A 112,923-nucleotide genomic window follows, 5' to 3' on the forward strand; every position below is an offset into this window, starting at 1 on the left:
AGCATTATGTGATGGCTGTACTGATTCGTGGCGGTGTCTTCGGTGAGAAGGGCGAGTAAGGAGTCGATATGGATCACTACTTTCAGATCCGCGTGCTGCCAGATCCAGAGTTCAGCGAGGAGATGCTAATGGCTGCGCTGGTGGCGAAGCTGCATCGTGCGCTGGGACAAAGAGGGCTGGGCGATATTGGCATTAGCTTCCCTGCACACGACATTAAGCCTGGTGCAGTTTTACGTCTGCACGGGCATAGCCAGGCGTTACGTGAACTCGAGTTACTGGCATGGCGAAAAGGATTGGGTGACTACAGTTTGTCATCGGAAATCAAACCTGTTCCTGACGTCAACCAATGGCGATGTGTGAGTCGTGTTCAGGTTAAAAGCAACGCGCAGAGGCTTATGCGACGTTCAGTGAATAAAGGATGGATGACTGAACAGGAGGCTCAGCAACGCATACTGACGATGCAAGACGTGAAGACAGATTTGCCCTGGCTTCAGTTGCGTAGCCTCTCTACTGGTCAGTCGTTCAGGCTCTTTATCCAGCATGGTGATTTATGCTCTACGCCTGTTGCAGGGACGTTCTCAACTTATGGGCTAAGTTCTACCGCAACGGTTCCCTGGTTCTGAGACTTTAGCCGCATCCGCTTTCAGGGTGCGGTTTTTTCTGCCAGACGGTTATCGAAAATGAAAGGCAGTGGCTGAACTGTGTTCAGTGTTTCGCGGAATGCAGGATGTAACGGATTAAGTATGGCATTGTTTTCATAAGGGATAATGCAGGATGGCAGGATAAGTGCGAGGGCTCCGTTAGCCTGTAACCAACCGGTGCCCAGATCCATTGTTGATACAGGTGCCGGATTTTCCTGCCAGTCTTCGGGTAGCCAGGCCTTATCGAGATAATCAATCTGTTCATCCGGGATTTCAATACTGAAAAGCTGATACTGATTGAGCACTGTGCCTTCTTTAACGTGCACCAGGATTTCCAGAGATGCCAGTGAGATGGAGGTAGACACATAGACTGCCGGATGCCCTTTATGATTCCAGCGTCCGCCATACTGGTTTGCGCCAATTCCACTCCACGCTTCACTGGCATAACGTCCCGTCACCAGCCGGTAAAAAATCATGCAAACACTCCATGTTCCAGACGACCAAGTAAATCGGTAACTTCCAGCGCACCGGTTTCGGTTGCAATCAGATCGACGGGGGCGACATTGCCAAGCCCGCGCACCGGTGATTGCAGCCAGTTCCATGCCTCATCTTTAGTGCCAAAATAATCGACGGCAGCGTCCAGCACGCGAACGAAACGCGCTACGCGTTCGCTTTCGTCAGGTGTTAGCGTCCGGCCAGCACTTTTACGCCGTGCGACATTGCGCTCATTAATCCCGGTTACACGTAAAATGTCTGCCTTTGACATCTCAGTCCATTCATGGATGTTGTCGAGCACGCTGACGGGTAATCCCTGATTGAGGTATTCGACCAGCCGCATGCCCCGGTTAGCAGGTAAACCTGCAAACCGCCAAAGGGCGTCATCAGCCGGTTTCTGCGCGGGGATCCAGGTTCTCATATTCCCTCCTGTTTAATGTCATTTGTCATGTTTCAGTATAGTCATTTGTCGGGTGAGATGGAATGCGTGTTTTTTGGGCGGGCAGTGTAAGAGAACGCCAGTAGTTGACCCTAATTTTGGAGTGATTAGTAATTAGTTGATTTTAAAATGGATATTCGACAGGGGGAAAAAGAGGGTAAGAGAAGGTTTTTTAGCTTTTTTTGTATGAAAATCAGGATGGTGTGGCGTTAGTATTCCAGTTCACTGCCGTACAGGCAGCTTAGAAATACACCCGAAAGCAACCACGCCGCAGGATGCCGTTCACTGCCGTACAGGCAGCTTAGAAATTACGAACGGCAGAGGGAAGGGTGAAGAAATCGTTCACTGCCGTACAGGCAGCTTAGAAATTGCTGATATGTCAAATCAGCACGAACACAACGTTCACTGCCGTACAGGCAGCTTAGAAAACAACAAGCCAACCGGGTGGCCCTCAACGGTCGTTCACTGCCGTACAGGCAGCTTAGAAACCAGTTGATCGCGTTATCGCTGTACAAGATGAGTTCACTGCCGTACAGGCAGCTTAGAAAAAATGTATTGCGGAAACGTGGGTTAAGCCTATGTTCACTGCCGTACAGGCAGCTTAGAAAAAATCCACGCTTGGGAACGATAACGACCTGATGTTCACTGCCGTACAGGCAGCTTAGAAAATGAACTATTCGAAATTCCTCCAGACCTGGCAGTTCACTGCCGTACAGGCAGCTTAGAAAATATGATGAAAGTACTGGTTACGCTTCTTTGCCGTTCACTGCCGTACAGGCAGCTTAGAAACCCGCCGCTCAGCTGTGACGGATAGGCATTCTGTTCACTGCCGTACAGGCAGCTTAGAAAAGAGCTACGGTTAAACATAGAACGCTGGATGTGTTCACTGCCGTACAGGCAGCTTAGAAAATTGCGAGAATAGCTCCATTGGGAATTACCCTGTTCACTGCCGTACAGGCAGTCCCAAAACATCTGATTAAATAATCTACAGCTTTTTTATATCCCTGGTAAGCGCAGCCCCACCGGGAGAACAAACGACAAAAAAATAAGGCCGGGAATATCCCGGCCTTAATTTAATATTCATCTGCCATTACAGGCGAAACTAATTAGCGACTACGGAAGACAATGCGGCCTTTGCTCAGGTCGTACGGGGTCAGTTCAACAGTCACTTTGTCGCCCGTTAAAATGCGGATGTAGTTTTTGCGCATTTTACCGGAGATGTGCGCAGTTACCACGTGACCGTTTTCCAGCTCTACGCGAAACATGGTATTAGGTAACGTATCAAGTACGGTACCCTGCATTTCAATATTGTCTTCTTTGGCCATCTAATCCTCTGGGGTATCACTACCAAGTTTTGAACCGGCAAGATAATGCCGAAATTCATCAATTAAGTAAAGAATTGCGCGTTTAAAACGCAGCAAAACAGTTTCGGCGCATTGCCCAAGCGTCACGGTACAACCGAACGAGAAACGCATTCGTAAAGGGGAGACAACAGGATAAACGTCAGGACGTTATCTGAAGCGAGGGTCCCAAACGGCGGCGGGGCAACAGGCAGAAGCTACTCTGCGGCGTAATTATAACACCCTCGTAAAAAATGTGCGGAAAACATTTAGGCATTGGGCAGAAAGAGCGTTCTTGGTACCCAGAAGTCGCGCGGGAGCTTCTCCTGCCGGTAAATATCCAGATGCTCAATGTAGTCGCGGCGGGCGATTTCAACGGCACCAAGTGAGGCGGTATGCTCATTAAGCACCTGGCAATCCAGCAGCTGTCCGCCGCGATTTGCAAACTCCTGGCAGAAAACCAGCAGCGCTGTTTTCGAGGCGTTTACCGCCCGGGAGAACATCGACTCGCCACAGAACAATGTTCCTTGCGCCACACCGTACATACCGCCAACCAGCTCGCTTTTATCCCAGACTTCGATGGAATGCGCATAACCAAGCTCATGCAAACGGTGGTAAGCGGTGATGATATCCTGGGTGATCCATGTCCCTTCGTGACGATCGCTAGCGCATCCTTCAATGACCTGGCCAAAAGCATGGTTGAGAGTCACGCGATAAGGTGATTTAGCGTGAAACCGCTTCATGCTGCGGCTGAGGTGAAAATGGGCAGGCCAGAGCACGGCACGCGGGTCGGGCGACCACCACAAAATAGGATCGCCTGGGGAAAACCAGGGGAAGATCCCGCGCTGGTATGCCATCAAGAGTCGAGCAGGGCTGAGATCGCCGCCTAATGCCAGCAACCCGTTGGGCTCACGTAATGCGCCCTCCGGGGAAGGGAACGCGATATTATGACGAGAAAGCTGGACCAGGCGCATGACAGCAGAACTCCAATACGCGAGTTAGGATCGGTTCAAATATAGTCTACAGACGCTGTTTAAACTGGTAGTAGCGACCCTGTTTCGCTAACAGTTCTGCGTGACTACCTTGCTCAATAATGTGCCCGTTGTCCATCACAATTATCTGATCAAAACTCGCCAGTCCGCGCAGGCGGTGTGTCACCATAATCACCGTTTTACCGACCATTGCATTGGCCAGTAAATCAAGGATTTGACTCTCGGTCGTGGCGTCCAGCCCTTCAGTTGGTTCATCCAGCAGCATCAGCGGCGCATCGTGCAGCAACGCACGTGCAATCGCCAGTCGGCGTAACTCGCCACCGGAGAGCTGGCGACCACCTTCACCCAACCAGCTATTCAGGCCGTCATCTTCGAGCAGCTTGTGCAGCCCAACGCGTTCAAGCATTGCACTCAGCACGTCGTCACTGGCTTCGGGGGCTGCCAGACGCAAGTTCTCACGTAGCGTGGCACTGAACAGGTGCACGCGCTGTGGTACAACACTGACAGTCTTACGCAGGGCGTGCTCGCTTAATACGCGTAGTGGTACGTCGTTAAACAGAACGTTCCCGTGCTGCGGATCCCATGCGCGGGTTAACAGCTGTAACAGTGTCGATTTACCACAGCCTGTCCGCCCGAGCAGGGCGATACGTGAACCGGCAGAAACCGACAAATTAACGCCTTCCAGGGCGTTCTGCGCTTGTCCATCATAGGCAAAGGTGATGTCCTGGAGTTGAAGCGCAACCTGTGCCGGGACTGCGGTTTGTTGTGTCTGGAACTGCACTTCTGGCTCTTGTTCGGTAATTTGCGTGATACGTACCGCGGAAGCGATAACCTGCCCGAGATGCTGGAAAGCGCCAGTGACAGGGGCCAGTGCCTCAAATGCAGCCAGCGCACAGAAGACAAACAGTGCAATGAGCGCGCCAGGCTGCGTATTGCCACCCACACCGCCAGATGCCATCCACAGCATTGCCACGACGGCAAAACCACCAATGAGCATCATCAGCGCTTGCGAAAAGGCCGTCAGTTCAGATTGCCTGCGTTGGGCTTCATGCCAGTTTAGCTCTGTGCTTTCCATCCGGGCGCGATAGCGCTGGCTGGCACCAAAGATGGTGAGTTCAGCTTGTCCCTGTAACCATGATGTCAGCTGCTGGCGGTACTCGCCGCGCAGACGCGTCAGGTTTTCTCCGGTTGGCTTTCCTGCGCGGTAAAACAGCGGCGGCAGCAGGAACAGCGTCAGCAGCATAATGCCGCCCAGCGTCAGGGCGATAGGGGCATCGAGCGTACAAAGCCCAAGAGTGACCACCACAATCACCACAAATGCCCCCACCAGCGGGGAAATCACGCGCAGATAAAGGTGATCCAGGGTATCGACATCCGCGACCACGCGGTTGAGCAATTCACCCTGGCGAAAACGCGCCAGCCCGGCAGGGGAGAGGGGCAATAATTTGCTGAAGGTGTAAACACGCAGATGCTGAAGCACACGGAATGTCGCATCGTGGCTGACCAGACGCTCAAAATAACGTCCGGCAGTGCGGGTAATCGCCGCACCGCGAACACCCGCAGCCGGCAGCATATAGTTAAAGCTGTACAGCCCGGCAACACCCACAACAGCAGAGGCCGACAGGAACCAGCCGGAAAGCGTGAGCAGCCCGATACTGGCAAGCAATGTCACAATCGCCAGAACAATCCCGAGCGTCAGCATCCATTTGTGGCGTTTATACAGGGCAAGATAGGGGAGCAGGGCGCGCATCAGATATCCTCCTGACGGTTAGCCAGCAGGGTGGCAAATGGCCCCTGCGCAGCAACGAGAGAGGCGTAATCGCCTTGCTCGACAATATGACCATTCTCCATGACCCAAATCTGATCCCAGTCGGTGATACCTTCCAGCTGGTGTGTGACCATGAGTGTGGTTTGTTGCAATGAGGCTGCGTTCAGGGCCTGCATCACCCGTTGTTCGCTGTGCGCATCAAGGCTGGCTGCGGGTTCATCCAGCAGCATTAACTGACATGGATTAAGCAGGGCGCGGGCAAGGGCAACACGCTGGGCCTGACCAACGGATAAGCCAGCTGCCTGGTCGCCCACCACAGTATCAACACCTTGCGCAAGCAAAGGCAGAAACTCACTGACCCAGGCACGGTCAAGAACCGATTGCAGCTCATCTTCACGCGCATCAGGGCGTGCAAGTAGCACGTTCTCACGCAGCGTGGCGGCAGGTAATTGCGGATTCTGCCCCACCCAACTGAGTTGTTTACGCCATGCATCAGGGTCAAGCTCGCGCAGTTCGGCATGATTAATACGCAGCGAGCCGGTATAGGCCATAAAACCTGATAACGCATTCAGCAGTGAGCTTTTACCTGAACCGCTGGTTCCAACCAAAACAACGCGTTGACCCGCAGAAAGCGTAAAGTTCAGCGGTCCGGCCAGCACTTTGCCTTCCGGCGAGAGAACCGAGAAATCGACCGCTTCAACGGTAACTGGCTCTTTGCTGTTCAGCGTGATTTCACCGCGCTCCGGGTGAGCAAGCGGCGTTTCAAGGAAGGTTTTCAGGCTATCAGCGGCACCCACGGCCTGCGCTTTGGCATGATAGAAAGTGCCAAGATCGCGAAGCGGCTGGAAAAATTCAGGCGCCAGGATCAGGGCAAGAAAACCAGCAGAGAGGGTAACGCCAGTGCCGTAATGGCCAAAATCGAGTTCGCCAAGATAGGAGAAACCAAAGTACACCGCCACCACCGCAATCGACAGGGAGGTGAAGAATTCGAGTACGCCAGACGACAGAAACGCCAGACGCAATACTTCCATTGTCCGCTGACGGAAATCCTGCGACGCCACACGGATATTTTCGGTTTCGGCTTCACCGCGGCCAAAAATACGCAATGTCTCCATTCCGCGCAGGCGGTCCAGGAAATGGCCGCTTAAACGGCCAAGCGCCAGGAAGTTGCGGCGGTTAGCATCTGCCGCGCCCATCCCCACCATCGCCATAAACAGCGGAATAAGCGGAGCGGTACAGAGCAGAATAAGGGCGGCTACCCAGTTAGACGGGAAAATGGTGGCCACAATCAACAGCGGCACGCATACGGCCAGCGCCATCTGTGGAATATAGCGTGCGTAATAGTCGTGCATATCGTCAATCTGCTCAAGGATAAGCGTCGCCCAGCTTCCGGCGGGCTTGCCCTGTATCCAGGCGGGACCCGCTTGCTGGAGCCTGTCGAGCACCTGGCGGCGAATTTCGAAGCGTATATGCTGTCCGGCGTGGAACCCGACACGTTCACGCAGCCAGACCACCCAGGCGCGCAGAACAAAGATCAGGACTAATACGATAAAGGGCATCAGAAGCGCTTCGCGCGGGATGTTCTCCATGATCATATGATTGAGAATGCGGGCCAGCAGCCATGCCTGGGCAACAATCAACAGACCGCTGATAAGTCCCAGCAGACGGGAAATATTCAGCCAGCGGCGGGAAATAACGCTTTGCTTTTTAAGCCAGCGAGTTAACTCTTGTTGACGGGTTTTTTCCATTGCGTACTTTGCAGGTGACGTTATTAGAAATTGGGCACGGCAATGTTACAACGGAGAGACAATAAAGGCGACTTATCGCCGCCTTTATTTACGTTTGTTACTGACTTGTAAAGATTATTTACCTGTTTCAGCCAGCCCATCAAGGTAGCGTTCAGCGTCCAGCGCGGCCATACAGCCGGTGCCAGCAGAGGTGATCGCCTGACGGTAAATATGGTCCATCACGTCACCCGCAGCGAAGACGCCTGGGATGCTGGTCTGGGTCGCGTTACCGTGAATACCGGACTGCACTTTGATGTAGCCGTTTTCCAGCTCCAGCTGACCGTCAAAGATAGCGGTATTCGGGCTATGGCCGATAGCCACAAACAGACCCGCCACTTCCAGTGATTCCACGTGGTCGGTGTTCTGCGTATCGCGGATGCGCAGGCCAGCAACGCCCATCTGATCGCCTGTCACTTCTTCCAGAGTACGATTGGTGTGCAGCACGATATTGCCGCTCGCCACTTTATCCATCAGACGTTTAATCAGGATCTTCTCTGCGCGGAAGGTGTCGCGGCGATGGATCAAATGCACTTCAGAGGCGATGTTCGCCAGATACAGCGCTTCTTCTACTGCGGTGTTACCGCCACCGATAACCGCGACTTTCTGGTTACGGTAGAAGAAACCGTCACAGGTTGCGCAGGCAGAAACGCCACGGCCTTTGAAGGCTTCTTCAGATGGCAGTCCGAGGTAACGCGCCGATGCACCGGTCGCGATAATCAGCGCATCGCAGGTGTACTCACCGTTGTCGCCTGTCAGGCGGAACGGACGGTTTTGCAGGTCAACCTTGTTGATGTGATCGAACAGAATTTCGGTTTCGAATTTGGTCGCATGTTCGTGCATACGCTCCATCAGCAGCGGCCCGGTCAGGTCGTTCGGGTCGCCTGGCCAGTTTTCTACTTCAGTCGTGGTGGTCAACTGACCGCCTTTTTCCATACCGGTAATCAACACCGGTTGCAGGTTAGCGCGCGCAGCATAGACCGCCGCGGTATATCCCGCAGGTCCAGAACCAAGAATTAGCAGCTTACTGTGTTTGGCCGTGCCCATGAGATCCCCATTGTTGTTGGCAGACATTTGTCAGGATTGTAGGGAATTTGTTGCCGTAAAAAAAGAGCGCAGCAATTTTGATATCGATATGTGCAATAGACACTGGCGATGGATTGAGCGCTATAACATAACGCTTTCTACTAAAAACCGGTTGTTTATAAGGCAATAAAATGAGGATTAATGGTCAGTCGTTATGAATATCCGGCATGTTGTACTAAAAATCGATGTTTTGCTTTGACAATCCCCTGCGCTTTTGCGAAAACATTGAAGGAAGAAAAAAACCGCGTTAACAGTGTGTCGCATAGACATGCACGTAAATGCCATTTTTACCGGGTCAGTGAAATCTACGCATGGTGTGGACAGACGCCATACGTGATGTCGGTGGCGGCCATTTCAGGCACCGGTCTTCTTACCGTAGAACCCGAATCCGCATCGCGTATATTACATAATCAGGCGGTGTGATGAATAACGGGTACAGGCTCTGAACAGTGATGTGCACAGGGTCCAGGCAGGAGTAGGGAAGGAATACAGAGAGACAATAATAATGGTAGATAGCAAGAAGCGCCCTGGCAAAGACCTCGACCGTATCGATCGTAACATTCTTAATGAATTGCAAAAGGATGGGCGTATTTCCAACGTCGAGCTTTCAAAACGTGTGGGACTTTCCCCGACGCCGTGCCTTGAGCGTGTGCGCCGACTGGAAAGACAGGGTTTTATTCAGGGCTATACGGCTCTGCTGAACCCGCATTATCTGGATGCCTCACTTCTGGTATTTGTTGAGATTACTCTGAATCGTGGTGCGCCGGATGTGTTTGAGCAATTTAACTCCGCTGTACAAAAACTTGAAGAAATTCAAGAGTGTCACTTGGTTTCCGGTGATTTCGACTACCTGTTGAAAACCCGTGTGCCAGACATGTCCGCCTACCGTAAGCTGCTGGGTGAAACCCTGCTGCGTCTGCCAGGCGTGAACGACACACGTACCTATGTGGTGATGGAAGAGGTCAAACAGAGCAATCGTCTGGTTATTAAGACGCGCTAACACGGAACAGGTGCAAAATCAGCGTAGTTTGATTACACTCCTGTTAATCCATACAGCAACAGTGCCGGGGATACCCGGCGCTGTTGTCCGTTTTAGCAAACAGGCAGGACATGCCTGATACCTGGAGAGCCTTTCTTGAGCCAGGAATATACTGAAGACAAAGAAGTCACACTATCGAAGCTAAGCAGCGGACGTCGACTCCTTGAGGCGTTGCTGATTGTTATTGCCCTTTTTGCCGTCTGGCTGATGGCAGCCTTACTCAGTTTCAACCCCTCAGATCCGAGCTGGTCGCAAACCGCATGGCATGAGCCTATCCATAATTTAGGTGGCACGCCCGGCGCCTGGCTTGCGGACACCCTGTTTTTCATCTTCGGTGTCATGGCCTATACCATCCCGGTGATCATCATCGGTGGCTGCTGGTTTGCCTGGCGTCATCGTCAGAACGACGAATACATCGATTATTTCGCGGTTTCGCTGCGCCTGATTGGTGCTCTGGCACTGATCCTGACCTCCTGCGGGTTGGCGGCGATTAATGCCGACGATATCTGGTATTTCGCTTCCGGTGGAGTGATTGGCAGTTTGCTGAGCACCGCGCTGCAACCGATGCTGCATAGCAGTGGAGGCACCATTACGCTGCTCTGTATCTGGGCTGCGGGATTAACTCTGTTTACCGGTTGGTCATGGGTGAGCATTGCCGAAAAACTCGGCAGTCTGATCCTTACTATTTTGACGTTTGCCAGCAACCGTACTCGTCGTGATGATACGTGGGTAGATGAAGACGAATACGAATACGAAGATGAGGACGAAGAGGATACCGCTTCAGCTCCGCATCGCGAATCTCGCCGCGCGCGTATTCTGCGTGGCGCGCTGGCGCGCCGCAAACGTGTGGCAGAAAAATTTGCTAATCCGTTAGGACGCAAAACAGATGCTGCGCTCTTCTCCGGCAAACGCATGGATGACGACGAGCAGGTTGAATACCGTGCTGCGGGTGCCCACGTTGACCCTGATGATGTGCTCTTCTCTGGCAGCCGCGCCACTCCAGGTGATTACGACGAATACGACCCGTTGTTAAATGGTCATTCTGTTAGCGAACCTGTCGCGGCGGCAGCTGCGGCAACGACAGCCGCTCAGGCCTATGCTGCGCCTGTTGAGGCAGTCATGCCTTCCGCGCCGGTGTATGAGCCAGAGCCTCTTACCCAGCAACCTGCGGTTGAGTGGCAAGACGCGCCTGCAATCCCTGCACATCAGCCGGTTATTGCCCCTGAACCGCAAAGCTATGCGCCAGCACAGCCGCAGGAACAGTGGCAGCAGCCATACCAGCCGGAACCGGAATACGCGCCGCAGCCGTACGCGGAGTATGAAGCGCCGGTGTCTCAGCCTTATCAGGACTGTGTCCCGGTTGCGGTTGAGCCTGCTCAGCCTGACGCTGAACCGCAAGTTGAAGTGGAAGAGGTCAAACCGACTCGCCCACCAATGTACTATTTTGAAGAAGTTGAAGAACGCCGAGCGCGTGAGCGCGAACAGCTGGCTGCCTGGTATCAGCCCGTACCGGAACCGAAGCAAGAACCTGTGACCAGGGCTCCTTCCGTTACTGTTCCGCCAGTTGACCCAACACCTGTTGTTGCGCCAGTGGCGGAAAGTGTGAAGCACGCTACCGCGGCGGCGGCAGTTGCTTCGCCTGTCTTTAGCCTTGCATCTGGTGGCGCGCCGCGTCCACAGGTGAAAGAGGGTATTGGCCCGCAGCTTCCTCGTCCTAATCGCGTGCGTGTTCCTACCCGCCGTGAGCTGGCGTCCTATGGCATCAAATTACCTTCTCAGCGTATGGCTGAGGAGAAAGCGCGTGAATCTGAGTACGAAGATGACGCCGATGAGATGCAGCAGGATGAGCTGGGGCGTCAGTTTGCCGCACAACAGCAGCAGCGTTATGGCGAAGAGTATCAACATGAAGCCCGCCCGACTCATGTTCATGAAGAGGATGAAGACGACGTTGCCGAAGCAGAGTTAGCGCGCCAGTTTGCTGCCACTCAGCAGCAGCGCTATTCCGGTGAGCAGCCTACGGGAGCGAATCCGTTCTCGTTATCTGACTTCGAATTCTCGCCAATGAAAGATTTGGTTGATGATGGCCCGAGCGAACCTTTATTCACCCCAGGTGTGATGCCTGAAACGCAAACTGCGCACCAGCAGCCTGCACCTGCGCCGCACGTGCAGCAGCCAGCGCCACAGGCTTATGCGCAGCCGCAACAGCCTCAGCACGCGCCGCAGTTCCAGCAGCCAGCGGCACAGCCGAAGGAAAGCCTGATTCACCCGCTGCTGATGCGCAATGGTGATAGCCGTCCGCTGCAACGCCCAAGTACGCCGCTGCCGTCGCTGGATCTGTTAACGCCGCCTCCGTCTGAAGTTGAACCGGTGGATACCTTTGCACTGGAGCAGATGGCGCGTCTTGTGGAAGCGCGTCTGGCTGATTTCCGCATTAAGGCGGACGTGGTGAATTATTCCCCAGGTCCGGTTATTACCCGTTTCGAACTAAACCTGGCGCCAGGTGTTAAAGCCGCGAGAATTTCTAACCTGTCCCGTGACCTGGCTCGCTCGTTGTCGACCGTTGCGGTGCGTGTGGTGGAAGTTATCCCGGGTAAACCTTATGTCGGCCTGGAGCTGCCAAATAAGAAACGCCAGACCGTCTATCTGCGTGAAGTGTTGGATAACGCCAAGTTCCGCGAGAATCCATCGCCGTTGAGTGTGGTGCTGGGCAAAGACATCGCAGGCGATCCTGTGGTGGCCGACCTCGCAAAAATGCCACACCTGCTGGTTGCGGGTACGACGGGCTCGGGTAAGTCGGTCGGTGTGAACGCCATGATCCTGAGTATGCTCTACAAAGCGCAGCCGGAAGATGTGCGTTTCATCATGATCGACCCGAAAATGCTGGAACTCTCTGTTTATGAAGGTATCCCGCATCTGCTGACTGAAGTGGTCACCGACATGAAAGACGCTGCTAACGCCCTGCGCTGGAGCGTTAATGAGATGGAGCGTCGCTATAAGTTAATGTCGGCACTGGGCGTACGTAACCTGGCCGGTTATAACGACAAGATCGCGGAAGCAGTTCGTATGGGGCGCCCAATTCCGGATCCTTACTGGAAGCCGGGTGACAGTATGGATGCCCAGCATCCGGTGCTGGAAAAACTGCCTTATATTGTCGTGCTGGTAGACGAATTCGCTGACCTGATGATGACCGTCGGCAAGAAAGTCGAAGAGCTGATTGCCCGTCTGGCGCAGAAAGCACGTGCGGCCGGTATTCACCTTGTACTGGCAACGCAGCGTCCATCCGTGGACGTCATCACCGGTCTGATTAAAGCTAACATCCCTACGCGTATCGCGTTTACCGTATCGAGTAAAATTGACTCGCGTACCATCCTCGACCAGGGCGGCGCAGAGTCGCTTTTGGGTATGGGTGATATGCTGTATTCAGGCCCGAACTCCACCTCTCCGGTGCGTGTCCACGGTGCATTCGTCCGCGATGAGGAAGTTCACGCGGTCGTTCAGGACTGGAAAGCGCGTGGTCGCCCACAGTACGTGGATGGTATTACCTCTGACACTGAAAGCGAAGGTGGTGGCGGTGGCTTTGACGGTGGCGAAGAGCTGGATCCGTTATTCGATCAGGCGGTTAACTTCGTGACTGAGAAACGTAAAGCGTCCATTTCTGGGGTACAGCGTCAGTTCCGTATTGGCTACAACCGCGCAGCCCGAATCATCGAGCAGATGGAAGCACAGGGCATCGTGAGCGAGCAGGGCCATAACGGTAACCGTGAGGTGCTGGCTCCGCCGCCGTTTGATTGACCCTTCACCGATTGCAAAGAAGGGTAAATCAGCAAAAATTAAGCATTTTCTTCTGTCGCCTGCCTGCGGGCAGGTTCACAATAGATGACAGAACCCCATATCGGGATGACGTATTTTAAGGAATAACAATGAAAAAATTCGCAATCGCCTGTGCATTACTGACCAGTTTTGTTGCCAGCAGCGTCTGGGCTGATGCAGCCAGCGACCTTAAAAGCCGACTGGATAAAGTGAGCAGCTTCCACGCCAGCTTCACCCAAAAAGTGACTGACGGCAGCGGTAATGCGGTGCAGGAAGGTCAGGGGGATTTGTGGGTAAAACGCCCGAATCTGTTTAACTGGCACATGACGCAGCCGGATGAAAGCATTCTGGTGTCAGACGGTAAAACCTTGTGGTTTTTCAACCCGTTTGTTGAGCAGGCAACTGCGACCTGGCTGAAAGATGCCACCAGTAATACCCCGTTTATGCTGATTGCACGTAACCAGTCCAGTGACTGGCAGCAGTACAACATCAAACAGAATGGTGATGAGTTTGTTCTGACGCCGAAAGGCAGCAACGGTAACCTGAAACAGTTCACCATTAACGTAAGCACCAACGGAACCATTAATCAGTTTGGTGCGGTTGAGCAGGACGATCAGCGTAGCAGCTACCAGCTCAAATCCCAGCAAAACGGCGCTGTCGATGCATCGAAATTCACCTTTACCCCGCCGCAGGGCGTAACGGTGGACGACCAACGCAATAAGTAAGAGGCGTGAGTGAGCAACCTGTCGCTCGATTTTTCAGATAATGCGTTTCAACCTCTGGCCGCCCGTATGCGGCCAGAAAATTTAGCGCAGTACATCGGTCAACAGCATCTGTTGGCTGCGGGTAAGCCGTTGCCGCGTGCCATCGAAGCAGGGCATCTGCACTCCATGATCCTGTGGGGGCCACCAGGTACGGGTAAAACGACACTCGCAGAAGTGATCGCCCGCTATGCGAACGCTGATGTTGAACGCATTTCCGCAGTGACCTCCGGCGTGAAGGAGATCCGCGAAGCTATCGAGCGTGCAAGGCAGAACCGCAATGCTGGACGCCGCACTATCCTCTTTGTCGATGAAGTCCACCGTTTCAATAAGAGCCAGCAGGATGCGTTCCTGCCGCACATTGAAGATGGCACCATTTTCTTTATTGGCGCGACGACCGAAAACCCCTCCTTTGAACTGAACTCGGCACTGCTTTCCCGTGCACGTGTTTATCTGCTCAAATCGCTGACAACTGACGATATCGAAAAGGTTCTCACTCAGGCGATGGAGGACAAGGCACGTGGTTATGGCGGGCAGGATATCGTGCTGCCAGACGAGACGCGGCTTGCGATCGCGGAGCTGGTCAATGGGGATGCGCGCCGTGCCTTAAATACGCTGGAAATGATGGCTGATATGGCCGAAGTGGATGATTCCGGTAAGCGTGTACTGAAACATGAACTGCTCACCGAAATTGCCGGTGAACGCAGTGCGCGTTTCGATAACAAAGGTGATCGTTTTTACGATCTGATCTCGGCCCTGCACAAGTCGGTGCGAGGCAGCGCACCGGATGCAGCGCTGTACTGGTATGCACGGATCATTAGCGCTGGTGGCGATCCACTGTATGTTGCTCGCCGCTGCCTGGCTATTGCATCGGAAGATGTCGGTAATGCCGATCCTCGCGGGATGCAGGTTGCGATTTCAGCCTGGGATTGCTTTACCCGCGTGGGGCCTGCGGAAGGGGAGCGCGCAATCGCGCAGGCGATTGTTTACCTGGCCTGCGCGCCGAAAAGTAATGCCGTCTATACCGCGTTTAAAGCGGCGATGGCGGATGCGCGTGAACGCCCGGACTATGATGTACCGGTTCATCTGCGCAACGCGCCGACCAAACTGATGAAAGAGATGGGTTACGGGCAGGAGTACCGATATGCCCACGACGAACCCAATGCCTATGCCGCCGGAGAGGAATATTTTCCGCAGGAGATGGCACAAACCCGCTATTATCACCCCACAAACAGAGGTCTTGAAGGCAAGATTGGCGAAAAGCTCGCCTGGCTCGCCGGACAGGATCAAAATAGCCCTATAAAACGCTACCGTTAGTTCAATCGTTGCGGTAATGTTGGCGTAGTATCCTTGTGGCCGCAGGCTGTGGTCACATTTTCCTATTTTAATTCGATAAGCACAGGATAAGCATGCTCGATCCCAATCTGCTGCGTAATGAGCCAGACGCAGTCGCTGAAAAACTGGCACGCCGGGGCTTTAAGCTGGATGTAGATAAGCTGCGCGCTCTTGAAGAGCGTCGTAAAGTTCTGCAGGTACAAACTGAAAATCTGCAGGCAGAGCGTAACTCTCGATCGAAATCCATCGGCCAGGCGAAAGCACGCGGGGAAGACATTGAGCCATTACGCCTGGAAGTAAACAAACTGGGTGAAGAGCTGGATCAGGCTAAAGCTGATCTGGACGTTCTTCAGACCGAGATCCGTGATATCGCGCTGGCGATCCCGAACATTCCTGACGACAGCGTACCTGTCGGCAAAGACGAAAACGACAACGTCGAAGTGAAACGCTGGGGTACACCTCGCGAGTTCGACTTCGAGGTTCGCGATCACGTCACTCTGGGTGAAATGCACGCAGGCCTGGACTTTGCAGCCGCAGTTAAGCTGACGGGTTCTCGCTTTGTTGTGATGAAGGGGCAGATTGCTCACCTGCACCGTGCGCTGGCGCAGTTCATGCTGGATCTGCACACTGAGCAGCACGGCTACAGCGAAACCTACGTACCGTATCTGGTCAACCACGATACGCTGTACGGTACCGGCCAGCTGCCGAAATTTGCCGGCGATCTGTTCCACACTCGCCCTCTGGACGAAGAAGCAGACAGCAGCAACTACGCGCTGATCCCGACCGCTGAAGTGCCGCTGACCAACCTCGTGCGTGATGAGATCATCGACGAAGACGACCTGCCAATTAAACTGACAGCACACTCTCCGTGCTTCCGTTCTGAAGCAGGTTCTTACGGTCGTGATACCCGTGGTCTGATCCGTATGCACCAGTTCGACAAAGTTGAGATGGTGCAGATCGTACGTCCTGAAGAGTCCATGGACGCGCTGGAAGAAATGACTGGCCACGCTGAGAAAGTGCTGGAGTTGCTGGGTCTGCCGTACCGTCGTATGGCGCTGTGTACGGGTGATATGGGCTTTGGTGCCTGCAAAACCTTCGACCTGGAAGTCTGGGTTCCTGCACAGAACACTTACCGTGAGATCTCATCGTGCTCTAACGTCTGGGATTTCCAGGCTCGCCGTATGCAGGCTCGCTGCCGCAGCAAATCAGACAAGAAAACCCGTCTGGTCCATACCCTGAACGGCTCTGGCCTGGCTGTGGGTCGTACCCTGGTTGCCGTGCTGGAAAACTACCAGCAGGCTGATGGTCGTATTGAGATCCCGGAAGTGCTGCGTCCGTATATGAAAGGCCAGCAGTACATCGGCTAATTTGTCTTAAATTAAGAAAGCGCCTAAGGGCGCTTTTTTTATGCCCCTGCTTTGACGCGAAACAATAACGCCTCCCTCTAAAGTAGTAATACTCCTCCAAATGAAAGTCAGCATAAAAAACTAATAACGGAGAAATTCGTTATAAATATCACTACATAGCGATTTTTACCGTATCTCTTTTATTTGTGAGCAACCAAAGTGAGTCTTTATGAAAATCAAAGCGCCTGATGCTTTACTGGCTGCCGAGGTCACTCGCCGTGGGTTGATGAAAACCACGGCAATAGGCGGTCTGGCTGTTGCCAGCAGTGCGTTAACTCTGCCTTTTTCTCGTATGGTGTCGGCAGCGGATGCGCTGTCCCCGGCATCAGCCCCGGAAAAAATGGTGTGGAGCGCCTGTACTGTTAACTGTGGTAGCCGTTGTCCGCTGCGGATGCATGTGGTGGATGGCGAAATCAAATATGTCGAAACAGATAACACCGGCGACGATAACTATGACGGGTTACATCAGGTTCGCGCCTGTTTACGTGGCCGCTCAATGCGCCGCCGCGTCTATAACCCGGATCGCCTCAAGTACCCGATGAAACGCGTGGGAAAACGCGGGGAAGGAAAGTTCGAGCGCATTAGCTGGGACGAAGCCTACGACATCATCGCGACCAACATGCAGCGTTTGATTAAAGAGTTCGGTAACGAATCTATCTACCTGAACTACGGTACAGGTACGCTCGGCGGCACCATGACCCGCTCCTGGCCGCCAGGAAAAACGCTGGTTGCACGCCTGATGAACTGCTGCGGCGGTTATCTCAATCACTACGGCGACTACTCTTCCGCGCAGATCGCGGCAGGGCTGAATTACACTTACGGTGGCTGGGCAGATGGCAACAGTCCGTCTGATATCGAAAACAGCAAACTTGTGGTGCTGTTCGGTAACAACCCGGGTGAAACCCGCATGAGCGGCGGCGGGGTGACGTACTATCTTGAGCAGGCTCGTGCTAAATCTAATGCCCGCATGATCATCGTCGATCCGCGTTACACCGATACCGGTGCCGGACGTGAAGATGAGTGGATCCCTATCCGTCCGGGTACCGATGCCGCACTGGTAAGCGCGCTGGCATGGGTGATGATCACTGAAAACCTCGTTGATCAGCCTTTCCTTGATAAATATTGCGTCGGTTACGACGAGAAAACCCTGCCAGCCAGTGCCCCTGCTAACGGGCATTACAAAGCGTATATCCTTGGCCAGGGTAGTGACGGCGTGGCAAAAACGCCTCTGTGGGCATCCACGATCACCGGTATTCCGGTAGAACGTATTGTTCAGCTGGCGCGTGAAATTGGTTCGGCGAAACCGGCTTATATCAGCCAGGGCTGGGGGCCGCAGCGTCATGCGAACGGTGAAATCGCCACCCGTGCCATTTCAATGCTCTCTATTCTGACGGGCAACGTAGGTATCAATGGGGGTAACACGGGCGCGCGCGAAGGCTCTTATGAAGTGCCATTTGAACGTATGCCGACCCTGGACAACCCGGTACAGACCAGTATTTCCATGTTTATGTGGACCGATGCGATTGAACGCGGCCCGGAAATGACGGCATTGCGCGACGGTGTGCGCGGTAAAGATAAACTGGATGTCCCGATTAAGATGATCTGGAACTATGCTGGTAACTGTCTGATTAACCAGCATTCTGAGATCAACCGTACTCATGAGATCCTTCAGGATGATAAGAAGTGCGAGATGATTGTGGTCATCGACTGCCACATGACCTCGTCGGCGAAATATGCCGATATCATTCTGCCGGATTGCACCGCATCAGAGCAGATGGACTTCGCGCTGGATGCCTCCTGCGGCAACATGTCCTACGTTATCTTTACCGATCAGGCGATTAAACCGCGTTTCGAGTGCAAAACCATCTATCAGATGACGTCTGAACTGGCGAAGCGTCTTGGCGTTGAGCAGCAGTTCACCGAAGGGCGCACTCAGGAAGGATGGATGCGTCATCTGCATGAACTTTCACGCAAAGCAATCCCTGATCTACCGGACTTTGATACCTTCCGTCAGCAGGGTATGTACAAGCAGCGCGACCCGGAAGGGCATCATGTTGCTTATAAGGCATTCCGCGACGATCCTCATGCCAATCCGCTGACCACCCCATCGGGCAAAATCGAAATCTACTCTGAAGAACTGGCAAAAATTGCATCCAGCTGGGAGCTGCCGGAAGGGGATGTTATTGATCCACTGCCAATTTATACGCCAGGTTTCGAAAACTACAACGATCCGCTGACCGCGAAATTCCCGTTGCAGTTGACGGGCTTCCATTACAAAGCGCGGGTTCACTCGACTTACGGCAACGTTGATGTACTGAAAGCATCCTGTCGTCAGGAAATGTGGATCAACCCGATGGATGCGAAAGCGCGCGGCATTTCAAACGGCGATCGCGTGCGTATCTTTAACGGTCGTGGCGAAGTGCATATCGAAGCCAAAGTTACACCGCGTATGATGCCTGGCGTTGTCGCGTTGGGGGAAGGGGCCTGGTACAACCCGGATGCAAATCGCATCGACCAGGCTGGCAGTATTAACGTACTGACCACGCAGCGCCCATCGCCGCTGGCGAAGGGTAATCCGTCCCACACAAACCTTGTTCAGGTTGAAAAGGTGTAAGGAGTAACCGATGACAACCCAGTATGGATTTTATATTGATTCCAGCCGCTGCACCGGTTGCAAGACCTGCGAACTGGCCTGTAAGGATTATAAAGACTTAACCCCGGATGTCAGCTTCCGCCGTATTTACGAATACGCCGGTGGCGACTGGCAGGAGGATAACGGCGTCTGGCATCAGAACGTATTCGCCTACTACCTGTCGATTGCCTGCAACCACTGCGAAGATCCGGCCTGCACCAAAGTGTGTCCGAGCGGGGCGATGCACAAGCGTGACGACGGTTTTGTGGTGGTGGATGAAGATGTCTGTATCGGCTGCCGCTACTGCCACATGGCCTGCCCGTATGGTGCGCCGCAGTACAATGCCGCCAAAGGCCATATGACCAAGTGCGACGGTTGCTACACTCGCGTGGCCGACGGCAAAAAGCCTATTTGCGTGGAATCCTGTCCGCTGCGCGCGCTGGACTTTGGCCCGATTGAAGAGTTGCGCCAAAAACACGGCCAGCTTGCGGCGGTAGCACCATTGCCGTCAGCGCACTTCACCAGGCCGAGCATTGTGATTAAACCTAACGCCAACAGCCGCCCGACGGGTGATACCACCGGCTACCTGGCAAATCCGAAGGAGGTGTGAGATGGGAAGTGGATGGCATGAATGGCCGCTGATGATCTTCACGGTCTTTGGGCAGTGCGTTGCGGGTGGTTTTATCGTGCTCGCCCTGGCGTTGTTAAAAGGCAATCTGAATACTGAACAGCAACAGCGTTTAGTACTGAGCATGTTTGGTCTGTGGGTGCTAATGGGGATTGGCTTTATCGCCTCAACCTTGCACCTGGGTTCACCGATGCGGGCGTTTAATTCCCTGAACCGCGTGGGTGCATCATCACTCAGTAACGAAATTGCCAGTGGCGCCATTTTCTTTGCTGTGGGCGGGCTGGGCTGGTTGCTGGTGGCACTGAAAAAGCTACCTTCAGGATTACGTAGCCTGTGGCTAATCATCACGATGGTTCTGGGTGTGGTGTTCGTGTGGATGATGGTGCGGGTTTATAACACCATCGACACCGTTCCAACCTGGTATAGCGTCTGGACGCCAATGAGCTTCTTCCTGACGATGTTCATCGGTGGGCCGCTGTTGGGTTTCCTGCTGCTGCGTGTGGCGGGTGTAGACGGCTGGGCGATGCGTTTACTGCCGGCGGTTTCACTCCTGGCACTGGTGGTGAGTGCCATCGTAGCCCTGATGCAAGGGGCAGAGCTTGCAACGATCCACAGCTCTATTCAACAAGCATCTGCATTGGTGCCTGATTACGGCTCGCTGATGGCCTGGCGCGTGGTGTTGCTGGCGGTGGCGCTGGTGTGCTGGATTGTGCCTCAGCTTAAGGGTTATCAGCCTGCGGTACCGTTGTTGTCTCTGGCCTTTGTTCTGGTGCTGGCAGGTGAGCTGATCGGCCGTGGTGTGTTCTATGGCCTGCATATGACGGTTGGTATGTCCATAGCAAGTTAACGCTGTTTTTTTGTTATATAAAGCCGGGACAGAGTGCCCGGCTTTTTTGTTTTCAATCATGAAATTTTTCGACTGTCTTTTGGTTTTAATTCCGGATATTGGTAAATAAAAACAATTAGATAGTTTGTATCGATAGCAGGCATTGCATTAGCAGGATTAGTTTTTTAAATCGACAGTGCACATATTGTGCGAGCGCCCTGAATCGGTGGATTGACTTTGTTTTTGCCAGTGGCATGATGCGCACGAAATCTGAACTTCCTCACGGTTTTTAATCCATGTCCACCTATACCCGCCCAGTGCTCCTGCTGCTCTGTGGCCTGCTTTTGCTGACGCTGGCGATTGCGGTGTTAAACACCCTCGTCCCGCTTTGGCTCGCCCATGAAAACTTACCAACCTGGCAGGTGGGCATGGTTAGCTCGTCCTTTTTTACAGGTAACCTTCTGGGAACGCTGGTAACAGGGAGCCTGATTAAGCGCGTTGGTTTTAACCGTAGCTATTATCTGGCATCGCTGATTTTTGCCGCCGGGTGCGCCGGGTTAGGCCTGATGGTGGGATTCTGGAGCTGGATGGTCTGGCGTTTTATCGCGGGTGTGGGCTGCGCAATGATCTGGGTGGTGGTTGAAAGTGCCCTGATGTGTAGCGGCACGTCGCGCAACCGTGGTCGCCTGCTGGCGGCATATATGATGGTTTACTACGTTGGAACCGTGCTTGGGCAACTGATGGTCAGTAAACTGCCAACCGACCTGATGAGCGTCCTGCCGTGGGTGACTGGCATGATCCTGGCCGCTGTTCTGCCGTTGCTCTTTACCCGCATTGTTAACCAGCAGAGCGAACACCAGGAAGTGACCCATGTCTGGCCGATGCTGAGGCTGCGTCAGGCGCGTCTGGGAGTTAATGGCTGTATCATTTCCGGGATAGTGCTGGGTTCGCTTTATGGCCTGATGCCACTGTATTTGAACCATCAGGGCGTCAGCGATTCCGGGATCGGTTTCTGGATGGCGGTTATGGTCAGTGCGGGGATCGTCGGGCAATGGCCGATTGGTCGTCTTGCCGATCGCTTTGGCCGCCTGCTGGTGCTGCGCGTTCAGGTCTTTGTGGTGATCATGGGTTGCCTCGCGATGCTCAGCAGCGCTGCAATGGCGCCAGCGCTGTTTATTCTGGGGGCGGCGGGCTTCACTCTCTATCCGGTAGCCATGGCCTGGGCTTGCGAGAAAGTTGAACATCATCAGCTGGTGGCAATGAACCAGGCGCTGCTCCTGAGTTATACCATCGGCAGTTTACTGGGGCCGACGTTGACGGCCATGCTGATGCAGAATTATTCTGACAACCTGCTGTTTATCATGATTGCCAGCGTGTCGTTTATTTATCTCCTGATGCTGCTGCGCAAAGCGGGCGAACATCCAACTCCCGTGGCCCATGCCTGAATAAATAAAAGCCTGTCGATGACAGGCTTTTTTGACCCTATCAGAACTCAGAGTTTTACTTATTGTTTGTTTATTGCGCCAGGCGATAATTCAACTGAGTTCTATCACTAAAAGGCAGCAATCATGTCTATACGTCGTTTTTCCACGACTGCTCTGGCAGTCGTGTTGTCCTTAACCTTCGCAACCGCGCCAGCCCTGGCGAATCCAGGTAATGGTCATGGCAATGGTAATGGCGGTGGGCAAGGCAACAGCGGCAACCATGGGAACGGGAATTCCGGTAATCATGGCAATAAACAAAATAATAGTAATCAGAGTCCCGGCAAATCAAATAAAAGCGTCGGTGATGATGTTGATGCGCGCGTGAGCTTCGATCACGCCCGTCATCTGGCATTGAATTACGGTTTAACCGGTTATGATTCATTGCCGCCGGGCATTGCGAAAAATCTCGCACGCGGAAAACCACTGCCTCCGGGTATTGCGAAAAAAACAGTACCGGCGTCTATGCTGGGCCAGCTTCCTTCCTATCCTGGGTATGAATGGCGGGTAGTGGGTGATGACCTGGTCTTAATTGCACTAAGTACGGCCATTGTGACCACGATCATTAACGGCGTGTTCAGATAGCATAAAAAAAGCCCGGTTAAACCGGGCTATTTTTTAATACATAACTTTGTGTCCGTACTGCTCAAGAATGCCTTTCACGCGTTCCATGGTTTCTTTCTTCGGTGGTTTAACGCCATCGAGCTTATATTCTTCACCCATCGCCACCCATTTATGTTTACCCAGTTCGTGATAGGGCAGCAGCTCAATTTTTTCTACGTTGCCCATGTCGCGAGTAAATTCGCCCAGTCGATGTGCAGAGTCATCATCATCTGACCAGCCAGGTACAACCACATAGCGGATCCAGGTGTTGATACCCTTACCTGAGATGTATTTGGCGAACTCCAGGGTACGATGGTTGGAAACACCAACCAGATTCTGGTGGATCTCATCGTTCATCTGTTTGAGATCGAGCATCACCAGATCGGTCACTTCAAGCAGTTCATCGATGACCGGATCGTAACGACGTACAAAACCGTTAGTATCAAGGCAGGTGTGAATACCTTCTTTACGGCAGGCGCGGAACCAGTCGCGCACAAACTCGGCCTGAAGAATGGCTTCACCACCAGAAGCGGTAACACCACCACCCGATGCGTTCATAAAGTGGCGATAGGTCACAACCTCTTTCATTAAATCATCAACAGTGATTTCTTTGCCGCCGTGTGTATCCCATGTATCACGGTTATGACAGTACAGGCAGCGCATCAGGCAGCCCTGGAAGAAGGTAATAAAGCGGATCCCTGGGCCATCGACAGTGCCACAGGATTCAAAGGAGTGAATGCGACCAATAGTTGACATTGCGGTGATATCTCCAGCATCGACCCGTCCGGGGCCTGAGTATGCACAGCTCAAAACCGGCTGTGTTTAAATCTGTTTTGGCTGATATCCATAAAGTATAGATAGCGGACAAAAGAGACTGGGGTGGAGAAGGTGTTAAAAAGGCCCCACTTGCGTGGAGCCTTTATTGTACGCTTTTTAACGCGTGATTTCAGTCAATTCCAGTTAGATGGACTGAGTGAAAGTACGGGTGATAACGTCCTGCTGCTGTTCTTTAGTCAGGGAGTTAAAACGTACTGCGTAGCCAGATACACGGATGGTCAGCTGAGGATATTTCTCAGGATTTTCCATCGCATCGAGCAGCATTTCACGGTTCATCACGTTCACGTTCAGGTGCTGACCACCTTCGATGGACGCTTCGTGGTGGAAGTAACCATCCATCAGACCCGCGAGGTTGGTTTTACGTACTTCGTCGTCTTTACCCAGTGCGTTTGGAACGATAGAGAAGGTATAAGAGATACCATCTTTAGCGTAAGCAAACGGCAGTTTAGCAACGGAGGTCAGAGAGGCAACAGCACCTTTCTGGTCACGACCGTGCATTGGGTTAGCACCTGGGCCGAATGGCGCGCCAGCACGACGACCGTCTGGGGTGTTACCGGTTTTCTTACCATACACAACGTTAGAGGTGATGGTCAGAACAGACTGAGTCGGGATAGCGTTACGGTAAGTAGTCAGTTTCTGAATTTTCTTCATGAAACGTTCTACCAGGTCAACCGCCATGTCATCAACGCGAGAATCGTTGTTACCAAACTGCGGGTATTCGCCTTCGATTTCGAAGTCAACAGCCAGGCCGTCTTCGTCACGAATTGGTTTAACTTTCGCATATTTGATTGCAGACAGGGAGTCAGCAGCAACGGACAGGCCAGCGATACCACATGCCATGGTGCGAACAACGTCACGGTCGTGCAGCGCCATCAGAGAGGCTTCATAGCTGTACTTGTCATGCATGTAGTGGATAACGTTCAGTGCAGTGACGTACTGTTTAGCCAGCCAGTCCATGAAGTGATCCATACGGTCCATCACTTCGTCGAACTTCAGAACGTCGCCTTTGATTGGTTCAGATTTAGGACCAACCTGCATTTTCAGTTTTTCATCAACGCCGCCGTTGATTGCGTACAGCATGGTTTTCGCCAGGTTTGCACGTGCACCGAAGAACTGCATTTGTTTGCCAACGATCATTGGGCTCACGCAACAAGCGATAGCGTAGTCATCGTTGTTGAAGTCCGGACGCATCAGGTCATCGTTCTCGTATTGCAGAGAAGAGGTGTCGATGGACACTTTAGCGGCGAATTTCTTGAAGTTCAGAGGCAGTTTTTCAGACCACAGAACAGTGATGTTCGGCTCCGGAGAAGGACCCATGGTGTACAGGGTGTTCAGGAAGCGGAAGCTGTTTTTGGTAACCAGAGTACGGCCATCAACGCCCATACCACCGATTGACTCAGTTGCCCAGATTGGGTCACCAGAGAACAGTTCATCATATTCAGGAGTACGCAGGAAACGAACCATACGCAGTTTCATGACCAGGTGGTCAATCATTTCCTGAGCGTCTTGTTCAGTGATTTTGCCTGCTTTGATATCACGTTCGATGTACGCATCCAGGAAGGTGGATACGCGACCGAAGGACATTGCTGCGCCGTTCTGAGATTTAACAGCGGCCAGGTAGCCGAAGTAAGTCCACTGGATTGCTTCCTGAGCGTTGGTCGCAGGAGCAGAGATATCGCAGCCGTATTTAGCCGCCATCTCTTTGATCTGGCCCAGTGCACGATGCTGTTCAGCGATTTCTTCACGCAGACGGATAGTGGCTTCCAGATTTACGCCGTTTTCCAGATCAGACTGGAGAGAAACGAACTGCGCGTATTTGTCTTTCAGCAGGAAATCGATACCGTACAGTGCAATACGACGGTAGTCACCGATGATACGGCCACGGCCATACGCATCTGGCAGACCAGTCAGAACGCCAGATTTACGGCAGTTCAGAATGTCTTTGGTGTAAACATCGAATACGCCCTGGTTGTGGGTTTTGCGGTATTCGCTGAAGATTTTTTTCAGCATTGGGTCCAGCTCGCGGTTGTACGCTTTGCAAGAACCTTCAACCATTTTGATGCCACCGAACGGGATGATTGCACGTTTCAGTGGTGCTTCAGTTTGCAGACCAACAATTTTCTCAAGGGCTTTGTTGATGTAGCCAGCATCGTGAGAAGTGATGGTGGATGCAACGGAGGTGTCAAAATCAACTGGCGCGTGAGTGCGGTTTTCCAGTTTAACGCCTTCCATTACGCTGTCCCACAGCTTGGTGGTCGCGTCAGTTGCGCCAGCCAGGAAGGATTCGTCACCTTCATACGGGGTATAGTTTTTCTGAATGAAGTCACGGACGTTTACTTCATTCTGCCAGTCACCTTTCGCAAAACCTTCCCAGGCTGTGGCTAACTTTTCATTAAGCTCGGACATGTAACACCTACCTTCTTAAGTGGATTTTTTATTTACTGCCTGAGATAACCATCAATGATGGTCGTCGCCACGCAGGTAAATGACCCAGTATGTCAACCCAACTAACAGACCCCCACCGATAATGTTCCCGATAGTGACAGGGATCAGGTTATCAGTAATGAAGTTCATAATAGTCAGGTGAGAGAAACTTTCCGGGGTTGAACCAACCGCGGTCCAGAACTCCGGGCTCGCAAAGTTGCGGATTACAATTCCCATAGGGATCATAAACATGTTTGCGATACTGTGCTCAAAGCCGCTGGCAACAAACATCGCAACCGGCAGAACCATAATCATGGCTTTGTCCATCAGGCTACGACCAGAGTAGCTCATCCAGACAGCCAGGCAGACCATCAGGTTTGCGAGAATGCCAAGAGCGACAGCTTCGATAAATGTGTGGTGCATTTTGTGGTCTGCGGTTTGCAGGACGTTAAGCCCCCAGCCGCCGTTGGCGGTCATGTATTCGCCAGATAACCACATCAACAAAACAAAGAGCAGACACCCAATCAGGTTACCAACATAGACGTTTAACCAGTTACGCGCCAGTTGGCCCCAGGTTATTCTTCCGCTCGCTTTTGCGACGACAATCAGCACCGTTGAGGTGAAGAGGTCAGCGCCGCAGATGACGCAAAGAATCAGTCCCAGTGAGAAGCAAATACCGCCAATCAGTTTAGCCATGCCAAAAGGCATTGTGGCAGTACCGGTTGTGGCAGTGATGTAAAAGACAAAAGCAATGGAGATGAACACACCCGCGGTGATCGCCAGATAGAAGGTCTTCATCGGGTGTTTCGTTGCTTTATAGACACCCGCTTCTTCGGCAACTTTGGCCATCGCAGCTGGGAGTAAAAGATCAAAAGGGTTGTCAGCTTTCACACTAACTCTCTCTTTATTAAGTCGGCGACGAGATACTAACAAAGCATTATAGAAGAGAAATTGATATAGATCATATCTCGCCTGGCTTATAGGCCCGCAATGTGTATGGTTTTACAGCGAAAGCGGAGTAAGTATTTGATTATCCGTATAAAAATAAATTTTAAAAGTTATGAAAAGAGTTGAATTTTTTCGTGCGCGCTCCCGTAAAACAGTTAATTAAAATGGAGTATTTACCATAAAAAGTAACAGTCAAGCTTAGGTAAGTATTATTATATTTACCCATATTTAACTTTATTATTACAATCAAAAATCATTGCGAAAGAAATAAAAAAACGGGGCAATGAAATTGCCCCGTAATATAGCCCAGACGATTGAATCCGCCTACAGTTGGTAATGTTATATGCGCTTATTTTGACCAGTAAGCGGCTTTAGCCTTCTGTAACTTCTCATACGCGTTCAGCAGCGACTGATGTGCCGGGAAGGCTTTCAGATCGTTATCTACAGCGTGCAGGCCGTAGAACGGTTCTTCACCGCTCAGGGCCGCGCTGGCAGCTTCTACAGCGTCTGCGCCATACATACGCACGAAGGCATTCAGATATTGCAGCGGCTGACGTTCGTCTTCCTGCGAGAGCAGCAGCAGGGTTTGCAGGCAACGGTAGTAGTTTGCGCGTTCTGCGGAGAAGACAGACTGGTTGAACTCCATCGTCCATTCCGTCCATGCCAGCGCCTGATCAAGATCACCACCTGCTAAGGCCAGCATCGCTTTCAGCTCACCAATACGCAGGGTATACCAGCCATTGTCTTTACCGGTTGCCAGACCGAGCAACTCACGCACACGGGTAAAGTCATCGTGACCTTCGTCGTCCAGTTGCGCGATCAGGTTCAGATAGTCTTCCTTTTCCCACTCGCTACCTGGCAGAGACAGTAGTGTTTCACGAAGATGCGCACCCATACTGTTATTTGCCAGCCACAGATCTTCTGCCGGATAAATATCAGACATGCCAGGTACCAGAATACGGCAAGCGTATACGCTCAGGTGTTCGTAGTCGGCAATATAGACTTCTTTATCTTCAGCTTTGAAGATGGCCATCAGGGTGGCGAACTCTTCTTCAGTGGTGCCTGCAAAGCTCCAGTCTACAAACGGGTAGTCCGCATCCTGCTTAAACATATCCCAGGAGATCAAACCGCTTGAATCGATGAAGTGGGTTTCGAGGTTCGCGTGTTCAGCCACTTCTTCGTCGTCGAAGGTTGGCGGGGTAAACACGTCGAGGTCTTTCAGGCTACGGCCCTGAAGCAGTTCGGTGACCGTACGTTCCAGCGCGACACCAAAGTCAGGATGCGCACCAAAGGAAGCGAAGCAGGTACCGTTCGCCGGGTTGAACAGCACCACGCAGATAACCGGGTATTTACCTCCCAGAGAACCATCATAGGCAAAGATTGGGAACCCTTCAGCTTCCAGCTTCGCGATAGACTCCACAACGCCCGGGTAACGCGCCAGAACCTCGGCCGGAATTTCAGGCAGGCTGATGGATTCTGCGATAATGCGGTTTTTAATGTGGCGTTCGAACACTTCAGACAGACCCTGCACACGCGCTTCGTTGCGGGTGTTCCCGGCAGACATACCGTTCGACACATACAAGTTACCGACGATGTTCATCGGGATGTATACGGTCTGCTCATCAGACTGACGGGTAAACGGCAGGGCACAGATACCGCGATCCTCATTACCGGACTGTAAATCGATAAGCATACTGGCGGTCAGTTCGTTATCGGCGTCGTAAAACGCGCGCAGTCGGGCATCCAGAATGCCTTCCGGCAGTTCGTCATCTTCGGTCAGCGGGAACCATTTTTCATTCGGGTAGTGAACAAATGGGCCATTAGCGATGGTGTCACCCAGCCAGAAGTCGGCGAAGAAATAGTTGGTGGACAGACGCTCAAAATACTCACCCAGCGCAGAGGCCAGTGCGGCTTTTTTGGTTGCGCCTTTACCGTTGGTAAAGCACAACGCGCAGTCTTTGTCGCGAATATGCACGGACCAGACGTGAGGAACCGGATTCAGCCAGGAGGCTTCTTCAATATTAAAGCCCAGGTCGGTCAGTTTCTGCTGGAAGCGAGCGATGGAATCTTCCAGAGCGGCGTCTTTGCCGGGGATAAACGTTTGAGTCATGGCGTTCACTTTTATCGTACGTAAAGCGCGCAATGATACGGGTTTTGCGTGACGGGTGCTATCTTCGGCGAAAATAAATGACTGGGCTATGCTTAGTGACAGTAACTCTCTGTTAAGGCATAAAAAAATGAAAGCATTCGATCTTCATCGGATGGCATTTGACAAAGTTCCACCCGATTTTTTATGGGAGGTGGCGCTGCGTAGTCTTTATACCTTCATCCTGGTCTTTCTTTTCCTCAAAATTACCGGGCGTCGCGGTGTTCGCCAGATGTCGCTTTTTGAAGTGCTTATTATCCTGACGCTAGGGTCCGCGGCCGGGGATGTTGCCTTTTATGACGATGTGCCGATGGTGCCGGTCTTCGTGGTTTTTGTCTCACTGGGCCTGCTGTACCGGCTGGTGATGTGGCTGATGTCAAAAAGCGAAAAGCTGGAAGACCTGTTTGAAGGGAAACCGGTGGTCATCGTCGAAGATGGGCAACTGGCCTGGGAGAAAGTCCGCGGCGCCAATATGACGGAATTTGAATTCTTTATGGAGTTGCGGCTCAACAGCGTAGAACAGCTCGGGCAGGTGCGTCTGGCCATCATGGAAACGAACGGACAAATCAGCATTTATTTCTATCGCGATGATGATGTGAAGCCTGGCCTGTGTATCCTTCCTGAAAGCTTCGTTGAGCGGTTTAAGACGATACCTGAAACGGGTGAGTATGCCTGTATAAGATGCAGCCATGTCGAAGCGATGCAGGCAGGAGAGCATCAATTATGTCCCCGTTGCACGAATCCAGAATGGTCGAAGGTTAGCCGGGCCAAACGTATCACCTGACAGCCATTTTGTCGGTTTTGTTACAGCGAGGTGGCAGATTGTATTGTGTGACGACGGGCACATTTCGCCGGTCATAAGTTTTAGACATTGCGGCGCGTGTCACTGAATGATAAAACCGATATCCACAGTAATAACTTATTGCTTTTAGCGTGGTGAGGGAAATGGCTCAAGTCTTTAATTTCAGTTCAGGTCCGGCAATGTTACCGGTGGATGTGCTCAAACAGGCTCAACAGGAACTTTGTGACTGGCAGGGTCTGGGCACGTCGGTGATGGAAATCAGTCACCGTGGCAAAGAATTTATTCAGGTAGCTGAAGAAGCAGAAAAGGATTTTCGTGATCTGCTGAATATTCCCTCGAACTACAAAGTATTGTTCTGCCACGGCGGCGGGCGCGGTCAGTTTGCGGGCGTACCGTTGAACATCCTGGGCGACAAAACCACTGCTGACTACGTTGACGCTGGCTACTGGGCGGCAAGCGCCGTTAAAGAAGCCAAAAAATACTGCTCACCAAATGTTATCGACGGCAAAATCACCGTTGATGGCCTGCGCGCCGTTAAGCCGATGAGCGAGTGGCAGCTTTCTGACAACGCTGCGTACCTGCACTATTGCCCGAACGAAACCATTGACGGTATTGCCATCGATGAAGTGCCGAATTTCGGCAAAGATGTGGTGGTTGCTGCCGACTTCTCCTCAACAATCCTCTCCGCGCCAATTGATGTCAGCCGTTTCGGCGTTATCTACGCGGGCGCGCAGAAAAATATCGGGCCGGCTGGGCTGACGCTGGTCATCGTGCGTGAAGATTTGCTGGGCAAAGCCCATACTTCATGCCCGTCAATCCTTGATTACACCGTGCTGAACGACAACGACTCTATGTTCAACACCCCGCCAACATTTGCCTGGTATCTGGCAGGCCTGGTCTTCAAATGGCTGAAGCAGAATGGCGGCGTGGCGCAGATGGACAAGATCAATCAGCAAAAAGCCGATCTGCTGTACGGTGTGATTGATAAGAGCGATTTTTACCGCAACGACGTGGCGCAATCCAACCGTTCCCGCATGAACGTACCTTTCCAGCTCGCCGACAGCAGCCTGGATAAGCTCTTCCTTGAAGAGTCCTTCGCGGCGGGTCTGCACGCGCTGAAAGGCCACCGTGTGGTGGGTGGGATGCGTGCTTCTATTTATAACGCCATGCCGCTGGAAGGCGTGAAAGCGTTGACCGATTTCATGGTCGACTTCGAACGTCGCCGCGGTTAATCACGCTGATTTTTCACCCCCGCAGTTATGCTGCGGGGTTTTTATTATGTTGAGTTGAGAGTTAAGTTTCATGGAATCCCTGACGTTACAACCTATCGCGCGGGTAGATGGCACCATTAATCTGCCTGGTTCAAAAAGTGTCTCGAACCGCGCTCTGCTGCTGGCAGCTCTGGCAAACGGCACCACCGTCCTTACAAATCTGTTGGACAGCGATGATGTTCGCCATATGCTCAATGCGCTGAAAGCGTTGGGAGTTCATTACACGCTATCTGATGATCGCACGCGTTGCGAAGTGACCGGTAACGGTGGTGCGTTGCACTCTGGCGAAGCGCTAGAACTGTTTCTGGGGAACGCCGGTACCGCGATGCGTCCGCTGGCAGCTGCCCTGTGCCTGGGCAGCAACGACATTGTGTTGACCGGCGAGCCGCGCATGAAAGAGCGTCCAATCGGTCATCTGGTGGATGCCCTTCGTCAGGGCGGCGCGCAGATTGATTATCTGGAGCAGAAAAATTATCCGCCACTGCGTCTGCGCGGTGGTTTTACCGGTGGCTCCGTTGAAGTTGACGGCAGCGTCTCAAGCCAGTTTCTGACAGCCCTGTTGATGACCGCGCCACTGGCACCGCAGGATACAGTCATTACCATTAAAGGTGATCTGGTTTCTAAACCTTACATTGATATCACGCTGCACCTGATGAAAACCTTCGGTGTTGACGTTGAAAACCAGACGTATCAACGCTTTGTCGTGCGTGGCGCGCAGCAATATCAGTCCCCGGGCAACTACCTGGTTGAAGGCGATGCGTCATCTGCCTCTTACTTCCTGGCTGCCGGCGCGATTAAAGGCGGTACGGTGAAAGTGACCGGTATCGGGCGTAACAGCGTGCAGGGCGATATCCGTTTCGCTGACGTGCTGGAGAAAATGGGGGCTGTTGTGACCTGGGGTGATGATTTCATCTCCTGTACACATGGCGAGCTGAACGCCATCGATATGGACATGAACCATATCCCGGATGCCGCAATGACCATTGCGACAGCTGCGCTGTTTGCGAAAGGTACTACCACGCTGCGTAATATCTATAACTGGCGCGTGAAAGAAACCGATCGTCTGTTTGCGATGGCGACTGAATTGCGTAAAGTGGGTGCAGAGGTAGAAGAGGGCGAAGATTACATTCGCGTGACACCTCCGGCCAAATTGCAGGTTGCAGAAATTGGTACCTACAATGATCACCGTATGGCGATGTGCTTCTCGCTGGTGGCGTTGTCCGACACGCCTGTGACTATTCTCGACCCGAAATGTACGGCGAAAACCTTCCCGGACTACTTTGAGCAGCTGGCGCGCATTAGTACGCTGGCCTGATGACATTATGCCGCATTCTGCGATGCGGCATTTCCTTACGCTTCCTGACGTTCATTCCTGCCCATTTCTTCTACACTCTGCTTCATTAAATCCGTAATTTGCACGCAAAGGTAACAGTTGCGCACGTTGGCGCGTATAATGCGCGGCGTTTATGTTAACGGTATGCCTTGATTAAGGAGAAAAAGATGACGGCAGTTGCCCCGGTAATCACCATTGATGGGCCTAGTGGCGCAGGGAAAGGTACTCTGTGCAAGGCGATGGCGGAAGCATTGCAATGGCATCTTTTAGATTCAGGAGCAATCTATCGCGTGCTGGCCCTGGCTGCGTTGCATCACCATGTGGATGTCGCATCTGAAGAAGCGCTGGTACCGCTGGCGGCGCACCTGGATGTGCGTTTTGTGTCGACCGACGGCAACCTTGAAGTGATCCTGGAAGGGGAAGATGTGAGCGGAGAAATCCGCACGCAGGAAGTGGCTAATGCCGCCTCTCAGGTTGCTGCATTTCCACGCGTTCGCGAGGCGCTGCTGCGTCGCCAACGTGCCTTCCGTGAAGCGCCAGGTCTGATAGCCGATGGGCGTGATATGGGTACAGTGGTATTCCCTGATGCACCTGTTAAAATTTTCCTTGATGCTTCCTCTGAAGAACGTGCGCATCGCCGTATGCTTCAGTTGCAGGAGAAGGGCTTTAGTGTTAACTTTGATCGCCTTTTATCCGAGATAAAAGAGCGCGACGACCGCGATCGTAACCGCGCCGTTGCCCCACTTGTTCCTGCAGAAGATGCATTAGTTCTGGATTCCACCAGTTTAACTATTGAGCAAGTGATTGAAAAAGCGCTACAATATGCGCGCCAGAAACTGGCACTCGCGTAATTGCGACCGATTTAGCAGTACCCCCGCTGCAATGGATTGACGGCGGGTATGTGAAACAACCCCATCCGGCAGGAGCCAGGTGGACGTTATATTAACCTGAAGATTAAACATGACTGAATCTTTTGCTCAACTATTTGAAGAATCCTTAAAAACAATCGAAACCCGTCCGGGTTCCATCGTTCGTGGTGTTGTTGTTGCTATCGACAAAGACGTAGTACTGGTTGACGCCGGTCTGAAATCTGAGTCCGCCATTCCGGCAGAGCAGTTCAAAAACGCCCAGGGCGAGCTGGAAATCCAGGTTGGTGACGAAGTTGACGTTGCTCTGGATGCAGTAGAAGACGGCTTCGGTGAAACCCTGCTGTCCCGTGAAAAAGCTAAACGTCACGAAGCTTGGATCACGCTGGAAAAAGCTTACGAAGAAGCTGAAACTGTAGTCGGTGTTATCAACGGCAAAGTTAAAGGCGGCTTCACTGTTGAGCTGAATGGTATTCGTGCGTTCCTGCCAGGTTCTCTGGTAGACGTTCGTCCAGTTCGTGACACCCTGCACCTGGAAGGCAAAGAGCTTGAGTTCAAAGTAATCAAGCTGGACCAGAAGCGTAACAACGTTGTTGTTTCCCGTCGTGCTGTTATCGAATCCGAAAACAGTGCAGAACGTGATCAGCTGCTGGAAAACCTGCAGGAAGGCATGGAAGTCAAAGGTATCGTTAAGAACCTCACTGACTACGGCGCATTCGTTGACCTGGGCGGCGTTGATGGCCTGCTGCACATCACCGACATGGCGTGGAAACGCGTTAAGCACCCAAGCGAAATCGTGAACGTTGGCGACGAAATCACTGTTAAAGTGCTGAAGTTCGACCGCGAACGTACTCGTGTATCCCTCGGCCTGAAACAGCTGGGCGAAGATCCATGGGTTGCTATCGCTAAACGTTACCCAGAAGGTACTAAACTGACTGGTCGCGTTACCAACCTGACTGACTACGGCTGCTTCGTTGAAATCGAAGAAGGCGTTGAAGGTCTGGTGCACGTTTCCGAAATGGACTGGACCAACAAAAACATCCACCCATCCAAAGTTGTTAACGTTGGTGATGTAGTGGAAGTTATGGTTCTGGATATCGACGAAGAACGTCGTCGTATCTCCCTGGGCCTGAAACAGTGCAAAAACAACCCATGGCAGCAGTTCGCGGAAACCCACAACAAGGGCGACCGTGTTGAAGGTAAAATCAAGTCTATCACTGACTTCGGTATCTTCATCGGCCTGGACGGCGGCATCGATGGCCTGGTTCACCTGTCTGACATCTCCTGGAACGTTGCAGGCGAAGAAGCAGTTCGTGAATACAAAAAAGGCGACGAAATCGCAGCAGTTGTTCTGCAAGTTGACGCAGAGCGTGAGCGTATCTCCCTGGGCGTTAAACAGCTCGCAGAAGATCCGTTCAACAACTGGGTTGCACTGAACAAGAAAGGCGCAATCGTAAACGGTAAAGTGACTGCAGTTGACGCTAAAGGCGCAACCGTAGAACTGGCTGACGGCGTTGAAGGTTACCTGCGCGCTTCTGAAGCTTCACGTGACCGCGTTGAAGATGCAACTCTGGTTCTGAGCGTTGGCGACGACGTTGAAGCTAAGTTCACCGGTGTTGACCGTAAGAACCGCGCTATCAGCCTGTCCGTACGTGCTAAAGACGAAGCTGACGAGAAAGATGCAATCGCAACTGTTAACAAACAGGAAGATGCAAACTTCTCTAACAACGCAATGGCTGAAGCTTTCAAAGCAGCTAAAGGCGAGTAATATCAAGTTCTCTGCATCATTTTGAGCTGTAACGCAATTACAGTGAGAAGGATGAGGAGCAGACTTGACAGATTGCAGGATTCGTCCTGTAATCAATAACAAAGGGCGGCTACGGCCGCCCTTGTTTAATGAGCTGTTCAGCTAATTGGTTTGAAGGAACCGGAGGAATCATGACCAAGTCAGAATTGATTGAGAGACTTGCCAGTCAGCAACCGCATGTCCCGGCGAAGGCCGTGGAAGATGCTGTTAAAGAGATGCTGGAGCATATGGCCACCACTCTTGCCCAGGGCGAGCGCATTGAAATCCGCGGTTTCGGAAGTTTTTCTCTGCACTACCGTGCTCCACGTACCGGGCGTAACCCGAAGACAGGCGATAAAGTAGAGCTGGAAGGTAAATACGTTCCACACTTTAAGCCAGGTAAAGAACTGCGCGATCGCGCCAATATTTATGGCAACTGAGTTTAGCCTTCAGGGTTAAACTGGGTTAAAAAGAAAGCACCTTAGGGTGCTTTTTTTGTTTGACGTTATTCTATTCTGAAGATGCCTCGCAATTCTGTATCCGCTTTTCTGCAAACTGAAAAAATCATTACAGCGCCCGCTGTCGTTCTCACTTTCTCTGCCTGACTCTCACCCTTAACAGCCACATACTCCTGCAAAACAGGGAGGTTGTGATGGGGATACCGACGATCAGTATGTGCGCGATTCTGGCAGTAATACCACTGCTCTGGTTGCCCGTGTTGCCAGGTATGCATGGGGTATGGGTGATGATCGCGACAGGGGTTTTATTCTCATTACACCGGTTAACGGGAATGCGCTTTACAGGCCTGTGGATGCTCTTTTTTTCCTGGGCAGTACTGTCGGCAATGGAGCTCGTCTGGCCGATGCAGCATTTAACCCACGAAGCGCAACAGGCTGAGGTGGTGATCACTGAAACGGATGGTGCAACGACCCATAAAGGAAAGATTGTTTCCCTGAATGGAAAGCGCTGGTGGCCCACAACTGGCGTGGTGCTATACGGCAATGAGTTACCGCAGCCAGCCTGCGCAGGGCAGCGTTGGGCGTTGACACTGCGCCTCAGGGCCGTACATGGTGAGTTAAATGATGGCGGCTTTGATTCACAGCGAAATGCATTTGCCCGGCACCAGACATTGACCGGCAGATTTACAGCGGCAGAAATTGTCGATGGATCCTGTAGTTTACGCTCACGCTATCTGGCTTCTTTGCAAAACACACTTTCTTCTTATCACTGGGGGCCGGTGATCCTGGGCCTGGGGATGGGAGAGCGTCTGGCAGTGTCCCGGGAAATCAATAATCTGATGCGTGAGACCGGCACGATACATCTGATGGCAATATCCGGGTTACACATTGCACTTGCTGCATCAGTTGTATGGCTACTGGCCCGGGGCGTGCAGTTTTTCTTACCCTGCCACTTCATTAACTGGCGAATGCCTTTACTGGCGGGGCTTTTTTTTGCCGCCTTCTACGCGTGGCTGACAGGCCTGCAACCGCCCGCGTTACGTACGGTTATCTCGCTCGCAACCTTTGCGGCATTACGACTCAGCGGGCGATGCTGGTCAGCCTGGCAGGTTTGGTTATGCTGCGTGGCAGCCATTCTGGTTGCCGACCCGATGTCTGTACTTTCCCAGAGCCTCGTATTGTCAGCTTTTGCCGTAGCGGCACTGATATTCTGGTATCAGTGGTTACCGCTGCCGCCCTGGCGACTAACCCACTGGTTACGGCCATTGGGACATCTGCTGTATCTACAGGTGGGGATGTTGCTGCTGCTGTTGCCATTGCAGGTGCTGATTTTCCATGGATTCAGCCTCTCTTCACTAGTGGCTAATCTGTTTGCCGTACCCCTGGTGACGTTTATCTCTGTTCCACTGATCCTGCTTGGCCTGTTACTGCATTTGTTGCCGTTAGCTGCTCTGGAAATGGCTATCTGGCTCGCGGCGGATAAATCAATGGCGTTGCTTTTCTGGTTATTGATGCATTTACCCGACGGATGGCAGGACATCGATGAACGCTGGCAGTATCTAACACTGCTGCCCTGGTTCGCCGTTATTGGCTGGCGCTTGCACATCTGGAAAACAGCGCCGGCGGTGTGCCTGGCGGGTACTGTTTTACTGACGTTCCCGCTCTGGAGAACGATGAAAAATGATAGCTGGACGCTGCATATGCTGGATGTGGGACAGGGGCTGGCTATGGTTATTGAACGTGAGGGCAGGGCGATTCTTTACGATACCGGGCTTGCCTGGCCAGGCGGTGATAGCGCCCAGCAGATCATTATTCCCTGGCTACGCTGGCATCACCTGGCCCCCGACGGTGTCATTGTGAGCCATGAGCATCTTGATCATGCCGGGGGCCTGCAATCATTACAAAAAGTCTGGCCGGTCATGTGGATAAGAAGCTCACTGCGCTGGGCGGGGCATCTTCCGTGTTTCCGTGGTCAACAGTGGCGATGGCATGGGTTAACATTCACCGTTCACTGGCCACCTGAAGATCTGTCTGTAGCGGGTAATAATCGCTCTTGCGTGGTAAAAATCGATGATGGCAGGCAGAGCGTTCTGTTGACGGGCGATATTGAGGCTAAGGCTGAACAGGCGATGGTAAGCCATCACTGGCGTTATCTTACGTCTACACTCATTCAGGTGCCTCATCATGGGAGCAATACCTCTTCCTCACTGCCACTGGTTCAGCGCACGGACGGAAAAGTTGCGTTGGCCTCTGCAGCACGCTATAACGCATGGCGATTTCCGTCGGTAAAAGTGGTCGGACGTTACAGAAAAGAGGGCTATTTATGGCTGGATACACCTCAATCTGGACAAATCTCCGTGACTTTTTCGCAACATAGCTGGCAAATCCGCCGCTTACGCGATCAATATTTACAGCGTTGGTATCATCAGTGGTTTGGCGAGCCAGTAGATAACGGGTAGAATATGCGGCTATTTCAACAAGTGCTGGTTTTTTGAATGCATAACGACAAAGATCTCTCCACGTGGCAAACGTTCCGCCGACTCTGGCCGATGATTGCACCTTTTAAAACAGGCTTGATCGTGGCGGGCGTAGCGTTAATCCTCAACGCAGCCAGCGATACTTTTATGCTATCGCTCCTCAAACCGTTACTGGATGACGGTTTTGGTAAAACGGATCGCTCAGTGTTGCTATGGATGCCTCTGGTGGTTGTCGGACTGATGATCTTACGCGGTATCACCAGCTATATTTCCAGTTACTGCATTTCATGGGTATCGGGAAAAGTGGTTATGACCATGCGTCGTCGGCTGTTCAGTCATATGATGGGGATGCCCGTCTCTTTCTTTGACAAGCAGTCTACCGGGACGTTGTTGTCACGTATCACGTATGACTCAGAGCAGGTGGCATCGTCATCCTCCAGCGCACTGATTACCGTTGTGCGTGAAGGCGCGTCGATCATCGGCCTGTTTATCATGATGTTCTACTACAGCTGGCAGCTGTCGATCATCCTCATTGTTCTGGCACCAATTGTTTCTATTGCAATCCGCATGGTTTCTAAACGTTTTCGTAATATCAGTAAGAACATGCAGAACACTATGGGGCAGGTGACGACCAGCGCAGAGCAGATGCTGAAAGGGCATAAAGAAGTGTTAATTTTCGGCGGTCAGGAAGTCGAAACGAAACGCTTTGATAAGGTCAGCAACAAAATGCGTCTCCAGGGGATGAAAATGGTGTCGGCCTCTTCTATTTCCGACCCGGTCATTCAGTTGATTGCATCCCTTGCACTGGCATTTGTTCTGTATGCCGCAAGCTTCCCAAGCGTGATGGAAACCCTGACTGCCGGTACGATCACCGTGGTCTTCTCCTCGATGATTGCGCTGATGCGTCCGCTGAAATCACTGACTAACGTGAACGCGCAGTTCCAGCGCGGTATGGCGGCTTGCCAGACACTGTTCAGCATCCTGGATTCCGAACAGGAAAAAGACGAAGGCAAACGTGTCATTGAACGCGCCCAGGGTGACGTTGAGTTCCGTAACGTCACCTTCACCTACCCGGGCCGTGAAACCCCTGCGCTGCGCAACATCAGCCTGAATATTCCGGCGGGTAAAACCGTTGCGCTGGTGGGGCGTTCTGGTTCAGGTAAGTCAACTATTGCCAGCCTGATCACGCGTTTCTACGACATTAACGAAGGTGAGATCCTGTTAGACGGTCACGACCTCAGGGAATACACACTGCAATCGCTGCGTAATCAGGTTGCGCTGGTGTCCCAGAACGTTCATCTGTTTAACGATACAGTTGCCAACAACATCGCTTATGCACGTACGGAAGAATACAGCCGCGAGCAGATTGAAAACGCTGCACGCATGGCCTACGCGATGGACTTTATCAACAAAATGGATAACGGTCTTGATACGGTCATCGGTGAGAACGGTGTACTGCTCTCGGGTGGTCAGCGTCAGCGTATCGCCATTGCGCGCGCACTGCTGCGTGATAGCCCAATCCTTATTCTGGATGAGGCGACCTCTGCGCTGGATACGGAATCTGAGCGAGCCATTCAGTCTGCGCTGGATGAACTGCAAAAGAACCGCACGTCACTGGTGATTGCACACCGCCTGTCGACTATCGAGCAGGCCGACGAAATCGTTGTTGTTGAAGATGGCCTGATTGTCGAACGTGGCAGTCATGCCGATCTGCTGGCACATCGTGGCGTTTACGCCCAACTTCACAAGATGCAGTTTGGCGAATGATCGCACGCATCTGGTCAGGTGAATCCCCACTGTGGCTGTTGCTTCTGCCGCTCTCCTGGCTTTATGGCCTGGTGAGCGGCGTCATTAGCCTGCTTTATCGTATGGGGATAAAACGTGCCTGGCGTGCGCCGGTTCCTGTTGTGGTGGTCGGTAACCTGACTGCCGGTGGAAATGGCAAAACGCCGGTCGTTATCTGGCTGGTGGAACAACTTAAAGCGCGCGGTATTCGCGTTGGGGTAGTGTCACGCGGTTACGGTGGCAAAGCGGCTCAGTACCCATTGTTGCTGACATCCGACACCACGACGGCTGAAGCTGGTGATGAGCCTGTTTTAATCTACCAGCGAACAGGTGCGCCGGTTGCTGTGTCGCCTGTGCGTAGCGAAGCGGTTCAGGCTCTCCTGGCTGAACATGACGTACAAATCATCATCACTGACGACGGCCTGCAACATTACGCACTGGCGCGTGACAAAGAGATTGTGGTCATTGATGGCGTTCGTCGTTTTGGCAATGGCTGGTGGTTGCCCGCCGGGCCGATGCGCGAACGTGCTTCACGACTGAAGTCAGTTGATGCGGTCATTGTGAATGGTGGCGTGGCGGAGCAGGGCGAAATTCCTATGCATCTCCATCCCGGTCTGGCCGTGAATTTGCTGACCGGGGAGCGCAAGGCTGTTGCACTACTTCCGGCTCTGGTTGCAATGGCGGGGATTGGGCATCCACCTCGCTTCTTCACTACTCTGGAACAATGTGGTGCAAGGCTTGAGAGGCGTGTTCCGCTGGCCGACCATCAGGCATTCGTGCCGGAACAGGTTGCAGCCTTCACCGTTCCCGGACAGACGTTGATCATGACAGAAAAAGACGCGGTGAAATGCCGCGCCTTTGCAAAAGAGAACTGGTGGTATCTGCCGGTTGACGCTGAACTCAGCGGTGAGCAACCGGAACAATTGCTAAAGGACCTGATTGCGTTGGTGCATTAATCGCAAACGCGGTTCTGGTGGCGCTTTGACTGACAGGAAAACGCATGTCTCTACCGCAACTCTCACTCTCAGCCGCACGTAACTTACATCTTGCCGCGCAGGGGCTGCTGAAAAAGCCTCGTCGCCGCGCACAACCTTCCGATATTCTTTCCACCGTGCAGCGTATGTCTCTGCTGCAAATCGACACCATTAACATCGTGGCCCGTAGCCCCTATCTGGTGCTGTTTAGCCGCCTGGGGGCGTATCAGCCTCAGTGGCTGGACAATGCGCTCAGCCAGGGCGAGTTAATGGAGTACTGGGCGCATGAAGCCTGCTTTCTGCCGCGCAGCGATTTTTCGCTGGTGCGTCACCGGATGCTCTCCCCGGATAAAATGGGCTGGAAATACCGCCAGGAGTGGATGCGGGAGCACGCCGCTGAAATCGAACAACTTATTGCCCATATACAGGAAAACGGCCCGGTTCGTTCGGTTGATTTTGAGCATCCACGAAAAGGGGCGAGTGGCTGGTGGGAGTGGAAACCGCACAAACGCCATCTTGAAGGATTGTTTACTTCAGGAAAGGTGATGGTGATAGAACGCCGCAATTTTCAGCGGGTGTATGACCTCACGCATCGCGTAATGCCGCACTGGGATGACCAGCGCGATCTGCTCTCGCAGGGGGATGCTGAAGCCATCATGCTGGCAAACAGCGCCCGAAGTCTGGGGATCTTTCGCCCACAGTGGCTGGCGGATTACTACCGGCTTCGCCAGCCAGTGCTAAAACCTCTGCTGGACATGTGGCACCAGGCGCAGCGTGTTATCCCGGTTGAAGTCGAAACGCTTGGTGAGATGTGGCTGGACGCTGATTTGCTGCCCCTGTTGCCGCAGGCTCAGGAGGGTAAACTCCAGGCGACGCACAGCGCGGTGCTTTCACCTTTTGATCCGGTGGTCTGGGACAGAAAACGTGCCGAGCAGTTGTTTAATTTCAGCTACCGGCTGGAGTGCTACACCCCGGCGCCAAAACGTCAGTACGGCTATTTTGTTCTACCGCTGCTGCACAAAGGGCAACTGGTCGGGCGTATGGATGCCAAGATGCACCGCAAAACGGGAGTACTCGAGGTTATCGCCCTCTATCTTGAAGAGGGGGTAAAAGTGACCGCAACGCTTGATAAAGGGTTAGCAACCGCAATTACGGATTTTGCCGTCTGGCAGGGTGCCCGGGAAGTGACGCTGGGGCGTTTACCTGACGGGCTGTTTACAGCCTGTCGAAGTGGCTGGGAAACAGGCACTCCCTGAAAAGGGATTGTGTTAAGCTTTAGGGATTACCCATACGGAGGAACTATGGATCACCGTTTACTTGAAATTATTGCCTGCCCGGTGTGCAACGGCAAACTGTACTACAGCCAGGATAAACAAGAACTGATTTGCAAACTGGACAGCCTGGCTTTCCCTCTGCGTGACGGTATTCCGGTTCTGCTGGAAAACGAAGCCCGTTCACTGGTGGCAGAAGAGAGCAAACCATGAGTTTTGTTGTCATTATTCCTGCGCGCTATGCTTCAACGCGCCTGCCAGGTAAACCGCTGGTGGATATCAACGGCAAGCCGATGATTGTGCATGTCCTCGATCGCGCCCGCGAATCGGGTGCCGATCGTGTTATCGTGGCAACCGATCACCCTGATGTCGCCCGGGCTGTAGAAGCAGCGGGTGGCGAAGTGTGCATGACCCGTGTCGATCACCAGTCCGGTACAGAGCGTCTGGCTGAAGTGGTCGAAAAATGCGGCTTCAGTGACGATACTGTCATTGTAAATGTGCAGGGCGATGAGCCGATGATCCCGGCGGTAATTATCCGCCAGGTTGCAGAAAATCTGGCCCAGCGTAAGGTGGGAATGGCCACGCTTGCGGTGCCTATTCACCACGCTGAAGAAGCGTTCAACCCGAATGCGGTGAAAGTGGTGATGGACGCAGAAGGCTATGCCCTCTATTTCTCCCGGGCGACGATCCCGTGGGATCGCGATCGCTTTGCGGCGTCGAAAGAGACAATTGGCGATACCTTCTTGCGCCATCTGGGGATTTACGGCTACCGCGCAGGCTTTATCCGCCGCTATGTGACCTGGGCGCCAGGCCCGCTGGAACATATCGAAATGCTCGAACAGCTTCGCGTGCTGTGGTACGGCGAGAAGATCCATGTTGCCGTTGCTCAGGAAGTCCCTGGCACAGGGGTTGATACCCCAGAAGATCTCGAACGCGTTCGCGCAGAGCTGCGTTAATCTCTCAGCATCCCCTCGCCTGGGGGGATGTTTAACCGCCTGGGCTTTTCTCCTTTTTCTTTCCCATAATTGATCTCATTCGGGTGACAACCGTCGCCACCACGCTCATTATAAAAGCAGTAGTCTTGATGGGGGTAATCTCATATGGAACAGCTGCGTGCCGAACTTAGCCATCTGCTTGGCGAAAAATTAAGCCGGGTTGAGTGCGTGAATGAGAAGGCAGACACCGCGCTATGGGCATTGTATGACAGTCAGGGAAACCCAATGCCGCTGATGGCCAGAAGTTTTACCTCGCCGGGTGTCGCCAGACAGCTGGCCTGGAAAATGTCGATGCTGGCACGAGAAGGAACGGTGCGGATGCCAACGGTATACGGCGTAATGACGCACGAAGAACACCCCGGCCCGGATGTACTGCTGATTGAACGGTTACGCGGGGTGTCCGTTGAAGCCCCTGCACGTACGCCGGAACGCTGGGAACAGCTGAAAGATCAGATTGTCGAAGCTCTGCTCGCATGGCATCGGCAGGACAGCCGTGGTCTGGTGGGCGCCGTCGATAGCACACAGGAAAATCTGTGGCCTCTCTGGTATCGCCAGCGGGTTGAAGTGTTATGGGGTACGCTTAATCAGTACAGCAATACCGGTCTGACCATGCAGGATAAACGCATCCTGTTTCGCACCCGCGAGTGCTTACCGGCTTTGTTTGAAGGGTTTAACGACAACTGTGTGCTGATCCATGGCAATTTTACCCTGCGCAGTATGTTAAAAGACTCCCGCAGCGATCAGCTACTGGCGATGGTTGGGCCGGGGGTCATGCTCTGGGCACCGCGTGAGTTCGAGCTGTTCAGGCTAAACGACAGCGCTTTCGCTGAAGGGTTACTGTGGCATTACCTGCAACGCGCGCCAGTTGCTGAGGCATTTATCTGGCGGCGCTGGCTCTATCTGTTATGGGATGAAGTGGCGCAACTGGTTAATACCGGGCGATTTAATCGCGCTAACTTCGATCTCGCGACCAAATCACTCCTGCCCTGGCTCGCCTGATGAGCCTTTCAGCCACTGCCAGATGCGCCCGAGCGTCTCGTAGCCCACGCGATCGCTGTGCATCAACCATACCGGGGACGGGATCGCCCGTTCCCACGGGTTAAGAGGCGCAGAGATAGCCATCTGGTTAGCGGGTGCCGGCAGCGGGTGTAAACCCTGTTTTTCGAAGAAAATCATCGCCCTGGGCAGGTGCGACGCAGATGTCACCAGTAAGAACGGCGCATCGCCAATGGCCTGTTTCACCGCGGCAGCCTCTTCTTCCGTGTCTTTTGGACTGTCCAGTGTGATGATAGATGAACGCGGCACGCCCAGCGATTCAGCGACTCTGGCGCCAGCTTCTGCCGTGCTGACCGGATTCGTTTTTGCCGCCGCCCCGGTGAAGATGATCTTGGCCCCCGGATTCGCCAGCCACAGGCGTATACCTTCATTTAGCCGGGGAAGGCTGTTATTGATCAGGTTTGAACTTGGCGCCCACTGCGGATCCCAGGTGTAACCGCCACCCAGCACCACGATAAATCCGATTTTCTGATTTCCCTGCCAGGTCGGGTACTTATTTTCAATCGGGCGCAATAAGCTATCTGCGACGGGTTGCAGGCTTAACAACAGCAACGCCAGCCAGCCGAGCGTAATGAGCGATTTGCCACTTTTCTGAAAGCGACTAAACCACACCAGCGCCAGGCCCAGTGCGATAAGCATCAGCAGCAGAGGAAGGGGAAGCATCATGCCCCCAATGTATTTTTTCAGGGTAAAAAGCATCCTTTTTGGTTCCTTTTTTGACCATACAGCAGGCGATTACCTGTGATCTTACACCAGAGAGGTTCATTCTCCGCCCGGGTATGACAAAATAGCGGTTTTGCTGTTAGCGAGTGGAACTCTCCCAATGCGGGATCGCAATTTTGATGACATCGCGGAAAAGTTTTCGCGCAACATTTATGGCACCACCAAAGGTCAGCTACGGCAGACGATCCTCTGGCAGGATCTGGACAAGCTGCTCGCTGATTTCGGTGACCGCAAGTTGCGCGTGCTGGATGCCGGTGGCGGGGAAGGTCAGACTGCCATACTGATGGCTCAGCGGGGCCATCACGTCACGCTTTGCGATTTGTCTGCAGAGATGGTTGCGCGAGCACAACGTGCGGCAGAAGAGAAAGGTGTGAGCGACAACATGCATTTTATACATTGCGCCGCTCAGGACATCCCGCAGCATTTGGAAACTCAGGTTGATCTGATATTGTTTCATGCTGTGCTCGAATGGGTGGCCGAACCGCAAGCGGTCTTAAAAACGCTGTGGTCGATGCTGTGCCCTGGCGGTGCGTTATCGCTGATGTTCTACAATGCAAATGGCCTGCTGATGCGTAACGTATTGGTGGGCAATTTTGGCTACGTGCAGCAGGGTATGTATAAAAAGAAACGGCGCACGCTTTCACCGGATTTCCCGCGCGAACCGCAGCAGGTTTACGGCTGGCTGGAGGAGATCGGCTGGGAGATCACCGGTAAAACAGGCGTGAGGGTGTTTCATGATTATCTGCGTGATAAACAAAAACAGCATGACTGCTTAGATGCCTTAACAGAAATAGAAACGCGGTATTGCCGCCAGGAGCCTTACCTGAGCCTTGGCCGCTACATTCACGTCACCGCGCGCAAGCCGCAGAGCAAGGATAATCTATGAGTGAATTTTCCCAGACAGTCCCCGAACTGGTTGCCTGGGCCAGGAAAAATGATTTCTCCATCACGCTGCCGGTAGACCGTCTCTCTTTCCTGCTGGCGGTTGCTACGCTGAACGGCGAGCGTCTGGATGGAGAAATGAGCGAGGGTGAACTGGTGGATGCGTTCCGCCATGTCAGTGATGCGTTTGAGCAAACCAGCGAAACCATTAGCGTGCGTGCCAACAACGCGATCAACGATATGGTGCGTCAACGTCTGCTGAACCGCTTTACCAGCGAGCAGGCGGAAGGAAACGCCATTTATCGTCTGACGCCACTGGGCATTGGCATCACCGATTACTATATCCGCCAGCGCGAATTCTCCACGCTGCGCCTTTCTATGCAGCTGTCCATCGTGGCAGGCGAACTTAAGCGTGCCGCTGATGCGGCGGATGAAAACGGCGATGAGTTCCACTGGCACCGCAACGTCTATGCGCCATTGAAATATTCGGTGGCGGAAATTTTCGACAGTATCGACCTGACCCAGCGTCTGATGGACGAACAACAGCAGCAGGTGAAAGACGATATCGGTCAACTGCTGAATAAAGACTGGCGCGCGGCGATTTCCAGTTGTGAACTTTTGCTGTCAGAAACGTCCGGTACGCTGCGTGAATTGCAGGATACGCTGGAAGCGGCAGGCGATAAGCTTCAGGCCAACCTGCTGCGCATTCAGGATGCAACGCTGGCGCACGACGATCTGCATTTTGTCGATCGTCTGGTCTTTGATCTGCAAAGCAAACTCGACCGTATTATCAGCTGGGGCCAGCAGTCTATTGACTTGTGGATTGGCTACGATCGTCACGTGCATAAATTTATCCGTACCGCGATCGATATGGATAAAAACCGCGTCTTTGCCCAGCGTCTGCGTCAGTCGGTGCAAACCTATTTTGATGCACCATGGGCGCTGACTTACGCCAATGCCGATCGTCTGCTCGATATGCGTGACGAAGAGATGGCGCTGCGTGATGAAGAGGTGACAGGGGAACTGCCACCGGATCTCGAATACGAAGAATTCAACGAAATTCGCGAACAACTTGCAGCGATGATCGAAGAGCAGCTCGCGGTCTACAAAACCAGACAAGTGCCGCTGGATCTCGGGCTCGTGGTGCGCGACTATCTGGCGCAATATCCACGTGCGCGCCATTTCGATATTGCACGTATTGTTGTCGATCAGGCGGTTCGCCTGGGCGTAGCACAAGCAGATTTCACCGGCCTGCCGCCGAAATGGCAGCCGATTAACGATTACGGAGCCAAGGTACAGGCGCATGTCATTGACAAATATTGAACAAGTGATGCCAGTTAAGCTGGCACAGGCGCTGGCGAATCCGTTGTTTCCGGCGCTGGACAGCCAGCTGCGTGCCGGTCGTCACATTGGCCTTGACGAGCTGGATAATCACGCCTTTTTGATGGATTTCCAGGAGTACCTGGAAGAGTTTTACGCGCGCTATAACGTTGAACTTATCCGTGCGCCGGAGGGTTTTTTCTACCTGCGTCCGCGCTCTACAACGCTTATTCCCCGCTCAGTGCTTTCTGAGCTGGACATGATGGTCGGTAAAATTCTTTGCTATCTCTATCTCAGCCCGGAACGTCTGGCAAATGAAGGGATCTTTACCCAGCAGGAGCTTTACGACGAGCTGCTGTCGTTGGCAGATGAAAGCAAACTGCTCAAGCTGGTGAATAACCGCTCTACAGGGTCGGATCTCGATCGCCAGAAATTACAGGAAAAAGTTCGCTCTTCCCTGAACCGCTTGCGTCGTCTGGGTATGGTCTGGTTTATGGGCCATGACAGCAGCAAGTTCCGCATCACCGAATCCGTCTTCCGCTTTGGCGCAGATGTACGTGCGGGCGATGATGCCCGTGAAGCGCAGCTGCGCATGATCCGTGATGGTGAAGCGATGCCGGTGGAAAACCAATTGCAGCTCAATGAAGAGCATGAAGAGAACCAGGCGGATAGCGGGGAGGAAGAGTAATGATTGAACGCGGTAAATTTCGCTCACTAACGCTGATTAACTGGAACGGCTTCTTTGCCCGAACCTTCGATCTGGATGAGCTGGTTACGACGCTCTCCGGCGGTAACGGTGCGGGTAAATCCACGACCATGGCGGCGTTTGTCACAGCGCTTATCCCGGATTTAACGCTGCTGCACTTCCGTAATACCACCGAAGCAGGGGCAACAAGCGGCTCCCGTGATAAAGGCCTGCACGGTAAGTTGAAAGCTGGTGTCTGTTATTCCGTGCTGGACGTCATTAACTCCCGACACCAGCGTGTCGTTGTGGGTGTGCGTTTACAGCAGGTCGCCGGGCGCGACCGTAAAGTGGATATCAAACCTTTTGCGATCCAGGGGCTGCCAACGTCTGTGCAGCCGACCGCGCTGCTGACGGAAACACTGAACGAACGCCAGGCTCGCGTGCTGACGCTGCAAGAGCTAAAAGATAAGCTCGAAACTATCGAAGGCGTGCAGTTCAAGCAGTTCAACTCCATTACCGATTACCACTCGCTAATGTTCGACCTGGGCGTGGTGGCTCGTCGTCTGCGCACTGCGTCTGACCGTAGTAAATATTACCGTCTGATCGAAGCCTCGCTGTACGGCGGTATTTCCAGCGCCATTACCCGCTCCCTGCGCGACTACCTGTTGCCGGAAAACAGCGGCGTGCGTAAAGCCTTCCAGGATATGGAAGCGGCCTTGCGTGAAAACCGCATGACGCTGGAAGCCATTCGCGTTACTCAGTCCGATCGTGACCTGTTTAAACATCTGATCAGCGAAGCCACCAACTACGTGGCCGCAGATTACATGCGTCATGCTAACGAGCGGCGCGTGCATCTCGACCAGGCGCTTGAGTATCGTCGCGAACTGTTCACTTCCCGCAAACAGCTGGTGGCAGAGCAGTACAAACACGTTGAAATGGCGCGTGAGCTGGGCGAGCACAATGGTGCGGAAGGGGACCTGGAGGCCGATTATCAGGCAGCCAGCGATCACCTGAACCTGGTGCAGACTGCGCTGCGTCAGCAGGAAAAAATCGAGCGCTACGAAGCGGATCTCGATGAGCTGCAAATCCGTCTCGAAGAGCAAAATGAAGTGGTGGCCGAAGCCGCCGACATGCAGGAAGAAAACGAAGCCCGCGCCGAAGCTGCTGAACTGGAAGTGGATGAGCTGAAAAGCCAACTTGCCGATTACCAGCAGGCGCTGGATGTTCAGCAGACACGTGCAATTCAGTACACCCAGGCATTGCAGGCGTTACAACGTGCGAAAGAGCTGTGCCATCTGCCAGACTTAACGCCGGACAGCGCTGACGAATGGCTGGATACCTTCCAGGCGAAAGAGCAGGAAGCGACCGAAAAACTGCTGTCTCTCGATCAGAAAATGAGTGTGGCTCAGACGGCGCATAGCCAGTTTGAGCAGGCGTATCAACTGGTTGTGGCAATTAACGGCCCGCTGGCGCGTAACGAAGCCTGGGACGTTGCCCGCGAATTGCTGCGCGACGGCGTGAATCAACGCCATCTGGCTGAGCAGGTTCAGCCGCTACGGATGCGTCTGAACGAACTGGAACAACGCCTGCGCGAACAACAGGAAGCCGAGCGTCTGCTGGCCGATTTCTGCAAGCGTCAGGGCAAAAATTACGATATTGACTCTCTCGAGACGCTGCATCAGGAGCTGGAAGCACGTATTGCCGCGCTTTCCGACACCGTATCCAGCGCGAGCGAACAGCGCATGACGCTGCGCCAGGAGATGGAACAACTTCAGTCCCGCTCACAGACGCTGTTGCAGCGTGCACCAGTCTGGCTTGCGGCGCAAAGTAGCCTGAGTCAGCTTAGCGAGCAGTGCGGTGAAGAGTTTGCCTCCGGTCAGGAAGTCACCGAATATCTGCAACAACTGCTGGAGCGCGAGCGCGAGGCGATTGTTGAGCGTGATGAAGTCGGCGCACGCAAGCGTGATGTTGACGACGAAATCGAACGTTTAAGTCAGCCGGGTGGTGCGGAAGATGCACGCCTGAATACCCTGGCAGAGCGTTTTGGCGGCGTGTTGTTGTCTGAGATTTACGACGATGTGGGTCTGGATGACGCGCCTTACTTCTCCGCGCTGTATGGCCCGTCACGTAATGCGATTGTTGTCCCGGATCTGTCGCTGATTGCCGATCAGCTCGCCGGCCTGGAAGATTGCCCGGAAGATCTCTATCTGATCGAAGGGGATCCGCAGTCGTTCGATGACAGCGTGTTCAGCGTTGATGAGCTGGAAAAAGCGGTAGTGGTGAAAATCGCTGACCGCCAGTGGCGTTATTCCCGCTTCCCTGAACTGCCATTGTTTGGCCGCGCAGCGCGTGAAAACCGCATCGAAAGCCTGCACGCCGAGCGTGAAACGCTTTCTGAACGTTTTGCAACCCTGTCGTTTGACGTACAGAAAACGCAGCGTCTGCACCAGGCGTTCAGCCGCTTTATCGGTAGCCATTTGGCCGTTGCTTTTGACGCTGACCCGGAAGCCGAAATTCGCAAGCTCAGCACGCGTCGTGGCGAGCTGGAGCGTGCCATTGGCAATCATGAAAGTGATAACCAGCAGAGTCGTGCACAATTTGAGCAGGCGAAAGAGGGCGTTGCCGCGCTGAACCGCATTCTGCCGCGCCTGAACCTGCTGGCAGACGACACCCTTGCTGACCGTGTGGATGAAATTCAGGAACGCCTGGACGAAGCACAGGAAGCTGCGCGCTTTGTGCAGCAGCATGGAAACCAGCTGGCGAAGCTGGAGCCTGTCGTCTCGGTATTGCAGAGCGACCCTGAACAGTTTGAACAGTTAAAAGAAGATTACGCCTGGTCTCAGCAGGTGCAACGCGAAGCGCGTCAGCAGGCATTTGCGCTGACCGAAGTCGTTCAGCGTCGTGCTCACTTTGGCTACTCCGATTCAGCAGAAATGCTGAGCGGCAACAGCGATCTTAACGAGAAACTGCGCCAGCGTCTTGAACACGCCGAAGCAGAGCGTACCCGCGCGCGTGAGGCGTTGCGTAGCCACGCCGCGCAGCTCAGCCAGTACAGCCAGGTCATGGCCTCGCTGAAAAGCTCGTTCGACACCAAGAAAGAGCTGTTAAACGACCTGCATAAAGAGCTCCAGGATATTGGCGTGCGTGCTGACAGCGGCGCCGAAGAGCGCGCGCGCATTCGCCGTGACGAGCTGCATGGCCAGCTCAGCAACAACCGCGCGCGTCGTAATCAGCTGGAAAAAGCATTGACCTTCTGCGAAGCCGAGATGGATAACCTGACCCGTCGTCTGCGTAAGCTGGAGCGTGATTACTTTGAGATGCGTGAACAGGTGGTGACTGCGAAGGCGGGCTGGTGCGCGGTGATGCGTATGGTGAAAGACAATAACGTTGAACGTCGTCTGCACCGTCGTGAGCTGGCTTATCTTTCTGCTGACGAACTGCGCTCTATGTCGGATAAGGCATTGGGTGCCCTGCGTCTGGCGGTGGCGGATAACGAACACCTGCGCGATGTGCTGCGTATGTCGGAAGATCCAAAACGCCCTGAGCGTAAAATTCAGTTCTTTGTTGCGGTTTACCAGCATCTGCGCGAGCGTATCCGTCAGGATATCATCCGTACTGACGATCCGGTTGAAGCCATTGAACAGATGGAAATCGAGCTGGGCCGTTTGACGGAAGAGCTGACTTCACGTGAGCAGAAGCTGGCGATCAGTTCCCGCAGTGTGGCGAACATTATTCGTAAGACTATCCAGCGCGAGCAGAACCGTATTCGTCAGCTGAACCAGGGGCTGCAAAGCGTATCCTTTGGCCAGGTGAACAGCGTGCGCCTGAACGTGAACGTACGTGAAGCCCACTCCACGCTGCTGGATGTATTGTCTGAACAGCACGAGCAGCATCAGGATCTGTTCAACAGCAACCGCCTGACCTTCTCAGAAGCACTGGCGAAGCTGTATCAGCGCCTGAATCCGCAGATCGATATGGGTCAACGTACCCCGCAAACCATCGGTGAAGAGCTGCTGGATTACCGTAACTACCTGGAAATGGAAGTTGAGGTTAACCGTGGTTCAGACGGCTGGTTGCGTGCGGAATCTGGCGCACTCTCTACCGGTGAAGCTATCGGTACAGGTATGTCGATTCTGGTGATGGTTGTTCAGAGCTGGGAGGATGAAGCGCGTCGTCTGCGCGGCAAAGATATCTCTCCATGTCGTCTGCTGTTCCTTGATGAAGCCGCGCGTCTTGATGCCCGTTCTATTGCCACGCTGTTTGAGCTTTGCGATCGTCTGGATATGCAGCTCATCATTGCAGCACCTGAGAACATCAGCCCGGAAAAAGGCACAACCTATAAGCTGGTGCGTAAAGTGTTCCAGAACAGCGAACACGTACACGTGGTCGGGTTGCGTGGTTTTGCGCCACAGCCGCCGGAGTCGTTGCCAGGAACGGCTGACGCGTCATAACGCGTTTTGTTACAAAGGGCGGCGCAGAAGCGCCGCTTTTTTTATTCACTTAACTTGTGCTTACGGCTGCGTTATCTTTAAACTTCTTTACATAAGGTAAGGCAACACTGTTTTAGCCTTCCTATAATGAAGAAAAGCCCCAACGTGATGGGCATGTCGTAAGAAAACAGGGGGCAAGGGATGTTGCTAAAGAAAATTCGTGGTCGTCAGCTGTCTGCACTGAGTTTGTGCCTGGCAGTGATGTTTGCTCCACTGTTTAGCGCTCAGGCTGATGAGCCTGAAATTGTGCCGACTGACAGCTCTGCAACGACAGGCGTGCAGCCAACGTCGTTGTCTCAGCCGCTGGAGCAATCTCCGGCGACGGCGATCATGGCCGGTATTAAGCCGCTGCCAGAAGGCATAAACATTGAATCACTCCAGCAACAGCTTCTGACGGGGCTGCCTTCTGGTTACCAACCTGCGTATCTCAACCAACTGACGCTTCTCTATGCTGCACGCGATATGAAGCCCATGTGGGACAATCGCGATGCGGTTCGTGCTTTCCAGCAACAGCTGGCAGAGGTTGCTATCGCCGGTTTCCAGCCACAATTTACCGCCTGGGTTGAACTGCTGACCGATCCGTCTGTGACCGGCCAGGCGCGTGACATCGTGCTGTCAGACGCCATGATGGGCTACCTCCAGTTTGTCGCCGGAATTCCGGTCAATGGTAATCGCTGGCTCTACAGCGACAAGCCTTACAAGTTGGCAACCCCCGCTTTATCGGTGATTAACCAGTGGCAATTGTCGCTGGATAACGGCAATTTGCCGGGCTTTATTGCAAGCCTGGCTCCGGCACATCCACAGTATGCCCCTATGCATCAGTCGTTGCTTACGCTGGTGTCTGATACCCGTCCGTGGCCGCAGCTACGTGGCGCAGGCTCATTGCGGCCGGGGCAGTGGAGCAGTGATGTGCCAGCCTTGCGCGAAATTCTTCGACGTTCCGGTATTCTGGAGGGCGGGCCAAAAATCGCTTTACCCGGAGATGACCCACAGAGCGTAGTCGTAAGCCCGTCCGCACCTGCAAAAGTGAAAAACGTGCAGGTCATCAGTGATAAACCGGCTGCCTACGACCGCGAGCTGGTGGCTGCCGTTAAGCAATTCCAGGCCGCACAAGGGCTGGGTGCAGACGGTGTTATTGGGCAATCAACGCGCGACTGGCTGAATGTCACCCCGGCACAGCGAGCAGGCGTGCTGGCGCTGAATATCCAGCGTCTGCGCTTGCTGCCAGGCACATTATCGACTGGCATTATGGTGAATATTCCGGCGTACTCGCTGGTCTATTACCAGAACGGCAGCGAAGTGCTGGCTTCCCGCGTGATTGTGGGTCGCCCGGACCGTAAAACGCCAATGATGAGCAGCGCCCTGAATAACGTCGTGGTTAACCCGCCGTGGAATGTACCGCCAACGCTTGCCCGTAAGGATATCCTGCCCAAATTGTGGAATGACCCAGGCTATCTGGAACGTCATGGTTATACCGTAATGCGCGGCTGGAACAGCAAAGAGGCGATTGACCCTTACATGGTTGACTGGTCAACCATTACGGCGTCTAACCTGCCGTTCCGTTTCCAGCAGGCACCTGGCGCGCATAATTCGCTTGGGCGTTACAAATTCAACATGCCAAGTTCGGAAGCGATTTATCTGCACGACACGCCAAACCACAACCTGTTCCAGAAAGATACCCGCGCGCTCAGCTCTGGTTGCGTTCGCGTCAATAAAGCCTCTGAACTTGCGAATATGCTGTTGCAGGATGCGGGCTGGAACGATACGCGGATATCCGATGCGCTGAAACAAGGAGATACACGCTACGTTAATATTCGACACAATATTCCGGTTAATCTTTACTATCTGACCGCGTTTGTTGGCGAAGATGGGCGTACCCAGTATCGTACAGATATTTACAATTACGATCTCACTGCGCGATCGGGCGCACAAATTTTGCCAAAAGCTGAACAATTAATCAGGTAAATGAAGTAGTTCGGGAAAATTGATTGTCGTAAGTTATGGTGAATGCGTGGCAATATGGCTGTAAGCCGCGTGTTTACTGGGGTTGGGCGCCTTGACGTAGGTTGTTTTGCCAGTTAAGGTGCCCTTCGTGCGCTAAGCATATATACGATAAACATTGACCTGTAGACCTGATTATCATGGACAAATTTGACGCTAATCGCCGCAAACTGCTGGCGTTAGGTGGTGTTGCGCTTGGCGCAGCGGCCATCTTGCCTACGCCAGCATTTGCCACCCTCTCGACACCTCGTCCGCGTATTTTAACGCTCAACAATCTGCATACTGGTGAGTCGCTTAAAGCGGAATTTTTCGATGGCAGAGGCTATATTCAGGATGAATTAGCAAAACTAAACCATTTTTTCCGTGATTTCCGCGCGAATAAAATAAAAGCCATCGATCCTGGATTATTTGATCAGCTTTTCCGCCTCCAGGGCCTGCTCGGAACCAGCAAGCCTGTGCAACTCGTTTCCGGTTATCGCTCTCTTGATACCAACAATGAATTGCGCGCCCGTAGCCGTGGGGTAGCCAAAAAAAGCTATCACACTAAAGGACAGGCGATGGATTTTCATATTGAAGGCGTTTCGTTAGCCAATATTCGCAAAGCTGCGTTATCTATGCGTGCAGGTGGTGTAGGATATTACCCCAGCAGCAACTTTGTGCATATTGATACCGGGCCCGTTCGGCACTGGTAATAACGAAATACAGGAGCAGTATGAACTATCGTATTATTCCGGTTACCGCGTTCTCCCAGAACTGTTCATTAATCTGGTGTGAGCAAACCAAACTGGCCGCGCTTGTCGATCCCGGTGGTGACGCCGAGAAAATCAAGCAAGAAGTCGCAGCGTCGGGTGTGACGCTGATGCAGATTTTGCTGACCCATGGTCATCTTGATCATGTGGGGGCTGCGGCGGAGCTGGCGCAACACTACGGTGTGCCGGTGATTGGCCCGGAAAAAGAAGATGAGTTCTGGCTGCAAGGGTTACCTGCCCAAAGCCGCATGTTTGGCCTTGATGAGTGTCAACCTCTGACACCCGACGCTTACCTGAACGAAGGGGAGAGCGTTACCGTAGGGAATGTGACTTTACAGGTGTTGCATTGTCCTGGGCATACGCCAGGTCATATCGTCTTCTTTGATGATAAATCGCGTTTGCTGATTTCCGGTGATGTGATTTTCAAAGGTGGCGTAGGACGCAGCGACTTCCCGCGCGGTGACCACGGTCAGTTGATTCAGTCGATTAAACAGAAATTATTGCCGCTGGGCGATGATGTGACGTTTATTCCTGGACATGGCCCGATGTCGACGCTGGGTTACGAGCGTATACACAACCCGTTCCTCCAGGATGAAATGCCTGTCTGGTAAGCCAGATTAAATAAAAAAAGCCTGCATGATGCAGGCTTTTTTATTGGTCGGGTGCGTGAAAACATCACCCGACGGATTGTTACAGCACAGCGACAATCGCTTCGCACAGCGGCGCCATGTTGTCTGGTGTCATGCCGGCAACGTTAACACGGCCTGAAGCCACCGCGTAAACGCCAAACTCTTCACGCAGACGCAGAACCTGTTCTTTGGTCAGGCCGCTGAAAGAGAACATGCCGTTCTGTTTGATAATAAAGCTGAAGTCGCGGTCAGCGCCTTTCTCAGCCAGGGTGTTCACAAACAGCAGACGCATACGCTGGATGCGCTGGCGCATATCGTTCAGCTCTTGTTCCCAGATTGCACGCAGGGCGTCGTTGCTCAGGATGGTCGCGACCACCGATGCACCGTGCGCTGGTGGGTTAGAGTAGTTAGCGCGGATCACAGACTTCATCTGGCTGAATGCGCGATCAACAGTTTGCTCATCAGCGGCAACCAGCGTACATGCACCTACACGCTCGTTGTACAGGCCGAAGTTCTTGGAGTAGGAGCTTGCAACAATCAATTCCTGATGCACAGCAGCGAAGGCACGCAGGCCTTCAGCATCTTCTTCCAGACCACGGGCAAAGCCCTGGTATGCGAAGTCGAACAGCGGCAGCCAACCTTTTTCAACGGACAGTTTAGCCAGTTGTTCCCACTGTTCCAGCGTAGGATCGATACCCGTTGGGTTATGGCAGCAGCCGTGGAACAGCACCACGTCTCCAGCTTGTGCTTCGCTCAGGCTGGCCAGCAGGCCATCGAAGTCGAGAGCGTGTTTTGCTGCGTCGTAGTAAGCGTATTCACACACTTCCAGACCCGCAGAGTTAAACACGCTTTTGTGGTTCGGCCAGCTTGGATTGCTAACCCACACACGTTTAACAGAGGTATTTTTTGCCAGGAAATCCGCCGCAACACGCAGCGCGCCAGTACCGCCAGGGGTCTGCGCAGTGCGGGCACGCTTATCGGTCACGATCGCGTTGCCTTTTCCGAACAGCAGTTCCTGAGTGCAACGACCAAATTCAGGGATACCATCAATACCGAGGTAGTTTTTGGTGGTTTCGTTTTCCAGCAGATACTGCTCAGCTTTTTTAACGCTGGTCAGTACCGGAGTCTTGCCGGTTTCATCTTTATATACACCAATACCCAGGTTGATTTTGCCAGGGCGGTCATCGGCACGAAACAGATCGGCCAGGCCCAGAATTGGGTCGGCAGGAGCGGCGGTAATGTTCTCAAACATGACGAAGTTCCATTGTGATTACAGGAGTGAAATCCGCTATCAGGTTAACGGTAGATTTTCAAAATGCCAACCGTTTGCGACAAAAAGCGTGCGGCTTTTCAAAAGTCGCCATTATTTACTATCAGACATAAAAAAACAGGGCCGAAGCCCTGTTTCTTAAGCATAGAACAAAGTGGTGTACTGATTAGAACTGGTAGGTCACAGCCATTGCAACCTGGTCGTCTTTACCGTTCACGATACCAACGTTACGAGAGTAAGAGGTGTCGTCGATCAGGTTCAGCTGGTAGTCAACATAAACGTTGAAGTTTTTGTTGAAGTAGTAAGTTGCACCCAGTTCAACAAATTTCTGCAGGTCAGCATCGCCGCCATTGAAGGTGCCACGCTGAGACAGGTTTTTACCTTTAGACTGAACGTAAGACACGGAAGGACGCAGACCGAAGTCGAACTGGTACTGAGCGATCACTTCGAAGTTCTGAGTTTTGTTCGCGAATGAACCGTCAGCTTCACGAGTCATGTTGCGGGTTTCAGCATAGGTGGTTGCCAGGTAGATGTTGTTAGCATCGTATTTAGCACCAACAGCCCATGCTTCAGCTTTGTCGCCTTTGCCGTCAGCAGTCTGAAGGTTGGTACGGTCAGAGTTGCTGTATGCACCGATCAGACCGAAGCCTTCACCGAATTCGTAACCAACAGAGGTACCGAAGCCGTCACCGTTAGCGGTTTTAACGTCAGTACGGTCGTTTTTACCCTGATACTGCAGGCCCAGGCTCAGACCATCAACCAGACCGAAGAAGTCAGTGTTGCGGTAGGTCAGAACGCCAGTAGTACGGCCAGTCATGAAGTTATCAGAGTAGTTAGCCCAGGTCATACCGGAGAAAGAAGGTGCCATATCGGTCAGACCTTCTACATCGTATACGATACCGTAGTTACGGCCGTAGTCGATAGAACCAGCATCACCGGCTTTCAGGCCAGCGAACGCCAGACGGGTACGCTGAGTCTGGTTGCTTTCTGCCTGGCTTGCCAGAGCACGGTATTCCCACTGACCGTAACCAGTCAGTTGGTCATTGATTTGAGTTTCGCCTTTGAAACCGATCTGTGCATAGGTGTTGTCGCTGCTGTCGGTGTTGTCACCAGAGGTAACGAAGTCATGCTCACCAACAACTTTCCCGTACAGATCCAGTTTGTTGCCGTTTTTGTTATAGATTTCTGCAGCGTTAGCTGCACCGGCTACCAGCAGAGCAGGGATAACCACTGCCAGGATATTGCGCTTCATCATTATTTATTACCCTCATTGGTTTTTTTATGACACTCGCCACTGCCGTCAATAAATTCTGTCAATAAATATTTCCGGAACTATTGATGAGAGTTTGGTGTCTTTATGTATCTGACAGGCATCTTTCCATTCATAGAACCGTTTCGCTAGCCTGAAAATGCTACAATTCTAAAGAATGAGTAACAAAAAGAAATAATGTGTAAGAATTTGTGTATTTTAAGGAACTTTGTGAACCACCTCAAATTTCAGAACTGATTGGCTAATTAAAAGCCTGGTTCATTCCTATGTATATGAATTGCTTATGCTTAATTTTGATAAAGGCAATTCATATAAACAGAAGTTAAACGACTCGTTTTTTCTTATGACCGCTACCAGCCTTCTGGATGGCTGTGAATACGGTTGAAATTTGTGCTAAAGCATCAGGAATGCATTAAGCGCAATAAGAGTGTGGTTTATTTTTTGTTCACAGATATTTCGTGGAAACAAAACGTAACAGGTAGAGGTTATGACGGGGTTGTAGTTTAAAGATGCTGACTTTCAACTGACGAAAACTGACAAAGCAGAATAAAATAATGGCCAGCAATTGCTGGCCATTTTAATTAACGCGGAATTAGAAGCTTGCGTTACGCGGGGTACGCGGGAATGGAATCACGTCACGCACGTTCTGAACGCCGGTCACGTAAGCGATCAGACGCTCGAAGCCCAGACCGAAACCGGAGTGAGGCACAGTGCCGTAACGACGCAGGTCGCGATACCAGCTGTAATCAGCCGGGTTCAGACCCATCTCTTCCATACGGGCATCCAGCACGTCCAGACGCTCTTCACGCTGAGAGCCACCGATGATTTCACCGATACCCGGTGCCAGCACGTCCATCGCAGCAACGGTTTTACCGTCTTCGTTAAGGCGCATGTAGAAGGCCTTAATGTCTTTCGGATAGTTTTTAACAACTACCGGTGCTTTGAAGTGCTTCTCTGCCAGGTAACGCTCATGCTCGGAAGAGAGATCGACGCCCCAGTAAACCGGGTTCTCGAACGTCTCGCCGCATTTTTCGAGGATGGCGACCGCGTCGGTGTAATCCACCTGCGCGAAGTCAGCCGAAACAAAACGCTCCAGACGGGCAATTGCGTCGTTATCAACACGCTCGGCGAAGAATTTCATGTCATCAGCGCGTTCTTCCAGAACCGCTTTGAACACGTACTTAAGCATCGCTTCTGCCAGACCCGCAACATCGTTCAGGTCAGCAAACGCCACTTCTGGCTCCAGCATCCAGAATTCCGCCAGGTGGCGGCTGGTGTTGGAGTTTTCCGCACGGAAGGTTGGGCCGAAGGTGTAGATCTTAGACAGCGCACAGGCGTAAGTTTCGCCGTTGAGCTGGCCGGACACCGTCAGGAAGGCCTCTTTGCCGAAGAAATCTTTGTCGTAATCGATTTTGCCTTCAGGTGTACGTGGCAGGTTTTCCATATCCAGCGTGGATACGCGGAACATCTCGCCTGCGCCTTCGGTATCGGAGGCAGTAATCAGCGGGGTAGAGACCCAGAAGTAACCCTGCTCGTCAAAGAAACGATGCAGTGCTTGCGCCAGCGTATGACGAACACGAGCAACCGCACCAATCAGGTTGGTACGCGGACGCAGGTGCGCAACTTCACGCAGATACTCGATGCTGTGGCGTTTTGCCGCCATCGGATAAGTATCCGGGTCTTCAACCCAGCCGGTCACTTCAATGGCAGAGGCCTGGATTTCAAAGCTCTGGCCCTGACCCGGAGAGGCAACCACAACGCCTGTCACGATAACGGAGCAACCTGTGGTCAGGTGCAGGACGTCATCATTGTAATTGGGCAGAGAATTATTAATGACGGCCTGTACAGGATCAAAGCAGGAACCGTCATAGACGGCAAGGAAGGAGATGCCAGCTTTAGAATCTCGGCGAGTACGCACCCATCCGCGCACGGTGACTTCTTGGTCAACGGCGACGCGGCCCTGGAGTACGTCGGCTACAGGCACAACGCTCATAATATTCTCTCTGTTAATAGTCGGAAAAAATAGACACTTGTCCACCCTTATGGGGGGATATCTATGTTACCTGGCATCTGCCATCAGACAAGCAGATTTCGCAGTCAAAAGAGAAGAAATCGGAAATAAATAAGAAGAAGGGAGCCAGAAGGCTCCCTGAGATGGCTTAGCTTGCTTTTTTAACCTGAGGCAGGTCGAAGGCCTCACGCAACGCGCGCACAAAGGCTTTGTCGTGACAGATGGTTTTGCCCGGGCTGTCGGAGAGTTTCGCTACCGGCTTGCCGTTACATTCCACCAGTTTAATGACAATGTTCAGAGGTTTCACCTGGGGAATGTCACAGGTTAAACGGGTGCCAATACCGAAGCTCAGGTCAACCCTGGAAGAAAAATGACGATAAAGCTCGACCGCTTTGGCTAAATCCAGATTATCGGAAAAGACCAATACCTTGCTCATCGGGTCGATACCCAGTTTTTCGTAATGGGCTATGGCCTTCTCACCCCATTCTACCGGATCCCCGGAATCATGGCGTAAGCCCTGATAGCGTGTGGCAAATTCTGGCCCAAAATCGCGCAGGAAGGCATCCATCGTAATGCAGTCGGTCAACGCGATCCCCAGCTGGTCTGGATACTCTTCCAGCCATGCCGCCAGTGCAGCACGCTGGCTGGTAGCCAGGTCCGGGCTAATCTGTTGATGTGCCTGGAACCATTCGTGCGCCTGGGTGCCCATCGGCGTCAGATTCAGGCGGCGTGCCAGATCGTAATTACTGGTGCCAACGAACCAGGACTCCTGTTGTAAACGCTTAACGATGGCCTGCTGCACTTCGCGAGAGAAACGACGGCGCGTACCAAAATCCATCAGGCGGAAGCGGGACATATCCAGCCCTTCAGTCAGCTGCGAGAACTCAACGAGTTTGTTTTCCAGCGACGCGACGGCCTGTTCAACGCCTGTTTCGGGCGAGCGGTAGCGGTGGGCGAGCTCACTGATCACTGCCAGCAGCGGCACTTCCCACATAATCACTTCACGCCATGGGCCTTCCAGGCGGATGTTCAGCTTGCCGTTATCGTTGGTGACAGTCACCTGCGCCGGGTTATAGCGGAAATCACGCAGCCAGTTCAGATAGTCGGCTTTGAAGAAGGGGAGGCCAGAAAGCCACTGGTATTCATCGTCCCGCAGAGCCAGATGCTGCATAGCATCGACCTGTTCACGAATGGAATCTGCGTAGATACCCAGCAAGTCGTCGCCCCGGCAGCGAAACTCCGCCGCAACATGAACATCATAATAATGGTGGAAAACGGCTTGCTGCATATGCAGTTTATACGCATCGGTATCCAGCAACGTATGCAGAACAGGAGAAGCGAATTGAGTCATAGGTGCGCAGTAGCATCCTCTCACAGGAGCGTTTAGTACAATAAACAACTACAGAAACCGCTGGAGTATACCTTGTTTAGCGATTTATTGAACCCCGATCACAACATAAGCTGTAGTTATGGTCGAGGGCATTTCGTGCCCCGTGTTATAAAAATGTAGCGATACCACAGCTAACCACTTGAATTTAAGGTTTACTACTGCGCTACTACCATGCTTTGGGGCAGTGATGGGGCAAAGCGTGAAAGCGCCTGGTTGAGCAGAGAAACCTGTTCGGCGCTCTTCTCTGACATCCACCTTCCATACACCTTGTAAACCATCTGAGCATCGGTATGCCCCATCTGAGTTGCTATAAAGTTTGGGTTAGCACCAGCTGATAATGACCAGCACGCATAGGTATGCCGTGACTGGTACGCGTTACGGTAGCGAATACCGGCGCGCTTGATTATCGGGCCCCAAATTTTATTAATGGAATTAACAGCGTAGTGATATCCTGTTCGAGGTCCACGTTTGACGCATTGAGGGCTGAATACGAAAGTGCAGGGTTGTATGACGGACTGTCCATACTCACGCAATTTCACTTCAACCTCATACTGCCGGCCAAGGCGTGTCAACTGGGCCTGATCCCTCAGGGCATCAATAGCTGGTTGTATGAGATAAATCACCCTGTCAGTGCCTGCCTCGGTTTTTGGCAGGGTGAACTCATACGTTTGGGTCAGGTTACGTTTAACCGTAATGGTACCCGCAGTGAGATCGATATCTTCCCATGCAAGACCACATAATTCCCCATGCCTCATTCCGGTATAAACGGCAACGGTCCAGAGGTTACGCATCTGCTGGTGGCCACATGCCTGAATGAACCTGATGAACTCGTCTGACGTGAGTGGATCGGGTTCGTCTTTAGCCTTCCTGAGTCTGTTAATTCCGCTAAACGGGTTTTCCTTTGCATAACCGTTATCAGTTCCGAACTGGAAGATCTCGGCCATCAGCATCATGTAATTATTCACCGTGGACGACTTCCTGCCTTTTACTTGTGTCCGGTGATCCTTCTTCATCACATGAAAACCCGTCAGCAACTCCTTCCTCACATACAGCAAATCCTCAGTGGTCACTGCAGAAACCATTTTTTTTTCGCCGATGCGCGGAAGCATGTTTTTTATGATGGATTCGTACCTACTCATGGTGTTTGAGCTGATTTCCATCAGCTTCAGCTCTGACCATTTTTTGGTAAGTTCCAGCACAGTAATTTCCTTACTATCCTGACCGAACCGGGCAAGGTTCGGTGAGTTAGGGAACTTTTCCGCATAGTTAAAATTCCCCATCCTTATCGCAAAACAAACCGAAGAACGAAGCTCACCGGCAATCTTGCGATTTTTGGCAGTATCAGGGACACCGAGGTTTTCCCTGACTCTTTTGCCTTTATATACAAACCATACGCGGAGTGAACCGCCGTGGTTTTCGACGCCTGTCGGGTATGATGTATTGGCCATTAATCCCTCCTGACGTCCAGGAGCGTTGACGAGTGTACTGCTTTTCATGCTGTCTTCGCACCTGGTTGATTTTTTTTCTGAGCCTCGATCCACTGATCAACGGCTTTCCTGTTGTACATGCATTCGCTTGATGGCTTGGGATTACCATCTGGTGAAATATGCAGATACTCTCGGCCAAGCATCCAGGATTCTTTTCTGGCCCGGGTGATGGTACCGGGCTTGAGCCCGGTAACCGCAATCAGAACCTTTTCGCTAACCCAGTCATTCGGTACCAGAAGAACGATGTCAGCACTGGTTTGCATGGATCTCCTCCACTTTCTCTTTAGCCAGACGCACGCACCGTGCAAAAGAAGAGGGCGTTACAATTTCGCGCAGGGCCTGAACAAGAAAATCATTTTGCTGTTGGTGCAGCTGCAGGTTGCGTTCTTTTTCGTCATGACGCAGTACTGCCAGACGTGCTGTGATGATACGGCGCTTACCTTTGATCACCCGTAGCGCGTTCTCAGCTTTTTTACGCCATGTACTCCAGTCACTGCTGCTGTTAGATCTCGCCAGCTGTTCTTCGATACTGAGCTGCGCTTCTTCAGCGTTAACAAGCTGCTGCAGGCAATCGCTGATTGTGTTCAGATTGTTAGTCTCGACAATAAATTTGTGCATTGTTAACCCTCCTCAGTGCATTACTGGTATGTCTGGCATACCTTCTTTCTGAATATGTTCGATAAAGCTGTCATGCAGGAGATTGAAACCCTCCCGCCCCATTTTGGAGAGTCGAAGCCCGTTTACTGGATCCGCCTCTAACATGTCCATGTACATGCGCAGCGCCATCTGCTGACCGAGTTCCTGACCGTATTTCTCAATGGCTATCCCCTCCACATTGGTTGCGAGTGCGAATCTCTCTGGCGCAGGATAAACACTGATTGAACCGTGCTGTCCGGAGTAGATAACACCGATGTCGAAGCCACCAGAATCGTTGGCAACTTCAACGGTACCGTTCTTTCCCTGCTCCTCAGTAATGAAGATGGCGACGAGCATCCAGCGCCATATGATGATTTCCTTCTCAATGCCTGGGGTAAACCAACCGCTTTCAATCGCTTCCATAATGCAAGCCAGCAGATCTAATCCATCAGGAATTCGTTTGTCATAGTTACCGTTGTCGAGCTGGCGAACCGCACCAGAATAACCAATGACCCGGTTACCAAAACGGATGCCGGTTGATGTCGGCTCCGGGGTAAAGGCTGAATCAACCATCAATGCACTCCTTCTGGTTTTATGGCCTGCAGTGCATCGACTTCTTTAACGAAGCGGTCATGCATCGCATCCCATTTCTCGCACCATTTTTCCATTGCGCGCTTGCGTGCCAGGATGCGCCGCAAACGGCGTACACAGCGCTGGTGGGCGGCAAGATACTCAGCCTTTGTTTCCCCGTCTCGCCATACCTCTCTGTCATCGCGATCAATACGTATCGGCGGGTGACGCTGCGGAAAACCCGAACGCTCAAAAGCCTCGGTGGTCATGAAGAAAGCCAGATATCGGATCGCCGTATCTCGCGTGAAGCATTTTTTGATACGACCGTGGCGCACTGCCACGAACAGTGGGCCAACTGGCGTATCGTGTTTCTGTAATGCCAGGTCAATCATGCTTACGGTGCGTTTATCGTTCATTTCCGATCCTTAACTTTGCTGTATCGTTCGTGACTCATTACTTCCCAGTTCTTACCGCCATCGCGGGAGAGTAGCCGCCAGCGGTGATTAACCTTGAGGCTAAAATTCCCGGAGCCGTGCATACGACAGGGGTGAATCCTCCGGGCCCTGAACTGGCTTAAAACGTGCGCCGCTTTGAGGTGAACCCACTCAGGAATTCGTATCGCTGTCAGTGTCATCATCAGCCTCCATTTCATGACCCTCTGTTTTCGGAGCCTCCACTTTTTGTTTTTTGACGAACTCCACCAGCTCAGAAATGAGCTCGTCGATTAACTCCTTCCCGCTATCTGTGAGGAATTCACCGCTGCCATTAACATCAACAGCGCTGCTGTAAATTCCCTTGATAGCTTTTACGCCTTCGACATTCCCGTACTCACTGATCGCGAGCCTTTCAAATTTTCGTAATAATCCATCGAGAAGAATCTCTGTTAACTCGACCGTTTTAATACCGCCTTTATTGAGCTTGATAACAAGGCAGTTACCGCCTGTTTTACGCTGGTGGCGTAATAACGCTGCTTTTAAAATTCTGCGTCGGTAGGTGTTAATAAAATCATTCATCTAATTATCCCTTCTTTGCTGATCTTCATTTTGAAGAACGATTCCTTCCTCTTTTTCTGTCCAGGAATAAACTTCGCCTGCAAGGTCATAAGCAAGACCTAAAAGCCTATCAAGTTGATGGCAGTCGAAATCCTTGTGATGGGCATGAATTGTTTGCATAAGGAAGTTGAGTTGTTCAGCTTTAATGTTCACACCCTGAATATCTTGGCGCTGCTGTATAGTCATGATTATCTCCCATAAGCTTTTTTTAAAAATAAAATTGCAATATCCCAATAACCGGCGCTGCACATCATCGTTGCTGTCTTAAAGGCGTATTTATTTCTCATAGTGTCCACCAAAAAAATGTGTGTGAGATTCCACAGCAATTAAGCTGAAATAAATGGTTGGAATTGATTTTTTGTTTATTTTTTATCTTTTATAGCTTGTTCTTCTACGAGCCAAGCGCATACATCACCAGTTAACTTGCTGAGAAGTGAAGCTACAGCTTCAATTTCAGTGCAGTCCATTTTGTTTGGGTACACTTCCATCATTCGGCAAATTATCTCTGCTTGATGTGCCTTTTCTTTTGCTTTTTCTAAAGAAAATTCATGCGCCATGATTTCCGTCCTTTACGCCAGAAAGATAAGCAGCGGTTTGTGAGATTTTATTAGTAGCAATTGCCAGATCTGCTAGGTCACAAATAATGGCTGAAAGATTGCGAATTTTTTCATTTTCGTTATCTTCATTCTCAGACAATTTGAATATTGATTCGCTTAAATGACGAATTGCTTCGATAGTCGAAATGGTTTTTGAATCACAATCATCTGCAACATCACCATAGTTAATATCCGGCTTCTGATTGGTGAATCTGAAATCAGGGATATCAATAAGCTGAATAAGATTTTTAGTAGTCATAGGTTGATACCTCTTGTTTATACCGCCAATCACTTAGGTTGTAATTAGAATGGACTGGATGAAACGAAGTGTCAACAACTTAAGTAATTTTTTATTAATCGCTTTGGTAGTTTGTTGAGTTGTAAGGATAAAAAAAGGCCGCTAAAGCGGCCTGAGCATTGTGTGGGGGGGGAATTATCCGAAGCGTTTAAATGCTGCTGATTGTTTGATTAATACTTTGCCGAGGATGTGGAACTGACCTTCATCACTCTCCTCAATATCCCAAGAGTTATATAGCTTGTTATCAGAAAGTACTATCAAGCTTGTTTTAAGCATTTGTAATCGTTTGATATGAATAGTCTTCCCAAAAATGAAGACATAGATCCCATCACCTTCGAAATGATTGATCGAAGTATCGACGAAAACAAAATCACCCGGGTCAATGGTTCCCTCCATGCTGTCGCCATTTACAGTGATGACCTTGATAGCATGGGCTGGTCGGTTACCAAACATAAGCCTTGCCTGCTCTTCGGTATACTCTATAGCCCTTATTGTCTCTATAAACTCAGAGGACACGAAGGTTCCAGGACCTGCACTGGCTTGAACATCAAGAACGTCGACACGATAGGTGTCTCTTACTGGCTCATGCGAAATAGACTGTCCGGACTCCATCAGTCCTACCACGTATTTTGGACCTTCACCTGAGGAAAGCCACTCAGGTCTAACCCCCAGTACCTGTGATAGCTGGACAGTTTTTCGTGAGCCGCTCGCCGCGCCTGAAGTAAGCTTCCAGATGCTGGACTGAGACATCCCCACCGCTTTTGCAAGGGATGCTTGTGTAAAGCCAGCTTCTTTCATTGCTTCGACTAACCGGGCTGAGTATGTGTTGTTGTTCATTCTAATTACTCCATAAGTTGTTAAAAACTTAGCCTAAACGACCTTTTAAGTCAAAAAGTAATTAGACACCTTGCTTACAATCAGCGTAATCGCTAAAGTAATATTTAATTACTAAGGGGGTTTTATGATTTCAGAGCCAATCGACATTGCCATCCGGCGGGCCGGTAGCCAGGGGGCGCTGGCTAAGCTTTGCGGCGTATCTCAGGCAACAGTATGGAAATGGCGCCATGGAAAAAAAGTTAAAGCAGAGCACGTTCTAAGAATTGTAGCCGCAGCTGAAGGACAAGTTGCCGCATATCAAATCAGACCTGACTTACCGGAGCTATTCCCAAAGCCAGAAAAAGAGCAGTGATATGGCACTTGATTATCAACAGGTTGATATGCCAGTGGCTTTTAGCCAGGCCGACGCCGAATGGATCAAGCAGCAATTACTGAGCCTGGCGCCAGCAGCGCGACAAAAAGCCATTCAGCGTTATGCAGCTGTGTATCAGGAATCGTTTGAAGCCGAGCCCGTTTCATACCGCAAGGAGAACCGGGCAAGGCATGAAGCAAATACGAGGCTTCGCCTGTTTGTGAGAAATCACGGCAGGGCTTTACAGGGGTATACCGCCGAACCTCCCCTGGCCGGAACGCCACCACGTTCCTGATTGTTGCGGGTTTAAAGGTACCCGGACAAAAGCAGGCTTAAAGGTGCCTGTTCAGGTTGGCAACCCACTAACTCAATTCCCCGCATGTACTAGGTAAGTAGTACGTTTTTGTGGGGAAGAGGGAAAGGGGGGTAAGGGGGGATTGGGTGTAGGGGTAGGAATAGGGTCTTTTCCAACAGGAGAGATCCATTGGTTAAGTAGATCACTTTCTTAAGGGCGCAATTTTAAAAAACGCCTGTATCAGCAAGGTAGTACAAAGCGCTCAGGCGCTGAGAAACGAAAAGGGTTCTTCCTGGAAGAGTGAATTTTTCAGAGGAGCTGAATCAGAAGGGAGGCTGGCAGCCTTTGGGGAGGCCACCAGCCATGTGAGGGGGAATCCATGAAAACCACATCACAAAATTATTATCTCATCAGCACGGGGGCAGCACAATGGAGCTGACGATCACGCCGAATTTTGCACAGGAACGAGCGCTAAACATGTTGCGCCGTGACTGGAAGGATACGGAAACCTTCATGGTGTACTCGCCGACGGGCAGCGGTAAAACAGGACTGGCCGCCTTCATCGTTGCGGGGTTCGTCAGCCGCGGTATGAGGGTAATGTTTTGCGCGCCTTACCAGATCCTCATTACCCAAACAGCAAACCGTTTTGTGGAGTATGGGTTGCCGGGTGATGAAATCGGCTATGTCTGGGCGGATCACCCAAACTACGATCCTACCCTCAAAATACAAATCGCCAGCGCCGATACACTTATTCGTCGCGTGTTCCCTGACAATATCGATCTGCTGATTATCGACGAAGCGCACCTGCGCAAAAAACGCATCCTGCAGGATATCGAACGCCTGCGTGAAAAAGGCGTGAAAGTGATCGGCCTGTCGGGTACACCGTTTTCCCCGTTCCTGGGCAAATACTATGACCGACTGATTAAGCCAACCACCATCGGCGAGCTGATCCAGCGCGGCGACCTGAGCAAATACGAATTTTACGCGCCCACAAAGCCGGATCTGAAAGGTGTTAAAACCTCTCCGTCGCTGCAGTACGGTACCGACTACAACGAGGCGCAGCTGGCGGAGGTCATGTGCGGTTCCACGCTGGTGGGCGATATCGTCCAAAACTGGCTTGAGAACGGCCGGGACCTGCCGACAATCGCGTTCTGCGTCAACGTAGACCACGCTAATTTTCTGACTATTCAGTTTAACCAGGCTGGCGTAAATGCAGAGGTTATGACTGCAGAAACGCCTGCGGAAGAACGCCAAACCATCATTCACCGCTTCGAAACTGGCGCCACAAAAATCATCGTCAGTGTGGGCGTGCTGGTTGCCGGGTTCGACAGCGATGTTCGCTGCATCATCTACGCCAGGCCAACAAAGAGCGAAATTCGCTGGCTGCAGGCGCTCGGGCGTGGCTTGCGCACCGCACCGGGTAAAGAGTCCTGCCTCATCTTCGATCACAGCGGCACCGTGCACCGCCTGGGTTATCCGGACTCTATCGAATATGACGATCTTCCGGGTAAATCAGACGGGATGGAGGAGGGCGCGCGCCGCGCAGCTGAGGAACGAGCAGAAAAGCTGCCTCACGAATGCTCACAATGCCACTTCATGAAGCCTGCTGGCGTCTATGTCTGCCCTAAATGTGGCCACAAGCCGCTGGCCGGTGAGGACATTGATACCGACACCGGGCGAAAACTCAAAAAACTTGGGGGCGAGCAGCGCCAGCCGACGAAGGAAGAGAAACAAGCCTGGTGGAGTCAGATCAAATTCTATCAACGCCAGCGCGTATCGCTGGGGAAAAAGCCTGTCAGCGATGCCTGGTGTTCTCACACCTTCCGCGAACGTTTTGGCGTATGGCCGAAAGGCCTAAGCGATTACCCGATGGACATCACGCCGACAGTTTCAAACTTCATTAAGCACAAGTTGATCGCCTTCGCTAAGCAACGCGAAAAAGAGCAGCGCCTGCAAAAGCAGGCAGAAGAGCAGCCGAACCCGGCAAGAGTTCAGCAGGCGCTTAACCGCGTCAGTGAGATCAGACAGCAGTTAGGAAAACGAGCATGAAAACGGTAGAAGCAGCAAAAGGCCAGTGGGCCATGATTTTTGAGCATTACGGACTGCCGCCGATCACCGGTAAACACCATTTTAGAGGGAAATGCCCGCTGTGTGATTCGGTTGGCAAATTCCGCATCGACGACCGCGACGGCGCAGGAACATGGATCTGTACCTGCGGCAGCGGTGACGGGCTTAAGTTGGTTACCGAAACCCAGGGCAAACCATTCAACGAGGTTTGCCGGGAAATCGATGCACTGATCGGCAATACGTTCAGACGTGACAAGGTTCCCGAGACTAGCGACGCGTCTAAGCTGCGGAAAAAGGTACTTAACAACTTTGCAAAAATGTCTCCTCTGCGTGGTACATCCGGCGCTGAATATCTGAACTCACGCGGTATTTATCAGCTTCCAACTGAGGCCGTGCGACTCAACCCTAAGCAAAGGCATAACGGGCGGGTGTACCAGTCTATTTATTCACTGGCAACAGACGATAAAGGGGAGCTTTGCTACCTCCATCAGACGTTATTGGATGGTGCAAAGAAGGCTGACATCGGGGCCAGCGCCAAGCGGCAGAAATTGCTGCAGGAAGATAACTATCTTGATCACGCTCGTTCGGTCGCTATCCGTATGTTCCCGGTCGCCAGCACACTTGGCATCGCAGAAGGAATCGAAACCGCCTTGTCTGCACATCAAATTTATAAGGTGAACACCTGGGCAACTATGACCGCCAATTTTATGAAGAAATTCCGGGTCCCGGCAGGCGTTAAGCATCTGATTATTTTTGCTGACCGCGACGAGACAAGCGCTACGGGTTTAGCTGCTGCCTGCGAATGCGCTCACGCAAATCTGGTGGCTAAAAATGACCTGCAGCGCGTGAGCGTGTACTGGCCGGATCACGATGATTTCAACAATATGCTCATGAACGGCGATCAGGTTCGTGAGCTGGTTTTCTATAAAAAACAGCAGGTGGCCGCATGAAACTGGAAGCATCACTCAAACATTTTAGTCCTCAGGGAATGCACATCAGCGATGACGTGAAAGGAACCTCTCCGGATCGTCTCACCGGCACTGATGTTATGGCGGCGATTGGTACCACCAGCAGCCGCGCGCGATTCGGCCTGGCTGCTTTCTTCGGCAAGGCTGGCATTAGCAAAACAGATGAACAGCTCGCAGTTCAGGCTCTGGCTCGTTACGCGATGGAAACGGCACCAAAGAATGTTCGCAAAGCAGCTGGTGGCCATTTCGGATGGTGTATGCAGATGCTGGCGCAATTTGCCTTTGCTGATTACTCCCGTTCTGCAGCCACCAGCGTGACGTGTCACAGTTGCAGTGGTACCGGGTTTATCTCCGGGAATGAGGATGTGGTTAAACATCCTGGTATTTTCGACGCCGACGGTGCTGAAGTGGTTGCCCCGAAGATTAAAAATGAGCTGGTGAAAAGGGTTTGCGGAACGTGCGGAGGAAAGAAAGTGATCCTTGCCCGGTGCAGGTGTGGCGGTAAAGGCGAAGTGTTGGACCGCAAAGCCACTAAAGAACGCGGCGCACCGGTTTTCAAGACGTGTGAGCGTTGCTCTGGTAATGGCTTCTCTGCTATCTCCTCGGCTACCGTGCACCGGGCCATTCTGAAGCGTCTTCCGGAGCTTCATCAGTTATCATGGTCACGCAACTGGAAACCCTTCTATGAAATGCTGGTGGACACTCTGCGTCATGGGGAGCGTCAAGCGGCTGTGGAATTCGAGAAGGCAACAACTTATTGATGTGATCGGAGCAAATAGCGACATTTTTTTGCACGTTAGTGTTGACTTTGCATAAAACTGTCCTGTATGCTTTACATCGTGGGATATTACGCCTACACGACATCAAACCCGCCTCTGCGCGGGTTTTTTTATTGCAACCTCCTTCATTAAGGTAAGCATAAATGTTTACATGGTAAGCATAAATGTTTACTATAATCCCATGTTCAACAGAATGGAGGAGTGGTGAAGCAAAACGAGTTCAGGCGGTGGCTTGAATCTCAGGGAGTCGAAGTTTCAAACGGTACTAACCACCTGAAACTGAGATACAACGGGAAGCGAAGCGTAATGCCAAGACATCCCGGCGATGAGATAAAAGAACCACTGAGAAAGGCGATACTTAAACAGTTAGGCCTCAAATAATAAACCAGCCCTTCGGGGCTGGTTACTCGGAAAGCTTCATCAGTACGATATGCGATATCCAGTAACTTTAACGCCCGACAGTGGCGGATATGTAGTTTCATTCCCGGACGTTCCCGAGGCGTTAACTCAGGGCGATACGCGGGAAGAGGCGCTGGCAAACGCACTGGATGCGCTCGTTACAGCATTCGAGTTTTACTTCGAAGATAATGAGCGTGTTCCTGAGCCGGGAGGTGTGACCGGTGATTTTGTCGAGGTTCCGGCAAGCGTGGCCGCAAAGGTCATTCTGCTCAACGCCTATATCGGATCCGGCTTAACTCAGGTTGAGCTGGCTAGCCGCATGGGAATCAAAAAGCAGGAAATGACCAGGGTGTTTGACCTGAAGCACTCGACGAAAATTGACACGATACAGAAAGCCCTTGCAGCTTTAGGCAGGCGGCTTGAATTATCGGTAAGCTGAAAACAAGCCCTTGCAGCGATGCAGGGGCTTTTTAATTTGCGGTACGCCGCACACAGAACCCACTGCCTGGGACCCTTAGGCCATCGAGCCGACATTGCCTTACCCCCATATTGCCCGCCTGTCGCGGGCTTTTTTATTTCAGGCCCCGGGAACCATCCTCGACATGCCTTCTTGTTAAATCGTCACGAGGGCCTGAACTAACTACACACGGAATAACTATGTCTGAGACCTTCACTATCGTAGGCGTTGGTCTTACATCGTCATCAGTCGGTGTAACCTTTGCCACGCTGTTTCCGGAGGCGACTCCAGCAGTGATGCTTGGATCGCTTGCCGGAACGGCGCTATACGTTCTGACCTCAGATCCCCATCAACTCTGGAAGCAGGCTATCTTTGCGCTGATATCGTTTATCAGTGGCGTGTTCTTCTCCGTGCCCATGGCGAAAATCATGGCCGGCATAATCAACACGCCGTTAAGCCTGATGAAGCCACCGGCCAGCATTGAGGTATCGCCAGCTGTCGGTGCAATTGTCACTGCTTCCATTTCCGTTGCAGTCCTGCTACGCATTCTCCGCAAATCAAAAAGCGGGAAGATGCCGGGGCTGGGGGAGGAAGATAAATGACATGGCAGCTTCTTCTGATGGATGCAAACGCCATAGTTTGCCTGTTAATCATGGTCAGGCTGATGTTTTTCCGGAAAGAGGGAAAGCGTCATCGCCTGAGTGTCGCGGTACTGGCCTATCTGGTCATCCTTGCCGCCGGATTCAACGCCTTCAACATTCTGCTCGGCCACTACGTTCAGGTTAACCTTGGCGATCTTCTGCTTAACTCCGTCATCTGCATGGCGGTGTGGCTGGCTCGCGGGAACCTGGCGAAGGTCGTTATAACGGAGTAGTCCATGCAAACCAGCGAAAAGGGCATTGCCCTGATCAAAGAATTCGAAGGCTGCAAGCTCACCGCCTACCAGGACAGCGTCGGTGTGTGGACGATCGGATATGGCTGGACTCAGCCTGTCGACGGCATTCCAGTCCGCGCCGGGATGACAATTAAGCAAGAGACAGCAGAACGCCTGCTGAAAACTGGCCTTGTCAGTTACGAAAGCGACGTGTCTCGTCTGGTTAAAGTGGGGCTGACACAGGGTCAGTTCGATGCGCTGGTGGCATTCACGTATAACCTCGGCGCCCGGGCGCTGTCCACTTCGACGCTGCTGCGCAAACTCAACTCCGGTGATTACGCTGGCGCTGCTGACGAGTTCCTGCGCTGGAATAAAGCTGGTGGCAAAGTCCTGAATGGGCTGACGCGGCGGCGTGAGGCAGAGCGTGCTCTGTTCCTGTCGTGATTACCCTTGCTGATATCAAAGCTGCATGGCGCTCAATAGCGCTGGCGGTTGTGATTGTCGTCGTTGCCGTGCTGTGTGTCCTGCTGGCAAATAGCCGAACCGATGTAGCTACGTTGAAGAGTGATAATGACGTTCTGCGAAATGATAACACTTTGCAGGGGACGGTTATCGCAACACAGGCTCTTAACTTTAACCGTTTTAACCAGGTAGCCGAAAACGCCAGCCGCAACAATTCACTGATTGATGCCAGCACCGATAACACCGTTATCGAATACCGGGAGATTCTCCGCCGTGAAAAAACCTGTGATCTGCCTGTTCCTGCTGATGTTGCTGGTGGGTTGCTCGAATACGCGCACCGTTTACGTGCCAGCGCAATGTACCCCGATACCGGCAACACTGACACAGCCAATGATAGTGCCACTTCCCCCGGCTCAATAACCTACTGTCAGGCTGTTCTCTGGATTAAGCCGCTGCTGGCCGTGATTGAAAAGGGCAACAATAACCTGGCTGGCATACGGCAGATTGAAAAAGAGCGCCAGTGATCTTTAAAAAAGCGTGGCAGGCGAACTGCCAGAAGCAGGAGTGACGCATGCTGCTGTGTTCACATTCAATCGCGGGTAAGTTTCCATACCCGCCAAAAAGAGAGAAACCGATGAGCGAAGCTAAACCTCAGGACGGCACCACCGTTAAAGGCTATCGAACCTTAACGCCTGGTGATATTGAGCGCATGAATCGCCTGAAGGGTGTCAGCCGACACTTCTGTAATTTACTTGATACAGAACGTGAGCATGTCAACGATGAGTTATCTGCTACCGGAAACCACTCAACTGAAGCACACGAAGCTGCCCGCTGTCTCGCCATTGCGCGCACCAAAATGCAGGAAGCCTGCATGTGGGCCTGTCGCGCTGTAGCGCGTCCAGATGCCGATTGCTAGCCCAAAAAACATATATCGAGCCTCGCAATAGCGGGGCTTTTAACTACTGAGGAATGACCATGACTGTAGTTCTCACCGCCAAACAAATCGAAGACCTGGCTAATTTCGCGAAAGAAGACGGCCAGCCACAATACACCATCACAACCGCAACAATTCCAGAACTTGAAGCCGATGATGGCGAGGTTATCCCGGAATACACTGGTCTGGTCGCCTATTCAGGTTCAGAAGAGCATGGAGTCCTTCAACTTGAGGACTAGCCATTACAGCAGGCATTCCCCGAGTGCCTGCGATAATGGAAAAAACATTTTTGACATAACCCATTTGGTGGGAGGATAGCATTCCACACAAACAGGAGGTTTTATGTTGAAAGGTATTAGTGCTTTAGATAAATGGCTTGCTCGCTCCACATGGCATACAGGGCATCCTATCGATATGGGAATATTTTATAGTGCTGTAAAAGAAATTATTTCCCAAAACCCAAATGTCCTACTGCACGAATCCGAGATTGCCGCTTACATCAAAAGCTCACAGTCCGGGAAACTCGAAGCGAGTGAGCTTGAGCGCTTGGCAAAAGAGTATTCGAAAAAAGCAGAGTTAATTTCTGATTATGTAATTCTCGCTAAGTAATCCGTTTAAAAATTAAGTAGCCACTGGCATCCGCTGGTGGCTTTTTTATGCGCATCGCACGCGCACATCTAAGAAAGTCTTTCAGCTGTGAGCCTGGGCAAACCGTTAACTTTCGGCGGCTTTGCCGTGCGACAGGCTCACGTCTAAAAGGAAATAAATCATGTCAGAGAAAAACATTAAGTTATCCGGCCGCGCGGCAGATGTTTTGTATGCTCTGTTTTTCCGTGGTGCGCTGCAAAGTGGCGACCTGCCATCTAAATCTGGTGCAGCACAGCTTCGCGAACTGGGGTTTGCTGAAACCCGACATACCGCAACGCAATATCAGAAGGAAAACTATCTTACTTTCCTGACTGCTGAAGGGCAGGAGTTTGCTATTAAGCACCTGGTCAATACGCGCTTTGGTGAACCAGTGGCTAAGGAATACTACCCCGCATACTGGATTAAACCTGACAGCGCGCAAAAGGCGATAGATGCTATTCGTGAAGAAATTCGCAACAGCAAAGAATTTGAAGATTTGATAAACGGAACGCCGATTCACCGTCAGGTGCAAGTTACCGATACGATGATTGGCGATGCCGTAGTGTCTGCCAACTATAGCTTAAAGATGAACGTGAACCACGGCGGCAAACTGCACGTTGCTGGCATGGCTATCTGCGTTGAGGATGATCAGCGTAAAGTAGTGTTTGAGGCTGACAACTTTAAGGCGCATAAAGCCGCTCAATCAACCAGCAATAATGAAGAGCGATCCTTGAATGGTGGTCTGGATTTTGGTGGTTTCCCCGGGACAATTAGTCATGTTCACGATGGTCGTAGTAATGCCACCAAAACCATTCTCACTGATGAGATGCGCGAAGCCATTATCTCCGCCGTACGCGAAAGCGATCTGTTCACATCCCTTCAGACTGCGATAGCTGATCAGGCAGCTTCAACCTCCAGCCTGAAACAGGCAGTGGATGACGCAGTGGGCGATGCTATCCGCAATTCGCTGAGGCCGGGAGGCGCTATCTGGAATAATCTCGGTAGTCGATAAGGGGCTTTTATGGAAGTCTCTATCAATGGCGTACCGTATGTACCAGCTGGTGCCGTATTCTCCCGGATTGGGATTGCAATAACGACGCACCAACGCGCAGACGTTCTTAAACGAGCGCTCGAACATCACATGAAGCATCTTCCCGCCGGTGCGCTGGTGGTGGTTGTCGATGATGGTTCAAAACCTGCAGCGGTAGTTCCCGATGGCGTGCAGCTGCTTAGCCATGAAACATCACTCGGCATTGTTGCTTCTAAGAACGCCAGCCTGTCATCCCTTATGGATGCTGGGTGCGAGCATCTATTCCTATGGGATGATGATGCCTGGCCCATCGCCGATAACTGGCACCTGCCGTATATCGAATCACCAGAGCCGCACCTGGCTTATCAGTTTCTCGATCTGGCTGGCCCGCGAAAAATTAACGATATGACCGTTCTGTACCGGGATAATAAGCATATTGCTTACACCGGGCAGCGTGGCGTGATGTTGTACTACCACCGCAGCGCCATCGAGAAGGTGGGCGGGTTCGATCCGGTGTATGGCCGGGGCATGTATGAGCATCCTGATTTGGCGCTTCGGATTTATAACGCTGGCTTAACGTCCTGGGCGTTTGCTGATGTAGTTGGCTCTGAAAAGCTGATTCACTCAATGGACGAGTACGAAGAAGGCGCGCGCAGCATACCGAGGCCAGAACGTGAAGCGCTCGATAAAAAGAACGCTGTGATTTACGGGCAGCGCCGGGATTCAGGATATACGGGCTATGCCGAATATAGATCTCAGCGCGACGTGGTAATAACAACGCTGCTTACCAGCCAGACAGACCCGCAGCGCGGTACAAAAATGGCGGCCGCACCTGACATGCTGACCAAGTGGGCTGCCTCGCTTCGAAATTGTGGCCGTATCGCGCTGGTGGATGAACTGCAGACGGCACCGGCAGACGTTGAGCTTTACCGCGTTCCTGACGTGAAGATGAATGTCTACTTTCGTCGCTGGCTGCACATCTGGCAGCACCTGCGAGATCACCCTGAGTACAGGTTCGTCTGGTGTACTGATGGTACCGATGTCGAAATGCTTCGCGCGCCGTGGGAAGAAATGGAGCCCGGAAAGGTGTACGTCGGTTCTGAACCGAAGACCTACGCCGACACATGGGCGAAACAGAATCATCCTGAGCATATCTATCAGGAATTCATTGAAGCGCACCGCGGCGATGTGATGCTTAACGCTGGCCTGCTGGGTGGCACCCGCGCTGATGTAATGGCGTTCGCTCACGGCATCATCCGTCTTTACTACCGGATCGAGAGTTATCGTTTCTGGAAGAAAGAACAGGCTGGCGCCGCGGTGGGTGACATGCTGGCGTTCGGTATTGTCGCGCAGTCATTCGCAGGAAAGGTGATTACCGGACCTCATGTGCACACCGTTTTCAAAACTGATGGGATCGGTAAAGAAAATGCTTGGTGGAAACATAAATAGTGAGGGTTGACTATGAAAGTCGAAATTAAAAAAGATGGTGAAGTGATCTGGGTTCGAGATTCAGCTTCTTTAGAGGGGATGGCTTCTTTGGGATACTTGAAGGACGGCACACAGCAAAAAATAATTGCCGTCCTTGAAGATGCTCTATATCAAGCAAAAGCTCAATTACTTCTACCCAATGATGTTGATTGAGTAGTTGATATTTGCTCGATGACCTGGAGGGAGAGCGAGAACTATATTCCAGTTTCCAGAGTGTGGAACTGAAATGTTGGCAGGGAAACCGGTATAAAATCCACCGTAAACCTTCGCACTCTGCCCACGCTTGTACTTACTGTAGTTTGTGTCATCCATGACCAACACATTTATCTGATGTGAGCACTGAACTGAAACTATGCTCCCTGAATCAACCCACTCACGACTATGGATGTAAGACATTTCCATTCCTTACCAGAGGTAATCAGCCATCCCTCTTCATTGAGTTCGCCAGTGTCCCACCACTGACGGGCTGAACACCCACTTTACCCAGGGTTAAAGCGTAGCAACACCCTGATATTCAGACAGTAGCCGCTATCGTGCGGTTTTTTTATTGGAGACTCGCTGGTGGCTGAAAACATAAAGTTTGTGGTGGTCGGCCATCACACCCGCTTAGGACATGCGCAACATCTTGCAGCGCTGCTGGATGCTCATCTGCTTATTGATGACGGTAACCACGGCGCGAACTGGAATCATCGTCGCGCGCTTGAGTGGGCTGCCTGCCAACCCTGCCGGGTAGTGGTGCTGGAAGACGACGCATTGCCGGTACCTGGATTCACCGAAAAGGTAACCGACTGGTTAGTGCGCTGCCCAGATGACCTTCTGAGCTTTTACCTCGGTACTGGTCGGCCTCCTCAGTATCAGATGCAAATAGCCGAACGGCTAATCATTGCTGATAAAGCTCGATATGAATTCATTTCGTTTCCTCGCCTGATTCATGGTGTTTGCTACAGCGTGCCGCCTCACCGTATAAGCCGTGTGCTATCTCGATGGGACAGTGATAAGCCTGCCGATTTTGCAGTGGGTGACGCTTGGGGTGGATCAGTGATCTATCCGTGTTACTCGCTGGTGGACCATGCTGACGGCGAGCCGGTTGAGCGTCACCCTGACTCAGCGCCACGCACAGAACGCCGCCGGGCGTGGAGGTTAGCCTGATGCCTGCGTTAATACCGAGAGCATGCCGTAAGCGTGGCTGTCCTGGCACAACCACAGACCGCTCGGGCTATTGTCACAAGCACCTTGGCGAAGGCTGGCAGCAGCATCAGCGAGGACAAAGCAGGCATCAGCGAGGTTATGGCAGCAAGTGGGACAGGCTGCGCCCAATCGTTCTCGACAGAGATAAACACCTTTGTCAGGAATGCCTGCGAAATGGAAGGTATACACCCGCTGAGACGGTGGACCACATCACCGCCAAAGCAAATGGGGGGACCGATGACCTGTCCAACCTCGAAAGCCTCTGCAAGCCCTGCCACAGGGCTAAGACAGCGGTCGAAAGACTCAAATGACATCGATTCTCATTTGTGTCAGCCGAGGGGGAGGGCGGGTTGAAAGTTCAGGAACGACGCGCCAAAGGACCGCCGCCTAACCTCTTTTCACATCGCCGCAGGTTAGAAAACTTTTTTTAGGGGCCCCCCACTCGATGATTAATAGGAGTTTTCGATTATGTCTGGACCACCGAAAACCCCGACCCATCTACGTTTGGTGAGGGGTAACCCATCAAAACGCCCGATTAATGAAAATGAACCAAAGCCAGCTGCAGGGGTACCCCCAACGCCGAAGCATTTCGACAAGCAAGGGAAATACTGGTTTAAGCGGATGGCCGACGAGCTCGATGCTATTGGTGTGATGTCCCAACTGGACGCCAGAGCCCTTGAGTTGCTGGTTGAGGCATATACCGAATACCGGCACCACTGCGACACGCTTGAAATTGAGGGGTACACCTACCGGATCGAAACGCAGAGCGGGGATGTGATGATCAAGGCTCACCCGGCAGCCGTCATGAAAGCTGATGCCTGGAAACGTCTGCGCGCCATGCTCGGTGAGTTCGGCATGACGCCAGCAAGCCGCTCTAAAGTGAATGCAAAAGGTCCTGATGCGGTTGACCCGCTGGCCGAGTTTATGAAAGCGAGGGATTAATGGCTAAGGTTGCAGAAGGCATCCGCTACGCCGAGAGGGTGGTGGCGGGAGAAATTATTGCCTGTGAGTATGTGCGCCTTGCCTGTCAGCGTTTTCTTGACGATCTGGCACACGGCGAAGAGCGCGGTATTTTCTTCAGTGAGCCGCGCGCGCAGCACATTCTGAATTTCTATAATTTTGTTCCTCACGTCAAAGGTGCGCTGGCAGGCCAGCCTATTGAGCTGATGGACTGGCATGTTTTCATCCTGATTAATATTTTTGGCTTTGTTATCCCGCTGGTGAACGAAGAGACGGGGGAAACCGTCCTGCGTAACGACGGCAGCGGTCGGACGGTGATGGTTCGGCGTTTCCGTACAGCAGATGTTGAGGTGGCCCGTAAAAATGCCAAATCAACACTTTGCTCCGGCGTGGGGCTCTATATGGCTGGCGCTGACGGCGAGGGCGGGGCGGAGGTTTATTCCGCTGCAACCACCCGTGACCAGGCGCGAATTGTTTTTGAAGACGCGAAAAATATGGTCAAGAAGGCGAAAGCCACTCTTGGGCGGATCTTCGAATTCAACAAGCTCGCTATCTACCAGGAGCAAACGGCCTCCAAATTCGAGCCATTATCATCAGATGCAAACAACCTCGACGGCCTGAACATCCACTGCGCCATCGTTGACGAGCTGCATGCTCATAAAACGCGTGACGTCTGGGACGTACTGGAGACGGCCACCGGCGCGCGCCTGCAATCCCTGCTTTTCGGTATCACCACCGCCGGCTTCAACAAAGAAGGTATCTGTTACGAACTACGCGATTACGCAATCAAGGTCCTGCGCGGCCTGGTTAAAGACGATACGTTTTTTGCCATCATCTACACCTTAGATGAAGGTGACGATCCCTTTGATGAAAAAGTCTGGCAGAAGGCGAATCCGGGGCTGGGTATCTGTAAGCGCTGGGATGACCTGCGCCGCCTGGCTAAAAAGGCGAAAGAGCAGGTTTCGGCCAGGATTAACTTTTTCACCAAGCACATGAATATCTGGGTTACCGCTGAGTCTGCCTGGATGGACATGATGAAATGGGAAAAATGCGAGTTTATCGCCCCGCAGCACGAACTTAAAACCTATCCCTCCTGGGTGGGCGTTGACCTTTCAAACAAAATTGATATCTGTGCGGCCGCTAAAGTCTGGCGCGCGCCAGGTGGCCACGTTCATGCGGATTTTAAATTCTGGCTGCCGGAAGGACGCCTTGAGAAATGTTCACGCCAGATGGCAGAGCTCTATCGTAAGTGGGCCGAGATGGACAAGCTGATCCTTACCGACGGGGATGTAATCGACCATGCTCAGATTAAGGAAGAGCTGCAGGTGTGGGTTGCTGGCGAGAGTCTGAAAGAAATTGGCTTCGACCCGTGGAGTGCGACGCAGTTCAGCCTTGCGCTGGCAGAAGAAGGGCTGCCGCTGGTGGAAGTGCCGCAGACGGTTCGCAATTTCTCTGAGGCGATGAAAGAGGTCGAAGCACTGGTATACGGCGGCCGCTTCCATCACAGCGATCACCCGGTAATGAACTGGATGATGTCCAACGTAACCGTCAAACCTGACCGGAACGAGAACATTTTCCCGAACAAGTCCACACCAGAGGCCAAGATTGATGGCCCGGCGGCATTGTTCACAGCAATGAGCCGCGTTCTGGTTAACGGTGGCAACGACCAGCAGGATCTCTCCGGATTCTTCAATAATCCCATCATGGTAGGTTTCTGATGAAAAAAAACAAACAGCCAGGCAGGGTGAAAAGCGCTCTGCTTAACTGGCTTGGTGTGCCTATCAGCCTGACTACCGGCACGTTCTGGGAGGAATGGTTTGGCACCAGCAGCAGCGGAAAGGTGGTCACGGCCGATAAAGCCATCCAGCTATCGGCTGTGTGGGCATGCGTAAGGCTGTTAAGCGAGTCTATTTCAACCCTTCCGCTGAAAATATACGTTCGACAGCCTGACGGTTCGCGTAAAGCGGCAACCGATCATCCGGCCTATTCGATACTGTGCCGCCGCCCCAATTCAGAAATGACACCATCACGCTTTATGCTGATGGTGGTTGCCAGTATTTGCCTGCGCGGGAACGCCTTTATTGAGAAGAAATTCATCGCAAACCGCCTGGTTTCGCTGGTGCCTTTACTGCCGCAGAACATGGTGGTTAAACGTCTCACTACCGGGGCGCTGGAATACAAATACACCGAAAACGGTAGCGAACGTGTCATTCCGGTCAAAAACATCATGCACATTCGCGGGTTCGGCCTGGACGGTGTTTGCGGCATGATGCCGATGAAGACTGGCCGGGATGTGATCGGTTCAGCAATGGCCGTTGAAGAGTCCGCGGCGAAGATATTCGAACAGGGCCTGCAGAGTTCAGGATTCCTCTCTTCTGATAAAGCTCTGGATGATACTCAACGTGAAAAACTTCGCGGTTACATGGCGGCGTTTACCGGTTCGAAAAACGCCGGGAAAATCATGGTTCTTGAGGGTGGTTTGACGTACCAGGGCGTGACCATGAACCCGGAAGATGCTCAGATGCTCGAAAGCCGCGCATTTAGCATTGAGGAGATCTGCCGCTGGTTTCGCGTGCCGCCTTTCATGGTTGGTCACACCACGAAACAAAGCAGCTGGGCATCCAGCCTGGAAGGTATGAACCTGCAGTTTCTGACTCATACACTTCGACCGCTGCTGGTGAATATTGAGCAGGAAATTGGCCGGTGCTTACTCGACAGCGATGACGAAGTGTTTGCAGAATTCTCTGTTGAAGGTCTGCTGCGAGCCGATAGTGCCGGTCGCGCGGCATACTATACCAGCGCGCTTCAGAATGGCTGGATGTCCCGTAATGACGTTCGTCGTCTTGAGAACATGCCGCCGATTGAAGGGGGCGATATCTACACCGTTCAACTCAACCTGACGCAACTGAAAAATCTCGAAAGCAGCAACCCTGCTGTTCAGGCACTGGCCCTGCGAGAGCTGCATAACCACGTATTCCCCGATATTTCCTTTGAACAATCTCCGCTGAAACAGGCCGCTTAGGAGCACTTTCCTGATGAGCAAAAAACAACTTCCGGTAGCACCGGCGGGTCGCCCCTGCGCGCGCGTTACCTGTGAAACATTACCGTCCGCACTGGACCGCTGGGACGGCGGGATCAAAGCGGCGGCCACCGACGATAACAGCATTTCTGTTTTTGATGTTATCGGGCAGGACTACTGGGGCGAAGGGGTAACAGCTAAACGTATTGCCGGTGCGCTTCGGGCGATGAACGGCGCCGACGTCACGGTGAATATCAACTCACCGGGCGGCGACATGTTCGAAGGTCTGGCTATTTATAACCTGCTCCGCGAATACGAAGGCCGTGTAACGGTGAAGGTGCTGGGCATTGCCGCCAGCGCCGCCTCGATAATTGCGATGGCCGGGGATGATATTCAGATTGGCCGCGGTGCCTTCCTGATGATCCATAACTGCTGGGTATATGCGATGGGAAACCGCCATGATTTTGCAGAACTGGCACAGTCACTGGAACCCTTCGATACCGCTATGGCTGACATCTACGCGGCGCGCTCCGGCCTTGATATGGCCGCTGTGCAGAAGCTGATGGACGCGGAAAGCTATATCGGTGGCAGTGATGCTGTGGCGAAGGGACTGGCAGACAGCCTGCTTTCTGCTGATGCGGTCAGCGATGGCGACGAATCGCCTGCTGCTGCGCTTCGCAAACTTGATGCATTGCTGGCCAAGACCAACACACCGCGCTCTGAGCGCAGAAAACTCATTAAAGCCTTATCCGGTGACATGCCTGGCGCTGTCACCACCAACGACGGTACGCCGGGCGCTGCCGAAGACATCAAACCTGAAACCATCAATTCACTTGAAAGCGCCCTGGCGGCGTTAGTCAAATAAGGACCCTTTATGTCTGAAGTAAACGATATTCTGAAAAAAGTCACGGCCAGCATTGAAGAGGCAACCGGCAAGTTCAACGCGAAAGCAGAAGACGCGCTCAAAGAGGCGCAGAAGTCAGGCAAGCTGTCTGAAGAAACAAAGGCAGCCGTCGATAAAATGGCTTCTGAGTTCAACGCCCTGCGCGAAGCAGAAAAAACGCTGAAGGCAGCCATGGGCGAACTGGAGCAACATGTTGCCCAGATGCCGCTGGCAAACGCGAAGCATGTTGTGGAGTCAATCGGCCAGCAGGTGATCTCTGCTGAGGCGCTGAAAACCTTTGCTGCAGGTGTTGAAGGTGGCAAACGTATCAGCATCCCGGTGAAGGCTGCCCTGACTTCGGTGGATGTGCCTGATGGTGTTGTGGAGCCACAACGCCTGCCGGGTATTGATACGGCACCGAAACAGCGCCTGTTTATCCGCGATCTGATTGCTCCAGGTCGTACTTCTTCCTCTGCTATCTTCTGGGTGCAGCAGACGGGCTTTACCAATAACGCGAAAGTGGTTCCTGAAAACACGCAGAAACCATACAGCGAAATTGAGTTTACGCCGAAAATCACTGGCGTCAGCACCATCGCCCACCTGTTCAAAGCCTCTAAGCAGATCCTGGATGACTTCGCACAGCTGCAGTCCACCGTTGATGCCGAAATGCGCTACGGGCTGAAGTACGCAGAAGAGCAGGAAATTCTCTTCGGTGATGGTACCGGCGTGCATCTGCATGGCATCGTTCCTCAGGCATCAGCGTTTGATCCAGCGTTCACTGTTGAACAGCAGAGCGGTATTGACGATCTGCGTCTGGCAATGCTGCAGGTGCAGCTGGCGCGCTTCCCGGCTTCCGGTCATGTCCTTCATTTCATTGACTGGGCGCGGATCGAGCTGACAAAAGACAGCCTGGGCCGCTACATCCTGGCTAACCCTGCGGCGCTGACTGGACCGACTCTGTGGGGCCTGCCGGTTGTTGCCACCGAAGCAGCAGCATTCCAGGGGAAATTCCTGACCGGTGCTTTCAACGCAGGCGCGCAAATCTTCGACCGCGAAGATGCGAACGTGGTGATCTCCACAGAGAACGCCGACGACTTCGAGAAAAACATGCTCACCATCCGTTGCGAGGAACGTCTGGCGCTGGCCGTCAAACGCCCTGAGGCATTTGTATACGGTGCATTAAGCACTGGCGCTGGTAGCTGATGAAATAGCGGCCTTCGGGCCGCTTTTACAGGTGGGAAAATGAAACTGATTGCACTTAAACCGATTTATTTCGGCGGTACCGTCGTTACTGAGGGGCTTCCGCTGGAAACTCTGGAACAGCACGGTCGCGAGCTCATCAAAAAAGGCTATGCGATGCTCGATGAATCAGAAAATCCTGCAGAGCAGGAACAGCAGCAGGAACAGCAGCAGGAACAGCCGGAATTAAAAGCGGAAAAGAAGGCGAAAAAATAATGGTCGATCTTGATGTGGTGAAACAGCACTGCCGCATTGATACCGATTTTTCCGGAGACGATGCCCTGCTGACTTTATACACCGGTGCGGCGGCGCGTTACGTCCAGACATGGACAAGGCGAACGCTCTATGAAAACCAAAGCTCCCCTGGCTACGCAGACGACCCGGACCCGATTCTACTGAATGATGATGTTAAAGCGGCCATGTTATTGCTGATAGGTCACTGGTATGCCAACAGAGAATCAGTTGCCGTCGGTCAGACCGTTGCAGAGGTCCCGTTTGCAGTTGAAGCCTTGCTGCAGCCATACCGTATTTACGGGGTATAGGAGGACTTTATGCAGGCCGGAAGACTGAGAGACAGGGTGGTGGTTCAGAACATCACAACATCCAGAGATCCTTCTGGCCAGCCTGTTGAAACATGGCATGACGGCGCAGAAACCTGGGCAGAAGTAAAGGGCATTAGTGGGAGCGAGCTGGTAGCCGCTGGTGCTGAAACCGCAGTCGCCACTATCAGGGTATGGACACGATTTCGTAGCGATATAACTGCTGCGTCCAGACTCAGGGTTATGACTGGCCCGTTCAAGGGGGCCATTTTGAATATCATTGGTCCGCCAATCCCTGATTCTCGTGGTATTCAGCTCGAAATTCTTTGCAAACAGGGTACCGAAAAATGATTGAGACGAGCCTCGATTTTTCCGGGCTGAATGACATCGCAAAGGATCTGGAGGCGCTTAGCCGCGCTGAAAACAACAAGGTTCTGCGTGATGCCACCCGCGCCGGGGCAGAAGTGCTTAAGGAAGAGGTGATCGCACGCGCGCCGGTACGCACCGGGAAATTGAAAAAAAACGTGGTTGTACTGACTCAGCGATCACGCAGACGTGGGGAAATATCTTCTGGCGTTCATATTCGTGGACGCAACATGCGAACCGGTAATAGCGACAACACCATGAAAGCCAGCGACCCGCGTAATGCGTTTTACTGGCGGTTTGTTGAAATGGGGACGGTGAATATGCCGCCTCATCCGTTTGTGCGTCCTGCATTTGATGTTCGCCAGGAGCAGGCGACGGAAGTCGCGATCAGACGAATGAACCAGGCGATTGATGAGGCATTAAGCAAATGACGGAAGATGATCTCTATCCACTGCTCGCGCCGCTGGCTGGTGGGCAGGTTTATCCCTACGTTGCACCTCTCGGCAGTGACGGGAAGCCTTCAGTCTCTCCGCCCTGGGTAATTTTCTCGATTATTACCGACGTGGCCGCAGACGTTCTTTGCGGTCAGGCTGAATCTGCCGTTTCTGTGCAGGTTGATGTCTATTCCAGCACCATCGCTGAAGCGCGCACGATCAGGAATATGGCGCTTGATGCTCTGCAGGTGCTGAAGCCGGAAAGCATTGTGAAAACGCCGGGCTATGAGCCTGATCTGCGCTATCACCGGGCAACGCTCGAATTTCAGGTAACCGTTTAACTTTACCCACCATAACAGACCGCTCAGGCAGTCTTTTTTTTAACTGGAGAAACCATGACCAGTAAGTATGAAGTCACAAAGGGGATGACCTTTGCCGTCTCCGACGCACCCGTAACCGCCGAGGATTTTAACGCCTCAGGTTTCCCGGGTGCTGGCGTTACCTGGCTGGAAGCAGCCTGTGCAACGAAGGAGATCACCTTCACCGGTGGGCAGAAAGGGGATATTGATGTCACCACACTTTGCTCAACTGAGCAGGAGCAAACCAACGGTCTTGCTGCGCCGGCTGAAATGAGCATCACCCGTAACTGGGTTGGCGATGAAGCACCGCAAGAAGCGCTTCAGACCGCATATGAAAACGATGAACTTCGTGCGCTGCGCGTGGTGTTCCCGTCGGGCAACGGTTTTTATGTGCTGGTGGAGGTTCGCCAAAGTTCATGGTCAGCAGCAACCTCAGCTGTTGTGGGCGCAACCTATTCTCTGCGTGTACGCGGCAAACCTAAACGCATCTACGCGTCTGGTTCCTGAGCGGCTTCGGCCGCTTTTTTATCCCTCCGATCATGTAACAAGAGAAAAATGAAATGCCGCAAAAAACATCACAGAATTCATTACGCAACGTGGCGCTTACAGCATCGAAAGCCTATCGCACCAAAGAAGGTATCACGGTCCCTGAATGGGATGGCGCAAAGGTAACGCTGCGTGAACCCTCTGGCGATGCCTGGGTGAAATTCCGGGAGATCGTTAACCCCCAGCTCGCCGAGGGCGAAGAGGCACCGACGCTGACGGAGGCGGAAAAGTTTCTGCGTAACAAAGAGGCTGATGTGGTTCTGTTTATTGACGTTCTGCTGGATGAAAACGGCGAGCGAGTATTCAGCGATGAGGATCAGGAGCAGGTATCTAAAATTTATGGTCCTGTGCACTCCCGCCTGCTGGCTCAGGCCCTCAACCTCGGAATGAGCCAGGAAGAAGCGGGAAAGCCGTAAAGCAGCCGCTGACCTTCTTCCTGATGTCGCTGGCGCTCCGGTTGGGGCGTACTCTCCACGAACTGCGCCAGACCATGACCGCCAGCGAGCTCAAAATGTGGATCGAGTTCGACCGCATCAGTCCGATTGGTGACTGGCGCGCCGATGTTCAGGCGGCGCAGATCTCCGTTGCAATGCTGAACTCTCAGGGCGGGAAATTCACCATTCCTGACGTGATGCTGAAATGGGGTGAGCAGGAAGAAGGCGCTGAAGTCTCTGAACTTGAAGAATGGATGTCCAGTCTTTGATGCCCGCGGCTGCGGGCTTTTTTATGGGTGAAATATGGCAACGCTGCGCGAGCTAATCATCAAAATTTCGGCGAACTCTTCTTCTTTCCAGTCAGAGATCTCCAGAGCGTCCCGCATGGGAACCGATTACTACCGCACTATGGAACAGGGCGGGAAAAAAGCTGCAGCGGCCACGCGTGAAACTCAGCGGTCTTTGGCTGACCTGAATTCTCAGCTTGCAACCGTGCGATCTTCTGCTGCCGGGCTTGCCGGTGCTTGGGCTGGTGCATTTGCCACACATCAGCTGATTCAGTTTGCCGACACGTGGAACCAGTTGAATGGGCGTCTTCGTCTTGCGTCCTCTTCCAGCGAGGATTACGTTCAATCCCAGCGCGTGCTGATGGAGATTAGCCAGCGCACCGGAACATCCCTCGAGGCAAACAGCAACCTGTACAGCAGAATTGCGCAGTCCCTGCGTGATGCCGGTTACGCTTCTGCTGACGTCGCAAAAGTTACGGAAACCGTAGCAACCTCACTGAAGCTGTCTGGCGCCAGTACCGAAGAGGCGAGTTCTGTTATCACCCAGCTTAGCCAGGCTCTTGGCTCAGGCGTTTTGCGTGGCGAAGAATTTAACTCCATCATGGAGAATGGCGGCCGCCTGGCGAAACTGCTGGCTGATGGGCTGGGTACCACTGTTGGTGGCCTGCGAAATATGGCCAACAACGGCGAGCTGACGACCAACAAGATCGTCCCGCTGCTGACCAATGTCGAGATCCTCCGTAAAGAATTCGACACCCTTCCTGCATCCATCAGCGGATCTGCACAGAAAGTGCAAAACGCCTTTCTCGCATGGGTTGGCGGGGCGAATGATGCTGTCGGCGCATCATCCACGCTTTCTGGCGTGCTGGATGGTCTGGCGAATAACATCGATGATGTGGCAAATACAGCCGGTCTTCTGGTTGGTGTTGGCCTCGCTCGTTATTTTGGCAACATGGTCGGCAGCGTTGCTCAGTCAACCCGGGCAGTCCTCGCTAATACGGCCGCCGAGGTCGCGCTGGCGCAGGCTCAGGTCCGTGGAGCTCAGGTTAGCGTTGCTGCTGGTCGCCAGGCTGTTTACCGCGCTCAACAGGCGCGTGCAGCGGCGACGAGTATTGAGGCTCAGATTGTCGCTGAGCGTAATCTTGCTGCTGCTCAGGCATCTCTGAATACGGCGCTTGCTGGCAGGACTTCGGCCGTTAATAACCTCACCAATACAGCCTCGGTGATGTCCCGCCTGGGTAGTGGCGTTCTTGGTATTCTCGGTGGCTGGCCTGGAGTGATTATCGGTGCCGGCGCTGCGATGTATGGCCTGTATCAGCATACCCAGCAGGTGCACCGTGAGGCGGTAGGTTTTGCCAACAACCTCGACGAGATCAACACCAAGCTCCAGCAGATGTCGGTGCTTGGCCTGCGTTCGACCGCGGCTGATGCCCGTACATCTTTACAGGCGCAAAAACAGGACCTGGCCGACCTCGACTCTCAGATCGCGAAGGTGAAAGACAGCCTTAAGGCGGTTGACCAAATCCAGCAGGACTATAACCGCCATCCGACGCTGACCCTGATCAACACTTTCATGGACCAGGCCGACATCACGGCCAAAAATATCGAGCTGACCGATAAGCTGAACCAGCTGGAGTACCAGCGCGAACAGGCAGCCTCAAAAGTCGAGCAAACGCAGAAGCTGGTAAACCAGGCCAGCGATCTGGCCACGCAAAAGGCTATCGAACAGGCTGGCGCCGTCTCTATCCTGAAAGGTGCGTATGACCTGCTTAACCGCTCAATGTCAGCGACCGCTGGCGCCAAGCCGCCGCAATATGCCGGGCCCGTCGTTTCACTGGCGAACGCAACGCCTCAACAGCAAACCGCACTGGAGCGCTCACGCCGAGATAACGAGCTGGCCAGCCTAAGCGGTTTAGAGAAACTCCATCAGCAGCACGTATATGAAGCAGAAGACCTGAAGCTGACGGGAGCACTTTACACCCAGTACATTTACAACAAGGATCAGGCAGCCAAAAAAGATGCAGCGGCTGCGGAGGCAAAAAAGGGCCTGCGTCAAGCCCTTGGCGAAAATCGCCAAGAGACCGAAAGCTTAAACGAGACAGAGAGTTAGCTCTACTTCGTGCGCTTTGCGAGGCTGCGGCTGTGTGGACTAGGAGCCACATGGGAGCGTCGCGGTAGAGGGCCAAGTCGTGCTGCATCGGGGACGATCCCCAGCAGACGGCAGGCTTGCAACACGATCATAGCCCACTCTGTCGCCATCCTCCAGAATGACGAACGCCCAGCGTCGGGCTGCGCTTTCGAGGTTATGGCCGCCGACTGGATTGAGCATCGTCAGCCGGCTTCGTTGCCACGGCCTTGCTCGCTACCCCTTCTACCGCCTCTTTCTACTGCCTCCTGCAATGAAGGCTTCGAGCATGTACGGGATCAGCGTCCTAATACCGAACCTCTGAGTGCGTGGCTACGCCTGGCGAAAGCTTGGCGGGTCGGTCGGCAGCAACATTGACACCCTATCTGTCGTTTGCTATCATTTGACATCAAATGGTGAATAACATGACAGAATCTGATAGCTGGCTCTCCCTTGAGGAGACCGCGACCTACCTGGGAATGGGCAAAACGGCGCTGTATGCGATGGCGCGCGAGGGCCGGATTCCGGCGCGGAAGATCGGCAAAAAATGGATCTTCGAGAAGAGCGGGCTCGACCAATGGGTGCGCACCGCTCGCCCTCTTCAGTCGTTTTTTCTCGACGCTGATTTCAAGATCGACGGGAACGACCACCTTCGCGACCCGCAACGCGAGGGTTACTTGCGCACCTACGAGTTCTTCCGCGCAGGCAAGAACAAGGCAATCCTCCAGATTCCCGTCGGGTGCGGCAAGACCGGCTTAGCATCCTTGCTTCCGTTCGGAATTTCGGAAGGCAGGGTCATCGTCATCGCGCCAAACCTCACCATTAAGGATGGTCTATACGAGGCAATGGACATCACCAACCGTCAGAAATGCTTCTGGCGGAAATCCGGCGTACTAAGCACTGACCAGATGCTGTCTGGACCGCTCGCCTGTACGCTCGACAGCGGCAACCTCTCGATCGCGGCGAAGTCCCATATCGTTATTACGAACGTCCACCAACTTGCAACCAACGTGGACAAATGGCTGACCCAGTTCCCTGATGACTTTTTCGACATGATCATCGTCGATGAAGCTCACCACAGTGCTGCTGCCAGTTGGCAGAAAGTCATCGAGCGTTTCCCGAAGGCCAAGGTCGTGCTTCTGACGGCAACTCCATTCCGGAGCGATCGCCAGGAACTCGATGGCGAATTGGTGTTCCGGTACCCATTCAGGAACGCAACTCTGAAAGGTTATATCAAGCGCCTTAAGGCGAGCTACGTCGCCCCCTCAACCATTGAACTCGGCTTCTCCGATGCTGGCGGAAAGACGTACACGCTGGAAGAAGTTCTGAAATTGAAGGAAGAGGAATGGTTCAGCCGCGGTGTTGCGCTTGCCAGGCTGTGCAACAAGCACATCGTTGACAGCAGCTTGCAAAAGCTCGAGGAACTCCGCCAAAGCGGAACGCAGCACCAGTTGATCGCAGTCGCATGCTCCATCAACCACGCGCGGGAGATTCGTTCGCTGTACCAAGAACGCGGCTTCAATGCCGATGTTATCCATAGCAAACAGACGGAGGATGAGCAGGCGGCCATTCTTGCCGCGCTGCGCAACGGCTCGCTCGACTGCATCATCCAGGTGCAGATGCTGGGCGAGGGGTTCGACCATCCGAAATTGAGCGTAGCGGCGATTTTCCGCCCGTTTAGATCGCTAGCCCCCTACATCCAATTTGTCGGGCGCATCATGCGAGTCGTGGTCCAGAACGATCCGGGGCATCCTGACAACATCGGCCATATAGTCACTCACTTGGGCATGAACCTCGATGCGCGCTTGAAGGAATTCAAGCAATTCGAGAACGATGACCAGGCATTCTGGGACAAGGTTATTGGAGGCGATGAACCTGAGGTGCCGCAGGCGGTGCTCGACGGTACCACGCGGCTCCGCGCGGGTGATCAGGTTGTCGTTCATGGCGAGGTCGTCGATTCCTTGTGGGAAGAGGACTTCACGTCGGTTGAGGACACGCAGATCGTCGCGGACCTCCGCGAACGTCTGAAGCTCCTCGGTCTCGACGACAGCAAGGCTGAGGAGATGGTTCGACTTGCACAGCAATCTCCCGTGCGCAAGAACTCACCCACTGCGCCTTTCATGGTTCAGCCGCAGCGGGAATGGGAAGAAGCCAGGAAACGGATGCAGGAGCAGGCCAAGCGTTTGGCAAACGTGCTGCTAAACCATGTTGAACTCAAGCAGACCGGCAATGAAATGGTCTACAAATACAAGACCTTGAAGCTCACCGGAAGAAATAACTACATCTGCGCACTGATGATGGTGAACAAAGAGATGGAAAAACGCCTGGGAAAAGAAAGGCAGCAGGCGACAACTGAAGAATTCCGTTCCGTTCTCGATAATCTCGATGACCTGTTGCAGGTGCTTGTGAGGCGCGTGCGCAAGGCGAAGGCTGTTTATGAAAAAATCGAGTTCTAGGGGGCCGACGCCTTCTCTGATTGGAGGAACCAACGGCCGCCCCAAGCGGGCGGTCGTTAAGCGGCTCAGCCAATGCTACCGCTGCCACGGCGATCTGGTTATGGGAACGAACTGCATTGAAATCCCAAAACTTGGGCAGGCCTATTCGACCGACCGACGTGTATGCGATGAATGCTTCCAGCTCATTCTGCGCAAAACCGAGGAGGACTTGGCTGAGATCAGGAAGCTTTAGGCGGATATTTATCTGTTGCTCCTGCATTAAATGTCATGTTTCAAGGAAATCGACCTTCCCACTCGCCTGAACCCCCGATCCCCCGCCATAAACGCCTCAAGCATGTGCGGGATCAGCGTCACCGCATCGACCGCCTCGCCATACGCCTGCGCGTGCAGCGCGGCGTAGTGGTCGAGGTCGGCTTTCAGGCTGGTTGGGCAGGCAAAGGTCAGCTTCGTGGATTCCGTTTTCGGTAGCGGGCCGAGCCGCAGCTTGCGCGTCGTCATCGTGAAGTCCCCTTGTTGAAGAACAACGGCTGGTAGGGCCGCAGCACCAGATCCCGGTTGGCGATGATGCGAACCGGCAGGCCCGGCCGCTCGGTCAGCGTCGGCTGGATGTTCATGTTGCGCCGGGTCATCTCCTGCCCGACCTGATTGATGCTGTCCTGCGCGCTGTCGCGCCCGGCGATGATGATGCGGTCGCCATCCTGGCGGTTCTCCGGCGCGGCCAGCTCGGCACCAACGCCCAGCAGCGTGGTCAGCGCCGCTCCGGCGAAGATGCGGCCCCAGTGGTAGTCCACGTCGTCTTCCAGCCCGGCATAGCCGGCCGGGTCGGCTCCGACCAGGTTGTCGAGCGTGAGCGAAGACGTGTCGGGCAGAATGATCCGGTTCCAGACGACTTGAACGCGGCTCTGCCCATAGCTGACCTGGCTGTTGTAGCGGCCGAGGATGCGCGAACCCTGCGGGATGAGCAGAAAGCGCCCGGTAGCCGTGTCATAGACCGGCTCCGTCACCGTGGCGATCACGTCGCCCGGCAAGTCCGACTTGATGCCCGTCACCAGCGCCCCGGCGATGACCGTCCCGGCCATCACCTGATACGGCGAGGCCGGCATCGTCAGAATGCCGGAATTTTGGGTCTCTGTACTTCCGGCTTTCTGGAACGCCTCTTTCTGGTCTTGCCGGTTCTGTGTCGCCGTCGGATCGGCGGGCTGCGCTGCCGTAGAGGCTGGCCCGGCAGCCATCGGGTCGAACGCCGCATTGGCGGCGAAGCCCGGCGCGGCGGTAGCCTGCGACTGCGCCACCGGCGCAGCCTTCTGCGTGCCAGAGCGAAAGAACACCGATGAACCCGCGGCCGCTTCGGCTTCCTTGCGCAGGGCATCGTTCGGGTCGTGGCCGGGGGCCGCATAGGCGGCCGTCACCGGTTGCTGCGACTTGACGATGGCCGGGCCAAGATCGCCCGGCAGCGGCGGCCCCAGCTCGGGCACCTTGGGCGGCAAGGCCGGCGGCAGTTTGGAGTAGTCCGCTGGCAGCGCATCCAGCCCTTCGGACTTGGAGACACGATCGACGTTGTAAAGCTCGGTCTGTTCACCAGCACCACGCCGCTGCGGTTGCAGCGACCACATCAGCGCGCCGAGTACGGCGACCGACAGGCCGCCGGTGAGGATGGCCAGCGTGCGTCGGTTCAGGCGCGTGACCGGGCGCGGCTGGGCGCGCAGCGCCACCGCCTCGGGCGCGATCTTGCCCGCCGCCTGCGGCGCGGCGAGGTCGGGAGTGTCGTCCTGGCTCATTGTCAGTTCCTCCGCGCCACGCCGTCAGTGCGCTCGATCCGCACCACGTCACCACCATCGCCGCCCAGGCGCAGTTCGGCCGCGCCAAAGAGGCGATCCACGATGTAATAAGGCGAGCGGAAACGGTAATTGACGAGCTGACCATCACCCTGCGCGCCGATGACGAACAGCGGTGGCAGTTCGCCTTGGGCGATACCCGGCGGGAACTGGATATAGACCTTCTCGCCGTCGTCAAACGCCCGCAATGGCTTCCACGGCGGATTGCTCCCTGACACCGCGTAGCGGAAACGGATCTTCTCCAGCGCCAGGCCGGTATCGACCGGCGCGGCTGTCTGTGCGGCCTGCGACTGGCGCTGCAAGGCCAGCATCCGGTCTTTCGGGTAGTCCCATGACACCGACGCCATCCATGCCTTTTCCGTCGAGGTCAGTTCCAGCAGGTACGTCCGGCGGCTGGTGGTGATGACCAGATTGGTTTTCAGGCCCGAGCGAGTGGGCTTGACCAGCACGTTGACGCGCAGCGCCTCGCCGCTGCCGCTGGACGTGTCGCCGACGATCCAGCGCACGGTATCGCCAGCGGCGACCGTCACCAGTTCCTCGCCGGGCTGGAGCGAAACCACGGTGACGCGCCCCGGCGCGGCATAGACTTGATACAACGCGCCGTCGCTGTACGGCCACACCTGAATCGCGTTGACGTAGCCCTCGCGGGTCGGCGCGATACGCGCCTCGGCATTGGCGCGCGAGACGCGCACCTTCTCGTCGGCCGGCTCCGGCACGGTCGCTGCCTCGTCCAGCTCCGGCAGCGGCTTCAACTGCGCCGGCAGCGCCAGCGGCTCGGGCACGGCGACGACTTCGACCGGCTTGGGCGGCTCGGGCAGCGGCTGCGCCTGCACCGGCTCATCGAGCGAGATGGACGGCGGCGGCTTGCCCTGCGAGGCGCAGCCCAGCAATGACGACGTGGTGGCCGCGAACATCAGCACGAAAGCGTAAAAGCGAAAAGGCAGGTTCATGGTTTGGCTCCTTCGGAAGAATCCAGTTCGCGGCTCCACGACAGGCCGTTGACGTAGATCCCCAGTGGGTTCTTGCGCAGGCGCTGTTCGGTGCGCGGGGTTTGCAGGACAGTGGAAAGCACGGCGTTCCAGCGTTCGGTGCCAGCGGGCGCGCCATTGACGAACCGCTGCTCCGTCCAGCGGACGTTGAACGAGGCATCGCTGGCGCGCGTAACGCTGGTGATCTGCACCGTCACCGACTCGCGGCCGACGCGGGCGAACGGATCGTTCTTGCTGGCGTAGTCGTTGAGCACGGCCGCGCCGCGGTCGGTGGTGTAGTCGTAGGCATCGAGCCAGTTCTGCCGCACCACGATGGGGTCGATGGACAGCGAGCGCACCAGCGTCACGAAGCGCGCAAGGTGATGCGCGATCTGCGCATCGGCAGGCCGGTACGGCGTGGCGGCCTCGCCCACGGTACGCACCTGGCCGGATTGATCGACTTCGATGACGTAGGGCGTGACGATGGACTGCGCCGAGCGCCACACCAGGCCGCCGGCCATCAGCAAGGCCAGCACCAGGCAGCCGAAGGCCATCAGCCGCCAGTTCTTCGCCTGCACTCGGGCCGAGCCGATGCGTTCGTCCCACACCTGGGCGGCGGCTTGATACGGAGTGGCAGGCTGCGGCGTATCGGCATAGCGCACCTGCGGTCGTTTGAATCGCATGGTCAGTTCTCCTTGTGAATCGCTTTAGTCGTCGGAGCCGCGCAGGCTCGGGCCTTGCCCGGAGCCGCCGCCATCGCCACCGCGCAACGTGTGTGCGGCAGTGGTCGCGGCATGGGTGATCTGCTGGCGGCGGTGCATCCGCTTGGCCCATGCGGGCTGCTCTTGCTTCTGCGAGCTGGCGGCGCTGTCTGTGGCTTCGCCTGCGGCCGCCTGGCCGGAGCCAGCACCACCGGGCGCAGCACCGGCACCGGCTTCTGTGCCGTTCCATCCAGCGCGGAAAGAGCCGGCCATCTTCTGCGCTGCGCCGGACGCGCCAGATGCGGCGCTGCGCCCGGCAGACTGCGCGCCGGTCTTGGCGACATTGCCCAAGCCGGCCATCGCGCCCTTGGCCCCTCCGCCCGCAGCGGCGGAACCAGCCTGGAACGCCGAGCGTGCGCTACCGGCCGCCGAGGTGGCGGCACGCGCACCGGCGCCGGCCAGCTTCGCGGCTGCCGGCGCCATGCGTGCCCCGGCCACGACCGCACCGCCCACGCCCGTCGCGGCAGCACCAATGGCAACGGCCGTGCCGGTGGCGCCAATGGCCGCACCGGCCATCGCGCCTGCGCCAAGCTGCGGCGCACCGGACACCAGGCCGGTTGCGATGCCCGGCCCATAGATGCCCAGCGCCAGCAGCGCGAGCGAGGCCAGCATCACGACAAGGGCGTGATCGATGGAGGGTTCGTCGGGGTGAACCTGGAACTCCGCGAACAGGCCCGAACCGATGCCGACGATGACGGCCAGCACCAAGACCTTGATGCCCGACGACACCACATTGCCGAGCACTTTCTCCGCGAGAAACGAGGTCTTGTTCCAGAGCGCGAACGGCACCAGCACGAAGCCGGCGAGCGTGGTCAGCTTGAACTCGATCAGCGTGATGAAAAGCTGGATCGCCAGCACGAAGAAACACAGGATGACGGTGAGCCAGGCGAGGAACATCACCACGATGGGGTCGATGTTCACGAACACTTCGGGGAAGCCCGCCATGTCGCCGATCTGGTCGAGGATCGGCGCGCCGGCGTCGATGCCGGTCTTGGCCAGCCGCCCCGGTTGCAGGAAGTTCTCCATCGTCATGGTCGAGCCGGTGGCCGTCAGGCCCAGCCCGGCGAACGAACGGAACACGATGCCGGCCAACCAGTTGAAGTTGCCGATGATGTAGGCGAAGGCACCGACGTAGAGCACCTTGCGCAGCAGCTTGGCGATCACGTCCTCGCCCTGGCCTGTGGCGTGGCTCATGGCCCAATACAAGCCGGCGATGGTCATGTCGATGACGATCAGCGTGGCGGTCAGGAACGCCACTTCACCTTGCAGCAGACCGAAACCCGAGTCGATGTAGCGCGAGAACGTATCGAGGAAGCGGTCGATGATGGTCACGTCGTTCATGGCGTGTCCTCTCCAATGGGTTCATCGAAGCTCGCCGGAATCGGCGGCAGCTCGGCCAGCGTCCGGTATTCATCCGGCCCGGCTTGACCGGAGAAGAAGCGCCGCCGGAACGCTTCGGCGGCGGCGCGGCAGTCGTCTTCGTCCACGGCCTGCCGGTCGGCCGCGCACTGCGCACGCAACGCCTTGAGCCGCACGGGATCGGCAACCAATGCGTCGGCCAAGTTCTCTGCTGGCTGCTGGCCGCACGCGGTCAGCAGCAGGGCCAGCAGCGAAACCGACAAGACGGGAGCGCATCGCATGGCCGCCTCCGTCAGTTGTTGTAGAAATTGATGGACTGCGGCGTGTACGGCGTGCCGCTGCCCAGGAAGCGCCGCCGCACTTCGCGGGCGCGCTCGGTGGCCGCCGCCTGCCGCGCCAGTTCCAGCGAGGCCGAGCGGTCTTGCGTGATCTGGAGCTGCTGGGACTGGATGGACTGCTTGGCCTGCAAGGCAAGAAGCTGGTTGGTCGCCTGCTGCGCCTGCAAGGCACCGGTGGCCGACTGGCTCTGGCTCACGAGGTCGGCCAGCGCGCTTTCGTCTTGGGCCAGGTTCTGCGACACCTGCGCCTGCATCCGCATCGCGGTATGCAAGCCATCGAGCGTGTTCTTCCAGCGTTCGCGGGCGTCCTGCGCCATGCGGTCGCCGCTGATGGTCGCGGCGTACTGCTCCGGGTACAGACGGGCAAACGTGGCATCCATGCTCTGCACGTCGTAGGCCAGTCCCTGTGCCTCGGCGATCAGGCGTTCGGTGGTGGCGAGCGTGGAGCGCAGGCGGTTGACGATGTTGAAATCGAGGCTCGTCAGATTGCGGGCCTGGTTTATCAACATCTGCGCCTCGTTTTGCAGTTGATTGATCTGGTTGTTGATCTGCTCCATCGTGCGAATTGCCGTCAGCGTGTTCTGCACAAGGTTGGCGGGGTCGATGAACGTGAGCGCTGATGCGGGCTGCGCGGTCAGCAGCGTCACCGACAGCACGGCAGTCAGGGATACGGAAAGAGCACGGGTCTTCATGGCGAAACCTCCAGCGGTTGAGAAGCGAGGAAAGAAGCCGCCGCAGGCGAGGACGGCAGCAGGTCGGCGGCCCAGTCGAGGCCGCGATGGCGCAGCCACGCACCGGCGAAGCCGGGAGCGCCGGCCTGCGTCAGCACGCGGTCAATGTCGCGTTGGTCTTGCGGTGTGGATGCGCCCGCGAAGGCGAGCGCGGCCGGCCCCAGGTCGAGGTCGAACAGGCGATTGCCGAGACGCGATTGGTAGTAGTAGTCGCGCTTGGGCTGGGCGGTGGCGACGATCTCGATTTGCCGGCTGTTGAGGCCGAAGCCCTCGTAGATCGTGCGAATCTGCGGTTCGGTCGCCTGCGGGTTGGGTAAGAAAATCCGACTCGGGCAGCTCTCTATGATTGCGGGCGCAATGCTCGAATCCTTGATGTCCGCCAGACTCTGCGTGGCGAAGATCACGGACACGTTTTTCTTGCGCAGCGTCTTCAACCATTGGCGAATGCGCGCGGCGAAAGACGGCTCATCGAGGAACAGCCACGCCTCATCCAGAATCAGCAGCGTCGGCGCACCGTCGAAACGCTCATCGAAGCGGGCGAACAGGTAGCGCAGCACCGCCTGCACGGCGGCGGGGCTGTGCATCAGTTCTTCCATCTCGAAGCCCTGCACGTCACCGAAGCCGAGACGATCGGTGTCCGCGTCCAGCAGCTTGCCGTGCGCGCCGCCGAGCACATAGGGCGCGAGTGCCTGCCGTAGCGCGTTCGATTGCAGCAGCACCGAGAACCCGGTCAACGTGCGCTGCTCAACGGGCGCCCCGGCCAAGCTGCCCAGCGCCGACCAGATGACCGCCTTCTCGTCCGGGCCGACCGTCACGCCCTCATGCAGCAGGCGGCCTTCCACCCATTCCCCCGCCCAGGAGCGATAGCTTTCCCGGTCGATACGCGCGAGTGGCTGGAAGGCAATGCCGCCATCGGCACCCAGGTCGTAGTGCTCGCCGCCCAGGCCCAGGATGGTGGCGCGCATCGAGCGGCCCATGTCGAAGGCGAAGATCCGCGAGCCGAAGTAGCGGCGGAACTGCATCGCCAGGATGGCGAGCAAGACCGACTTGCCCATACCGGTCGGGCCGGCGACCAGGGTATGCCCCACGTCGCCGATATGCGTCACCAGCCGGAACGGCGTCGCGCCATCGGTGCGGGTGACGATCAGCGGCGGGCTGTCGAGGTGGTCGTTCTTCTCCGGCCCGGCCCACACCGCCGACAGCGGCATCATGTGCGCCAGGTTCAGCGTCGAGACGATGGGCTGGCGGACATTCGCGTAGGCATTGCCGGGGATGGACGACAGCCACGCATCCACGGCATTCAAGGTCTCGGGGATGGTCACGAAACCCCGGCCCTGGATGACGCGCTCCACCATGCGCAGCTTTTCGTCGGCCGCGGCTGGATCGGCATCGAGCACCGTCACCGTGGCAGTGAAGTGACCGAAGGCGACCTGATCGCCACCCAGCTCCTGCATCGCGGCATCCGCGTCGGCCGCCTTGTTGCTCGCGTCGGTATCGACCAGCGGGCTTTCCTGCTGGAAGATGGTTTCGCGCAGCAGCGCCACCACGTTCTTGCGCTTGGCGAACCACTGGCGGCGCAGGCGGCCGAGTTCCTTTTCCGCCTCGGCTTTGTCCAGGCAGAGAAAGCGCGTGCTCCAGCGGTAGGCGAAGCCCAGGCGGTTGAGATCGTCCAGCAAGCCCGGCCAGGTCGAAGTCGGAAAGCCGCGCACCGACACCACGCGCAGGTGCTGGTCACCCAGCGTCGGCGCCAGGCCGCCGACCAGCGCGGAGTCGGCCAGCAGTGCGTCGATATGGAACGGCACTTCGGGTACGCCCACGCGGTAGCGCCGCGTGGACACCGTGGCGTGCAGGTAGGTCAGCGTCTCGGCGTCATCGAGCCAGGCGATTTCCGGCATCACGCCATCGAGCAAGTCGAAGACACGATCAGTTTCCGCTACGAAGGCTTCGAGCCGGCCGTGCCAGTCGACGCCGTCGCCGGGCGCGTTCTCGTAGAGCAGCTTGGCCGCGCGGGCGCGCGACTCCTCGGGCGGCAGGTAAGCCAATGTCAGGTGATAGCCGCTCTCGAAGTGATGCCCCGATTCCTCGAAGGCCGCGCGGCGTTCCTCGTCCACGAGCCAGGACAGCGGTTCGGGAAAGTCGGAGTGTGGGTAGTCCGCCGCCGGCCGGCGCACGGCCTCAATGAACAAGGCCCAGCCCGAACCCAGGCGGCGTAGCGCGTTGTTGAGTCGCGCCGACGTGGAGATCAGTTCGCCCTGCGTTGCGCTGTCCAGATCAGGCCCGCGAAAGCGCGCCGTGCGCTGGAAACTGCCGTCCTTGTTCAAGACGACACCCGGCGCGATCAGGCCGGCCCAGGGCAACCAGTCGGCCAGCAGCGCGGGGCGCTGACGGTATTCGGCAAGATTCAGCATGGCGGCGTCCCCTACACGTCCAGCAGCGGTTTGTGCTTGATGTGCCGGGCGAAGACCTGCATGAACTGCGGATCGACGCGCGCGCCCCAGACCGCCAGCGAATGGCCGACGATCCAGAGCACCGCACCGGGAATCCACAGTTGCAGGCCCAGCCCGACGGCGGCGGCTAGCGTGCCGTTGGCAATCGCCACGGTGCGCGGCGCACCGCCCATCAGGATCGGCTCGGTGAGTGAGCGATGCAGCGGCACCTCGAAGCCCGCCGCGAAGGCATCCGGGGCACTCATACGACCGCCCCGCCGGAGAACGAGAAGAACGACAGGAAGAACGAGGACGCGGCGAACGCAATGGACAGACCGAACACGATCTGGATCAGCTTGCGGAAGCCGCCGCTGGTATCGCCGAAGGCCAACGCCAGGCCGGTGGAAATGATGATGATGACCGCAACGATGCGCGCCACCGGCCCCTGGATGGATTCGAGGATCGAGGTCAGCGGCCCTTCCCAGGGCATCGAGGAACCGGAGGCCTGCGCGGTGCCGGCCGTCATCAGCATGATGGCGGCCAGCAGCAGCCCGTGCTGCACCGGCCCGGCCAGGCGCCGCAGGCGCGCGAAGGCCGAAGCCGGATTTACGGAAATGCGGAAAGCATGAATGTGCATCTGCGTCATGGCAGTTCTCCAGAGGGTTCAGGGGACGGGGAAGGAACTGACGGCAGCTCGGGAAACGGCGTTTCCAGCGCGTCCGCCATGCGATAGCCCACGCCGTCGAAGCCGACGACGCGGGCGATGCTTTCGACGTGGCGCTTGCGGCCACGCCCGGCGATGTGGATGACGACGTTGATGGCCTCGGCGATCAACGCTCGCGGCGGATTCACCGCCACTTCAAGGATCAGTTGCTCCAGGCGCAGCAGCGCGCCCAAGGCGGAACCGGCGTGGATGGTGGCGATGCCACCCGGATGGCCAGTGCCCCACACCTTGATGAGATCCAGCGCCTCGCCGCCGCGCACTTCGCCGACGATCACGCGATCAGGGCGCAGGCGCATCGTGGCGCGCACCAGCTCCTGCATCGACACGACGCCGGCCCGCGTGCGCAGCGGCACATGGTCGCGGGCCGCGCATTGCAGCTCGATGGTGTCTTCGAGCACCAGCACGCGGTCGCCGGTGGCGGCGATCTCGGCCAGCAGCGCGTTCGCCAGCGTGGTCTTGCCGGTACTGGTACCGCCGGCGATCAGGATGTTCTGCCGCTCGCGCACGGCGCGGCGCAGGAAGTCCGCCTGGCCGGCAGTCAGAATGCCGTCGGCCACATAGCGATCCAGGCCGATGATGCTCACGGCCCGCTTGCGCAGCGCGAAGGCTGGTGCCGGTGCGGCCGGCGGCAAGATGCCCTCGAAACGCTCGCCCGTCTCGGGCAATTCGGCGGTCAAGAGCGGTTGGCCGCGATGGACTTCCGCGCCGACGTGCGCGGCAACAAGCCGGATGATGCGTTCGCCGTCGGCTTCGGGCAGCTCGACGCCCAGCGGTGCGCGGCCCGACGACAGCCGATCCACCCACAGGGTGCGATCAGGGTTGAGCATGATTTCCACCACGTCCGGGTCTTCGAGCGCGGCGGCGATCAGCGGCCCCATTGCCGTGCGCAGCATCTGGATGCGGCGATCCTGTGAAGTGGTGGCCGACGAGCGGGGTTCGGGCGGGATCTGCGGAACGGCGCTCATGAGGCACGCTCCTGCGCTTCGGCCAGCGCCGCCGCGTCATCCATCCGCATCGGGTCGGGATGGAGTTCTTCCACCACGTCGCGCACCAGACTGCGGCCGCGCAGCAGGTGCCTGCCGAGCTGTTCGATGAACTGCTCGAAACGCGCCTTGCCCTGGGCACGGGCCGCGTCCTGATGCGCCTCAGGCACCGGCGTGCTGACGGTCAGGAAGTAGCGGATAAACAGCGCCAGCGTTTCGATCTGGATGTTCTGGTCGCGCTCCAGTCGTTCGGCCTGCCGCGACAGGCGATCCAGTCGCTTGGCGATGGCGGCCTCGCGCTGGTCGCCCGCGTCCGGCGACAGCCAGGACGCCAGCGCTGCCGCGACGATGGACGACTTGGACACGCCTTTCTTGGCGGCGAGTTCTTCCAGACGCTTGGCGTGCTCGTGCTGGATGAACAGGTTGAGGCGGTATTGGCTCATAGGTCGATTCCGTCGTTGGGGTCAAGAGAGGCCAGCCGCGCCGTGCGCTGCATGGCCGGGTCAAGCTGGCCTGGGAGCGGCAGCGGCAGGTCGTCGTCGTCATCGAGCAGCGCGAGGTCATCGGGCGCATCCAGCTCGGGGTCGTAGGCGACGGATTCGGAGAGTTCGGGTTGGCGGCGCGGGCCGCCGTCGTCGGTGCCACCCAGGTCATCGGCGGAGGCCGTGGCTGATGCGGCGGGCACGGCCGGGATCGCCAGGCCGCTCCAGTCGTCGGCGCGGGCCGGTGGCACGTCGGCGTACTGCCCAGCCGCCAGCGCGGGTGGTGGCAGCACGCGCTGCTTGAAATTGGCGTCGGCGTAGTAGCGCAGCTTCTTGGCCTTGATCGGCGCCACGCTGGACACCATCACCACCGATTCATCGGGTGGGAGTTGCATCACTTCGCCCGGCGTCAGCAGCGGGCGTGCGGTTTCCTGCCGCGACACCATCAAGTGCCCGAGCCACGGCGCGAGCCGGTGGCCGGCGTAGTTGCGCTGCGCGCGCAGTTCGGTGGCGGTGCCCAGCGTTTCCGAAATGCGCTTGGCGGTGCGTTCGTCGTTGGTGGCGAACGTCACCCGGACATGGCAGTTGTCCAGAATCGAATGGTTCTGGCCGTAGGCTTTGTCGATCTGGTTGAGCGACTGCGCGATGAGGAAGCTGCGAATGCCGTAGCCGGCCATGAAGGCAAGCGCCGTCTCGAAGAAGTCGAGCCGGCCCAGCGCCGGGAACTCATCGAGCATCAGTAGCAGCTTGTGGCGGCGTTCGATGCCGTCGCTGCAATCGAGCGATTCGGTGAGGCGCCGGCCGATCTGGTTCAAGATGAGCCGGATCAACGGCTTGGTGCGGCTTATGTCCGAAGGCGGCACCACCAGGTATAGCGAGACAGGTGACTCGGACGCGATCAGGTCGGCGATGCGCCAGTCGCAGCGTGACGTGACTTCGGCCACCGTGGGGTCGCGGTACAGGCCGAGGAACGACATGGCCGTGGACAGCACGCCAGACCGCTCGTTGTCGCTCTTGTTGAGCACTTCGCGCGCGGCGGACGCGACAACCGGGTGCGGTGCATCACCCAGGTGCTTCGTCGTCATCATCCGGTGCAGCGTCAGCTCAAACGGGCACGCCGGGTCGGAGAGGAAGTTGGCGACGCCGCGCAGCGTCTTGTCCTCGCCCGCATACAGCACATGCAGGATGGCGCCGACCAGCAGCGCATGGCTGGTCTTCTCCCAGTGATTGCGCTTCTCCAGCGCCCCTTCGGGGTCAACGAGAATGTCGGCGATGTTCTGCACGTCGCGCACTTCATGCGCGCCGCGCCGCACTTCCAGCAGCGGGTTGTACGCGGCCGACTGCGGATCGGTGGGGTTGAACAGCAGGCAATGCGAGAAACGCGAGCGCCAGCCAGCAGTGATCTGCCAGTTCTCGCCCTTGATGTCGTGGATCACTGCCGATGCAGGCCAGGACAGCAAAGTCGGCACCACCAGGCCCACGCCTTTGCCCGAGCGCGTGGGCGCGAACGTCAGGACGTGTTCCGGGCCTTCATGGCGCAGGTACTGTCCGTCATGCAGGCCGAGAAAGACGCCGGCCGACTGCATCAGCCCGGCCTTGCGGATGTCGGCGGTATTGGCCCAACGTGCCGAGCCATAGGTCGTGACCAGGCGCGATTGCCGCGAGCGCCACACCGACATGGCGATGGCGACCACTACGGCGACCAGGCCGCTGCCACCCGCAATGGCGCCGCCTATGTCGAAGACGTGCGGCGCGTAGGCATCGAAGAAGAACCACCACTCGAACAGCCGCCACGGGTGATAGACCGGCGTACCGAAGAAATCGAACCAGGGCGAGCCAAGGCGTAGTTGGTAGGCCAGAGCGGCGGCTGTCCATTGCGTTGCACTCCACACACCGGCGATCACGATGCTGAAAACAACTGCGATCTGTCCGAACAGCACACCCTGAACTTGCATTGACTGGCCTCCGATTCCTCTGCGCTGATTCCTCGTTCACACGCGGCACAAGGACGTGCCGCATGACGCGAGAATCAGTGCCGGGTCGGTGCCGGTCAAAGACTGTTATCGGGAGCAAGGTGATGAAAAAAGCATCGTTTCAGACTGCAAAGAAGCCAATAAAAACGCCGCAGGCGCGAGCGCGCTGCGGCGTGTTAACAAATGCGACGTGATTATCTTGCGAAGGGCTTGAGATTAGAACTTCGGCGGCGTTTCCGATGGCGTGTAGGGCGTCTTTCCGTCGCCATAGAAGCGTTTGCGCGTGGCTTCGGCCACTCGGTTGCAGAGCACATCGCCAAGCGTCGCCCGGTCGGTCTTGCATTGCTGGCGCAACTCCTTCAACCGCGCTGGATCGGCGACCAGTTGCTCCACGCTCGGCACGTCAGCCTGCTTGGGCGTCTCCGACTGGCCGCAGGCCGTGAGTACCGCGACCAGCAGTAAGGTGGCAATTTGCTTCATAGCTCGATTTCCTCCTGGGGATCAGGTTCAGGTGGCGATACGAGCCTCGCGCCTTCGGGCAAGTCGATGGACTGCACCCGTTCGATGAAGCGGGCTTGCGCATCTGAAGGTTCTCCCTCCGTGCGTAGCAGGTAAGTTGTCAGCATGGGCGAGCGCCCAGCCAAGGGCCGAGCCACTACGCCAGGCTCCCGGCTTGCCGCGATGTGCGGCCCACCGGCCAGCCCCAAGGCGAAGCCGGCCGACACCACCACCATCATCAACTCGAACGAGGGAACGCGCTCGGCGATCAGGGGTTCCCGGTCAGAGCGGCGCAGCACGCGATCGACCTGTCGCGCGTGACCCTCGCACGCCTGCGGGTCGCATAGCACCAGCGGAAAATGGAGCACTTCGTCCAATGGAATCCGCTTGTGCTTGAGCAGATGATGCCGCGCCGGTACTGCCACCATCAGCGGGTCACTCCACACCGCTTCGGCTGTGATGCCTTCGCCCACTTCATCCGACTGCGCAAAGCCTACGTCGTACAGGTCGTCTTGCAGCCCCTTGAGCTGCTGCGACAGCGGCACTTGGAAAAGCCGAATATCGACCTCGGGTTCCTCCTGCCGGCAAAGCGCCAGCAAGGCCGGCAGGCGCGAGGGCGTGATGCTATCGGACAGCGCGATGCGCAACTGACCGTGGAAACCATTGGCCGCCGCCTTCACACTGTCGCGGGCCTGCTGCATAGCGGTGAAAATGCGCGGCACATGCTCAAGGAACAGCCTGCCCGCCCGCGTTAGCCGGGTACTACGGCTGGTTCGGATGAACAACTGCTCGCCCAGGTCTTCTTCCAGTTCTTTGATAGTGCGCGACAGTGGTGATTGCTCAATGTGCAGCCGCTCGGCGGCGCGAGCAAAATGGAGTTCTTCCGCTACGGCGAAAAAGCAGCGAAGGTGGCGTAGTTCCATATCACTGCGTCCTCGATATTGCAGGGGCTGCCAGCTATTTGGTGGTAAGAGTCCCCAGCATTTCTTTGAATGGCCTCATCCGTTGTGTTCCAGCTCAGTATCCGTTGCAGGTGTGCCTTGACATTCACCATGGCAGAATCCCACCGTCTGTAAAGAATCCCCCCGTGGGGCCGGAAACATCCAAGGTCGCATACTTGACCACGATCTCCGCCGCCTGATCGACTGTTCGCTTTCCCGTAAAGCCATTTAGATCGGTTGCGGTGAACCCTGGATTGACGGCATTGACCTTGAAGTCGTCCTCCCGGAGTTCTTTTGCCAGCAGTACGGTGAATGCGTTGAGCGCCGTCTTCGATGAGCAGTAGGCCAGTAAATTGACGGGCGCGAACGGAAAGTCGGGATAGCTATGCAGAGTCAATGATCCCAACTCACTGGAGACATTGACGATGGTGCGTCTTTGCCCAGCCCGAAGCAACGGCAGCAACAACCGGGTGACCGAGACCGGCCCGATCACATTGGCCTCATAAACGTCGCGCAGCGCTTGCGCATCGCACTGGCTGGGCGGCAGCGGTTGACCAGCAATGCCGGCATTATTGACCAGCACGTCCAGCGATCCGGCCTCATCCTTCAGCCGTGCCGCCGCCGCCGCAATGGATTCGACATCGGTGACGTCCAGGCGGATCGGTCGAATGTCCAGGTCGGGGCGTTCGATGCTGGCCTTTGCTTCAGCGCCGCGCTGTTCATCGCGGCTGGCGAGGTAGACGATGTAGCCGCGTGCGGCCAATTGCTGCGTGACGGCTAGGCCGATGCCCTTGTTGGCACCAGTCACCAGTGCCACGGGTTGTACATGCTCTTTCATGGAGGATTCCTTTCAGTTCGAGGAATGCTCATAATATGAAGGTTTCTTCACATTGTGAATTCGCATTCGATGCCCGTATCTGCACCACCGCCCAAGCCAAGAAAATCGCCGGTTCAGGCGAGGTCGATGGCTACCGTAGACGCCATCCATATGGCGACGATTCAGGTTTTGGCCGCCGAAGGCCTTGCCCTGTGTACGACCACCCGTGTCGCCGAGCGCGCAGGGGTGTCGGTGGGTAGCCTCTACCAGTACTACCCCAACCGCCGATCGCTGCTGGCAGCAGTGTTGGGGCGGCACCTCGACCATGTTGCCGTGGCGGTGGAACAAGCGTGCATCACGCAGAGAAGGAAACCGATAGCCGACATGGCTCATGAGTTGGTTCATGCATTCCTGGGGGCGAAACTGGAACATCCCTCGGCGTCGAAAGCACTCTATGCGGTTGCCGAAGAGCATGGGGGCACGATCCTGGTCGCGCATGCGAAGGAGCGCATGCAGAAAGCGGTGGCCTCGATGCTCGATACGGCCACGGATGCACGCTTTGACGACTTGAACACGGCCAGCCTGTTGACCATGAGCGCCATGATCGGCCCGGCACAGGCTCTGCTGGAGGATGATGCGTCCGCTAAGTTCGCAGATGTCTTGCGTGCGCACCTCTGCACGCTAATACAGGCGTATCTGCGGGCTATTTCTCTATTAGTACGAACTGGCAAGTCAACCGAGTGATGCCCCGCGCTGCCGACCAATTTCCCAAGACACGCCACTGCTGCGCATCATTGCGGAGATCTGCTGCCCCAGTCGCTGTTCGATCACCGGCCGCCACGGTACCAGGCTGAATCCCATGCCATCGTCGAGCATCGCGTAGCGCCCGCTGGCCAGCATCACGCTGCGCCGGTAGATGCCCGCCACGCGCTGCCCATCGGCCACAGGTCGATGCTCCAGACCGGTTTCGGCGGCAATGTCCTGCGCGGCCTGCGCCAATTCCCGATTGCGCAGCGTTCCCAACAGGTTGCGGGCGAGGATCACGCGCTGCCCGCGCCGCTGGGCCAGCCCCTGTTCTTCGAGAAAGTCGGCGCGCTGCTGCAAGGCTTGTTTGGCGTCGCCACCAAAGCCCAGGTCGCCCAGCCCCTTGCCGCCGCCGATCAACTGCTGATCCAGCCAGGTCGCGCCGATCACCCGCGCCTGCCGCTCGATCGGCAGGTGCGATTTCAGCTCCACCGCCACGCCGCCCAGCCGCTGCGCGTCGTACTGGCGGCCACGCTCGGCCACGTCGTCCGGCACCTTCCATAGCCCTTCGGCCACGCTCTCCACGATGCCGGCCCGGCGCAGGGCTTCCAACCGGCGGACGTGGGTCGCGACGACTTCCTGCGGATCGCGGCCGGGCTTGGCTCGGCCCTGCTCGATCGCCAGGTGATGATCGGTGCGGTACAGGCCATCGCTCGCCAGCGCGGCGATGCTCTTGTCGGCCGCCCGCACCTCGGCGGAACCGCGCACCTCCACCACCGCGCCAGTGGGATAGTTCGCCAGCTCGTCGCGGGCGTTCATCGCGACGTAGTGGGCCTTGCCGTCTACACCGTCGATGACCAGATAGCCCCGGTCGTGCAGCTCATCGGCCAGCCCCTTCGCGACCACGCGGCCGATGACGGTACGGCCATCGTCGCCCGGCTCGAACACCGCCAGCTCGCGCGGCTGGCCACTCATGGCCCGCTGCATGGTGCGGATGATGTCGCCACGCTCGCCCAGTGCGCGCAAGGTCTTCTCAGCATCCGCATGGACGGCCCAGATGCCGGACTGCGTTTCGTCGGCCAGGCCGAGGCGCTGCAAGCGTTGCAGGCGGCCGATCAGCAGCAGGCGCTGGCGTTGCAGCTTCGGTTCGTTGAAGCGTTCGATCTGTACTCTGCCGTCTTCGCCAGCCTCGCGTTGCAGCGTGCGATCCAGGCTCGTCCACCGCTCCTGCTCCACTTCTCGCTGCAAGGTCTGCTGGATCTCCAGCTCGGTGCGTGGCCCCAGCCATTCGGTCGCCAGTTCGGCAGCGCGATGGCGGAAGCCATGGGCGATGTAGTCGCCCGCGATGATGAGGTCTTTGCCAGTGTCGTCACGTCCGCGCACGATGAGGTGCGTATGCGGGTTGTCGGTGTTGCAGTGATCGACCGCCACCCAATCCAGCCGCGTACCCAAGTCGGCTTCCATCCGGTTCACTAGGTGCCGGGTGTAGGTACGCAGGTCGTCCAGCTCGGCGCCGTCTTCCGGTGAGACGATGAAGCGGAAATGGTGCCGGTCGTCGGCGGCCCGCTCCTTGAAGGCATCGAGGTCGGCTTCGTCGGTCTGTGGCCCATAGGCCCGCCCCGGTTCTCCATCACGGCCCGCGCCGTCGCGCTCGATGTAGCGCAGGTGCTTGGCGAGCGACTGCGGGCTGGCGTTGCGTTGATTAACCAGCAGGGTCTTGATGGTCACGCGCCGCGACATGGGCGTGAGCTTCGCCCCGGCGAAGCGCGCCGCCGTGTGGCCGCGCCCAAGCCGTGAGCCGGGCCGCTGGCCTGCCCGTGCGCCGCTACCGCCGGTGCCAGGACGGCGCACCGCCGACTTGCCGCTGCTGGCCTTGCCGGTCTGCTTGAGCACCTTGGAAACGAAGCCCTGGCCCTGGCCCCGGTTCTTCGGGGCGCTGGGGCGCACGCGGAAATCGTCGTCGCGGCGGTCTGTCATGGCCGCGCTCCCTGCAAGCTATGGCGTGTCCGGGCGTGCGAAGCACGCGGACATGCCTGCATTGGCGCGGCCCTCGCGCCCCACGCGGCACGGCGGCGAAGCCGCGAGGTGCCGCGCCACCCCCACGTGCAGACACGCTTTCGACGCGGCCCGGTGCCGCGTCCTTTTGTCTTGCCTTCCGCCTTTGCCCTTCGCTTCCGCTCCGGGCGTCGGCGGCCCGGCGGCGCTGTGCTGCTTGCAGCCAGCGCGCCGGTGAACCCGCCAATGGCCGCAGGCCGGGCGTGTTCAAGGCAAGACGCCTGCACGTTGGATGGCTGCGCCGGATGTTGCGCGAAGTGCAGCGCGGATGCGCTCGCACTGCACGCGCGATGACACGGCGACGAACAGCAGAACGACACGCCCGATGGCACGATGAGATGCACGGCAGCGTGCAGCGAATCGGCGGCCGTCATGGGCGTGCCTCCAGCCAAACGGGATGCGCAACGCCGATCACGGCGGATGCGCTGACCGGGCCGAAGTAGCGGCTATCGAACGACGCCGGATTGGTCACGCTCAACAGGAACAGTTCGCCAGGCGCTAGGCGGCGGCATTGCGGCCAGGATGGCAGCGGCCGGCCCAGCCGGTCGGCAGGCAGCACGGCGGCCGAAGGCACGCCGTCGATGCGTATCTGACCAGCGACGATGCAAACGTGTTGCGGTGCGACTGCGCCCACACGTTTGAGCAGCGGAACGCGCGTCGGCAGGTAGCCGCGCTGCGCGGCCAATGCGGCGGCCTCGGCCGGCAGCGGCACCAGCACGATGCTGTCCACGGACAATGGACGTGGCAGCGAGGCGGTGCGCGGCTCGAACGGTTCGATGCGATACCAGCCGACCGCCACGCTGTCGGATGGGTTGTACGTCAGGCGCGGCAGCGGCGACACGAAAGCCGCCCAGGCCAGCGCAGCGAGGCCGCAGGCGGTCAGGCCCGCCAGCACGAGGCGAGCGCGCAGGCGCGAGCGAGGACGCGGCGAGGCGGACGAAGTGGAAACGGTCGTCATGGCAGCACCTTCCCGGCGAGCCAGGCGGCATGCCGCTCGGCGGTGTATTCGGGCAGCGGCAGGCGCGCCGCGAGACGGTTGCCCAGCGTGCGCCAGTACGCGGGCGAGACGGCAGACGGGGCGATGCCCAGCGCCTCGATGGCGTCGATGCGTTCCAGAACGGCGCGCACGCTGGCATCGCCTTCGGCGTGCAGCAGCAGGCGCGCGCCGGGCCGCACGCCGGGGATGCGCTGCAGGGCATCCAGCGGCGTGCCAGCCTGCATCACCATGAGCTGCCAGCGGATCGTGCCGTAGTCGTTGGCCTGCCAGCGCACACGGCAGAACATCGCACGCGGCAGGAACACCGCGCAGCGCCGCCAGCGGTCGAGCTGGAGCGTGCGCGCCGGTTCGCCGAAGCGCAGGTAGAGTTTGAAGCGCGGTTCGATGTAGGCCAGCGATACGCGCGTCAGTGGCACGTTGCCGGCCTGGCCGGCGAGTACCGCGAGCGACGGCGCAGCCGGGGGCGATGCGGCGACCGTGGCCGTGTTCGCGGCGGGTGCAGCGGATGCGTTCATGGCGTGTTCTCCGTGCGGTGCTCGGGAAACTCCTGCTCCAGCAAAGCGCGCAGCAGTTCGGCCACGGTCACGCCCCGCGTGAAGGCCGACACCTTGATGCGCGCCCGCATGGCGGGCGTAATGTCGAGGGTCAGGCGGGCCGTGTAGAGGTCGCCCTTGTTGAGCGCATCGGCGTCGCCCTGGCGAATCCACGCCTCGGCGTGTGGATTCGCGGGCGGACGCGCTCCGATGCCGACGCGCTTGCTGCGGGGTGGCTTCGTGGTCATGTCGGCCACCGCAGCAGTTCGTCCACCAGCGCGGCGATCTCGCGTGCGGCTGCGCTGTCGGGCGCCGTCTCGCGTGCGAGCCGACCGGCGGCCACGCTGTCGGCGAAGACGATGCGCTGGCGAACCTCGGCGCGCAGCGCCGGCAGCGGTTGTTCGGCCAGCGACTGCCGCGCCTCCCGGCCGATCACCGTGGTGCTGACGCGCCGGTTGATGACGAAGGCCGCGCGCAGCGCAGGCCGGAACACCTGGGCCTCGCGGATCAGTGCCACCATCTCGGCGCTGGCCCACAGGTCGTAGGGGCTGGGCTGCACCGGGATCAACACGCGCTCGGCCGCCAGCAGCGCGGAGCGCGCCAAGGCGGCGATGCGCGGCGGCCCGTCGATGATGACGTGATCTGCACGACGGGCGAGTTCTGGCGCTTCCTGGTGCAGCGTTTCGCGGGCTAGGCCCACGGCGCTGAACAGCCGGGGCAAGCCTTGCTGGCTTCTGCGCTGCGTCCAGTCCAGCGATGAACCTTGCGGGTCGGCATCCAGCAGGATGACCGACTGCCCA

General features: G+C 55.1%; 115 protein-coding genes and 1 CRISPR repeat array (2 of these 116 only partly in view). Of the genes, 67 read left to right on the forward strand and 48 right to left on the reverse strand.

Annotated features, from left to right (window positions below):
• Together csy3 and cas6f are read left to right on the forward strand one after the other, a co-directional pair.
• Positions 1–59, forward strand: the 3' end of a protein-coding gene (gene csy3, locus HV107_RS18025; protein WP_182060215.1) for a type I-F CRISPR-associated protein Csy3. The gene continues 940 nt to the left of window position 1, outside the view; 59 of the gene's 999 nt are visible here — the last part of the coding sequence; the start codon falls outside the window, past its left edge; the stop codon is at positions 57–59.
• Between the two features lie 9 nt (positions 60–68).
• Positions 69–623: a type I-F CRISPR-associated endoribonuclease Cas6/Csy4 gene (cas6f, locus tag HV107_RS18030; RefSeq protein ID WP_182060216.1), complete on the forward strand. Its 555-nt coding sequence runs from the start codon at positions 69–71 to the stop codon at positions 621–623.
• A gap of 20 nt (positions 624–643) precedes the next feature.
• Here the strand turns inward: cas6f and HV107_RS18035 are convergent, their stop codons facing one another.
• The 7 genes from HV107_RS18035 to trxB all read right to left on the reverse strand — a co-directional run bounded on the left by HV107_RS18035 (position 644) and on the right by trxB (position 8,506).
• On the reverse strand, positions 644–1,117 hold the full coding sequence (locus HV107_RS18035) for an RES family NAD+ phosphorylase (protein ID WP_182060217.1): 474 nt from the start codon (positions 1,115–1,117) through the stop codon (positions 644–646).
• On the reverse strand, positions 1,114–1,557 hold the full coding sequence (locus HV107_RS18040) for an antitoxin Xre/MbcA/ParS toxin-binding domain-containing protein (protein ID WP_182060218.1): 444 nt from the start codon (positions 1,555–1,557) through the stop codon (positions 1,114–1,116). Before HV107_RS18040 ends, HV107_RS18035 begins: the two co-directional genes overlap by 4 nt.
• A 238-nt stretch (positions 1,558–1,795) precedes the next feature.
• Positions 1,796–2,544: direct repeats of the CRISPR family, unit length 28 nt; unit sequence GTTCACTGCCGTACAGGCAGCTTAGAAA.
• A gap of 137 nt (positions 2,545–2,681) precedes the next feature.
• On the reverse strand, positions 2,682–2,900 hold the full coding sequence (gene infA / locus HV107_RS18045; RefSeq protein WP_002211347.1) for a translation initiation factor IF-1: 219 nt from the start codon (positions 2,898–2,900) through the stop codon (positions 2,682–2,684).
• Between the two features lie 284 nt (positions 2,901–3,184).
• Entirely contained in the window at positions 3,185–3,889 is a 705-nt protein-coding gene (aat, locus tag HV107_RS18050; RefSeq protein WP_182060219.1) for a leucyl/phenylalanyl-tRNA--protein transferase, read from the reverse strand.
• Positions 3,890–3,935: 46 nt separating this feature from the next.
• Positions 3,936–5,657, reverse strand: a complete 1,722-nt coding sequence (gene cydC, locus HV107_RS18055; RefSeq protein WP_182060220.1) for a heme ABC transporter ATP-binding protein/permease CydC — start codon at positions 5,655–5,657, stop codon at positions 3,936–3,938.
• Positions 5,657–7,423, reverse strand: a complete 1,767-nt coding sequence (gene cydD, locus HV107_RS18060) for a heme ABC transporter permease/ATP-binding protein CydD (protein WP_182060221.1) — start codon at positions 7,421–7,423, stop codon at positions 5,657–5,659. Before cydD ends, cydC begins: the two co-directional genes overlap by 1 nt.
• Positions 7,424–7,537: 114 nt before the next feature.
• On the reverse strand, positions 7,538–8,506 hold the full coding sequence (trxB, locus tag HV107_RS18065; RefSeq protein WP_182063540.1) for a thioredoxin-disulfide reductase: 969 nt from the start codon (positions 8,504–8,506) through the stop codon (positions 7,538–7,540).
• 544 nt (positions 8,507–9,050) lie between these two features.
• Between trxB and lrp the strand changes: the two genes are divergently transcribed.
• From lrp to HV107_RS18115, 10 genes are all read left to right on the forward strand, one after another.
• Positions 9,051–9,545 (forward strand): leucine-responsive transcriptional regulator Lrp, encoded by a 495-nt coding sequence (gene lrp, locus HV107_RS18070; protein ID WP_002439523.1) that lies wholly within the window; start codon positions 9,051–9,053, stop codon positions 9,543–9,545.
• 135 nt (positions 9,546–9,680) lie between these two features.
• A complete protein-coding gene (locus HV107_RS18075) occupies positions 9,681–13,376 on the forward strand; it encodes a DNA translocase FtsK 4TM domain-containing protein (protein ID WP_182060222.1) in 3,696 nt (1,231 codons plus the stop codon).
• A gap of 128 nt (positions 13,377–13,504) precedes the next feature.
• Entirely contained in the window at positions 13,505–14,119 is a 615-nt protein-coding gene (gene lolA / locus HV107_RS18080; RefSeq protein WP_014069567.1) for an outer membrane lipoprotein chaperone LolA, read from the forward strand.
• 9 nt (positions 14,120–14,128) lie between these two features.
• Complete coding sequence (rarA, locus tag HV107_RS18085) at positions 14,129–15,472, forward strand: replication-associated recombination protein RarA (protein WP_182060223.1); 1,344 nt, start codon at positions 14,129–14,131, stop codon at positions 15,470–15,472.
• Positions 15,473–15,564: 92 nt separating this feature from the next.
• A complete protein-coding gene (gene serS, locus HV107_RS18090; protein WP_182060224.1) occupies positions 15,565–16,857 on the forward strand; it encodes a serine--tRNA ligase in 1,293 nt (430 codons plus the stop codon).
• Between the two features lie 208 nt (positions 16,858–17,065).
• Positions 17,066–19,510, forward strand: a complete 2,445-nt coding sequence (dmsA, locus tag HV107_RS18095; RefSeq protein WP_182060225.1) for a dimethylsulfoxide reductase subunit A — start codon at positions 17,066–17,068, stop codon at positions 19,508–19,510.
• A gap of 10 nt (positions 19,511–19,520) precedes the next feature.
• Positions 19,521–20,138 carry a DMSO/selenate family reductase complex B subunit gene (locus HV107_RS18100; RefSeq protein WP_182060226.1) on the forward strand — a complete coding sequence of 206 codons (618 nt, stop codon included), beginning with the start codon at positions 19,521–19,523 and terminating at the stop codon, positions 20,136–20,138.
• A 1-nt stretch (position 20,139) separates the two neighbouring features.
• Entirely contained in the window at positions 20,140–21,003 is an 864-nt protein-coding gene (locus tag HV107_RS18105; RefSeq protein WP_182060227.1) for a dimethyl sulfoxide reductase anchor subunit family protein, read from the forward strand.
• Positions 21,004–21,278: 275 nt separating this feature from the next.
• Positions 21,279–22,427, forward strand: coding sequence for an MFS transporter (locus tag HV107_RS18110; protein WP_182060228.1), 1,149 nt, complete (start codon positions 21,279–21,281; stop codon positions 22,425–22,427).
• A gap of 123 nt (positions 22,428–22,550) precedes the next feature.
• Positions 22,551–23,048: an anti-virulence regulator CigR family protein gene (locus HV107_RS18115; RefSeq protein WP_182060229.1), complete on the forward strand. Its 498-nt coding sequence runs from the start codon at positions 22,551–22,553 to the stop codon at positions 23,046–23,048.
• 33 nt (positions 23,049–23,081) lie between these two features.
• Here the strand turns inward: HV107_RS18115 and pflA are convergent, their stop codons facing one another.
• From pflA to ycaO, 4 genes are all read right to left on the reverse strand, one after another.
• Complete coding sequence (gene pflA, locus HV107_RS18120) at positions 23,082–23,822, reverse strand: pyruvate formate lyase 1-activating protein (protein WP_182060230.1); 741 nt, start codon at positions 23,820–23,822, stop codon at positions 23,082–23,084.
• Between the two features lie 204 nt (positions 23,823–24,026).
• Positions 24,027–26,309 carry a formate C-acetyltransferase gene (gene pflB / locus HV107_RS18125; protein WP_182060231.1) on the reverse strand — a complete coding sequence of 761 codons (2,283 nt, stop codon included), beginning with the start codon at positions 26,307–26,309 and terminating at the stop codon, positions 24,027–24,029.
• Between the two features lie 51 nt (positions 26,310–26,360).
• Positions 26,361–27,218, reverse strand: a complete 858-nt coding sequence (gene focA, locus HV107_RS18130; protein ID WP_182060232.1) for a formate transporter FocA — start codon at positions 27,216–27,218, stop codon at positions 26,361–26,363.
• A 406-nt stretch (positions 27,219–27,624) separates the two neighbouring features.
• Entirely contained in the window at positions 27,625–29,385 is a 1,761-nt protein-coding gene (ycaO, locus tag HV107_RS18135; RefSeq protein WP_182060233.1) for a 30S ribosomal protein S12 methylthiotransferase accessory factor YcaO, read from the reverse strand.
• Between the two features lie 127 nt (positions 29,386–29,512).
• Here ycaO and HV107_RS18140 point away from each other — a divergent pair, with 127 nt between their 5' ends.
• The 13 genes from HV107_RS18140 (at position 29,513) to HV107_RS18200 (ending at position 44,438) form a co-directional block, all read left to right on the forward strand.
• Positions 29,513–30,205, forward strand: a complete 693-nt coding sequence (locus HV107_RS18140) for a DUF421 domain-containing protein (RefSeq protein ID WP_182060234.1) — start codon at positions 29,513–29,515, stop codon at positions 30,203–30,205.
• 161 nt (positions 30,206–30,366) lie between these two features.
• Positions 30,367–31,455 carry a 3-phosphoserine/phosphohydroxythreonine transaminase gene (serC, locus tag HV107_RS18145; protein WP_182060235.1) on the forward strand — a complete coding sequence of 363 codons (1,089 nt, stop codon included), beginning with the start codon at positions 30,367–30,369 and terminating at the stop codon, positions 31,453–31,455.
• 70 nt (positions 31,456–31,525) lie between these two features.
• Complete coding sequence (gene aroA / locus HV107_RS18150) at positions 31,526–32,809, forward strand: 3-phosphoshikimate 1-carboxyvinyltransferase (protein WP_182060236.1); 1,284 nt, start codon at positions 31,526–31,528, stop codon at positions 32,807–32,809.
• Between the two features lie 185 nt (positions 32,810–32,994).
• Complete coding sequence (cmk, locus tag HV107_RS18155; protein WP_182060237.1) at positions 32,995–33,678, forward strand: (d)CMP kinase; 684 nt, start codon at positions 32,995–32,997, stop codon at positions 33,676–33,678.
• 109 nt (positions 33,679–33,787) lie between these two features.
• Positions 33,788–35,461: a 30S ribosomal protein S1 gene (gene rpsA, locus HV107_RS18160; protein ID WP_010429251.1), complete on the forward strand. Its 1,674-nt coding sequence runs from the start codon at positions 33,788–33,790 to the stop codon at positions 35,459–35,461.
• A 170-nt stretch (positions 35,462–35,631) separates the two neighbouring features.
• A complete protein-coding gene (gene ihfB / locus HV107_RS18165) occupies positions 35,632–35,919 on the forward strand; it encodes an integration host factor subunit beta (RefSeq protein ID WP_014069584.1) in 288 nt (95 codons plus the stop codon).
• Between the two features lie 212 nt (positions 35,920–36,131).
• A complete protein-coding gene (locus tag HV107_RS18170) occupies positions 36,132–38,396 on the forward strand; it encodes a ComEC family protein (protein WP_182060238.1) in 2,265 nt (754 codons plus the stop codon).
• A 36-nt stretch (positions 38,397–38,432) separates the two neighbouring features.
• A complete protein-coding gene (msbA, locus tag HV107_RS18175) occupies positions 38,433–40,181 on the forward strand; it encodes a lipid A ABC transporter ATP-binding protein/permease MsbA (RefSeq protein WP_182060239.1) in 1,749 nt (582 codons plus the stop codon).
• Positions 40,178–41,155 carry a tetraacyldisaccharide 4'-kinase gene (gene lpxK / locus HV107_RS18180; protein WP_182060240.1) on the forward strand — a complete coding sequence of 326 codons (978 nt, stop codon included), beginning with the start codon at positions 40,178–40,180 and terminating at the stop codon, positions 41,153–41,155. The genes msbA and lpxK overlap by 4 nt, the downstream gene beginning before the upstream one ends.
• A gap of 44 nt (positions 41,156–41,199) precedes the next feature.
• Entirely contained in the window at positions 41,200–42,429 is a 1,230-nt protein-coding gene (locus HV107_RS18185) for a winged helix-turn-helix domain-containing protein (protein WP_182060241.1), read from the forward strand.
• A 45-nt stretch (positions 42,430–42,474) separates the two neighbouring features.
• Positions 42,475–42,657: a protein YcaR gene (ycaR, locus tag HV107_RS18190; RefSeq protein ID WP_006174474.1), complete on the forward strand. Its 183-nt coding sequence runs from the start codon at positions 42,475–42,477 to the stop codon at positions 42,655–42,657.
• Complete coding sequence (gene kdsB, locus HV107_RS18195) at positions 42,654–43,400, forward strand: 3-deoxy-manno-octulosonate cytidylyltransferase (protein WP_182060242.1); 747 nt, start codon at positions 42,654–42,656, stop codon at positions 43,398–43,400. Before ycaR ends, kdsB begins: the two co-directional genes overlap by 4 nt.
• 144 nt (positions 43,401–43,544) lie before the next feature.
• Positions 43,545–44,438, forward strand: coding sequence for a YcbJ family phosphotransferase (locus HV107_RS18200; protein ID WP_182060243.1), 894 nt, complete (start codon positions 43,545–43,547; stop codon positions 44,436–44,438).
• Here the strand turns inward: HV107_RS18200 and elyC are convergent.
• The gene (gene elyC / locus HV107_RS18205) at positions 44,415–45,194 is read right to left on the reverse strand and encodes an envelope biogenesis factor ElyC (protein WP_182060244.1); all 780 of its coding nucleotides are present in this window, start codon (positions 45,192–45,194) and stop codon (positions 44,415–44,417) included. The two genes, HV107_RS18200 and elyC, sit on opposite strands and share 24 nt — an antisense overlap.
• Before the next feature lie 124 nt (positions 45,195–45,318).
• Here elyC and cmoM point away from each other — a divergent pair, with 124 nt between their 5' ends.
• From cmoM to HV107_RS18240, 7 genes are all read left to right on the forward strand, one after another.
• Complete coding sequence (gene cmoM, locus HV107_RS18210; protein WP_014069593.1) at positions 45,319–46,104, forward strand: tRNA uridine 5-oxyacetic acid(34) methyltransferase CmoM; 786 nt, start codon at positions 45,319–45,321, stop codon at positions 46,102–46,104.
• Positions 46,101–47,423: a chromosome partition protein MukF gene (gene mukF / locus HV107_RS18215; RefSeq protein WP_182060245.1), complete on the forward strand. Its 1,323-nt coding sequence runs from the start codon at positions 46,101–46,103 to the stop codon at positions 47,421–47,423. Before cmoM ends, mukF begins: the two co-directional genes overlap by 4 nt.
• On the forward strand, positions 47,404–48,108 hold the full coding sequence (gene mukE, locus HV107_RS18220) for a chromosome partition protein MukE (RefSeq protein ID WP_014069595.1): 705 nt from the start codon (positions 47,404–47,406) through the stop codon (positions 48,106–48,108). Before mukF ends, mukE begins: the two co-directional genes overlap by 20 nt.
• Positions 48,108–52,556 (forward strand): chromosome partition protein MukB, encoded by a 4,449-nt coding sequence (gene mukB, locus HV107_RS18225; RefSeq protein WP_182060246.1) that lies wholly within the window; start codon positions 48,108–48,110, stop codon positions 52,554–52,556. Before mukE ends, mukB begins: the two co-directional genes overlap by 1 nt.
• A 180-nt stretch (positions 52,557–52,736) precedes the next feature.
• Positions 52,737–54,560 (forward strand): L,D-transpeptidase, encoded by a 1,824-nt coding sequence (ldtD, locus tag HV107_RS18230; RefSeq protein ID WP_182060247.1) that lies wholly within the window; start codon positions 52,737–52,739, stop codon positions 54,558–54,560.
• A 176-nt stretch (positions 54,561–54,736) separates the two neighbouring features.
• The gene (locus tag HV107_RS18235; protein ID WP_182060248.1) at positions 54,737–55,288 is read left to right on the forward strand and encodes a YcbK family protein; all 552 of its coding nucleotides are present in this window, start codon (positions 54,737–54,739) and stop codon (positions 55,286–55,288) included.
• 20 nt (positions 55,289–55,308) lie between these two features.
• Positions 55,309–55,956: an MBL fold metallo-hydrolase gene (locus HV107_RS18240; protein WP_182060249.1), complete on the forward strand. Its 648-nt coding sequence runs from the start codon at positions 55,309–55,311 to the stop codon at positions 55,954–55,956.
• A gap of 79 nt (positions 55,957–56,035) precedes the next feature.
• On the opposite strand, the gene HV107_RS18245 is transcribed toward HV107_RS18240, so the two are convergent.
• From HV107_RS18245 to HV107_RS18310, 14 genes are all read right to left on the reverse strand, one after another.
• Complete coding sequence (locus HV107_RS18245; protein WP_182060250.1) at positions 56,036–57,226, reverse strand: amino acid aminotransferase; 1,191 nt, start codon at positions 57,224–57,226, stop codon at positions 56,036–56,038.
• Between the two features lie 184 nt (positions 57,227–57,410).
• Complete coding sequence (locus tag HV107_RS18250; protein ID WP_310649358.1) at positions 57,411–58,499, reverse strand: porin; 1,089 nt, start codon at positions 58,497–58,499, stop codon at positions 57,411–57,413.
• A 607-nt stretch (positions 58,500–59,106) separates the two neighbouring features.
• Positions 59,107–60,507 (reverse strand): asparagine--tRNA ligase, encoded by a 1,401-nt coding sequence (gene asnS / locus HV107_RS18255; protein ID WP_182060251.1) that lies wholly within the window; start codon positions 60,505–60,507, stop codon positions 59,107–59,109.
• A gap of 166 nt (positions 60,508–60,673) precedes the next feature.
• Positions 60,674–61,876, reverse strand: coding sequence for a nicotinate phosphoribosyltransferase (gene pncB / locus HV107_RS18260; protein ID WP_182060252.1), 1,203 nt, complete (start codon positions 61,874–61,876; stop codon positions 60,674–60,676).
• A 194-nt stretch (positions 61,877–62,070) separates the two neighbouring features.
• Positions 62,071–63,363, reverse strand: coding sequence for a site-specific integrase (locus HV107_RS18265; RefSeq protein ID WP_182060253.1), 1,293 nt, complete (start codon positions 63,361–63,363; stop codon positions 62,071–62,073).
• A gap of 44 nt (positions 63,364–63,407) precedes the next feature.
• A complete protein-coding gene (locus HV107_RS18270; RefSeq protein WP_182060254.1) occupies positions 63,408–63,665 on the reverse strand; it encodes an excisionase family protein in 258 nt (85 codons plus the stop codon).
• Positions 63,649–64,020 (reverse strand): hypothetical protein, encoded by a 372-nt coding sequence (locus tag HV107_RS18275; protein ID WP_182060255.1) that lies wholly within the window; start codon positions 64,018–64,020, stop codon positions 63,649–63,651. The genes HV107_RS18270 and HV107_RS18275 overlap by 17 nt, the downstream gene beginning before the upstream one ends.
• Positions 64,021–64,032: 12 nt before the next feature.
• A complete protein-coding gene (locus HV107_RS18280; RefSeq protein ID WP_182060256.1) occupies positions 64,033–64,611 on the reverse strand; it encodes a hypothetical protein in 579 nt (192 codons plus the stop codon).
• The gene (locus HV107_RS18285; protein ID WP_182060257.1) at positions 64,611–65,024 is read right to left on the reverse strand and encodes a hypothetical protein; all 414 of its coding nucleotides are present in this window, start codon (positions 65,022–65,024) and stop codon (positions 64,611–64,613) included. The genes HV107_RS18280 and HV107_RS18285 overlap by 1 nt, the downstream gene beginning before the upstream one ends.
• Before the next feature lie 189 nt (positions 65,025–65,213).
• On the reverse strand, positions 65,214–65,621 hold the full coding sequence (locus HV107_RS18290; protein WP_182060258.1) for a hypothetical protein: 408 nt from the start codon (positions 65,619–65,621) through the stop codon (positions 65,214–65,216).
• A complete protein-coding gene (locus tag HV107_RS18295; protein WP_182060259.1) occupies positions 65,622–65,846 on the reverse strand; it encodes a hypothetical protein in 225 nt (74 codons plus the stop codon).
• A gap of 176 nt (positions 65,847–66,022) precedes the next feature.
• A complete protein-coding gene (locus HV107_RS18300; RefSeq protein ID WP_182060260.1) occupies positions 66,023–66,217 on the reverse strand; it encodes a hypothetical protein in 195 nt (64 codons plus the stop codon).
• Complete coding sequence (locus HV107_RS18305) at positions 66,207–66,515, reverse strand: hypothetical protein (protein WP_182060261.1); 309 nt, start codon at positions 66,513–66,515, stop codon at positions 66,207–66,209. The genes HV107_RS18300 and HV107_RS18305 overlap by 11 nt, the downstream gene beginning before the upstream one ends.
• A gap of 174 nt (positions 66,516–66,689) precedes the next feature.
• Positions 66,690–67,391: a helix-turn-helix transcriptional regulator gene (locus tag HV107_RS18310; protein WP_182060262.1), complete on the reverse strand. Its 702-nt coding sequence runs from the start codon at positions 67,389–67,391 to the stop codon at positions 66,690–66,692.
• A 124-nt stretch (positions 67,392–67,515) separates the two neighbouring features.
• On the opposite strand from HV107_RS18310, the gene HV107_RS18315 reads away from it, so the two are divergent.
• The 17 genes from HV107_RS18315 (at position 67,516) to HV107_RS18400 (ending at position 78,276) form a co-directional block, all read left to right on the forward strand.
• The gene (locus HV107_RS18315) at positions 67,516–67,743 is read left to right on the forward strand and encodes a YdaS family helix-turn-helix protein (protein WP_015570945.1); all 228 of its coding nucleotides are present in this window, start codon (positions 67,516–67,518) and stop codon (positions 67,741–67,743) included.
• Between the two features lies 1 nt (position 67,744).
• Positions 67,745–68,038: a hypothetical protein gene (locus HV107_RS18320; RefSeq protein ID WP_182060263.1), complete on the forward strand. Its 294-nt coding sequence runs from the start codon at positions 67,745–67,747 to the stop codon at positions 68,036–68,038.
• Positions 68,039–68,467: 429 nt separating this feature from the next.
• Entirely contained in the window at positions 68,468–70,087 is a 1,620-nt protein-coding gene (locus HV107_RS18325; RefSeq protein WP_182060264.1) for a DEAD/DEAH box helicase, read from the forward strand.
• Complete coding sequence (locus HV107_RS18330; protein WP_182060265.1) at positions 70,084–71,055, forward strand: toprim domain-containing protein; 972 nt, start codon at positions 70,084–70,086, stop codon at positions 71,053–71,055. Before HV107_RS18325 ends, HV107_RS18330 begins: the two co-directional genes overlap by 4 nt.
• Positions 71,052–71,834: an antitermination protein gene (locus HV107_RS18335; protein WP_182060266.1), complete on the forward strand. Its 783-nt coding sequence runs from the start codon at positions 71,052–71,054 to the stop codon at positions 71,832–71,834. Before HV107_RS18330 ends, HV107_RS18335 begins: the two co-directional genes overlap by 4 nt.
• 222 nt (positions 71,835–72,056) lie before the next feature.
• Positions 72,057–72,233: a type II toxin-antitoxin system HicA family toxin gene (locus HV107_RS18340; RefSeq protein ID WP_103779567.1), complete on the forward strand. Its 177-nt coding sequence runs from the start codon at positions 72,057–72,059 to the stop codon at positions 72,231–72,233.
• 49 nt (positions 72,234–72,282) lie between these two features.
• Complete coding sequence (locus tag HV107_RS18345; RefSeq protein ID WP_182060267.1) at positions 72,283–72,690, forward strand: type II toxin-antitoxin system HicB family antitoxin; 408 nt, start codon at positions 72,283–72,285, stop codon at positions 72,688–72,690.
• A 218-nt stretch (positions 72,691–72,908) separates the two neighbouring features.
• Positions 72,909–73,310, forward strand: coding sequence for a putative holin (locus HV107_RS18350; protein ID WP_001514183.1), 402 nt, complete (start codon positions 72,909–72,911; stop codon positions 73,308–73,310).
• Entirely contained in the window at positions 73,307–73,582 is a 276-nt protein-coding gene (locus HV107_RS18355; RefSeq protein ID WP_001514184.1) for a phage holin family protein, read from the forward strand. The genes HV107_RS18350 and HV107_RS18355 overlap by 4 nt, the downstream gene beginning before the upstream one ends.
• 3 nt (positions 73,583–73,585) lie before the next feature.
• Positions 73,586–74,026, forward strand: a complete 441-nt coding sequence (locus HV107_RS18360; protein WP_182060268.1) for a lysozyme — start codon at positions 73,586–73,588, stop codon at positions 74,024–74,026.
• Positions 74,023–74,568, forward strand: coding sequence for a hypothetical protein (locus HV107_RS18365; RefSeq protein WP_182060269.1), 546 nt, complete (start codon positions 74,023–74,025; stop codon positions 74,566–74,568). The genes HV107_RS18360 and HV107_RS18365 overlap by 4 nt, the downstream gene beginning before the upstream one ends.
• A 110-nt stretch (positions 74,569–74,678) precedes the next feature.
• On the forward strand, positions 74,679–74,960 hold the full coding sequence (locus HV107_RS18370) for a hypothetical protein (protein ID WP_042889599.1): 282 nt from the start codon (positions 74,679–74,681) through the stop codon (positions 74,958–74,960).
• A gap of 59 nt (positions 74,961–75,019) precedes the next feature.
• Positions 75,020–75,217 carry a hypothetical protein gene (locus HV107_RS18375; RefSeq protein WP_182060270.1) on the forward strand — a complete coding sequence of 66 codons (198 nt, stop codon included), beginning with the start codon at positions 75,020–75,022 and terminating at the stop codon, positions 75,215–75,217.
• Between the two features lie 103 nt (positions 75,218–75,320).
• Complete coding sequence (locus HV107_RS18380; RefSeq protein ID WP_071283841.1) at positions 75,321–75,587, forward strand: hypothetical protein; 267 nt, start codon at positions 75,321–75,323, stop codon at positions 75,585–75,587.
• 160 nt (positions 75,588–75,747) lie between these two features.
• Positions 75,748–76,617 carry a DUF1983 domain-containing protein gene (locus tag HV107_RS18390; protein ID WP_259349636.1) on the forward strand — a complete coding sequence of 290 codons (870 nt, stop codon included), beginning with the start codon at positions 75,748–75,750 and terminating at the stop codon, positions 76,615–76,617.
• 9 nt (positions 76,618–76,626) lie between these two features.
• Complete coding sequence (locus HV107_RS18395) at positions 76,627–78,084, forward strand: glycosyltransferase family 2 protein (protein WP_182060271.1); 1,458 nt, start codon at positions 76,627–76,629, stop codon at positions 78,082–78,084.
• A 12-nt stretch (positions 78,085–78,096) separates the two neighbouring features.
• Complete coding sequence (locus tag HV107_RS18400) at positions 78,097–78,276, forward strand: Rrf2 family transcriptional regulator (protein WP_080327453.1); 180 nt, start codon at positions 78,097–78,099, stop codon at positions 78,274–78,276.
• On the opposite strand, the gene HV107_RS18405 is transcribed toward HV107_RS18400, so the two are convergent.
• Positions 78,256–78,525, reverse strand: coding sequence for a DUF1883 domain-containing protein (locus HV107_RS18405; protein ID WP_310649359.1), 270 nt, complete (start codon positions 78,523–78,525; stop codon positions 78,256–78,258). The genes HV107_RS18400 and HV107_RS18405 overlap by 21 nt on opposite strands.
• A 156-nt stretch (positions 78,526–78,681) precedes the next feature.
• Between HV107_RS18405 and HV107_RS18410 the strand changes: the two genes are divergently transcribed.
• The 17 genes from HV107_RS18410 to HV107_RS18490 all read left to right on the forward strand — a co-directional run bounded on the left by HV107_RS18410 (position 78,682) and on the right by HV107_RS18490 (position 92,958).
• Entirely contained in the window at positions 78,682–79,272 is a 591-nt protein-coding gene (locus HV107_RS18410) for a hypothetical protein (RefSeq protein WP_182063543.1), read from the forward strand.
• Positions 79,272–79,622, forward strand: coding sequence for an HNH endonuclease (locus tag HV107_RS18415; RefSeq protein ID WP_182060272.1), 351 nt, complete (start codon positions 79,272–79,274; stop codon positions 79,620–79,622). Before HV107_RS18410 ends, HV107_RS18415 begins: the two co-directional genes overlap by 1 nt.
• Before the next feature lie 157 nt (positions 79,623–79,779).
• Positions 79,780–80,253, forward strand: a complete 474-nt coding sequence (locus HV107_RS18420; protein ID WP_032610605.1) for a phage terminase small subunit P27 family — start codon at positions 79,780–79,782, stop codon at positions 80,251–80,253.
• The gene (locus HV107_RS18425; RefSeq protein WP_182060273.1) at positions 80,253–81,989 is read left to right on the forward strand and encodes a terminase large subunit; all 1,737 of its coding nucleotides are present in this window, start codon (positions 80,253–80,255) and stop codon (positions 81,987–81,989) included. Before HV107_RS18420 ends, HV107_RS18425 begins: the two co-directional genes overlap by 1 nt.
• Complete coding sequence (locus tag HV107_RS18430) at positions 81,989–83,293, forward strand: phage portal protein (RefSeq protein ID WP_182060274.1); 1,305 nt, start codon at positions 81,989–81,991, stop codon at positions 83,291–83,293. Before HV107_RS18425 ends, HV107_RS18430 begins: the two co-directional genes overlap by 1 nt.
• A 13-nt stretch (positions 83,294–83,306) precedes the next feature.
• Positions 83,307–84,155, forward strand: coding sequence for a head maturation protease, ClpP-related (locus HV107_RS18435; RefSeq protein WP_182060275.1), 849 nt, complete (start codon positions 83,307–83,309; stop codon positions 84,153–84,155).
• Positions 84,156–84,164: 9 nt separating this feature from the next.
• Entirely contained in the window at positions 84,165–85,376 is a 1,212-nt protein-coding gene (locus HV107_RS18440) for a phage major capsid protein (protein ID WP_182060276.1), read from the forward strand.
• 39 nt (positions 85,377–85,415) lie between these two features.
• The gene (locus HV107_RS18445; protein WP_182060277.1) at positions 85,416–85,628 is read left to right on the forward strand and encodes a hypothetical protein; all 213 of its coding nucleotides are present in this window, start codon (positions 85,416–85,418) and stop codon (positions 85,626–85,628) included.
• The gene (locus HV107_RS18450) at positions 85,628–85,954 is read left to right on the forward strand and encodes a head-tail connector protein (protein ID WP_040091735.1); all 327 of its coding nucleotides are present in this window, start codon (positions 85,628–85,630) and stop codon (positions 85,952–85,954) included. Before HV107_RS18445 ends, HV107_RS18450 begins: the two co-directional genes overlap by 1 nt.
• A gap of 9 nt (positions 85,955–85,963) precedes the next feature.
• Positions 85,964–86,302, forward strand: coding sequence for a phage head closure protein (locus tag HV107_RS18455; RefSeq protein ID WP_182060278.1), 339 nt, complete (start codon positions 85,964–85,966; stop codon positions 86,300–86,302).
• Positions 86,299–86,748 carry an HK97-gp10 family putative phage morphogenesis protein gene (locus HV107_RS18460; RefSeq protein WP_182060279.1) on the forward strand — a complete coding sequence of 150 codons (450 nt, stop codon included), beginning with the start codon at positions 86,299–86,301 and terminating at the stop codon, positions 86,746–86,748. The genes HV107_RS18455 and HV107_RS18460 overlap by 4 nt, the downstream gene beginning before the upstream one ends.
• Complete coding sequence (locus HV107_RS18465; RefSeq protein ID WP_047389186.1) at positions 86,745–87,092, forward strand: DUF3168 domain-containing protein; 348 nt, start codon at positions 86,745–86,747, stop codon at positions 87,090–87,092. The genes HV107_RS18460 and HV107_RS18465 overlap by 4 nt, the downstream gene beginning before the upstream one ends.
• A gap of 54 nt (positions 87,093–87,146) precedes the next feature.
• On the forward strand, positions 87,147–87,617 hold the full coding sequence (locus tag HV107_RS18470) for a phage tail tube protein (protein ID WP_182060280.1): 471 nt from the start codon (positions 87,147–87,149) through the stop codon (positions 87,615–87,617).
• A 53-nt stretch (positions 87,618–87,670) separates the two neighbouring features.
• Positions 87,671–88,072 (forward strand): phage tail assembly chaperone, encoded by a 402-nt coding sequence (locus HV107_RS18475; protein ID WP_001135721.1) that lies wholly within the window; start codon positions 87,671–87,673, stop codon positions 88,070–88,072.
• A gap of 23 nt (positions 88,073–88,095) precedes the next feature.
• Positions 88,096–88,359, forward strand: a complete 264-nt coding sequence (locus HV107_RS18480) for a DUF4035 domain-containing protein (protein WP_079967904.1) — start codon at positions 88,096–88,098, stop codon at positions 88,357–88,359.
• Between the two features lie 34 nt (positions 88,360–88,393).
• On the forward strand, positions 88,394–90,487 hold the full coding sequence (locus HV107_RS18485) for a tape measure protein (protein WP_409050228.1): 2,094 nt from the start codon (positions 88,394–88,396) through the stop codon (positions 90,485–90,487).
• Positions 90,488–90,927: 440 nt separating this feature from the next.
• On the forward strand, positions 90,928–92,958 hold the full coding sequence (locus tag HV107_RS18490; protein WP_182060281.1) for a DEAD/DEAH box helicase: 2,031 nt from the start codon (positions 90,928–90,930) through the stop codon (positions 92,956–92,958).
• A gap of 258 nt (positions 92,959–93,216) precedes the next feature.
• Here HV107_RS18490 and HV107_RS18495 read toward each other — a convergent pair whose 3' ends face one another.
• The 16 genes from HV107_RS18495 to HV107_RS18570 all read right to left on the reverse strand — a co-directional run bounded on the left by HV107_RS18495 (position 93,217) and on the right by HV107_RS18570 (position 107,815).
• A complete protein-coding gene (locus tag HV107_RS18495) occupies positions 93,217–93,456 on the reverse strand; it encodes a DUF2274 domain-containing protein (RefSeq protein WP_182060282.1) in 240 nt (79 codons plus the stop codon).
• Positions 93,453–94,736, reverse strand: a complete 1,284-nt coding sequence (locus tag HV107_RS18500) for a TrbI/VirB10 family protein (RefSeq protein WP_182060283.1) — start codon at positions 94,734–94,736, stop codon at positions 93,453–93,455. The genes HV107_RS18495 and HV107_RS18500 overlap by 4 nt, the downstream gene beginning before the upstream one ends.
• A 2-nt stretch (positions 94,737–94,738) precedes the next feature.
• Positions 94,739–95,743: a P-type conjugative transfer protein TrbG gene (trbG, locus tag HV107_RS18505; protein WP_042043496.1), complete on the reverse strand. Its 1,005-nt coding sequence runs from the start codon at positions 95,741–95,743 to the stop codon at positions 94,739–94,741.
• Complete coding sequence (trbF, locus tag HV107_RS18510; RefSeq protein ID WP_042043499.1) at positions 95,740–96,444, reverse strand: conjugal transfer protein TrbF; 705 nt, start codon at positions 96,442–96,444, stop codon at positions 95,740–95,742. Before trbF ends, trbG begins: the two co-directional genes overlap by 4 nt.
• Before the next feature lie 24 nt (positions 96,445–96,468).
• Positions 96,469–97,863 (reverse strand): P-type conjugative transfer protein TrbL, encoded by a 1,395-nt coding sequence (trbL, locus tag HV107_RS18515; protein ID WP_182060284.1) that lies wholly within the window; start codon positions 97,861–97,863, stop codon positions 96,469–96,471.
• Complete coding sequence (locus tag HV107_RS18520) at positions 97,860–98,162, reverse strand: EexN family lipoprotein (protein ID WP_182060285.1); 303 nt, start codon at positions 98,160–98,162, stop codon at positions 97,860–97,862. The genes trbL and HV107_RS18520 overlap by 4 nt, the downstream gene beginning before the upstream one ends.
• Before the next feature lie 11 nt (positions 98,163–98,173).
• Positions 98,174–98,911: a P-type conjugative transfer protein TrbJ gene (gene trbJ, locus HV107_RS18525; protein WP_042043503.1), complete on the reverse strand. Its 738-nt coding sequence runs from the start codon at positions 98,909–98,911 to the stop codon at positions 98,174–98,176.
• Complete coding sequence (gene trbE, locus HV107_RS18530; protein ID WP_182060286.1) at positions 98,908–101,358, reverse strand: conjugal transfer protein TrbE; 2,451 nt, start codon at positions 101,356–101,358, stop codon at positions 98,908–98,910. The genes trbJ and trbE overlap by 4 nt, the downstream gene beginning before the upstream one ends.
• A gap of 11 nt (positions 101,359–101,369) precedes the next feature.
• Positions 101,370–101,642 carry a VirB3 family type IV secretion system protein gene (locus tag HV107_RS18535; protein ID WP_182060287.1) on the reverse strand — a complete coding sequence of 91 codons (273 nt, stop codon included), beginning with the start codon at positions 101,640–101,642 and terminating at the stop codon, positions 101,370–101,372.
• A complete protein-coding gene (locus HV107_RS18540) occupies positions 101,639–102,022 on the reverse strand; it encodes a TrbC/VirB2 family protein (RefSeq protein WP_182060288.1) in 384 nt (127 codons plus the stop codon). The genes HV107_RS18535 and HV107_RS18540 overlap by 4 nt, the downstream gene beginning before the upstream one ends.
• Positions 102,019–103,065, reverse strand: coding sequence for a P-type conjugative transfer ATPase TrbB (gene trbB, locus HV107_RS18545; RefSeq protein ID WP_182060289.1), 1,047 nt, complete (start codon positions 103,063–103,065; stop codon positions 102,019–102,021). The genes HV107_RS18540 and trbB overlap by 4 nt, the downstream gene beginning before the upstream one ends.
• Complete coding sequence (locus HV107_RS18550; RefSeq protein ID WP_094852245.1) at positions 103,062–103,526, reverse strand: CopG family transcriptional regulator; 465 nt, start codon at positions 103,524–103,526, stop codon at positions 103,062–103,064. Before HV107_RS18550 ends, trbB begins: the two co-directional genes overlap by 4 nt.
• The gene (locus HV107_RS18555; protein WP_182060290.1) at positions 103,523–105,520 is read right to left on the reverse strand and encodes a conjugal transfer protein TraG; all 1,998 of its coding nucleotides are present in this window, start codon (positions 105,518–105,520) and stop codon (positions 103,523–103,525) included. Before HV107_RS18555 ends, HV107_RS18550 begins: the two co-directional genes overlap by 4 nt.
• Before the next feature lie 234 nt (positions 105,521–105,754).
• Complete coding sequence (locus tag HV107_RS18560; RefSeq protein ID WP_182060291.1) at positions 105,755–106,018, reverse strand: EexN family lipoprotein; 264 nt, start codon at positions 106,016–106,018, stop codon at positions 105,755–105,757.
• Positions 106,015–106,959, reverse strand: a complete 945-nt coding sequence (locus HV107_RS18565) for a LysR family transcriptional regulator (RefSeq protein ID WP_182060292.1) — start codon at positions 106,957–106,959, stop codon at positions 106,015–106,017. The genes HV107_RS18560 and HV107_RS18565 overlap by 4 nt, the downstream gene beginning before the upstream one ends.
• A gap of 124 nt (positions 106,960–107,083) precedes the next feature.
• Positions 107,084–107,815, reverse strand: coding sequence for an SDR family oxidoreductase (locus HV107_RS18570; protein WP_182060293.1), 732 nt, complete (start codon positions 107,813–107,815; stop codon positions 107,084–107,086).
• Between the two features lie 126 nt (positions 107,816–107,941).
• Between HV107_RS18570 and HV107_RS18575 the strand changes: the two genes are divergently transcribed.
• On the forward strand, positions 107,942–108,538 hold the full coding sequence (locus HV107_RS18575) for a TetR/AcrR family transcriptional regulator (protein WP_182060294.1): 597 nt from the start codon (positions 107,942–107,944) through the stop codon (positions 108,536–108,538).
• Here the strand turns inward: HV107_RS18575 and HV107_RS18580 are convergent.
• From HV107_RS18580 to parA, 5 genes are all read right to left on the reverse strand, one after another.
• Positions 108,527–110,515, reverse strand: a complete 1,989-nt coding sequence (locus HV107_RS18580) for a relaxase/mobilization nuclease and DUF3363 domain-containing protein (RefSeq protein WP_182060295.1) — start codon at positions 110,513–110,515, stop codon at positions 108,527–108,529. The genes HV107_RS18575 and HV107_RS18580 overlap by 12 nt on opposite strands.
• Before the next feature lie 448 nt (positions 110,516–110,963).
• Complete coding sequence (locus tag HV107_RS18585) at positions 110,964–111,551, reverse strand: S26 family signal peptidase (protein ID WP_182060296.1); 588 nt, start codon at positions 111,549–111,551, stop codon at positions 110,964–110,966.
• A complete protein-coding gene (locus tag HV107_RS18590; RefSeq protein ID WP_182060297.1) occupies positions 111,548–112,105 on the reverse strand; it encodes a DUF2840 domain-containing protein in 558 nt (185 codons plus the stop codon). The genes HV107_RS18585 and HV107_RS18590 overlap by 4 nt, the downstream gene beginning before the upstream one ends.
• Complete coding sequence (locus tag HV107_RS18595) at positions 112,102–112,371, reverse strand: chromosome partitioning protein ParB (protein ID WP_182060298.1); 270 nt, start codon at positions 112,369–112,371, stop codon at positions 112,102–112,104. The genes HV107_RS18590 and HV107_RS18595 overlap by 4 nt, the downstream gene beginning before the upstream one ends.
• On the reverse strand, positions 112,368–112,923 hold the 3' portion of the coding sequence (gene parA, locus HV107_RS18600) for a ParA family partition ATPase (protein ID WP_182060299.1). The gene runs 83 nt beyond the window's last position; the window shows 556 of its 639 coding nt (coding positions 84–639); its start codon lies beyond the right edge, outside the window; it ends in the stop codon at positions 112,368–112,370. Before parA ends, HV107_RS18595 begins: the two co-directional genes overlap by 4 nt.

The sequence above is a fragment of the Enterobacter sp. RHBSTW-00175 genome, from assembly GCF_013927005.1.
Classification (GTDB): Bacteria; Pseudomonadota; Gammaproteobacteria; order Enterobacterales; family Enterobacteriaceae; genus Enterobacter.

Bases quoted from the DNA above. Each gene is read 5' to 3' on its own strand.
- cas6f (WP_182060216.1), top strand. From the start codon at position 69: ATGGATCACTACTTTCAGATCCGCGTGCTGCCAGATCCAGAGTTCAGC.
- HV107_RS18035 (WP_182060217.1), bottom strand. From the start codon at position 1,117: ATGATTTTTTACCGGCTGGTGACGGGACGTTATGCCAGTGAAGCGTGG.
- HV107_RS18040 (WP_182060218.1), bottom strand. From the start codon at position 1,557: ATGAGAACCTGGATCCCCGCGCAGAAACCGGCTGATGACGCCCTTTGG.
- infA (WP_002211347.1), bottom strand. From the start codon at position 2,900: ATGGCCAAAGAAGACAATATTGAAATGCAGGGTACCGTACTTGATACG.
- aat (WP_182060219.1), bottom strand. From the start codon at position 3,889: ATGCGCCTGGTCCAGCTTTCTCGTCATAATATCGCGTTCCCTTCCCCG.
- cydC (WP_182060220.1), bottom strand. From the start codon at position 5,657: ATGCGCGCCCTGCTCCCCTATCTTGCCCTGTATAAACGCCACAAATGG.
- cydD (WP_182060221.1), bottom strand. From the start codon at position 7,423: ATGGAAAAAACCCGTCAACAAGAGTTAACTCGCTGGCTTAAAAAGCAA.
- trxB (WP_182063540.1), bottom strand. From the start codon at position 8,506: ATGGGCACGGCCAAACACAGTAAGCTGCTAATTCTTGGTTCTGGACCT.
- lrp (WP_002439523.1), top strand. From the start codon at position 9,051: ATGGTAGATAGCAAGAAGCGCCCTGGCAAAGACCTCGACCGTATCGAT.
- lolA (WP_014069567.1), top strand. From the start codon at position 13,505: ATGAAAAAATTCGCAATCGCCTGTGCATTACTGACCAGTTTTGTTGCC.
- serS (WP_182060224.1), top strand. From the start codon at position 15,565: ATGCTCGATCCCAATCTGCTGCGTAATGAGCCAGACGCAGTCGCTGAA.
- dmsA (WP_182060225.1), top strand. From the start codon at position 17,066: ATGAAAATCAAAGCGCCTGATGCTTTACTGGCTGCCGAGGTCACTCGC.
- HV107_RS18100 (WP_182060226.1), top strand. From the start codon at position 19,521: ATGACAACCCAGTATGGATTTTATATTGATTCCAGCCGCTGCACCGGT.
- HV107_RS18105 (WP_182060227.1), top strand. From the start codon at position 20,140: ATGGGAAGTGGATGGCATGAATGGCCGCTGATGATCTTCACGGTCTTT.
- HV107_RS18110 (WP_182060228.1), top strand. From the start codon at position 21,279: ATGTCCACCTATACCCGCCCAGTGCTCCTGCTGCTCTGTGGCCTGCTT.
- HV107_RS18115 (WP_182060229.1), top strand. From the start codon at position 22,551: ATGTCTATACGTCGTTTTTCCACGACTGCTCTGGCAGTCGTGTTGTCC.
- pflA (WP_182060230.1), bottom strand. From the start codon at position 23,822: ATGTCAACTATTGGTCGCATTCACTCCTTTGAATCCTGTGGCACTGTC.
- pflB (WP_182060231.1), bottom strand. From the start codon at position 26,309: ATGTCCGAGCTTAATGAAAAGTTAGCCACAGCCTGGGAAGGTTTTGCG.
- ycaO (WP_182060233.1), bottom strand. From the start codon at position 29,385: ATGACTCAAACGTTTATCCCCGGCAAAGACGCCGCTCTGGAAGATTCC.
- HV107_RS18140 (WP_182060234.1), top strand. From the start codon at position 29,513: ATGAAAGCATTCGATCTTCATCGGATGGCATTTGACAAAGTTCCACCC.
- serC (WP_182060235.1), top strand. From the start codon at position 30,367: ATGGCTCAAGTCTTTAATTTCAGTTCAGGTCCGGCAATGTTACCGGTG.
- aroA (WP_182060236.1), top strand. From the start codon at position 31,526: ATGGAATCCCTGACGTTACAACCTATCGCGCGGGTAGATGGCACCATT.
- cmk (WP_182060237.1), top strand. From the start codon at position 32,995: ATGACGGCAGTTGCCCCGGTAATCACCATTGATGGGCCTAGTGGCGCA.
- rpsA (WP_010429251.1), top strand. From the start codon at position 33,788: ATGACTGAATCTTTTGCTCAACTATTTGAAGAATCCTTAAAAACAATC.
- ihfB (WP_014069584.1), top strand. From the start codon at position 35,632: ATGACCAAGTCAGAATTGATTGAGAGACTTGCCAGTCAGCAACCGCAT.
- HV107_RS18170 (WP_182060238.1), top strand. From the start codon at position 36,132: ATGGGGATACCGACGATCAGTATGTGCGCGATTCTGGCAGTAATACCA.
- msbA (WP_182060239.1), top strand. From the start codon at position 38,433: ATGCATAACGACAAAGATCTCTCCACGTGGCAAACGTTCCGCCGACTC.
- lpxK (WP_182060240.1), top strand. From the start codon at position 40,178: ATGATCGCACGCATCTGGTCAGGTGAATCCCCACTGTGGCTGTTGCTT.
- HV107_RS18185 (WP_182060241.1), top strand. From the start codon at position 41,200: ATGTCTCTACCGCAACTCTCACTCTCAGCCGCACGTAACTTACATCTT.
- ycaR (WP_006174474.1), top strand. From the start codon at position 42,475: ATGGATCACCGTTTACTTGAAATTATTGCCTGCCCGGTGTGCAACGGC.
- kdsB (WP_182060242.1), top strand. From the start codon at position 42,654: ATGAGTTTTGTTGTCATTATTCCTGCGCGCTATGCTTCAACGCGCCTG.
- HV107_RS18200 (WP_182060243.1), top strand. From the start codon at position 43,545: ATGGAACAGCTGCGTGCCGAACTTAGCCATCTGCTTGGCGAAAAATTA.
- elyC (WP_182060244.1), bottom strand. From the start codon at position 45,194: ATGCTTTTTACCCTGAAAAAATACATTGGGGGCATGATGCTTCCCCTT.
- cmoM (WP_014069593.1), top strand. From the start codon at position 45,319: ATGCGGGATCGCAATTTTGATGACATCGCGGAAAAGTTTTCGCGCAAC.
- mukF (WP_182060245.1), top strand. From the start codon at position 46,101: ATGAGTGAATTTTCCCAGACAGTCCCCGAACTGGTTGCCTGGGCCAGG.
- mukE (WP_014069595.1), top strand. From the start codon at position 47,404: ATGTCATTGACAAATATTGAACAAGTGATGCCAGTTAAGCTGGCACAG.
- mukB (WP_182060246.1), top strand. From the start codon at position 48,108: ATGATTGAACGCGGTAAATTTCGCTCACTAACGCTGATTAACTGGAAC.
- ldtD (WP_182060247.1), top strand. From the start codon at position 52,737: ATGTTGCTAAAGAAAATTCGTGGTCGTCAGCTGTCTGCACTGAGTTTG.
- HV107_RS18235 (WP_182060248.1), top strand. From the start codon at position 54,737: ATGGACAAATTTGACGCTAATCGCCGCAAACTGCTGGCGTTAGGTGGT.
- HV107_RS18240 (WP_182060249.1), top strand. From the start codon at position 55,309: ATGAACTATCGTATTATTCCGGTTACCGCGTTCTCCCAGAACTGTTCA.
- HV107_RS18245 (WP_182060250.1), bottom strand. From the start codon at position 57,226: ATGTTTGAGAACATTACCGCCGCTCCTGCCGACCCAATTCTGGGCCTG.
- HV107_RS18250 (WP_310649358.1), bottom strand. From the start codon at position 58,499: ATGATGAAGCGCAATATCCTGGCAGTGGTTATCCCTGCTCTGCTGGTA.
- asnS (WP_182060251.1), bottom strand. From the start codon at position 60,507: ATGAGCGTTGTGCCTGTAGCCGACGTACTCCAGGGCCGCGTCGCCGTT.
- pncB (WP_182060252.1), bottom strand. From the start codon at position 61,876: ATGACTCAATTCGCTTCTCCTGTTCTGCATACGTTGCTGGATACCGAT.
- HV107_RS18265 (WP_182060253.1), bottom strand. From the start codon at position 63,363: ATGGCCAATACATCATACCCGACAGGCGTCGAAAACCACGGCGGTTCA.
- HV107_RS18270 (WP_182060254.1), bottom strand. From the start codon at position 63,665: ATGCAAACCAGTGCTGACATCGTTCTTCTGGTACCGAATGACTGGGTT.
- HV107_RS18275 (WP_182060255.1), bottom strand. From the start codon at position 64,020: ATGCACAAATTTATTGTCGAGACTAACAATCTGAACACAATCAGCGAT.
- HV107_RS18280 (WP_182060256.1), bottom strand. From the start codon at position 64,611: ATGGTTGATTCAGCCTTTACCCCGGAGCCGACATCAACCGGCATCCGT.
- HV107_RS18285 (WP_182060257.1), bottom strand. From the start codon at position 65,024: ATGAACGATAAACGCACCGTAAGCATGATTGACCTGGCATTACAGAAA.
- HV107_RS18290 (WP_182060258.1), bottom strand. From the start codon at position 65,621: ATGAATGATTTTATTAACACCTACCGACGCAGAATTTTAAAAGCAGCG.
- HV107_RS18295 (WP_182060259.1), bottom strand. From the start codon at position 65,846: ATGACTATACAGCAGCGCCAAGATATTCAGGGTGTGAACATTAAAGCT.
- HV107_RS18300 (WP_182060260.1), bottom strand. From the start codon at position 66,217: ATGGCGCATGAATTTTCTTTAGAAAAAGCAAAAGAAAAGGCACATCAA.
- HV107_RS18305 (WP_182060261.1), bottom strand. From the start codon at position 66,515: ATGACTACTAAAAATCTTATTCAGCTTATTGATATCCCTGATTTCAGA.
- HV107_RS18310 (WP_182060262.1), bottom strand. From the start codon at position 67,391: ATGAACAACAACACATACTCAGCCCGGTTAGTCGAAGCAATGAAAGAA.
- HV107_RS18315 (WP_015570945.1), top strand. From the start codon at position 67,516: ATGATTTCAGAGCCAATCGACATTGCCATCCGGCGGGCCGGTAGCCAG.
- HV107_RS18320 (WP_182060263.1), top strand. From the start codon at position 67,745: ATGGCACTTGATTATCAACAGGTTGATATGCCAGTGGCTTTTAGCCAG.
- HV107_RS18325 (WP_182060264.1), top strand. From the start codon at position 68,468: ATGGAGCTGACGATCACGCCGAATTTTGCACAGGAACGAGCGCTAAAC.
- HV107_RS18330 (WP_182060265.1), top strand. From the start codon at position 70,084: ATGAAAACGGTAGAAGCAGCAAAAGGCCAGTGGGCCATGATTTTTGAG.
- HV107_RS18335 (WP_182060266.1), top strand. From the start codon at position 71,052: ATGAAACTGGAAGCATCACTCAAACATTTTAGTCCTCAGGGAATGCAC.
- HV107_RS18345 (WP_182060267.1), top strand. From the start codon at position 72,283: ATGCGATATCCAGTAACTTTAACGCCCGACAGTGGCGGATATGTAGTT.
- HV107_RS18350 (WP_001514183.1), top strand. From the start codon at position 72,909: ATGTCTGAGACCTTCACTATCGTAGGCGTTGGTCTTACATCGTCATCA.
- HV107_RS18355 (WP_001514184.1), top strand. From the start codon at position 73,307: ATGACATGGCAGCTTCTTCTGATGGATGCAAACGCCATAGTTTGCCTG.
- HV107_RS18360 (WP_182060268.1), top strand. From the start codon at position 73,586: ATGCAAACCAGCGAAAAGGGCATTGCCCTGATCAAAGAATTCGAAGGC.
- HV107_RS18370 (WP_042889599.1), top strand. From the start codon at position 74,679: ATGAGCGAAGCTAAACCTCAGGACGGCACCACCGTTAAAGGCTATCGA.
- HV107_RS18375 (WP_182060270.1), top strand. From the start codon at position 75,020: ATGACTGTAGTTCTCACCGCCAAACAAATCGAAGACCTGGCTAATTTC.
- HV107_RS18380 (WP_071283841.1), top strand. From the start codon at position 75,321: ATGTTGAAAGGTATTAGTGCTTTAGATAAATGGCTTGCTCGCTCCACA.
- HV107_RS18390 (WP_259349636.1), top strand. From the start codon at position 75,748: ATGTCAGAGAAAAACATTAAGTTATCCGGCCGCGCGGCAGATGTTTTG.
- HV107_RS18395 (WP_182060271.1), top strand. From the start codon at position 76,627: ATGGAAGTCTCTATCAATGGCGTACCGTATGTACCAGCTGGTGCCGTA.
- HV107_RS18400 (WP_080327453.1), top strand. From the start codon at position 78,097: ATGAAAGTCGAAATTAAAAAAGATGGTGAAGTGATCTGGGTTCGAGAT.
- HV107_RS18405 (WP_310649359.1), bottom strand. From the start codon at position 78,525: ATGGAAATGTCTTACATCCATAGTCGTGAGTGGGTTGATTCAGGGAGC.
- HV107_RS18415 (WP_182060272.1), top strand. From the start codon at position 79,272: ATGCCTGCGTTAATACCGAGAGCATGCCGTAAGCGTGGCTGTCCTGGC.
- HV107_RS18420 (WP_032610605.1), top strand. From the start codon at position 79,780: ATGTCTGGACCACCGAAAACCCCGACCCATCTACGTTTGGTGAGGGGT.
- HV107_RS18425 (WP_182060273.1), top strand. From the start codon at position 80,253: ATGGCTAAGGTTGCAGAAGGCATCCGCTACGCCGAGAGGGTGGTGGCG.
- HV107_RS18430 (WP_182060274.1), top strand. From the start codon at position 81,989: ATGAAAAAAAACAAACAGCCAGGCAGGGTGAAAAGCGCTCTGCTTAAC.
- HV107_RS18435 (WP_182060275.1), top strand. From the start codon at position 83,307: ATGAGCAAAAAACAACTTCCGGTAGCACCGGCGGGTCGCCCCTGCGCG.
- HV107_RS18440 (WP_182060276.1), top strand. From the start codon at position 84,165: ATGTCTGAAGTAAACGATATTCTGAAAAAAGTCACGGCCAGCATTGAA.
- HV107_RS18445 (WP_182060277.1), top strand. From the start codon at position 85,416: ATGAAACTGATTGCACTTAAACCGATTTATTTCGGCGGTACCGTCGTT.
- HV107_RS18450 (WP_040091735.1), top strand. From the start codon at position 85,628: ATGGTCGATCTTGATGTGGTGAAACAGCACTGCCGCATTGATACCGAT.
- HV107_RS18455 (WP_182060278.1), top strand. From the start codon at position 85,964: ATGCAGGCCGGAAGACTGAGAGACAGGGTGGTGGTTCAGAACATCACA.
- HV107_RS18460 (WP_182060279.1), top strand. From the start codon at position 86,299: ATGATTGAGACGAGCCTCGATTTTTCCGGGCTGAATGACATCGCAAAG.
- HV107_RS18465 (WP_047389186.1), top strand. From the start codon at position 86,745: ATGACGGAAGATGATCTCTATCCACTGCTCGCGCCGCTGGCTGGTGGG.
- HV107_RS18470 (WP_182060280.1), top strand. From the start codon at position 87,147: ATGACCAGTAAGTATGAAGTCACAAAGGGGATGACCTTTGCCGTCTCC.
- HV107_RS18475 (WP_001135721.1), top strand. From the start codon at position 87,671: ATGCCGCAAAAAACATCACAGAATTCATTACGCAACGTGGCGCTTACA.
- HV107_RS18480 (WP_079967904.1), top strand. From the start codon at position 88,096: ATGTCGCTGGCGCTCCGGTTGGGGCGTACTCTCCACGAACTGCGCCAG.
- HV107_RS18485 (WP_409050228.1), top strand. From the start codon at position 88,394: ATGGCAACGCTGCGCGAGCTAATCATCAAAATTTCGGCGAACTCTTCT.
- HV107_RS18490 (WP_182060281.1), top strand. From the start codon at position 90,928: ATGACAGAATCTGATAGCTGGCTCTCCCTTGAGGAGACCGCGACCTAC.
- HV107_RS18495 (WP_182060282.1), bottom strand. From the start codon at position 93,456: ATGACGACGCGCAAGCTGCGGCTCGGCCCGCTACCGAAAACGGAATCC.
- HV107_RS18500 (WP_182060283.1), bottom strand. From the start codon at position 94,736: ATGAGCCAGGACGACACTCCCGACCTCGCCGCGCCGCAGGCGGCGGGC.
- trbG (WP_042043496.1), bottom strand. From the start codon at position 95,743: ATGAACCTGCCTTTTCGCTTTTACGCTTTCGTGCTGATGTTCGCGGCC.
- trbF (WP_042043499.1), bottom strand. From the start codon at position 96,444: ATGCGATTCAAACGACCGCAGGTGCGCTATGCCGATACGCCGCAGCCT.
- trbL (WP_182060284.1), bottom strand. From the start codon at position 97,863: ATGAACGACGTGACCATCATCGACCGCTTCCTCGATACGTTCTCGCGC.
- HV107_RS18520 (WP_182060285.1), bottom strand. From the start codon at position 98,162: ATGCGATGCGCTCCCGTCTTGTCGGTTTCGCTGCTGGCCCTGCTGCTG.
- trbJ (WP_042043503.1), bottom strand. From the start codon at position 98,911: ATGAAGACCCGTGCTCTTTCCGTATCCCTGACTGCCGTGCTGTCGGTG.
- trbE (WP_182060286.1), bottom strand. From the start codon at position 101,358: ATGCTGAATCTTGCCGAATACCGTCAGCGCCCCGCGCTGCTGGCCGAC.
- HV107_RS18535 (WP_182060287.1), bottom strand. From the start codon at position 101,642: ATGAGTGCCCCGGATGCCTTCGCGGCGGGCTTCGAGGTGCCGCTGCAT.
- HV107_RS18540 (WP_182060288.1), bottom strand. From the start codon at position 102,022: ATGACGCAGATGCACATTCATGCTTTCCGCATTTCCGTAAATCCGGCT.
- trbB (WP_182060289.1), bottom strand. From the start codon at position 103,065: ATGAGCGCCGTTCCGCAGATCCCGCCCGAACCCCGCTCGTCGGCCACC.
- HV107_RS18550 (WP_094852245.1), bottom strand. From the start codon at position 103,526: ATGAGCCAATACCGCCTCAACCTGTTCATCCAGCACGAGCACGCCAAG.
- HV107_RS18555 (WP_182060290.1), bottom strand. From the start codon at position 105,520: ATGCAAGTTCAGGGTGTGCTGTTCGGACAGATCGCAGTTGTTTTCAGC.
- HV107_RS18560 (WP_182060291.1), bottom strand. From the start codon at position 106,018: ATGAAGCAAATTGCCACCTTACTGCTGGTCGCGGTACTCACGGCCTGC.
- HV107_RS18565 (WP_182060292.1), bottom strand. From the start codon at position 106,959: ATGGAACTACGCCACCTTCGCTGCTTTTTCGCCGTAGCGGAAGAACTC.
- HV107_RS18570 (WP_182060293.1), bottom strand. From the start codon at position 107,815: ATGAAAGAGCATGTACAACCCGTGGCACTGGTGACTGGTGCCAACAAG.
- HV107_RS18575 (WP_182060294.1), top strand. From the start codon at position 107,942: ATGGCTACCGTAGACGCCATCCATATGGCGACGATTCAGGTTTTGGCC.
- HV107_RS18580 (WP_182060295.1), bottom strand. From the start codon at position 110,515: ATGACAGACCGCCGCGACGACGATTTCCGCGTGCGCCCCAGCGCCCCG.
- HV107_RS18585 (WP_182060296.1), bottom strand. From the start codon at position 111,551: ATGACGACCGTTTCCACTTCGTCCGCCTCGCCGCGTCCTCGCTCGCGC.
- HV107_RS18590 (WP_182060297.1), bottom strand. From the start codon at position 112,105: ATGAACGCATCCGCTGCACCCGCCGCGAACACGGCCACGGTCGCCGCA.
- HV107_RS18595 (WP_182060298.1), bottom strand. From the start codon at position 112,371: ATGACCACGAAGCCACCCCGCAGCAAGCGCGTCGGCATCGGAGCGCGT.